General features: G+C 63.4%; 114 protein-coding genes, 1 pseudogene and 1 riboswitch (1 of these 116 running past the window's edge). Of the genes and pseudogenes, 50 read left to right on the top strand and 65 right to left on the bottom strand.

The window, feature by feature from the left end:
- Positions 1-337: the 3' end of a dienelactone hydrolase family protein gene (locus AC0QUY_RS27170; protein ID WP_475389283.1), read on the top strand. Its footprint begins 500 nt before the window's first position; 337 of the gene's 837 nt are visible here — the last part of the coding sequence; its start codon lies beyond the left edge, outside the window; the stop codon is at positions 335-337.
- A gap of 114 nt (positions 338-451) precedes the next feature.
- Here the strand turns inward: AC0QUY_RS27170 and xseA are convergent, their stop codons facing one another.
- Positions 452-2071: an exodeoxyribonuclease VII large subunit gene (xseA, locus tag AC0QUY_RS27165; RefSeq protein ID WP_475389282.1), complete on the bottom strand. Its 1620-nt coding sequence runs from the start codon at positions 2069-2071 to the stop codon at positions 452-454.
- Positions 2072-2235: 164 nt separating this feature from the next.
- Between xseA and purD the strand changes: the two genes are divergently transcribed.
- Entirely contained in the window at positions 2236-3513 is a 1278-nt protein-coding gene (gene purD, locus AC0QUY_RS27160; RefSeq protein ID WP_475389281.1) for a phosphoribosylamine--glycine ligase, read from the top strand.
- 127 nt (positions 3514-3640) lie between these two features.
- Here purD and AC0QUY_RS27155 read toward each other — a convergent pair whose 3' ends face one another.
- The gene (locus AC0QUY_RS27155; RefSeq protein WP_475389279.1) at positions 3641-4873 is read right to left on the bottom strand and encodes an acyl-CoA dehydrogenase family protein; all 1233 of its coding nucleotides are present in this window, start codon (positions 4871-4873) and stop codon (positions 3641-3643) included.
- 123 nt (positions 4874-4996) lie between these two features.
- Here AC0QUY_RS27155 and AC0QUY_RS27150 point away from each other — a divergent pair, with 123 nt between their 5' ends.
- Positions 4997-5902, top strand: coding sequence for an alpha/beta fold hydrolase (locus AC0QUY_RS27150; protein WP_161849763.1), 906 nt, complete (start codon positions 4997-4999; stop codon positions 5900-5902).
- Between the two features lie 105 nt (positions 5903-6007).
- Here the strand turns inward: AC0QUY_RS27150 and AC0QUY_RS27145 are convergent, their stop codons facing one another.
- A complete protein-coding gene (locus AC0QUY_RS27145) occupies positions 6008-6466 on the bottom strand; it encodes a nucleoside deaminase (RefSeq protein ID WP_161849762.1) in 459 nt (152 codons plus the stop codon).
- A gap of 153 nt (positions 6467-6619) precedes the next feature.
- Here AC0QUY_RS27145 and AC0QUY_RS27140 point away from each other — a divergent pair, with 153 nt between their 5' ends.
- Positions 6620-8683 carry a pseudouridine synthase gene (locus AC0QUY_RS27140; RefSeq protein ID WP_475389278.1) on the top strand — a complete coding sequence of 688 codons (2064 nt, stop codon included), beginning with the start codon at positions 6620-6622 and terminating at the stop codon, positions 8681-8683.
- Positions 8684-8690: 7 nt separating this feature from the next.
- Positions 8691-9245, top strand: a complete 555-nt coding sequence (gene rsmD, locus AC0QUY_RS27135; protein WP_475389277.1) for a 16S rRNA (guanine(966)-N(2))-methyltransferase RsmD — start codon at positions 8691-8693, stop codon at positions 9243-9245.
- Positions 9246-9345: 100 nt separating this feature from the next.
- Here the strand turns inward: rsmD and mutL are convergent, their stop codons facing one another.
- Positions 9346-11157, bottom strand: a complete 1812-nt coding sequence (gene mutL, locus AC0QUY_RS27130) for a DNA mismatch repair endonuclease MutL (RefSeq protein WP_475389275.1) — start codon at positions 11155-11157, stop codon at positions 9346-9348.
- A 305-nt stretch (positions 11158-11462) separates the two neighbouring features.
- Between mutL and AC0QUY_RS27125 the strand changes: the two genes are divergently transcribed.
- The 3 genes from AC0QUY_RS27125 to AC0QUY_RS27115 all read left to right on the top strand — a co-directional run bounded on the left by AC0QUY_RS27125 (position 11463) and on the right by AC0QUY_RS27115 (position 12662).
- On the top strand, positions 11463-11753 hold the full coding sequence (locus tag AC0QUY_RS27125; protein ID WP_475389273.1) for a hypothetical protein: 291 nt from the start codon (positions 11463-11465) through the stop codon (positions 11751-11753).
- Between the two features lie 172 nt (positions 11754-11925).
- A complete protein-coding gene (locus AC0QUY_RS27120) occupies positions 11926-12132 on the top strand; it encodes a YgaP family membrane protein (protein ID WP_161849756.1) in 207 nt (68 codons plus the stop codon).
- Complete coding sequence (locus AC0QUY_RS27115; protein WP_475389272.1) at positions 12129-12662, top strand: RNA polymerase sigma factor; 534 nt, start codon at positions 12129-12131, stop codon at positions 12660-12662. The genes AC0QUY_RS27120 and AC0QUY_RS27115 overlap by 4 nt, the downstream gene beginning before the upstream one ends.
- A gap of 305 nt (positions 12663-12967) precedes the next feature.
- On the opposite strand, the gene arfB is transcribed toward AC0QUY_RS27115, so the two are convergent.
- From arfB to AC0QUY_RS27100, 3 genes are all read right to left on the bottom strand, one after another.
- The gene (gene arfB / locus AC0QUY_RS27110; RefSeq protein WP_161849755.1) at positions 12968-13387 is read right to left on the bottom strand and encodes an alternative ribosome rescue aminoacyl-tRNA hydrolase ArfB; all 420 of its coding nucleotides are present in this window, start codon (positions 13385-13387) and stop codon (positions 12968-12970) included.
- 195 nt (positions 13388-13582) lie between these two features.
- Positions 13583-14929: a M16 family metallopeptidase gene (locus AC0QUY_RS27105; RefSeq protein ID WP_475389313.1), complete on the bottom strand. Its 1347-nt coding sequence runs from the start codon at positions 14927-14929 to the stop codon at positions 13583-13585.
- Positions 14930-14946: 17 nt separating this feature from the next.
- Positions 14947-16338 carry a M16 family metallopeptidase gene (locus AC0QUY_RS27100; RefSeq protein ID WP_475389271.1) on the bottom strand — a complete coding sequence of 464 codons (1392 nt, stop codon included), beginning with the start codon at positions 16336-16338 and terminating at the stop codon, positions 14947-14949.
- On the opposite strand from AC0QUY_RS27100, the gene AC0QUY_RS27095 reads away from it, so the two are divergent.
- Positions 16337-16495 (top strand): hypothetical protein, encoded by a 159-nt coding sequence (locus tag AC0QUY_RS27095; RefSeq protein ID WP_475389270.1) that lies wholly within the window; start codon positions 16337-16339, stop codon positions 16493-16495. The two genes, AC0QUY_RS27100 and AC0QUY_RS27095, sit on opposite strands and share 2 nt — an antisense overlap.
- A 23-nt stretch (positions 16496-16518) precedes the next feature.
- Here AC0QUY_RS27095 and AC0QUY_RS27090 read toward each other — a convergent pair whose 3' ends face one another.
- From AC0QUY_RS27090 to ileS, 3 genes and pseudogenes are all read right to left on the bottom strand, one after another.
- Positions 16519-17232, bottom strand: a complete 714-nt coding sequence (locus tag AC0QUY_RS27090) for a hypothetical protein (protein ID WP_475389268.1) — start codon at positions 17230-17232, stop codon at positions 16519-16521.
- Positions 17233-17323: 91 nt separating this feature from the next.
- The gene (gene lspA / locus AC0QUY_RS27085) at positions 17324-17842 is read right to left on the bottom strand and encodes a signal peptidase II (RefSeq protein WP_475389267.1); all 519 of its coding nucleotides are present in this window, start codon (positions 17840-17842) and stop codon (positions 17324-17326) included.
- 540 nt (positions 17843-18382) lie between these two features.
- Positions 18383-21379: pseudogene (ileS, locus tag AC0QUY_RS27080) on the bottom strand (isoleucine--tRNA ligase); the annotation flags it as partial.
- On the opposite strand from ileS, the gene AC0QUY_RS27075 reads away from it, so the two are divergent.
- Together AC0QUY_RS27075 and AC0QUY_RS27070 are read left to right on the top strand one after the other, a co-directional pair.
- Complete coding sequence (locus AC0QUY_RS27075; protein ID WP_475389266.1) at positions 21371-22234, top strand: antitoxin Xre/MbcA/ParS toxin-binding domain-containing protein; 864 nt, start codon at positions 21371-21373, stop codon at positions 22232-22234. The pseudogene ileS and the gene AC0QUY_RS27075 sit on opposite strands and share 9 nt — an antisense overlap.
- A gap of 9 nt (positions 22235-22243) precedes the next feature.
- Complete coding sequence (locus AC0QUY_RS27070; RefSeq protein ID WP_475389264.1) at positions 22244-22696, top strand: RES family NAD+ phosphorylase; 453 nt, start codon at positions 22244-22246, stop codon at positions 22694-22696.
- Between the two features lie 37 nt (positions 22697-22733).
- Here the strand turns inward: AC0QUY_RS27070 and AC0QUY_RS27065 are convergent, their stop codons facing one another.
- Entirely contained in the window at positions 22734-23288 is a 555-nt protein-coding gene (locus tag AC0QUY_RS27065) for a sugar O-acetyltransferase (protein WP_475389262.1), read from the bottom strand.
- Complete coding sequence (locus AC0QUY_RS27060; RefSeq protein WP_475389261.1) at positions 23285-24253, bottom strand: bifunctional riboflavin kinase/FAD synthetase; 969 nt, start codon at positions 24251-24253, stop codon at positions 23285-23287. Before AC0QUY_RS27060 ends, AC0QUY_RS27065 begins: the two co-directional genes overlap by 4 nt.
- Before the next feature lie 217 nt (positions 24254-24470).
- On the opposite strand from AC0QUY_RS27060, the gene AC0QUY_RS27055 reads away from it, so the two are divergent.
- Positions 24471-24866, top strand: coding sequence for a response regulator (locus AC0QUY_RS27055; protein WP_057835874.1), 396 nt, complete (start codon positions 24471-24473; stop codon positions 24864-24866).
- An 86-nt stretch (positions 24867-24952) separates the two neighbouring features.
- Here AC0QUY_RS27055 and AC0QUY_RS27050 read toward each other — a convergent pair whose 3' ends face one another.
- The 9 genes from AC0QUY_RS27050 to uvrC all read right to left on the bottom strand — a co-directional run bounded on the left by AC0QUY_RS27050 (position 24953) and on the right by uvrC (position 34083).
- Positions 24953-25807 (bottom strand): TIGR01459 family HAD-type hydrolase, encoded by an 855-nt coding sequence (locus tag AC0QUY_RS27050; RefSeq protein WP_475389260.1) that lies wholly within the window; start codon positions 25805-25807, stop codon positions 24953-24955.
- Between the two features lie 15 nt (positions 25808-25822).
- Positions 25823-27286 carry an EAL domain-containing protein gene (locus AC0QUY_RS27045; protein ID WP_475389259.1) on the bottom strand — a complete coding sequence of 488 codons (1464 nt, stop codon included), beginning with the start codon at positions 27284-27286 and terminating at the stop codon, positions 25823-25825.
- 188 nt (positions 27287-27474) lie between these two features.
- Positions 27475-28056 carry a phage holin family protein gene (locus AC0QUY_RS27040; RefSeq protein WP_475389258.1) on the bottom strand — a complete coding sequence of 194 codons (582 nt, stop codon included), beginning with the start codon at positions 28054-28056 and terminating at the stop codon, positions 27475-27477.
- Positions 28057-28158: 102 nt separating this feature from the next.
- Positions 28159-29505: an omega-aminotransferase AptA gene (gene aptA, locus AC0QUY_RS27035; RefSeq protein ID WP_475389257.1), complete on the bottom strand. Its 1347-nt coding sequence runs from the start codon at positions 29503-29505 to the stop codon at positions 28159-28161.
- A 106-nt stretch (positions 29506-29611) separates the two neighbouring features.
- Positions 29612-30577, bottom strand: a complete 966-nt coding sequence (gene prmB / locus AC0QUY_RS27030; protein ID WP_475389256.1) for a 50S ribosomal protein L3 N(5)-glutamine methyltransferase — start codon at positions 30575-30577, stop codon at positions 29612-29614.
- On the bottom strand, positions 30577-31044 hold the full coding sequence (locus tag AC0QUY_RS27025; RefSeq protein ID WP_475389255.1) for a molybdenum cofactor biosynthesis protein MoaE: 468 nt from the start codon (positions 31042-31044) through the stop codon (positions 30577-30579). Before AC0QUY_RS27025 ends, prmB begins: the two co-directional genes overlap by 1 nt.
- A 9-nt stretch (positions 31045-31053) precedes the next feature.
- The gene (gene moaD, locus AC0QUY_RS27020) at positions 31054-31305 is read right to left on the bottom strand and encodes a molybdopterin converting factor subunit 1 (protein ID WP_475389254.1); all 252 of its coding nucleotides are present in this window, start codon (positions 31303-31305) and stop codon (positions 31054-31056) included.
- The gene (pgsA, locus tag AC0QUY_RS27015; protein WP_161849741.1) at positions 31302-31916 is read right to left on the bottom strand and encodes a CDP-diacylglycerol--glycerol-3-phosphate 3-phosphatidyltransferase; all 615 of its coding nucleotides are present in this window, start codon (positions 31914-31916) and stop codon (positions 31302-31304) included. The genes moaD and pgsA overlap by 4 nt, the downstream gene beginning before the upstream one ends.
- A gap of 100 nt (positions 31917-32016) precedes the next feature.
- The gene (uvrC, locus tag AC0QUY_RS27010) at positions 32017-34083 is read right to left on the bottom strand and encodes an excinuclease ABC subunit UvrC (RefSeq protein WP_475389252.1); all 2067 of its coding nucleotides are present in this window, start codon (positions 34081-34083) and stop codon (positions 32017-32019) included.
- A 211-nt stretch (positions 34084-34294) separates the two neighbouring features.
- Here uvrC and AC0QUY_RS27005 point away from each other — a divergent pair, with 211 nt between their 5' ends.
- A complete protein-coding gene (locus AC0QUY_RS27005; protein WP_161849739.1) occupies positions 34295-34918 on the top strand; it encodes an outer membrane protein in 624 nt (207 codons plus the stop codon).
- Between the two features lie 167 nt (positions 34919-35085).
- Here the strand turns inward: AC0QUY_RS27005 and AC0QUY_RS27000 are convergent, their stop codons facing one another.
- The 4 genes from AC0QUY_RS27000 to AC0QUY_RS26985 form a co-directional block, all read right to left on the bottom strand.
- Entirely contained in the window at positions 35086-35301 is a 216-nt protein-coding gene (locus AC0QUY_RS27000) for a cold-shock protein (protein WP_028350729.1), read from the bottom strand.
- Between the two features lie 274 nt (positions 35302-35575).
- Complete coding sequence (locus AC0QUY_RS26995; RefSeq protein WP_475389312.1) at positions 35576-36436, bottom strand: 23S rRNA (adenine(2030)-N(6))-methyltransferase RlmJ; 861 nt, start codon at positions 36434-36436, stop codon at positions 35576-35578.
- A gap of 663 nt (positions 36437-37099) precedes the next feature.
- A complete protein-coding gene (locus AC0QUY_RS26990; protein ID WP_161849738.1) occupies positions 37100-37777 on the bottom strand; it encodes a ribonuclease T2 family protein in 678 nt (225 codons plus the stop codon).
- Between the two features lie 112 nt (positions 37778-37889).
- Entirely contained in the window at positions 37890-38351 is a 462-nt protein-coding gene (locus AC0QUY_RS26985) for a hypothetical protein (RefSeq protein WP_161849737.1), read from the bottom strand.
- A gap of 166 nt (positions 38352-38517) precedes the next feature.
- Here AC0QUY_RS26985 and AC0QUY_RS26980 point away from each other — a divergent pair, with 166 nt between their 5' ends.
- Both AC0QUY_RS26980 and AC0QUY_RS26975 read left to right on the top strand, forming a co-directional pair.
- Positions 38518-38823 carry a hypothetical protein gene (locus tag AC0QUY_RS26980; RefSeq protein WP_161849736.1) on the top strand — a complete coding sequence of 102 codons (306 nt, stop codon included), beginning with the start codon at positions 38518-38520 and terminating at the stop codon, positions 38821-38823.
- 104 nt (positions 38824-38927) lie between these two features.
- Positions 38928-39452 (top strand): DUF3617 domain-containing protein, encoded by a 525-nt coding sequence (locus tag AC0QUY_RS26975; protein ID WP_475389251.1) that lies wholly within the window; start codon positions 38928-38930, stop codon positions 39450-39452.
- 179 nt (positions 39453-39631) lie between these two features.
- Here the strand turns inward: AC0QUY_RS26975 and AC0QUY_RS26970 are convergent, their stop codons facing one another.
- Genes AC0QUY_RS26970 through AC0QUY_RS26960 form a run of 3 tightly spaced genes read right to left on the bottom strand, consistent with a single transcriptional unit; the run spans position 39632 to position 42311 of the window.
- Positions 39632-41017 (bottom strand): ATP-binding protein, encoded by a 1386-nt coding sequence (locus AC0QUY_RS26970; protein WP_161849734.1) that lies wholly within the window; start codon positions 41015-41017, stop codon positions 39632-39634.
- An 8-nt stretch (positions 41018-41025) separates the two neighbouring features.
- Positions 41026-41742: a response regulator gene (locus AC0QUY_RS26965; protein WP_475389249.1), complete on the bottom strand. Its 717-nt coding sequence runs from the start codon at positions 41740-41742 to the stop codon at positions 41026-41028.
- A gap of 20 nt (positions 41743-41762) precedes the next feature.
- Positions 41763-42311: a MarR family winged helix-turn-helix transcriptional regulator gene (locus tag AC0QUY_RS26960; RefSeq protein ID WP_161849732.1), complete on the bottom strand. Its 549-nt coding sequence runs from the start codon at positions 42309-42311 to the stop codon at positions 41763-41765.
- A 319-nt stretch (positions 42312-42630) separates the two neighbouring features.
- Between AC0QUY_RS26960 and AC0QUY_RS26955 the strand changes: the two genes are divergently transcribed.
- A complete protein-coding gene (locus AC0QUY_RS26955) occupies positions 42631-43707 on the top strand; it encodes a branched-chain amino acid aminotransferase (RefSeq protein ID WP_475389247.1) in 1077 nt (358 codons plus the stop codon).
- A 126-nt stretch (positions 43708-43833) separates the two neighbouring features.
- A complete protein-coding gene (locus AC0QUY_RS26950; RefSeq protein WP_475389246.1) occupies positions 43834-44724 on the top strand; it encodes a branched-chain amino acid aminotransferase in 891 nt (296 codons plus the stop codon).
- A 229-nt stretch (positions 44725-44953) separates the two neighbouring features.
- On the opposite strand, the gene AC0QUY_RS26945 is transcribed toward AC0QUY_RS26950, so the two are convergent.
- Entirely contained in the window at positions 44954-45172 is a 219-nt protein-coding gene (locus AC0QUY_RS26945) for a hypothetical protein (protein WP_202639386.1), read from the bottom strand.
- Between the two features lie 224 nt (positions 45173-45396).
- Between AC0QUY_RS26945 and AC0QUY_RS26940 the strand changes: the two genes are divergently transcribed.
- The 4 genes from AC0QUY_RS26940 (at position 45397) to AC0QUY_RS26925 (ending at position 48415) form a co-directional block, all read left to right on the top strand.
- Positions 45397-45927, top strand: a complete 531-nt coding sequence (locus tag AC0QUY_RS26940) for a YegJ family protein (RefSeq protein WP_475389245.1) — start codon at positions 45397-45399, stop codon at positions 45925-45927.
- A gap of 105 nt (positions 45928-46032) precedes the next feature.
- Entirely contained in the window at positions 46033-47508 is a 1476-nt protein-coding gene (gene hisS, locus AC0QUY_RS26935; RefSeq protein WP_475389243.1) for a histidine--tRNA ligase, read from the top strand.
- A 111-nt stretch (positions 47509-47619) separates the two neighbouring features.
- The gene (locus AC0QUY_RS26930; RefSeq protein ID WP_475389241.1) at positions 47620-47829 is read left to right on the top strand and encodes a tautomerase family protein; all 210 of its coding nucleotides are present in this window, start codon (positions 47620-47622) and stop codon (positions 47827-47829) included.
- 190 nt (positions 47830-48019) lie between these two features.
- Positions 48020-48415 (top strand): thioesterase family protein, encoded by a 396-nt coding sequence (locus AC0QUY_RS26925; RefSeq protein WP_161849726.1) that lies wholly within the window; start codon positions 48020-48022, stop codon positions 48413-48415.
- A 145-nt stretch (positions 48416-48560) separates the two neighbouring features.
- On the opposite strand, the gene proC is transcribed toward AC0QUY_RS26925, so the two are convergent.
- The 3 genes from proC to AC0QUY_RS26910 form a co-directional block, all read right to left on the bottom strand.
- Positions 48561-49391 (bottom strand): pyrroline-5-carboxylate reductase, encoded by an 831-nt coding sequence (proC, locus tag AC0QUY_RS26920; RefSeq protein WP_475389240.1) that lies wholly within the window; start codon positions 49389-49391, stop codon positions 48561-48563.
- Between the two features lie 183 nt (positions 49392-49574).
- Positions 49575-50075, bottom strand: a complete 501-nt coding sequence (locus AC0QUY_RS26915) for a type III secretion system chaperone family protein (RefSeq protein WP_161849724.1) — start codon at positions 50073-50075, stop codon at positions 49575-49577.
- Between the two features lie 422 nt (positions 50076-50497).
- Positions 50498-52120 carry a glycosyltransferase 87 family protein gene (locus AC0QUY_RS26910; protein ID WP_475389239.1) on the bottom strand — a complete coding sequence of 541 codons (1623 nt, stop codon included), beginning with the start codon at positions 52118-52120 and terminating at the stop codon, positions 50498-50500.
- 177 nt (positions 52121-52297) lie between these two features.
- Between AC0QUY_RS26910 and AC0QUY_RS26905 the strand changes: the two genes are divergently transcribed.
- The gene (locus tag AC0QUY_RS26905; protein ID WP_475389237.1) at positions 52298-53809 is read left to right on the top strand and encodes a hypothetical protein; all 1512 of its coding nucleotides are present in this window, start codon (positions 52298-52300) and stop codon (positions 53807-53809) included.
- A gap of 8 nt (positions 53810-53817) precedes the next feature.
- Here the strand turns inward: AC0QUY_RS26905 and AC0QUY_RS26900 are convergent, their stop codons facing one another.
- Together AC0QUY_RS26900 and AC0QUY_RS26895 are read right to left on the bottom strand one after the other, a co-directional pair.
- Complete coding sequence (locus AC0QUY_RS26900; RefSeq protein ID WP_475389235.1) at positions 53818-54417, bottom strand: SAM-dependent methyltransferase; 600 nt, start codon at positions 54415-54417, stop codon at positions 53818-53820.
- Positions 54417-55460 (bottom strand): glycosyltransferase family 2 protein, encoded by a 1044-nt coding sequence (locus AC0QUY_RS26895; protein WP_475389311.1) that lies wholly within the window; start codon positions 55458-55460, stop codon positions 54417-54419. The genes AC0QUY_RS26900 and AC0QUY_RS26895 overlap by 1 nt, the downstream gene beginning before the upstream one ends.
- A gap of 270 nt (positions 55461-55730) precedes the next feature.
- On the opposite strand from AC0QUY_RS26895, the gene AC0QUY_RS26890 reads away from it, so the two are divergent.
- Positions 55731-56426, top strand: coding sequence for a class I SAM-dependent methyltransferase (locus AC0QUY_RS26890; RefSeq protein WP_475389234.1), 696 nt, complete (start codon positions 55731-55733; stop codon positions 56424-56426).
- An 8-nt stretch (positions 56427-56434) separates the two neighbouring features.
- Here AC0QUY_RS26890 and AC0QUY_RS26885 read toward each other — a convergent pair whose 3' ends face one another.
- Positions 56435-57412, bottom strand: coding sequence for a Bug family tripartite tricarboxylate transporter substrate binding protein (locus AC0QUY_RS26885; RefSeq protein ID WP_161849720.1), 978 nt, complete (start codon positions 57410-57412; stop codon positions 56435-56437).
- 185 nt (positions 57413-57597) lie between these two features.
- Positions 57598-57750, top strand: a riboswitch (FMN riboswitch).
- 78 nt (positions 57751-57828) lie between these two features.
- Between AC0QUY_RS26885 and AC0QUY_RS26880 the strand changes: the two genes are divergently transcribed.
- Positions 57829-58413 (top strand): 6,7-dimethyl-8-ribityllumazine synthase, encoded by a 585-nt coding sequence (locus AC0QUY_RS26880; RefSeq protein ID WP_161849719.1) that lies wholly within the window; start codon positions 57829-57831, stop codon positions 58411-58413.
- A 181-nt stretch (positions 58414-58594) separates the two neighbouring features.
- The gene (locus tag AC0QUY_RS26875) at positions 58595-59404 is read left to right on the top strand and encodes an SDR family NAD(P)-dependent oxidoreductase (RefSeq protein ID WP_161849718.1); all 810 of its coding nucleotides are present in this window, start codon (positions 58595-58597) and stop codon (positions 59402-59404) included.
- Between the two features lie 243 nt (positions 59405-59647).
- Here AC0QUY_RS26875 and AC0QUY_RS26870 read toward each other — a convergent pair whose 3' ends face one another.
- The 3 genes from AC0QUY_RS26870 to AC0QUY_RS26860 form a co-directional block, all read right to left on the bottom strand.
- Positions 59648-60601, bottom strand: coding sequence for a ribose-phosphate pyrophosphokinase (locus AC0QUY_RS26870; protein ID WP_161849717.1), 954 nt, complete (start codon positions 60599-60601; stop codon positions 59648-59650).
- Positions 60602-60769: 168 nt separating this feature from the next.
- The gene (locus AC0QUY_RS26865) at positions 60770-61393 is read right to left on the bottom strand and encodes a hypothetical protein (RefSeq protein WP_161849716.1); all 624 of its coding nucleotides are present in this window, start codon (positions 61391-61393) and stop codon (positions 60770-60772) included.
- An 89-nt stretch (positions 61394-61482) separates the two neighbouring features.
- Positions 61483-61740, bottom strand: coding sequence for a hypothetical protein (locus AC0QUY_RS26860; RefSeq protein ID WP_161849715.1), 258 nt, complete (start codon positions 61738-61740; stop codon positions 61483-61485).
- Positions 61741-61750: 10 nt separating this feature from the next.
- On the opposite strand from AC0QUY_RS26860, the gene AC0QUY_RS26855 reads away from it, so the two are divergent.
- On the top strand, positions 61751-62530 hold the full coding sequence (locus AC0QUY_RS26855; RefSeq protein ID WP_475389233.1) for an NADP-dependent oxidoreductase: 780 nt from the start codon (positions 61751-61753) through the stop codon (positions 62528-62530).
- 5 nt (positions 62531-62535) lie between these two features.
- On the opposite strand, the gene pgeF is transcribed toward AC0QUY_RS26855, so the two are convergent.
- The 4 genes from pgeF to AC0QUY_RS26835 are packed head-to-tail and all read right to left on the bottom strand — an operon-like array spanning position 62536 to position 66028.
- Entirely contained in the window at positions 62536-63303 is a 768-nt protein-coding gene (pgeF, locus tag AC0QUY_RS26850) for a peptidoglycan editing factor PgeF (protein ID WP_475389232.1), read from the bottom strand.
- On the bottom strand, positions 63300-64427 hold the full coding sequence (locus tag AC0QUY_RS26845; protein ID WP_371419355.1) for a class I SAM-dependent methyltransferase: 1128 nt from the start codon (positions 64425-64427) through the stop codon (positions 63300-63302). The genes pgeF and AC0QUY_RS26845 overlap by 4 nt, the downstream gene beginning before the upstream one ends.
- Before the next feature lie 8 nt (positions 64428-64435).
- Positions 64436-65281 (bottom strand): prolipoprotein diacylglyceryl transferase, encoded by an 846-nt coding sequence (gene lgt / locus AC0QUY_RS26840; RefSeq protein ID WP_475389230.1) that lies wholly within the window; start codon positions 65279-65281, stop codon positions 64436-64438.
- A 12-nt stretch (positions 65282-65293) separates the two neighbouring features.
- Positions 65294-66028, bottom strand: coding sequence for a dienelactone hydrolase family protein (locus AC0QUY_RS26835; protein ID WP_161849709.1), 735 nt, complete (start codon positions 66026-66028; stop codon positions 65294-65296).
- 186 nt (positions 66029-66214) lie between these two features.
- Between AC0QUY_RS26835 and AC0QUY_RS26830 the strand changes: the two genes are divergently transcribed.
- From AC0QUY_RS26830 to ychF, 4 genes are all read left to right on the top strand, one after another.
- Entirely contained in the window at positions 66215-66508 is a 294-nt protein-coding gene (locus tag AC0QUY_RS26830; protein ID WP_161849708.1) for an accessory factor UbiK family protein, read from the top strand.
- 183 nt (positions 66509-66691) lie between these two features.
- Positions 66692-67411 (top strand): 50S ribosomal protein L25/general stress protein Ctc, encoded by a 720-nt coding sequence (locus AC0QUY_RS26825; RefSeq protein ID WP_161849707.1) that lies wholly within the window; start codon positions 66692-66694, stop codon positions 67409-67411.
- A gap of 21 nt (positions 67412-67432) precedes the next feature.
- On the top strand, positions 67433-68044 hold the full coding sequence (gene pth / locus AC0QUY_RS26820) for an aminoacyl-tRNA hydrolase (protein ID WP_475389228.1): 612 nt from the start codon (positions 67433-67435) through the stop codon (positions 68042-68044).
- Between the two features lie 60 nt (positions 68045-68104).
- The gene (ychF, locus tag AC0QUY_RS26815; protein WP_475389227.1) at positions 68105-69202 is read left to right on the top strand and encodes a redox-regulated ATPase YchF; all 1098 of its coding nucleotides are present in this window, start codon (positions 68105-68107) and stop codon (positions 69200-69202) included.
- Between the two features lie 131 nt (positions 69203-69333).
- Here the strand turns inward: ychF and AC0QUY_RS26810 are convergent, their stop codons facing one another.
- A complete protein-coding gene (locus AC0QUY_RS26810; RefSeq protein WP_028350758.1) occupies positions 69334-69627 on the bottom strand; it encodes a DUF4282 domain-containing protein in 294 nt (97 codons plus the stop codon).
- A gap of 202 nt (positions 69628-69829) precedes the next feature.
- Here AC0QUY_RS26810 and AC0QUY_RS26805 point away from each other — a divergent pair, with 202 nt between their 5' ends.
- From AC0QUY_RS26805 to AC0QUY_RS26795, 3 genes are all read left to right on the top strand, one after another.
- Complete coding sequence (locus AC0QUY_RS26805) at positions 69830-70291, top strand: MaoC family dehydratase (RefSeq protein ID WP_475389225.1); 462 nt, start codon at positions 69830-69832, stop codon at positions 70289-70291.
- A 2-nt stretch (positions 70292-70293) separates the two neighbouring features.
- Positions 70294-70800, top strand: a complete 507-nt coding sequence (locus tag AC0QUY_RS26800) for a MaoC family dehydratase (RefSeq protein ID WP_161849703.1) — start codon at positions 70294-70296, stop codon at positions 70798-70800.
- A gap of 117 nt (positions 70801-70917) precedes the next feature.
- Positions 70918-71061: a hypothetical protein gene (locus AC0QUY_RS26795; RefSeq protein ID WP_475389224.1), complete on the top strand. Its 144-nt coding sequence runs from the start codon at positions 70918-70920 to the stop codon at positions 71059-71061.
- Positions 71062-71096: 35 nt separating this feature from the next.
- Here AC0QUY_RS26795 and AC0QUY_RS26790 read toward each other — a convergent pair whose 3' ends face one another.
- From AC0QUY_RS26790 to AC0QUY_RS26750, 9 genes are all read right to left on the bottom strand, one after another.
- Positions 71097-71234 carry a hypothetical protein gene (locus AC0QUY_RS26790; protein ID WP_475389223.1) on the bottom strand — a complete coding sequence of 46 codons (138 nt, stop codon included), beginning with the start codon at positions 71232-71234 and terminating at the stop codon, positions 71097-71099.
- Positions 71235-71390: 156 nt separating this feature from the next.
- Positions 71391-71807 (bottom strand): hypothetical protein, encoded by a 417-nt coding sequence (locus AC0QUY_RS26785; RefSeq protein WP_161849701.1) that lies wholly within the window; start codon positions 71805-71807, stop codon positions 71391-71393.
- 184 nt (positions 71808-71991) lie between these two features.
- Complete coding sequence (locus tag AC0QUY_RS26780) at positions 71992-72903, bottom strand: hypothetical protein (protein ID WP_246738406.1); 912 nt, start codon at positions 72901-72903, stop codon at positions 71992-71994.
- Between the two features lie 91 nt (positions 72904-72994).
- A complete protein-coding gene (locus AC0QUY_RS26775; protein WP_161849700.1) occupies positions 72995-73429 on the bottom strand; it encodes a nuclear transport factor 2 family protein in 435 nt (144 codons plus the stop codon).
- Between the two features lie 171 nt (positions 73430-73600).
- Positions 73601-73867 carry a hypothetical protein gene (locus tag AC0QUY_RS26770; RefSeq protein ID WP_161856186.1) on the bottom strand — a complete coding sequence of 89 codons (267 nt, stop codon included), beginning with the start codon at positions 73865-73867 and terminating at the stop codon, positions 73601-73603.
- Positions 73868-74029: 162 nt separating this feature from the next.
- Positions 74030-74479: a nuclear transport factor 2 family protein gene (locus AC0QUY_RS26765; protein ID WP_065753417.1), complete on the bottom strand. Its 450-nt coding sequence runs from the start codon at positions 74477-74479 to the stop codon at positions 74030-74032.
- A gap of 253 nt (positions 74480-74732) precedes the next feature.
- Positions 74733-75554 carry a hypothetical protein gene (locus AC0QUY_RS26760; RefSeq protein WP_161849699.1) on the bottom strand — a complete coding sequence of 274 codons (822 nt, stop codon included), beginning with the start codon at positions 75552-75554 and terminating at the stop codon, positions 74733-74735.
- Positions 75555-76830: 1276 nt separating this feature from the next.
- Positions 76831-77508: a class I SAM-dependent methyltransferase gene (locus tag AC0QUY_RS26755; RefSeq protein WP_475389222.1), complete on the bottom strand. Its 678-nt coding sequence runs from the start codon at positions 77506-77508 to the stop codon at positions 76831-76833.
- A complete protein-coding gene (locus AC0QUY_RS26750) occupies positions 77505-77975 on the bottom strand; it encodes an Rrf2 family transcriptional regulator (protein ID WP_475389309.1) in 471 nt (156 codons plus the stop codon). Before AC0QUY_RS26750 ends, AC0QUY_RS26755 begins: the two co-directional genes overlap by 4 nt.
- A 573-nt stretch (positions 77976-78548) precedes the next feature.
- Between AC0QUY_RS26750 and AC0QUY_RS26745 the strand changes: the two genes are divergently transcribed.
- Positions 78549-79307, top strand: coding sequence for a Crp/Fnr family transcriptional regulator (locus AC0QUY_RS26745; RefSeq protein ID WP_475389221.1), 759 nt, complete (start codon positions 78549-78551; stop codon positions 79305-79307).
- Positions 79308-79380: 73 nt separating this feature from the next.
- A complete protein-coding gene (locus tag AC0QUY_RS26740; protein ID WP_475389220.1) occupies positions 79381-80178 on the top strand; it encodes a hypothetical protein in 798 nt (265 codons plus the stop codon).
- Positions 80179-80410: 232 nt separating this feature from the next.
- Here AC0QUY_RS26740 and AC0QUY_RS26735 read toward each other — a convergent pair whose 3' ends face one another.
- A complete protein-coding gene (locus AC0QUY_RS26735) occupies positions 80411-81751 on the bottom strand; it encodes an adenylate/guanylate cyclase domain-containing protein (RefSeq protein WP_475389219.1) in 1341 nt (446 codons plus the stop codon).
- A gap of 437 nt (positions 81752-82188) precedes the next feature.
- On the opposite strand from AC0QUY_RS26735, the gene AC0QUY_RS26730 reads away from it, so the two are divergent.
- Positions 82189-83160, top strand: a complete 972-nt coding sequence (locus AC0QUY_RS26730; protein ID WP_475389217.1) for a Bug family tripartite tricarboxylate transporter substrate binding protein — start codon at positions 82189-82191, stop codon at positions 83158-83160.
- Positions 83161-83218: 58 nt separating this feature from the next.
- On the opposite strand, the gene AC0QUY_RS26725 is transcribed toward AC0QUY_RS26730, so the two are convergent.
- Both AC0QUY_RS26725 and AC0QUY_RS26720 read right to left on the bottom strand, forming a co-directional pair.
- Positions 83219-84433 carry an ABC transporter substrate-binding protein gene (locus AC0QUY_RS26725; RefSeq protein WP_475389215.1) on the bottom strand — a complete coding sequence of 405 codons (1215 nt, stop codon included), beginning with the start codon at positions 84431-84433 and terminating at the stop codon, positions 83219-83221.
- Between the two features lie 38 nt (positions 84434-84471).
- Positions 84472-85386 (bottom strand): alpha/beta fold hydrolase, encoded by a 915-nt coding sequence (locus AC0QUY_RS26720; protein WP_475389213.1) that lies wholly within the window; start codon positions 85384-85386, stop codon positions 84472-84474.
- Between the two features lie 186 nt (positions 85387-85572).
- Here AC0QUY_RS26720 and AC0QUY_RS26715 point away from each other — a divergent pair, with 186 nt between their 5' ends.
- A complete protein-coding gene (locus AC0QUY_RS26715) occupies positions 85573-86061 on the top strand; it encodes a MarR family winged helix-turn-helix transcriptional regulator (RefSeq protein ID WP_475389212.1) in 489 nt (162 codons plus the stop codon).
- A 116-nt stretch (positions 86062-86177) separates the two neighbouring features.
- On the opposite strand, the gene AC0QUY_RS26710 is transcribed toward AC0QUY_RS26715, so the two are convergent.
- On the bottom strand, positions 86178-86603 hold the full coding sequence (locus tag AC0QUY_RS26710) for a YybH family protein (protein ID WP_161849692.1): 426 nt from the start codon (positions 86601-86603) through the stop codon (positions 86178-86180).
- 333 nt (positions 86604-86936) lie between these two features.
- On the opposite strand from AC0QUY_RS26710, the gene AC0QUY_RS26705 reads away from it, so the two are divergent.
- Positions 86937-87365, top strand: a complete 429-nt coding sequence (locus AC0QUY_RS26705) for a hypothetical protein (RefSeq protein ID WP_475389211.1) — start codon at positions 86937-86939, stop codon at positions 87363-87365.
- Between the two features lie 113 nt (positions 87366-87478).
- On the opposite strand, the gene uvrB is transcribed toward AC0QUY_RS26705, so the two are convergent.
- The 5 genes from uvrB to AC0QUY_RS26680 all read right to left on the bottom strand — a co-directional run bounded on the left by uvrB (position 87479) and on the right by AC0QUY_RS26680 (position 93263).
- Positions 87479-90415, bottom strand: a complete 2937-nt coding sequence (uvrB, locus tag AC0QUY_RS26700; protein WP_475389210.1) for an excinuclease ABC subunit UvrB — start codon at positions 90413-90415, stop codon at positions 87479-87481.
- Positions 90416-90523: 108 nt separating this feature from the next.
- Positions 90524-90757, bottom strand: a complete 234-nt coding sequence (locus tag AC0QUY_RS26695) for a hypothetical protein (RefSeq protein WP_475389308.1) — start codon at positions 90755-90757, stop codon at positions 90524-90526.
- Positions 90758-90759: 2 nt separating this feature from the next.
- Positions 90760-90999, bottom strand: a complete 240-nt coding sequence (locus AC0QUY_RS26690; RefSeq protein ID WP_161849688.1) for a hypothetical protein — start codon at positions 90997-90999, stop codon at positions 90760-90762.
- Between the two features lie 148 nt (positions 91000-91147).
- Positions 91148-92368, bottom strand: coding sequence for an NAD(P)-binding domain-containing protein (locus tag AC0QUY_RS26685; RefSeq protein WP_475389208.1), 1221 nt, complete (start codon positions 92366-92368; stop codon positions 91148-91150).
- Complete coding sequence (locus tag AC0QUY_RS26680; protein ID WP_475389206.1) at positions 92358-93263, bottom strand: LysR substrate-binding domain-containing protein; 906 nt, start codon at positions 93261-93263, stop codon at positions 92358-92360. The genes AC0QUY_RS26685 and AC0QUY_RS26680 overlap by 11 nt, the downstream gene beginning before the upstream one ends.
- Positions 93264-93567: 304 nt before the next feature.
- On the opposite strand from AC0QUY_RS26680, the gene AC0QUY_RS26675 reads away from it, so the two are divergent.
- The 8 genes from AC0QUY_RS26675 (at position 93568) to AC0QUY_RS26640 (ending at position 101345) form a co-directional block, all read left to right on the top strand.
- Positions 93568-94329 (top strand): TSUP family transporter, encoded by a 762-nt coding sequence (locus AC0QUY_RS26675; protein ID WP_475389205.1) that lies wholly within the window; start codon positions 93568-93570, stop codon positions 94327-94329.
- 29 nt (positions 94330-94358) lie between these two features.
- Positions 94359-94595, top strand: a complete 237-nt coding sequence (locus AC0QUY_RS26670) for a hypothetical protein (protein ID WP_161849684.1) — start codon at positions 94359-94361, stop codon at positions 94593-94595.
- A gap of 177 nt (positions 94596-94772) precedes the next feature.
- The gene (locus AC0QUY_RS26665; RefSeq protein ID WP_475389203.1) at positions 94773-96488 is read left to right on the top strand and encodes a hypothetical protein; all 1716 of its coding nucleotides are present in this window, start codon (positions 94773-94775) and stop codon (positions 96486-96488) included.
- A gap of 209 nt (positions 96489-96697) precedes the next feature.
- Entirely contained in the window at positions 96698-97693 is a 996-nt protein-coding gene (locus AC0QUY_RS26660) for a hypothetical protein (protein WP_475389202.1), read from the top strand.
- Between the two features lie 151 nt (positions 97694-97844).
- The gene (locus AC0QUY_RS26655; RefSeq protein WP_475389200.1) at positions 97845-98552 is read left to right on the top strand and encodes a glutathione binding-like protein; all 708 of its coding nucleotides are present in this window, start codon (positions 97845-97847) and stop codon (positions 98550-98552) included.
- Positions 98553-98764: 212 nt separating this feature from the next.
- The gene (locus AC0QUY_RS26650; protein WP_475389199.1) at positions 98765-99043 is read left to right on the top strand and encodes a hypothetical protein; all 279 of its coding nucleotides are present in this window, start codon (positions 98765-98767) and stop codon (positions 99041-99043) included.
- 187 nt (positions 99044-99230) lie between these two features.
- Positions 99231-100775, top strand: coding sequence for a peroxidase family protein (locus AC0QUY_RS26645; RefSeq protein WP_475389198.1), 1545 nt, complete (start codon positions 99231-99233; stop codon positions 100773-100775).
- Positions 100776-101132: 357 nt separating this feature from the next.
- Positions 101133-101345, top strand: a complete 213-nt coding sequence (locus tag AC0QUY_RS26640) for a VOC family protein (protein ID WP_475389196.1) — start codon at positions 101133-101135, stop codon at positions 101343-101345.
- A gap of 286 nt (positions 101346-101631) precedes the next feature.
- On the opposite strand, the gene AC0QUY_RS26635 is transcribed toward AC0QUY_RS26640, so the two are convergent.
- Together AC0QUY_RS26635 and AC0QUY_RS26630 are read right to left on the bottom strand one after the other, a co-directional pair.
- The gene (locus AC0QUY_RS26635; RefSeq protein WP_475389194.1) at positions 101632-102321 is read right to left on the bottom strand and encodes an HAD family hydrolase; all 690 of its coding nucleotides are present in this window, start codon (positions 102319-102321) and stop codon (positions 101632-101634) included.
- On the bottom strand, positions 102318-102512 hold the full coding sequence (locus AC0QUY_RS26630; protein WP_475389193.1) for a cysteine-rich CWC family protein: 195 nt from the start codon (positions 102510-102512) through the stop codon (positions 102318-102320). Before AC0QUY_RS26630 ends, AC0QUY_RS26635 begins: the two co-directional genes overlap by 4 nt.
- A 110-nt stretch (positions 102513-102622) precedes the next feature.
- On the opposite strand from AC0QUY_RS26630, the gene AC0QUY_RS26625 reads away from it, so the two are divergent.
- The 3 genes from AC0QUY_RS26625 (at position 102623) to AC0QUY_RS26615 (ending at position 105863) form a co-directional block, all read left to right on the top strand.
- Positions 102623-104188 (top strand): DUF1800 domain-containing protein, encoded by a 1566-nt coding sequence (locus tag AC0QUY_RS26625; RefSeq protein ID WP_475389191.1) that lies wholly within the window; start codon positions 102623-102625, stop codon positions 104186-104188.
- Entirely contained in the window at positions 104188-105435 is a 1248-nt protein-coding gene (locus AC0QUY_RS26620; protein WP_475389190.1) for a DUF1501 domain-containing protein, read from the top strand. The genes AC0QUY_RS26625 and AC0QUY_RS26620 overlap by 1 nt, the downstream gene beginning before the upstream one ends.
- Before the next feature lie 65 nt (positions 105436-105500).
- Positions 105501-105863, top strand: coding sequence for an endonuclease domain-containing protein (locus AC0QUY_RS26615; protein WP_475389189.1), 363 nt, complete (start codon positions 105501-105503; stop codon positions 105861-105863).
- A gap of 153 nt (positions 105864-106016) precedes the next feature.
- Here the strand turns inward: AC0QUY_RS26615 and AC0QUY_RS26610 are convergent, their stop codons facing one another.
- Positions 106017-106955, bottom strand: coding sequence for an aldo/keto reductase (locus AC0QUY_RS26610; protein ID WP_475389187.1), 939 nt, complete (start codon positions 106953-106955; stop codon positions 106017-106019).
- A 449-nt stretch (positions 106956-107404) separates the two neighbouring features.
- Here AC0QUY_RS26610 and AC0QUY_RS26605 point away from each other — a divergent pair, with 449 nt between their 5' ends.
- The gene (locus AC0QUY_RS26605) at positions 107405-108763 is read left to right on the top strand and encodes a metal-dependent hydrolase family protein (protein WP_475389186.1); all 1359 of its coding nucleotides are present in this window, start codon (positions 107405-107407) and stop codon (positions 108761-108763) included.
- 31 nt (positions 108764-108794) lie between these two features.
- On the opposite strand, the gene AC0QUY_RS26600 is transcribed toward AC0QUY_RS26605, so the two are convergent.
- Complete coding sequence (locus AC0QUY_RS26600) at positions 108795-109256, bottom strand: N-acetyltransferase family protein (RefSeq protein ID WP_475389184.1); 462 nt, start codon at positions 109254-109256, stop codon at positions 108795-108797.
- Positions 109257-109574: the final 318 nt, after the last annotated feature.

Raw genomic sequence — 109574 nt, 5'->3', positions numbered from 1 at the left:
GGATTTCCGTTCGGCCATCGCCTTCTATCCGGACTGCCGGATCTCCTCCGGCCTCGGCTGGAGCACGCGCGTGCCGACGCTGCTGTTGATCGGCGCCAAGGACGACGTCAGTTCGCCGTCGGCCTGCCGCCAGGTGGTGGAGGGCGCTCGCGGCCGCAGCGCGTTGGCGCGGATCGTGGTCTATCCGGGGGCGGCTCACGATTTCGACCGCGCCAACCTTCCGCTGCGCGCGATCACGGGGGCCGACGCCGCGTTGCCCGAACGCGGGCATATCGGCACCGATGCGGAAGCACGAAAGGATTCGCAGCAGCAGGTCACGGAGTGGCTGGCGCGCTAATTGAGATTGTGTTGTTCGTCATGGCCGGGCTTGTCCCGGCCATCCACGTCCTTCCTGTGCGGCCAAGACGTGGATGCCCGGGACAAGCCCAGGCATGACGGAGAATGGGTAAGCTTAGAACAGGCTTCCCTGATCGACCGGCTTGACCACGCGCTTCGGCGCCGCCGGCTTGGGCTCACGCGGTGCCGCCTTCGGAGCGGTTGAATCCGGCGCCGTCGCCTGAGGCCGGTCCGCATCCGCGGTGGCGCCGACGCGGCCGTCGGCAAATTCGATGGAGAGGCGTGCGCTTGGCCCGATCGCGGCGGCGGCATGGACGGCGTGGCCCTGCTCGTCGCGCACCAGCGCAAAGCCTCGGGCAAGCACGCCGCGATAGGACAGCGCCGACAGCAACTGCCCGCTATGGGCAACGCGCGCATCGAGACGCTGCAGGGCGGTTAGCAGCGCACGGCGTGCGCGCTCGGCCAGCCGGTGCGTCCGTTCGCGGTCGCGCGCGATGGTGTTGCGCTGCGCCTGGGCGTTGGAGAGCTTTGAGGCCTTCAGCCTGACCTCCAGCCCGGCGAAGCGATCGCGCCGGCTGCGCAGCAGGGCGCGCGCTGACAGGCGAATGCGCTCGCCAGACACCGTGAGGCGATGGTTGGCCTGCGCGACCTGTCCGCGCAAAACCTTCAGCGTCAGCCCGGCGCTGAGATGCGAAAAGCGGCGGTGATGGGCGTGCGTATTGGCCTTCAAGCCACGGGGCAGGGCGGCGCCGAGATGATCCAGCCGCTGCCGGGGGATCGCGAGCAGTTCGCTCAAGCTGGGCAGGGCGCGGGCGGCGGCGCGCAATTCATTGCGGCGGCTCTCCTGGCCGCGCTGCCAGCACACCATGGTGCGGCGCGCCAGGCTTTCGACCTCGGCGAACAATTCGCTGCGCACCGGGACCGCCATTTCGGCCGCCGCGGTCGGCGTCGGAGCGCGCTTGTCGGCGGCGAAATCGATCAGCGTGATGTCGGTCTCGTGGCCGACGGCCGAGATCAGCGGGATCACGCTGTCGGCGGCGGCGCGGACCACGATCTCCTCGTTGAACGACCACAGGTCCTCCAGCGAGCCGCCGCCGCGCGCGACAATCAGGAGATCGGGGCGCGGAATTCGTCCGCCTTCCGGCAGCGCATTGAAGCCGCGGATCGCCGCCGCGACTTGCTCGGCGGAGCCTTCGCCCTGCACCTTGACCGGCCACACCAGTACGCGGCGGGGAAAACGGTCCTGCAGCCGGTGCAGGATGTCCCTGATGACGGCGCCGGTCGGCGAGGTGACGACGCCGATCACTTCCGGCAACCAGGGCAGCAATTGCTTGCGCGCCTCGTCGAACAGGCCCTCGGCGGCGAGCTTCCGCTTGCGCTCCTCCATCAGCGCCATCAGCGCGCCGATCCCGGCGGGCTCGAGGGACTCGATGACGATCTGGTATTTCGAGGAGTTGGGGTAGGTCGTGAGCTTGCCGGTCGCAATGACCTCCAGCCCCTCCTGCGGCTTGAACCGCATCCGGGCGTGGGCGAACTTCCAGATCACCGCCTCGATCTTGGCGCTCTCGTCCTTCAGCGCGAAATAGCAATGGCCCGAGGAGTGCGGACCCCGGAAGCCGGAGATTTCGCCGCGCACTCGGACATGGCCAAACCGGTCCTCCACCGTCCGCTTCAGCGCGGAGGAGAGTTCCGAGACGGTGAATTCAGGCGCGTTGATGAGGTTCTCAGCAGGCATATGCCTAGAATCGGCCTTTTCCAGCGCTTCCGCAAGGTACGGAGGCCATCACGGGGGCGTCACGGCACATATCCACACAGGAATAGACCCGTTGTTGCGGCCGGCCGCTGTCGTGCTAAACCGTCGCGCAATTGCCGGCAACCCTCCATTTGGCTGCACTCCCCATGAACATTCTCCTGCTCGGTTCCGGCGGCCGCGAACACGCTCTGGCGTGGAAGATTGCCGCTTCCCCGCTGCTCACCAAGCTGTGGTGCGCACCCGGTAATGCCGGGATGGCGCGGGAAGCCGAGTGCGTGGCGCTTGACGTTGCGAATCATCCCGCCGTGATCGAGTTCTGCAAAGACAACGCTGTCGACCTTGTCGTGGTCGGCCCGGAAACGCCGCTGGCGGCCGGCATCGTCGACGATCTCGCCGCGGCCGGCATTAAGGCGTTCGGTCCGAGCAAGCAGGCTGCCCAGCTCGAGGGCTCCAAAGGTTTTACCAAGGCGCTCTGCACCGAGTTCAATATTCCGACCGGTGCCTATGGCCGCTTCACCACGGCTGACGACGCGCTGGCCTATGTGCGCAAGCAAGGCGCGCCGATTGTCGTGAAAGCCGACGGGCTGGCAGCCGGCAAGGGCGTTGTGGTGGCGAAGACGCTGCCCGAGGCCGAGGCCGCCATCGCGATGATGTTCGAGGGCGCGTTCGGTGCGGCGGGAACGGAAGTCGTGATCGAGGAATTCCTCGCCGGCCGCGAGATCAGCTTCTTCGCGCTGTGCGACGGCGAGACCGCGATCCCGCTCGCCACCGCGCAAGACCACAAGCGCGTGTTCGATCACGACGAGGGCCCGAACACCGGCGGCATGGGCGCCTATTCGCCGACGCCGTTCGTGACTCCGGAAATTCACGATCAGATCATGGCGCACATTATCCTGCCGACGGTGGCCGGCATGAAGAAGCGCGGCACGCCATTTCGCGGCGTGCTGTATGCCGGTGTGATGCTGACGGATCAGGGGCCTAAATTATTCGAATACAATGTCCGGTTCGGCGATCCCGAATGCCAGGTGCTGATGCTGCGGATGATGTCCGACATCGTGCCGGCGTTCCTGGCGTCCTGCGACGGCGAGTTGAAGCACTTTGATCTGCGCTGGTTTCCCGATCCTGCGCTGACGGTAGTGATGGCGGCGAAGGGTTATCCCGGCGACTACAAGAAGGGCACGCGCATCGAGGGGCTCGAAGACGCCGCCGGGATCGAGGGCGTCGAGATCTTCCATGCCGGCACGGCGGTGAAGGATGGCGGCATTGTCGCCAATGGCGGGCGCGTGCTGAATGTCTGCGCGATGGGCAAGACCGTGCTGGAGGCGCAGCAGCGCGCCTACCAGGCCGTTGATCGCATCAACTGGCCCGACGGTTTCTGCCGCCGCGATATTGCCTGGCAGGCGGTGGAGCGGGAGAGGGGCTAGTCGCTCGCACGCGCCCTGTTTTCCGCTCGTCATGCCCGGGCTTGACCCGGGCATCCATCACTCTTCGTATCAGTCCTTCGAAGGATGGATTGCCGGGTCAAGCCCGGCAATGACACCTTTGATGTCACTACAACAAATCCCCGCCCGCGGCACTGGCCGTCGTGCCGTGCTCGCGGAACGCCTTGATGACGTTTTTGCCGATCTTCCACTTGTGCACTTCGTCGGGACCGTCGACCAGCCGCTGCGAGCGCACCTGGGTGTACCACTTCGCCAGCGGCGTATCCTGGCTGAAGCCGAGCGCGCCGTGGAGCTGGATCGCGGTGTCGATCACCTTATGCACCATGTGCGCATGGAAGATTTTGGCGATCGAGTTTTCCTGCCTGATATCGAGGCCCTTCTCCGCCTTGTAGGCGATGTGCAGCAGCATCAGGCGTCCGATATAGAGTTCGCTGGCGCAGTCGGCGAGCATGAACTGCACCGCCTGGCGATCCGCGAGCAATTGGCCGAAGGTCGAGCGCTTGGTGACATGGGCAACCGCCATGTCGAGCGCGCGCTGCGCCTTGGCGACGTTGTGCATGCCATGGCGCAGGCGGCCATAGGCGAGGCGGTGCTGGCCCATGGCAAAGCCGTTGCCTTCGCCGCCGACGAGATTGTCGGCCGGCACCACGAGATCCTTGATCTCGATCTCCGAGTGGCCGCCGTGCAGGACGTCGTCATGCGGTCCCTCGATCGCCATGTTGGCGACGTTGCGCTTAATCTTGTAGCCAGGGTTCGGCAGCTCGACGAGGAAGGTGGAATACTGCTTGTGCCGCGGCGCGTTCGGATCGGTCTTGGCCATGACGAGCGCCATGTCGGCGACACTGGCGGAGGAGGAAAACCACTTCTCTCCGTTCAGGACGTAATTCTCGTTGCCGTCCTTCACGGCGGTGGTCTGCATGCCGGTGGCGTCGGCGCCGGCGGCTTTTTCCGTCATCGAGAAGCAGATGCGCTTGTCGCCGTTGAGCAGGGGTTTAAGGAACTTTTCCTTCTGATATTCCGTTCCGTGGGCCAGGATCGTCATCATCGAGGCGTCATCGGGGCCTTGCGTGTTCATCGACAGCGCGCCCAGCATGCTCTCGCCGAGCTCCATCTGCACCAGCGCATTCGCCAGCGGACCGAGGCCCATGCCGCCATATTCCTTGGGCACCCACGGGCACCACAGGCCTCGCGCGCGGGCCTTGGCGCGGAGCGGGCCGAGCACTTCGGCGAGCGGCTTGGTGTCGAGTTCCTTCTCCGCCGGGATGCATTCCTCATGGACCCATTTGCGGACCTTCTCGCGGATCGCCTTGGCTTCGGCCGGAATTTCGAAATCGATCGACATCGCTGGTTTCCTCGGGTCTTGTTGCTCTTGGTCGTACCTGAGGGATGGCATAAACCTGCGGTCTGAAAGCGGCAACGGCAAACAAAGTTTGAAGCAAGAGCCGCAGCTCATGGAGGAGAGGCCATGCCCGATCTTGCCGATCTGTTTCCTGGCTACGCGTCCGAATGGATCAACACCTCGTCGGGCCGCATCTTTGCCCGCGTCGGCGGCAAGGGGCCGCCATTGCTGCTGCTGCACGGGTTTTCATCGACACATGTGATGTGGCACCCCGTCGCGCCGCAGCTTGCGGACCAGTTCACGCTGATCATCGCGGACCTACCGGGCTACGGTTGGTCGGACATGCCCCGCAGCGACGAGAGCCATACGCCCTACACCAAGCGCGCGATGGCGAACGCGATGGTCGAGGCGATGGAGCAGCTCGGCCATGTGCATTTCGCGCTCGCCGGGCACGACCGCGGTGGTCGCGTATCGTACCGGCTGGCGCTCGATCATCCGGGCCGGCTTTCGAAACTCGCGGTGCTCGATATCGCGCCGACCTATGATTATTGGGAGAGGATGAACCGGCTCTCGGCGCTGAAGATTTACCATTGGGCGTTTTTGGCGCAACCCTATCCGCTGCCGGAGACGCTGGTCTCAAGCAACGGAGAATTTTTCCTGAAGTACAAGATGGCGAGCCAGACAAAATCGAAGACGCTCGATGCCATCGATCCGCGCGCGCTGGAACATTACCTCGCGCCATTTCGCGATCCCGCCCGCGTGCATGCGATGTGCGAGGACTACCGCGCCGGTGCCTATGCCGACTACGAGATCGACAAGGCCGATTTCGACGCCGGCAAGAAGATCACGATCCCAATGCTGGCGCTGTGGGGCGATGCCGGCATCGCGAGCGCTGCAACGACGCCGCTCGACACGTGGAAGAAGTGGGCGACGAAGGTGGAGGGTGCGCCGGTGGATTCCGGACATTTTCTGACGGAGGAGAATCCGGAAGCGACGGCGAAATTGTTGCGGGAGTTTTTTACGGCGGCATGAGTTGCCGCTGAACTCTCCACGTCATTGCGAGCGCAGCGAAGCAATCCATCTATCCCCGCGTTGAGGAATGGATTGCTTCGCTGCGCTCGCAATGACGGCTGAGTGCTACCGTCGCTCCCTGAAAAATTCCCGCAGCAGTGTCGCGGCCCGGTTCTCGCCCACCGCCGAATAAACCTCCGGCACGTGGTGGCAGGTCGGCTGGGCGAAGAACCGCACGCCGGAATCCACTGCGCCACCCTTCGGGTCCGCCGCGCCGTAATAGAGCCGCCGGATCCGGGCAAATGAGATCGCGCCGGCGCACATGGTGCAGGGCTCCAGCGTAACGTAGAGGTCGCAATCGACCAGCCGCTCGGTGCCGATGACCTCCGCCGCCTGCCGGATCGCCAGGATTTCGGCGTGCGCGGTCGGATCGCGGTCGGTCAGGGTCCGGTTTCCGGCGGTGGCGATGACCTCGTAATCCCTGACGATGACGCAGCCGATCGGAACTTCACCGGCTTTTCCGGCGTTTTCGGCCGTTTTTAGCGCCAAATCCATGAAAGAAGGGGCAGTCATGCCTCGTATCATCCGAAGAAACCTGCTACTAGCTGCGCCTTCAGCAAACGTGGATGCCGGTTTTGCGTGAGAATGCGCCTTGAGCGAAGCGCGCGCGCGTTACCGCTTTGACAGCCCATCCGCATAAGCCTGATAGCCATTTCATCTGTATTCGAGAGACCATTCATGCCCCGCGATAGCGATAAAAACAACGATTCCCGCGGCCGGCGTGATCGACCCGGCGGCGGCAAGGACCGCACCGGCGGAGGCAAGGGCCGCTCCGGGGCGGCGAGGGGGCCTGAGAAGAAGTTCGCCAAGCGCGGGTTTGGCGCCAGGGACGATGGTGCCAAGCGGGACGGCGATCGGCGGCCGTATGCCGGGAAATCGGACGGCGCAAAATCGTTTGGCAAGAAGCCCTACGCCGGCAAACGGGAAGGTGGTTCGTTCCGCCGCGACGATGACCGTCCGCCGCGCCGGGATTTTGGTGACCGGCCGCGGGCACGATTTGACCGGGACGATCGGCCACGCGGCGATCGACCAGAGCGTGCTCCGCGTAAGGACTTTCGTCCACGCGAGGATCGCGACGGCGACAAGCGCTCGTTCAAGCCGCGCGGCGAGCGACCGAACTATGATCGCGACGATCGCCCGTCGCGCCGTAGCCGCGACGACGCGCGTCCGGCCGGGCGTTTCCAGGACAAAAAATTCGGCGACAAGCGGCCTTATACGCCGCGTGGGGAAGGCTTCCGGAAGGATGGCGACCGTCCGCGCGGCGATCGCTCGTATGGCGATCGGCCTTCCCGCGATGGCGAGAAGCGATTTTCGCGCGGGCCGCGCAAGGATTTTGGTGATCGCCCCGAGCGTGGTGAAGACAAGCCGTGGCAAAAGCGCGACGAACGCGGCGGACGCGATTCCCGTCCCCCGCGCGAGGGTGCGCGCAACTTCGACAAGCCGCGTTTCGATAGATCGCGCGACGATCGCGGCGGCGACGAGCGTCCGCGGTTTGCGCGCTCGCGCGAGGATCGACCGAAATTCGATCGTCCGCGTGAGCGGCGTGACGGTGACCGTGAGCGGCCTGCAGGCCGAACCGAGTGGCAGGAGCATCCGCGCAGCGAGGGGCGGTTCAGCGACCGGCCGCGCCGCGACAATGAGGACGACAGCAGGGTTTTTGCAAAGCGCCCGGCGTTTGGCGGCCGCGGCGCCTATCGCGAGCGCACGCCGGAATTCGACAAGCGCGCCCCCCGCGCGGAGCCGAAGCCGAAAAAGGCCGGCGAACGCATCGCCAAGGTGCTGGCGCGCGCCGGCCTTGCCTCGCGCCGCGATGCCGAGGAAATGGTCACGCAGGGCCGCGTCACCGTCAACGGCCGCGTCATCAATTCGCCGGCGCTCGACGTCACCGCCCATGACGTGATTGCGCTCGACGGCAAGGTACTGCCGCCGCGTGAGCGCACGCGGCTGTTCATGTATCACAAGCCACGCGGGCTGATGACCACGCATGCCGACCCCGAGGGGCGGCCGACCGTGTTCGACAACCTGCCGGAAGGCTTGCCGCGGCTGATCTCGATCGGCCGGCTCGATTTCAACACCGAGGGGCTCTTGCTGCTGACCAATGACGGCGGGCTCGCGCGCGCGCTCGAATTGCCGGACACGGGCTGGCTCAGGCGTTACCGCGTTCGCGCCCATGGCGAGGTGACGCAGGCGCAGCTCGATGAACTCAAGAAAGGCATCGAGGTCGATGGCGTCAAATACGGGCCGATCGACGCAACGCTTGAGCGTGACCAGGGCGCCAATGTCTGGCTGGTGTTCGCGATCCGCGAGGGCAAGAACCGCGAGGTACGCAACGTCATGGCGCATCTCGGTCTTGAGGTGAACCGGCTGATCCGCGTTTCCTACGGACCGTTCCAGCTTGGTGAGCTTGACGAGGGGCAGGTCGAGGAGGTCAAGACCCGCGTGCTGCGCGAACAGCTCGGCGAGAAGATCGCAACGCTCGCCGGCGCCGATTTCAACCGGCCGATGCCGGGCGAAAAGTCCGACGACGAAGAGATTGACGCGCCGCGCGGCAAGAAACCGTTCAAGCCGGCCGGCAAAAGCGCGCTGATCGCCGACCGCAAGGGCCGCCGCGTGCTGGTGCAGCGCACCGGCAGCGAGGAAGCCCGCGCGCGCAACGAGGACGAGGCCAATGGCTACGGCCCGCCGCGGCGTCCCAAGCGCGGCTATCACGGCAAGCGCGATCTGAAGCCGCGGGACGAGTAGCTGGGCTATGCGCGTCGTCGGTGGACGATTGAAGGGCCGTAACCTGGCCTCTCCTTCTTCGCAGGCGATCCGTCCGACGGCGGATCGCCTGCGCGAGTCCGTGTTCAACATCCTGATCCACGCCTATGACGACCCGATCGAAGGCGCGCGCGTGCTCGACCTGTTCGCCGGCACCGGCGCGCTTGGCATCGAGGCAGTCTCGCGCGGAGCAAGCTTCACGCTGTTCGTCGACAATGGCGCCGAGGCACGTGCGCTGCTGCGCAACAATGTCGAGGCGCTGGGCTTGGGCGGCGTCACAAAAGTCTATCGCCGCGACGCGACCAATCTGGGACCGGCGCATCCGGTCGAGCCGTTCTCGCTGGCCTTTCTCGATCCGCCCTACGGCAAGGGACTTGCGGAGAAGGCACTGGCCTCGCTGCGCGACGGCGGCTGGCTGACGCCGGGTGCGCTGCTCGTGGTGGAGGAGGCGAAGGCGGCCGCGTTCGTCGCGCCCGAGGGATTCGAGGAGCTGGAGCGGCGCGCGTATGATGAGACTGAGTTTGTGTTTTTGCGAGTTTCGTAGGGTAGCTTCGTAGGGTGGGCAAAGGCGCCCTTGCGCCGTGCCCACCATCAAGCAGCGTGCTGGTGATGGTGGGCACGCTTCGCTTTGCCCACCCTACGAACTATCGTCTTCCGAACAGCTTCTCGATATCGCTCAGCTTCAATTCCACATAGGTCGGGCGGCCGTGGTTGCACTGGCCGGAATTCGGTGTGTCTTCCATCTCGCGAAGCAGCGCGTTCATCTCTTCGGGCTTGAGGCGCCTTCCGGCGCGGACCGAGCCGTGGCAGGCCATGGTGGCGGAGACATGCATCAGGCGGCGCTCCAGCGGCAGCGCCTCGTCCCACTCGGCCATATGCTCGGCGAGATCGCGGAGCAGCCCCGCGGCATTCGCCTTGCCGAGCAGCGACGGCGTCTCGCGCACCGCGACCGCGCCGGGGCCAAAGGATTCGATCGCCAGGCCGAACGACGCCAGCTCTTCGGCGCGATCGAGCAGTTTTTCGACGGTGGCCTCATCAAGCTCGACGATCTCGGGGATCAGCAATATCTGCCGCTGCACGCCATTCTTCGCCAGCGAAGCCTTCAGCTTTTCGTAGACGATGCGCTCGTGGGCGGCGTGCTGGTCCACGACGATCAGGCCGTCGCGGGTCTGCGAGACGATGTAGGTCTCGTGGATCTGGGTGCGCGCCGCACCGAGCGGGCGGTCGAGCAGGTCGGCTGCGGGCTGCGCCTCGAAGCGCACGTCGGCGGTTGGCGTGCCGACATCGAAGGCGGCCTGTCCCGCTTCGGCGAGGGCCGTTGCAGCAGCGCCTTCGAACGAGGGCGCGGGCCGCACCGGATAGGCCGGTGAACTCCGCCAATCCCAATTGGTCGGGCGCGGCGCAAACGATGGACGGAACGCCGACAGCGCCGCGCCGTCGGTATTGGCGGCGGTGCGCCTGCCTTCGCGGGCAAGCCCGTCTTTCAGCGCATGCACGATCAGCGCGCGGACGAGGCCGGCATTGCGAAACCGCACCTCGGTTTTGGCCGGATGCACATTGGCGTCGACCTCCTGCGGCGCCAGCGTCACGAACAGCGCCACCACGGGATGGCGGTCGCGCGGCAGGTAATCCGAATAGGCCGCGCGCACCGCGCCGAGAATGAGCTTGTCGCGCACCGGTCGGCCGTTGACGAACAGATACTGCCCGAGCGCATTGGCGCGCGTCAGCGAGGGGGCTGCGGCGAAACCCTCGACCACGACGCCTTCGCGCTCGGCGCGCACTTCGATGGCGCAAGAGCGAAAATCGCTGCCCAGGATGTCACCGAGCCGCGTCAGCCGGCCTGCAGTGCCGGGCAGCGCTGCGGCCCATGTCACCGGCGCGCGCTCCTCGCCGGCCAGCGTGAAGGCGATATCGGGTCGTGCCATCGCGAGCCGCCGGACCACTTCGCGGATCGCCTCGGCCTCGGTGCGGTCGGTCTTGAGGAATTTCAGCCGCGCCGGTGTCGCATAAAAGAGGTCGCTGACCTCGACTCGAGTGCCTTGCGACAGCGCGGCCGGCATGATCTCCGATTTCGCGCCGCCTTCGACCGACAGCGACCAGGCATGCGGCTCGCTGGCGTGGCGCGTGGTGATGCCGAGCTTTGCCACCGCGCCGATCGAGGGCAGCGCCTCACCGCGAAAGCCCAGCGTGCGAATGCGCAGGAGATCCTCGTCGTCGAGCTTGGAAGTGGCGTGGCGATCGACCGCGAGCGCGAGATCGGCAGAGGTCATGCCGCTGCCGTCGTCGGTGATGCCGATGCGGCGCCTGCCGCCACCGTCGGTGAAGACATCGACGCGGCTGGCGCCGGCGTCGATGGCGTTCTCGACCAGCTCCTTGACCACGCTCGCCGGACGCTCGACCACTTCGCCGGCGGCGATGCGGTTGATGACCTGTTCGGGGAGCTGGCGGACGGGCATGAATTTTCGAGGACTCGATTCGAAGGTCGGGTGAGCGATTTTAGGCGGCTAGCGCATCAAATGCATGCATCAAAATATTTTTACGGAACTTTTTGGGTGCTGCAGAGGCGTCGCATATGCGGTCAGCCGGTGGCCAAGGATTCGCAAAATGACCCTGAAATCCCTGCACGATCACCACATCGCGCGGCTTGCATGGCGCCCGCGTCGTTCGCCACGCGACTGATCCGGCGATGAGCATGTTCGGCCGCGAACGGCGCATTGAAGTAGCCGAACTGTTTGCCGCCAACCAAACCTGGGAGAAATGGATGAAGCTAGTGAAAACCTCGGCGATCGCGGTTGCAATCTCGGCCCTGCTTGCCGGCCCCGTACTGGCGCAAGGCGCCTCATCCGACACGCAGATCCGCGGCGGCGCAAAGGGCACGACCCAGATGCAGGGCGGCACGTCAGGCAGCATCGACGAGGATACGGCGGGCGCCCCCAGCCAGAGGGCCGGCGCGAAGACGGGCAAGGGTACCGTCGGAGCCGGCAGCGGCGCGCCTCACGCCGCGCCGAAGACCACGGGCGGGGCGGCTACCCCTCCTGCGGCCAGCCGGTAGCAGTCATCTGGAGGACACCCGCCTCCTCCGTCGGGTTGCTCTCCAAACAGAACTCCGGTCGCCATGGGCGGCCGGAGTTTTTTTGTGCCTCCCGCGAACCGAAAAGGCGGCCCGGCGGCTCTAGGGGGAGAGAACGGTTTGAGGTTCTCGCGCACAATCAATGGGAGCTGCTATGTTCTATCGCAAGAATTTGCCGGGTTGGGAGCGAACGACAAGGGTGGTCGCGGGCGCAGCCATGATAGCTTGCGGGCTTCTCGGCCTGCGGGGATTGCCGATCGGCTATTTGATCGCCGGAACGGGAGCAGTGGCGATTATGACCGGATTTATCGGATTTTGTCCGATGTGCGCCCTGGCCGGTCGCAGGTTGCCGTCGCAATGACGGCATTGGCCAGAGCAAGCCGCTGCGATCCCTCGTTGATCGAGGCCGCGCGTGGCGGGGACGAGAGGGCCCTGGCGTTGCTGATATCTGCGGCGCAGCCCGACGTCCGGCGCTATGCCGCGCGCAATTGCCGAATGTCTGACATCGACGATGCGGTGCAGGAAACGCTGTTGCTGCTGTATCGGCGCATCGGCACCTTGCGGGTGGTGAACTCGTTCTCGGCGTGGCTGTTCGCTGTCGCCCGGCGGGCCTGCCATCGCTTGCTGCGAATGTCGGTCGGAATGCCCGACGTGCCCGTCGATACGGCAGACGAACGATGGGCGCGTCTCGCACCCGAAGACATTCGCATGGACCTTTCGCGTGCGATCCAGTCGCTGCCCGGGCACTACCGTGAAGTCATCCTGCTTCGCGATATCGAGGAGTTCTCGATCGACGAGATCGCCGCGGCCCTTGGCCTGACCCGCGAAAGCGTCAAGGCCCGCATTCACCGCGCGCGGCTCATGATCCGGGAATATCTGGTCCGCGACTGAAGCGTTTTCGAGCGAAGTGCGAACCGGTCCACGTGAAGAACGCGCACCAAAACAAGAATCATCGATTCCACGAACCCATCCCGGAGTAGATCAATGTTTGCCAGCAAGACGCTGTCGGAACACTTGCTGCGCGGTGCCGCAGGAATCGGTGCGCTGTGGTGTGCGATCGCAATTGCCGCCCAGCCATTCCTGGGGTTCGCTCGCGCTTGGCGGCCTCGTGCTGCTCGCGTTTCGCGGCTGTCCGATTTGCTGGAGCATCGGTCTGTTCGAAACCGCGGGCGAGGCATCGAAGCGGCGGCGCGACCTCAATCGTCGAAGCGCGATGGACCGCGCCGCGCCTTGATGTCGCTGCGCCGCTTCTTGCCTTCCAGCCGTCGCTGCTTGGAGCCGAAGGTCGGCTTGGTCGCGCGGCGCGGTACCGGGCGGATCAAGGCTTCGCGCAGCATTTCGAGCAGGCGGTCGATGGCGTCGGCCCGGTTGCGCTCCTGGGTGCGGAAGCGCTGGGCGTGGATCACGATCACGCCCTCCTTGGTCATGCGCTGGCCGGCAATCCGGTGCAGTCGCAGCGCGGCATCCTCCGGCAGCGTGATCTTGCGCGTGTCGAAGCGAAGCTGGGCTGCGGTCGAAAGCTTGTTGACGTTCTGTCCGCCGGGGCCGGAGGCGCGGACAAACCCAATCTCGATGTCGTTTTCGTCGATCGTGAGGTCGCGGGAAACCCGCAGCATGGCGTTCACCGGAAATCGTCATGCCCGGGCAAAACCGCGAAGCGCGTCTTCGCGCCAGATGTTCCGGGCATCCACCTCTTACCAGTGTCTAAAGAGAAAAACACGTGGATGGCCGGGGACAGGCGAGCAGAAGCGACGCCGTCCGTCGAACGGCTATGCCCGGCCATGACGGCAAAGGGTGGAAGGGTGAACGCCTCAATTCGCCTTTGGCGGCGCGGCGACCGGTTGAGCGGCGGCCTGCGGGGCGCGGCCGACGATGACGGTGAGGAGGCCCTGGCCCCACAGCTTCTGGGCGGTCTTTTTGGCGTCATCGAGCGTCACGGCGTCGACGAGGGCGTTGCGCTTCTCGATGTAGTCGATCGGCAGCTTGTCGAGCTGGTATTGCAGCAGCGCCTGCGCGAGCTTCGAGGAGGTATCGAGCGCCAGCATCTGCGAGCCCTTGAGATAGGACTTGGCCTCGTCCAGTTCCTTCTGGGTCGGGCCTTCCTCGGCGATGCGGCGGATTTCCTGCTCGATCGCATCGACCGTCTCGCCGGCGCGGTCGGCGCGGGTGCCGGTATTGCCGATGAACAGCGCGGAGCGATCCATCCAGAGCAGGGATTCGTAGACCGAATAGGCAAGGCCGCGCTTTTCGCGCACCTCCTTGTAGAGCCGCGACGACGAGCCGCCACCCAGGATGTGGTTCACGACATAGGCGGCCATGAAATTCGGATCGTGGCGTCGAATACCGGGGCCGCCGAACGTCACTACGGTCTGCGGCACGTCGAGCGGCACAAACGCGCGCTGCGGCGGTTTGGTGGCCTCGACCTCGGCCACCGGCGTCAGGCTGGCCTTGGCCGGCAATCCGCCGAACGTCTGGTCCAGCAGCTTGCCGAGCGTGTCGGCATCGACGTCGCCGACCACGGCGATCCGCAACGTATCCTTGGCGATCACGCGGCGGACGTAATCCTTCATGTCGGCGACATCGATCTTCGGCACGCTGTCGAGCGTGCCATTGCTCTGCCTGCCATAGGGATGATCGCCGAAGGCGACTTCGAGGAATTTGCGACTCGCCAGCGAGGTCGGGTTGGTGGTGTCACGGCGCAGCCCCGAGAGGATCTGTGCGCGAATGCGCTCGACGTCGCTGGTGTCGAAACGCGGCGAGGTCAGCGCCAGATGCAGAAGGCCGAAAGCCTCGTCCTTGTTGTCCTTGAGCATGCGCAGCGAGCCGCGGAAATAATCCCGGGTCGACGAGAAGCTCAACTCGATGGCGCGGCGCTCGAGGCGCTCATGGAAAGTCTTGGAATCGAGCTCGCCGGAGCCCTCATCGAGCAGCCCGGCGACCATGTTGCCGACGCCGGACTTGCCGGCAGGATCCTGGGCGGCGCCGCCGCCGAAGGCGTATTCCATCGCGATCAGGGGCACGGTGGCGTCCTGCACGAACCAGGCCTCGATGCCGCCGGGCGAGACCAGCCGCTGAATCTTGGCCGCGGCATGCGACGGGCTCGCCGCCAGCACCAGCAGCACGGCGCCGGCGATCAGGGTGGAAGCGAGGCGCTGCATGGGAATTGTAAAACGGATCACGAGCGTTTCTCCGCGCGTTTTGCTGTCGTATCCTTGATCAGATAGCCGGTCACCGAGCGCTTCTTGTCGAGCCATTTCTGGGCCGCATCGCGAACCTGTTCGGCGGTGACCGCGCGAATCCGGTCCGGCCAGCTCCTGATATCGTCGATGGAAAGCCCCGTGGTCAGCGCGCCGCCATACCAGCGCGCCAGCGTGGCCTGGTTGTCCTGGGCGTAGATCGCTTCCGCAATCAACTGGGTCTTGACCCGCTCGAGGTCCTCGGCGCGGGCGGGATTCTCGATGATCTCTGTGATCACGCCGTCGATCACCTGCTCGATCTGCGAAAACTCCACGCCGGGCTTTGGCGAAGCCGAGATCGAGAATTGCGTGGGGTCCAGTGAGGTGCCCTGATAACCGGCACCGGCGCTGATCGCGAGCTGGCGGTCGATCACCAGCGCCCGATAGAGATAGGAATTGGAGCCGCCGCCCATCAGTTGCGCGAGCACGTCGAGCGCCGGGCCTTCGCCAGCCGCCGCTGTGGCAGAGGAGGGGACCAGGTAATAGCGCCGCAGGCTGGTCTGCTCGACGCGCGGATCGGACAGCGTCACCGTGCGCGGCGCCGCCGGGACCGGCTCCTGCGGACGGACGCGATGCGCTGATATCGCCGGCTGGGCGGGAATGCCGCCGTAGGCCTTCTCCACCATCGCGCGGATTTCCTTGGCGTCGACATCGCCTGCGATCACCAGGATCGCGTTGTTCGGCGCATAGAAGCGCTTGTAGAACGCCAGCGCATCCTCGCGGTCGAGTTTCTCGATCTCCTGGCGCCAGCCGATCACCGGGCGGCCATAGGGGTGGTTGAGATACAGCGCCGCCATGATCTGCTCGGTCAGCCGCGCGTCCGGATTGTTGGCGACCCGCATGTTGAACTCTTCGAGCACGACGTCGCGCTCGGGCAATACGTTCTCATCCTTGAGGATCAGGCCGGTCATGCGGTCGGCCTCGAACTCCATCATCTTCGCCAGTTGCTCGCGCGGCACGCGCTGGAAATAGCCGGTGTAGTCGAGCGAGGTGAAGGCGTTCTCGTTGCCGCCGATCCGCAGCACGGTCTGCGAGAATTCACCGGCGGGATGTTTGGCGGTGCCCTTGAACATCAAATGCTCGAGGAAGTGCGCCAGTCCCGATTTGCCCGGCGTCTCGTCGGCGGAGCCGACCTTGTACCAGATCATCTGCGTGACGACGGGGGTGCGGTGATCGGGGATCACCACCACTTGCAGGCCGTTGTCGAGGGTGAAGCTGGCGGGACGTTCCGACGTGACCGTGGTCTGGGCAGTCGCGCTGCCGGCGGAGAAAGCAAACGTCGAGATGAAGGCTGCAACGAGCGAGGCGGCAAAACGGTGCGATGACATCATGACCTATCTGGCGCGTATTCCGCAAAAGGCGTTACCGGTCCTGCGACTGGAATTCGCGCAAATGTTTGAAGCGAAACCCGAACAAGATGGTTCGGAACGAAGCCGCGGCATCGTACACCGCGCCGGCGCCGGCAATCGTCACGAAGGCGAGAGATGAGCTTAACTCTTCGCCATGCTTAACTATTCGCCATACTTGCCCTTGGCCGGATTGTATTCCTTGTTCAGCGATTCCTTCGGCCCGGTGCCGTAGGCATAGTTCGGCGATGGCGTCTGGTAACCGGGCGGCGGCTGCGTCAGCGAGTCGCGCGTCGGTTCGCTCTTGAAGGTGGCCGTCTCGGACTTGTTGCCGCCGAACAGGCCGCTGAAGCCGCCGGAATAGCCGAGCTGCGACGGGCTCAAGATCGGATTGTTGTTGGAGGTGCCGGGCTGCACCGGGTCGTTGTCCTTCCGCGACGGCGCTGCAGTCTTGCCTACCGCGAGTTCAGCCGGGGTGAGGATGCGGGCCGCTTCACGCGGGTCCTTGTTCTCTTTCTTGCGTGCCGCAATCGCGGCCTTGCGGCGCTGCTCGTCGGGATCCTTGGGCCAGTTCGGCGCCTTCGCTTCAGCCGCGGTGGTCGATGGGGGCGGCAGATCGAGCTTGGGCGGAACCACCAGCGGCGAGCGCTCGCGGTACTCGATGCCGCGGTTTTCCATGTTGGTGCCGCCGATGCCGCGCATGATGCCTTCGATGATCTTTTCCTCGAAGGTCTTGTCGTCCTCGTCCTCGTCATCGGCCGCGCGCACCGGGCTAGCGGCCATCACGAGGCCGATGCCGAGGGAAATAGCGGCCAAGCGCAGCGCCCGGCTTAATGAGGGGATCTGCATCATCCAGAAGCGGGCTTCGGTCTCGCGCATCGCGCTGTTCCCATTCACAATTTCTGCAACATAGGGGGCCCGGCCTGAGGGCCGTACCGGCTTCATACCCTAAGGGTCCTTTCGGCCGGGATCAGGGCGCTTTTGCGGCGGGTACCCCCAGGAACGAGTCATACAATAGGCCCGCTACCCCGGCAACAATGGCCACATCCGCGAGGTTAAACACGTACCAATTGAAGGTTTTTCCCCCGATCTCGACGTGGAACAGGGCAAAATCGACCACCGCGCCGTGCAGAAAGCGGTCGATGCCGTTGCCGACTGCTCCGCCGATGATCAGACCCAGCGCCAGCGTCGCCAGCAGCGTGCTGGAGCGCGCCATCCAGATCCCCAGCACTATCACCGCAACCGCCTTGATCGCCATCAGCGCGATCTGGGCGAGCTGGTTGTCCGTCTGGAACCAGCCAAAGCTGATCCCGACATTCCAGGCCAGCACCAGGTCGAAGAACGGCGTGACGCGGACCGCGCCGCGATTGGCGAGGTCGAACACATAGAGCAGCCAGAGTTTCGAGGCCTGGTCCAGCACCAGCGTCGCAACCGCGGCAATGACCCCGGCGCGCAGGTGAGGGGTGCGTGCGTGTTCGAGGCCAGACACTTATCTGGCCTTCTTTTTCTTCTTCTTTGCCTTGGCCGCCGGCGGCTTTTTCCCTGCCTTCTTGGCGGTCTTCTTGCTGGCTTGCTTTACGGCCTTCTTTGTCGCCTTCTTGGCCGCCTTCCTTGCCGAAGGAGCTTTGGATTTGGCGGACTTCATGGCTTTCGCTTTCTTGGCCTTGGTTTTCTTTGCCTTGGTCTTCTTGGCGCTAGCTGGCTTGGTCGTCGTTTTCTTGGCTGTGGCTTTCTTGGTCTTGGCTTTCTTGGTCTTGGCTTTCTTGGCCGGGGCCTTCTTGACTTCCGCGGTACCGCTTTCAGGCTTGGCTTCGGCAGCTTTGTTGGCTGCCGTGGCCTTGTCGGTCGTTTCCGCAGCCGTGGCTTTCGCAGGCTTCTTGGCTCTGACCTTCTTGCTGGTCTGATCCGCGGTCACCTCTGCTGAATCAGCCTGCTCCGGCACTTCCTCCGTTGGCTGCACTGGTTCGACAACTTGCTTCTCGACCAACGCGACGGGCTTGGCGCGTGCTTCAACCGCAGCAACCGGCTTCACGCCCTCGGCTAGCGCCTTCCATTCCCGCAAGGCCTGCGCATCGCGCGGGGAAACGTCGGGATATTCGGCGTCTTCGCCGACGGTCGGCAGGATCTTCCAGGAGCGCGCGCATTTGGTGCCCACGGCCTTTTCGACGACGACGGCAACGCCAGGCACGTCGGCGAGGGTGAATGCGCTTGCCGGCGCGTCGTCATTGGTCACCATCGCGTTCGAAGTGATGCAGACTTCCGCCAGGTCGATGTCGATCAGCGTGTTGAAGATGTTCTTGTCCGACACGTAGACCAAGGGCGACGCCTCCAGCGAGGAGCCGATGTTCTTGGCCGCGCGTTCCAGTTCAAGTGCACCCGTGACGACACGGCGGACGTCGCGGATGGTCTCCCACTTCGCGGCGAGGGCGTCGTCGCGGAACTGGTCAAATCCCTCCGGGAACAGCGTCAGATGCACCGAGGCTTCCGCCTCCGGCTTGTACATCCGCCACGCTTCTTCGGTCGTGAAGCTGAGCACCGGCGCCAGCCAGCGCAGGATCGCATCGCAGATGATGTCGATCGCGGTCAGCGCCGCCTTGCGCGCCACCGACGACGGCGGGTCGCAATAGAGCGTGTCCTTGCGGATGTCGAAATAGAACGCCGACAATTCGGTGTTCATGAACGCCGCAAGTGTCGCGACCACTGTCTTGTAGTCGAACTCGGCATAGGCCTGGCGCACGGTTGCCGCGCGTTTGGCGAGTTCGTGCAACATCAGCCGCTCCAGCTCGGGCATGTCGCCATGGGCGACCGCATCACTGGGGTCGAAATGATGCAGCGTGCCGAGCATCCAGCGGATCGAGTTCCGCAGCTTGCGGTAGGTCTCGATGGTGTTCTTCAGGATCTCGGGGCCGATGCGCTGGTCGTCGGCATAGTCGGTGGCGCAGACCCAGAGACGCAGGATATCCGCGCCCGAATCCTTCATCACCTTCTGCGGCTCGACGGTGTTGCCGAGCGATTTCGACATCTTGCGGCCGTTCTCGTCCAGCGTGAAGCCATGGGTGAGCACGACATCATAGGGCGCGCGGCCACGCGTGCCGGCGCTTTCCAGGAGCGAGGAATGAAACCAGCCGCGATGCTGGTCGCTGCCTTCGAGATACATCACGGTATCTTCGCCGCCATCGACCTTGCGGACGATGTTGCCGAGGCTGGGAAAATTCTGTCGGTCTTCCAGCACGAAGGCGTGGGTCGAGCCGGAATCGAACCAGACGTCGCAGATGTCGTCGACCTTCTTCCAGTCCTCAGCCGCGCGGTCCCCGAGGAAACGCTCGCGGGCGCCTTCCATGTACCACGCATCGGCGCCTTCTTCCGCGAAGGCTTCGCAGATACGCTGGTTGACGATTTCGTCCTGCAGGATTTCAGCCGAGCCGTCGCCCCTCTCGCGCACGAACACGGCGATCGGCACGCCCCAGGCGCGCTGGCGCGAGATCACCCAGTCGGGGCGGCCGGCGATCATGCCGTTGATGCGGTTCTGGCCGGCGGGCGGCACCCACTGCGTCACCGAGATCGCGTGCAGCGCGCGGGCGCGCAGCGTGTCGCCGGGCCTGGTCTTGCCATCCACCGCAATGTCCTTGTCCATCGCGATGAACCATTGCGGCGTGTTGCGGAAGATCACTGGCTTCTTCGAGCGCCAGGAATGCGGATATTGATGCTTGAGCCGGCCGCGCGCGAGCAGCTTGCCGGCTTCGACCAGCGCCTTGATGACGGCCTCGTTGGCGTCGCCCTTCTCGCCCTTGTCGTTGATGACGCGCTTGCCGGTGAAGCCCGGTGCATGATCGGTGTAAGCGCCGTTCTCGTCGACGGTGTAGGGGATCACGGGGTGGATGCCGCGGGCCTCCAGCTCGCGCACGTTCGCGATCCAGGCGTCGAAGTCCTCGCGGCCGTGGCCCGGTGCGGTATGGACGAAGCCGGTGCCGGTGTCATCGGTGACGTGGTCACCGGACAACAGCGGCACGGTGAACTCATATCCGCCGCTGAAGCCTCGCAACGGATGGGCACATTCCACCGCGTCGAGCGTGTCGCCGGGCAGGTCGCGCAGCTTCTCGTAGGCGGTGACGCGCGCCTGCTTGAATACTTCTCCAGCAAGCGCGTCGGCAAGGATCAGGAGATCGCCGGTCTTTGCCCAATTGTCAGCGGGTGCATCGGTGACCTTGTAAAGGCCATAAGCGATCTTCGGCGAGAACGAGATCGCGCGGTTGCCCGGCAGCGTCCACGGCGTGGTGGTCCAGATCACCACGGACGCTTCCGCCAGCACGCCATGCGCGGGCGAGGTGACCGGAAATTTCACCCACACCATGTCGGAGGTGTAGTCCTCGTACTCAACCTCGGCCTCCGCCAGCGCGGTCTTTTCCACCACGCTCCACATCACCGGCTTGGAGCCGCGATAGAGCGTGCCGTTGGCGGCGAACTTCATCAATTCGCGCGCGATCTGCGCTTCGGCCGGATAGCTCATGGTGGCGTAGGGATGATCCCAGTCGCCGATGATGCCGAGCCGCTTGAATTCCTCGCGCTGCACGTTGAGCCAGTGCGTCGCATAGGCGCGGCATTCTTTCCGGAACGCCACCATCGCAGTGGAGTCGCGGAAGTCCGGCTTCGGCTTGCCCTTGGAGCGGTAGTTCTCTTCCTCGATCTTCCACTCGATCGGCAGGCCATGACAGTCCCAGCCGGGCACGTAGTTGGAATCGAAGCCGAGCATCTGCTGGCTCTTGGTGACGACGTCCTTGAGGATCTTGTTCAGCGCGTGGCCGATATGGATGTTGCCGTTGGCGTAGGGCGGCCCGTCATGCAGCACGAACTTGGCGCGGCCTTCGGCACTCTCGCGCAGCTTTCCGTAGAGGTCGATCTCGTTCCAATATTTGAGGATCTCCGGCTCGCGCTGCGGCAGGCCGGCGCGCATCGGGAATTCCGTCTGCGGCAGGTACAGGGTTTTCGAATAGTCTGTGACGTCGGACTTTTGCGGCTGTTGGGACATGAATGCTCTGGTTGGCTCGAAGGCGGCGCTGAAAAGCGGATATTGCGGGGTGAACAGGAAAATCCCGGTCTTGCGCCGAGCCAAAGCTCAGGCGGAAGCCGGGCCGCTAATGCTGATGGTGCGCCGCGCAAACATGGGGCTTTCCATAGCAGGGGGCCGGGAAAATCGCAAAGGGCGACGCTTCAAGCCTTATTCTTCGTGGGCGGTCAGTCGACATTCCCTCCATGGACCGGCATCGGTCGTCATCGCGGTCATCGGGCCGTGGCGCCGGATATTTCGATGCGGCCACTTTGGATTGGGGAACGGCTGGTTGCAGAATCTTCCAGAGATACTAATCTATTGATTATTGGAGAGAAATTCATGAGCCCGAAGACCCGCGCGCAAGTTTACGAGGACTTGAAGGATCTGCGCCGTCGCGGCGAGTTGCAGCAGGTGGGGAAAGCTGCGCTAGAGAAGCTGCCGGTCGCCGCTCAGAAAGAGCTGAAGAAAACCGGCGTGTTCCTCGTCCCCGGTTTTGCGAAATTCGTCGTGGTCAAGAATCCCGCGGCGAAATCCGGCAAGCGTCTTAATCCCTCTGCCGGCGGAGAAATGATGTTCGAGGCCAAGCCGGTGCGGCAGGGCGTTCAGCGGCGCCCTGTCTCGGCATCAAGCCAACGGCACGAATTGTTCCGCGTCCTGGAGATCGAAGCGCTGGCTGACCGTGTTTTTGGCGACGGGAAGAAGGCGAAGGCCTGGTTGCGTCGTCCGAATGCCTCGATGTCGGGCCAAATACCGCTCGAATTGATGAAGGATGAACTCGGCGCTGCGGTCGTTCGCGAAGCGCTTGAACAAATCGATCAGGGAATTTTCGCCTGAGCTAGTTCGATGGAGCTTTGGCGGATATCGAATTACGCTGATCTGTCCGGTGAGGGTGGACTGCGGGCAGCCGGCCGGTGGCATACGCGCGGAAAGCGGATCGTCTATCTGGCGGACCATCCGGCAGGCGCGCTGCTCGAGCTACTGGTTCATATGGATCGCGATCTGATCCCCTCGACATACCGATTGCTGCGAATACGCGTTTCCGAGGCGATCGAGATTCAAAAAGTCGATGTCGATCGGCTGGCCGTCGATTGGCGCGAGCGGCCTGACGTGACGCGACGGATCGGTGACGAGTGGCTCGATCGCGCCGCAACGGCATTGTTGCAGGTGCCATCGGTCATCGTTCCCCGTGGTTGGAATTTTCTCCTCAATCCCGGTCATCGGGGTGCTGCAAAGGTTGATATTGAGGAGGTCGTGGACGCGCCCCTCGATTCCCGCCTCGTTGCCGGCTCGCCATAGCAGCCAATCGAAAAAGCCAGAAGGCTCGGCGGCTGTTTCAGTTTGAGCGCGGCCGGGCCGGGTTTCCGGCGACGGTCACGCCTGCGGCGACATCGCGCGTGACCACGCTGCCGGCGCCGATGACAGCGCCATCGCCGATCGTGACACCGGGCAGGATGATGGCACCGCCGCCGACCCAGACATCGCTGCCGATCCGCACCGGGCGCCCGAATTCGAGCCCCGTTCGTCGCGTTTCGGCGTCGCGCGGGTGGTCGGCAGCATAGATTTGAGTCGCCGGTCCGATCTGGGTGCGGTCGCCAATCACGACTTCGACCACGTCGAGGATGACGCAGTTGAAGTTGAGAAACACCTCGTCGCCGAGCCGGATGTTGTAGCCATAGTCGCAAAAGAACGGCGGACGGATTACGGCACTGGTTCCGACATGGCCGAAATGTGCTGAGAGCAGCGCATGCCGCTCAGCCACAGGCGCTGCAAGCGCCGCATTGTAGCGCGCGAGCCAGGCCTTGTTGGCGACGGCATCCGCCTGCAGCTCGGGATCGCCGGGGCGATAGAGCTCGCCGGCCAGCATTTTTTGTTTTTCTGTCTTGTTCAACCGATCGTTCCGAGCTTGGGAAATGCGTCCGGCGCTGCAGCAAGGGCCGCGCGCGCCCTGGCGCTGTCATCATCCATCTGACGTATCAACGCTTCGATGTTGTCGAATTTCAGTTCGTCGCGGATGAATCCGATGAAGGCGACGTCGAGCACCGTGCCATAGAGGTCGCCCTTGAAGTCGAACAGGAACACTTCCAGAAGCGGCGCACCATTGTCGAAGGTCGGGCGGCGGCCGAAGCTGGCGACCGCATCGAACCGCTCGGCACCGCGGCCGATCCGCACCGCATAGATGCCGTGCTTCAGGCTGCAATTCTTGTCGAGGCGGATATTGGCGGTGGGGTAGCCGAGGTCGCGGCCACGCTTCTCGCCATGGATCACCTCGCCGCTGACGAACCACGGCCCGCCCAGCATGGCGGTGGCTTCGTCGATCTGGCCTTCCGCCAACGCCATGCGGATCGCGCTGGAGGACACCGGCCGCTCCTCGATATCGACATGGGCCTGGACGTCGACCTCGATGCCGAGCCGCGGCCCCTCGCTGACCAGCAGGCTCGGCGAACCGGCACGGCCCTTGCCGAAATGAAAGTCGTAGCCGACTGCAATGCCGCTGACGCCGAGGCGCTCGATCAGGTCATGGTGAATGAAATCTTGCGCCGAGGTTCCGGCGCGGGTCTTGTCGAAGGTCATCACGACCGCGCCGTCCAGTCCCGTTCCAGCCAGCAGCCGCAGCTTGCTGGCCTCGTCGGAGAGACGGAATTGCGGGCTGTTCGGGCTGAAAAAGGTGCGCGGATGCGGCTCGAAGGTGAGGGCAAAGGCTGGCTTGCCGTGGGCGCGGCCCATCCGCAAGGCGGCGTCGATCACGGCCCGGTGGCCCAGATGGACGCCGTCAAAATTGCCCATGGCGACCACCGCCCCGCGGGGGATGTCGGCGGCAGGGGTGGTGTCTCGGATAACGGTAAAACCAGTCATTTCAGGGATTCTTCAGAAATTTCGGCTCGGTGAACGCGGCCGGACCGTGACGCGGGGGGCCTGCTGAAGTCAAGCGGGGAGGGTTGGACCAAAACGGATGCAATCCGGCTCCGGCCGTTTACGGGCTGTTTAAGGGCTGATGCTAGAGGTTGGGGGAGGACTGCGGGTCGCGCAGGCCTGCGGATAGTTTGTGGCGTAAGCATTGAGTGGGGGAAAGATGGCGGTTGATTTGTCCATGCCGGTTCTGGTGGTTGATGACTACAGCACCATGATCCGCATCATCCGAAATCTTCTGAAGCAGCTCGGCTTCGACAACATCGACGATGCCAGCGACGGCTCGGCCGCCCTCAACAAGATGCGCGGCAAGAAATACGGGCTGGTGATTTCCGACTGGAACATGGAGCCGATGACCGGCTACGACCTGCTCAAGGAAGTCCGCGCCGACCCCAACCTGGCTACCACGCCCTTCATCATGATCACTGCGGAATCCAAGACCGAGAACGTGATCGCGGCCAAGAAGGCCGGCGTGAACAATTACATCGTCAAGCCGTTCAACGCGGCGACGCTGAAGACCAAGATCGAGGCGGTCTTTCCGGATATGGCGACGGCGTAAGCGCTGAACCACATCATAGATTTTTTCGTCATGCCCGGGCTTGTCCCCGGGCATTCGCGTTTTTGGGACGGCATGTACGCGCGATGCTACCAGCGCAATTCCCGCATCAGCGCGCGGGGCGGATGACCGAACAGCTCCTTCACCGAGGCCGGATCGAGCTGGTCGATGCCCTCGAATTCCTCGGAATGGATGCCGCGGGTCAGGAAAAGACAATCGATTCCGAAGCCTAGCGCCCCGGTGAGGTCGGTCCGCACCGAATCTCCGATCGCCAGCACACGGTCGAGCGAGGTCGGCTGGCCGCGGCGTTCGGCGGCGAGCGCCATGGCGCGTTCATAGATCGGCCGGTGCGGCTTGCCGTAGAAGATCGCCTCGCCGCCAAGCTCGCGATAGAGTTCGGCGACGGCGCCGGCGCAATAGATCAGGCGGTCGCCGCGCTCGACGACGATGTCGGGATTGGCGCAAACCAGCGGCAGCTTGTGCTCGCGCGCCTGCAGCAGCATCGCGCGATAGTCTTCCGCCGACTCGGTTTCGTCGTCGAACAGGCCGGTGCAGATGATGTAGTCGGCCTGCTCCAGCGGCGCCATCACGGCGTCGAGCCCGCGGTGGATCGACGAGTCCCGCTCCGGTCCGATCCAGAATATTTTTTTGCCGGGATGGTCGGCGACGAAGTTCCGGGTCAGGTCGCCGGAAGAGACGATGGCGTCGTAGGTTTCGTCAGCGACGCCGAGCTTGCGCAATTGCCGCTGCACGGAATCGGCCGGCCGCGGCGCGTTGGTGATCAGGATGACGGTGCCGCCGCGCTGGCGATAGGTATGCAGCGCCTCGCAGGCTTCGGGAAAGGATTCTAGCCCGTTATGCACCACGCCCCAGATGTCGGAGAGGATGACCTCCACGCCGTTCACGAGGTCGCTCAACCGCTCGACGAAGCGCAATGAAGTCATGATGTCGGAAGCCTGTTAGGCCGGTCCTGCGGCACGGCGCGCCAGTGCGGCATTGCCGGTCGCCCGCATCGGGGGCTCTGTGGCCGGGCTGGCCATGGGGACCGTGTTGCTGGAGCCATTGGGATTGGCGGATTCCTTGTTCGCTGTCGCCCCGCCGGTAGCAGATGCCCCCTCGGGCCGCAACGGCCGCGGCGGCGCAAACAGGAAACCCTGTCCAAACCGTACATCATAGTCGAGCAGGTCCACCACCGCGCGCTCGCCCTCGATCTTCTCGGCGATCAGGTCGATGCCGAAACGGCCGAGCAGGTCGGAAAGGTCGGAAGGGTGGATGTCCGAGGTCGAGCTCTGCTTGGGATCGAGCAGCAATGCCGCCGGTACCTTGATGAAGCGGACGCCGCGATCGGCAAGGTCGCGCGGCTCGATCCGCAAGTCGGTGACATGGTCGATCGAGAAGCGGTAGCCACGCTGCGACAGCGCGGCGAGATTCTCGATTTCGGTCGGACGGAGATGGCGGAACGTCGCCTGCTTGAATTCGAGCACGAAGGACGACGCCAGCGCCCGATTGGCCTCGAGGAAGTCGAGGCATTGCGCGAAATTGGCGGGATTGCCGAGCGTCGCCGCCGAGACGTTGCAGAACACGCCGACGTCCTTGTTGCGCACCATCAGGCGGCGCAACACCTGGACACAGCGCAGCATCACCATGTGATCGATCTTGCCGATTAGCCCGCCGGCTTCGGCGGTGGGGATGAAATCGTCGGCGGCGAGGACCTGGTCCTTGTCGTCGCGCAGCCGCGTCACCGCCTCATAGAAGCGCACCTTGCGCTGCGGCAGCGTCACCATCGGCTGCAGGTAGATGTCGAGCCGGCTCTCTTCGATGGCGTTCTTAACCGCGGCAAGCAGTTGCGGCTGATTGCGCGAGGGCGAAGCGGCTTCCGCGGCCACCGCAGCCGGCTTTGCGGCTGTGGCCGGCGCGGATCTGGCGAGCGGCGCCGGTTGCTCGGCGGCGACCGCCGGTTCGTGCCGCGGTTCGGGATCCGGCCGGGTCGCCGGGGCGGAGGCTGCGGCGGCCGCACCCGAGGCCAATAGATCTTCATGGCTCGCCACCGAGACGGCCAGTTGCTTGACCAGCACGCCGAGTTCGCTGATCTCGCCGACCACGGCCTGGATACGGTCGGAGCTTGCGGAGTTCGCCGACACCAGTCGGCCCTCGACGGCGGCGAGGCGGCGGCCGAATTCGGCGACTTGGCGCGCAAGGTCGGCGGTGCCGCGGGACAAATCGGCGATCTGGCCGCCAACATCGGAGCGGTCGCGCAGCCGCATCGACACGGCGTTGTAGAGGATCAGAAAGGTCAACGCGGTAAGCGCGACGATCGCGGATTCGGTGCCGCTGAAACCCGCCACCGCATGCAGGACGAGGCCGAGGGAGGCTGCAACCAGCACCATGCAGATGGCGATGAAAATCGTCGAAATGCGAATCATGTCGCGCGCTGTGCCCTCAGGTCCGAACTGGTCTTACCCGGGAAAACACGGAAGTTTCAGATGTCGTCCAACTTGCGCTGTCCCCGGCGCCGCAACCTTAGCACCAATGTTGATTCGCAGAGCTAGTGTTCTTTGGACACGGCCGGAACTGGAAACCGAGCGCCGCGTCGGAGGCGCCTTGTGCGCTGTCAGATCTCCATCCGTCGCGCCTGCCGTCGCCGTCGCGTTGCCGCCAAGCCCAGCAAGGTCGCGATCAGGATAAGGCCGGCCTGCAAATGCCTGTTGTCCCTTGAGGGGGACCGGCGCCTGCCGCGGTTGCTCGCTGGCGGTGCCGGAGGCGTCTGTAAAATCGACCTGGCGGTGTCCTTCGCGGCTCCGATCTGGTCTGGTTTGAGCGGACTGGCCTTGACCGCCACGCGCAGGCGGCTGGCGAGCGAGGGGAAGTGCGGCGTCTTTTGCCTAAGTTTAACGGCAGCGAGCCCCGCGCAAATTGCGGCGATCATCGCCAGCAAGGCGCCGACCGCGCCGAAAGCCCAGAACTGCCCGTAATGGATCTCAATCCAGCGAAACAACGCGGTGATGCCGACGAGGCAGGCGGCGATCGTGAAAATGCCGGCCGCAGCGAACAGACCGGCGGCGATGGCATAAGAAGTGATAGTCGAGGTCGCCTGATCGGTGCGGTCTCGCAGATAGGATCGCGTCGCCAGCTTGACCTGGTTCAGCTTCAGTTCCATCCCGGCGCGCAACAAGCTGCTCGAAGGCGCGAGCATGTCCGCATCCCTCAACCGGCGGAGGCATGACCGCTTTCCCGCCGGCGGAATCAACGCGGGCTGGTTTCGAATGTTCCTGCCCGGTCAAAGCCGATGCAGCCGCTACGCCGTCGCGCGGATCACCTTGGCGACCTTGTCGATGATCTCGCCGATCTGATCTTCGGTGATGATCAGGGGCGGGGTCAGCACCAGGGTGTCGCCGGCCACCCGCACCATCAGATCGTTGTCGTGGAAGGCGCTGTTGAGCCCGGCAAAGCCGCGCTTGCCCGGCGCATCGGCCATCGGCGCGAGGTCGATGCCGGCGGTCAGGCCGATGGTGCGGATATCCACGACGCCGGGCTCGCTGCGCAGCGACATCACGGCGTCGGCGAATTTCGGCTCCAGCCCATGAGCACGCTCAAACAGCTTCTCGTCACGATAGATGTCGAGGGTGGCAAGGCCCGCGGCGCAGGCCAGTGGATGCGCCGAATAGGTGTAGCCATGCGTCAGTTCGACGGCGTATTCCGGCCCGCTCATGAAGGCGTCGTGGATGGTGTCGCGCACCAGCACCCCGCCCATCGGGGCGGCGCCATTGGTGACGCCCTTGGCGAAGGTCAGCATGTCAGGCACCACGCCGTAGCGTTCGGCGGCGAAGGCAAAGCCGAGCCGGCCAAATCCGGTGATGACCTCGTCGAAGATCAGGAGGATGCCGTGCTTCTGGGTGATCTCGCGCAGCCGCTTGAGATAGCCCTTCGGCGCCGGCAGCACGCCCGTCGATCCCGCCATCGGCTCGACGATCACGGCAGCAATGGTGTTGGCGCCGTGCAGATTGACGAGGCGTTCGAGCTCGTCGGCGAAATGCGCGCCATATTCAGGCTCGCCCGTGCTGAAGGCCTGCTTCTCGCGGTCATAGGTCGCCGGCAAATGGTCGACGCCCGTCAAGAGCGAGCCGAACAGTTTTCGGTTGCCGACGATGCCGCCGACGGAGGTGCCGCCGAAGCCGACGCCATGATAGCCGCGCTCGCGGCCGATCAGGCGGATGCGGCTGCCCTGGCCGTTGATCTGGTGATAGGCCAGCGCGATCTTGAGCGCGGTGTCGGCGGCTTCCGAGCCGGAATTGCAGAAGAACACGTGGTCGAGGCCGGCGGGGGCGAGCTCGGCGATGCGGCTGGCGAGTTCGAACGCCTGCGGAATGCCGAACTGGAACGGCGGCGCATAGTCGAGCGCCTCGGCCTGCTTGGCGATCGCCGCCGAAATCTCGGTTCGGCCGTGGCCAGCATTGGTGCACCACATGCCCGAGGCGCCGTCGATGATCTTGCGGCCGTCGACGGTGAAGTAATGCATGTCCTTGGCGCCGGCGAGCAGCCGCGGGTTCTTCTTGAACGCCCGGTTCGCGGTGAACGGCATCCAGTGCGCGGCGAGATCGTTCGGAACGTTGACGGGGGTAGGGCGGGGGCTCTTGTTCAGCATGGGCGGCCTCTTTGATGTTCGGGGCAGCGATTAGCTGCCAATCTATCAGTTTCGCCGCTGAACGGGAACGCCAGTACGCCGTGATATTTCCCCGCAATATGCCGGGTCAAAGATCGGTCGCAGCGATCCAGAATACCTCGCCCTCGGAATCCTCAGTATCGAGCCAGAGCAGCGGCAGATGCGGATAGGCGGCTTCGAGCTGCGGACGGCAGCGGCCGATCTCGCATAACAGTCCGCCCTGCGGCGTCAGGTGCGCGTGCGCCTCATCGAGGATGCGGCGGATGATATCGAGGCCGTCGGCGCCGCCATCGAAGGCGAGTTTGGGTTCGGCGCGGCACTCGCGCGGCAGGCCGGCCATGCCTTGCGCGTCGACATAGGGCGGATTGGAAATGATGAGGTCGTAGCGCTTGCTGTTCAGCGGCTTGAACAGGTCGCCGCGGTACAGCGTGAGGCGATCCTCAAGCCCGTAATCCCCGACATTGCGCGCGGCGACTTCGAGGGCGTCCTTTGAGATATCCACTGCGTCGACCGCGGCATTCGGAAAATTCCGGCTGGCCAGAATGGCAAGGCAGCCCGAGCCGGTGCAGAGGTCGAGCACGCTCTCCACCGCGCCCGCATCCGTGATCAGCGAACCGGCCTCTTCGTCGCCGTCGCCGCCGAAATGCTGGTCCAGCAATTCGCCGATGAAGGAGCGCGGCACGATGGTGCGCTCGTCGACATAGAAGGGCAGGCCGCGCATGTAGATCTTGTTGACGAGATAGGCCGCGGGCTTTCGTGTCGTGACGCGGCGCGCGATCAGATCGAGGATCTTTTTGCCTTCAGCCGCCGTGACCCGCGCGGTCGCGAAACTCTCGAATTGATCAGGGTGCAGATGCAGCGCCTCGCATACGATGAAGGCGGCTTCCGCCACCGGATCGGTGGTGCCGTGTGCGAATACCAGCCTGGCTTCGACGAAGCGGCTGACGGCGTAGCGGACGAAATCGAGCAGCGTCACCAATTCGCCCGCGCCGACCTTGGGCAGTTTCGTTGGGCTGGCGCTGCGCTTCGCCGCAGGTTTCGCACGCTTGGCCATCAGGATTTGGTCCAGCGCGCCGCGGCGGCGTCGTCATGGTCGCGGGCTTCGATCCAGCTCGTGCCTTTTTTGCTTTCCTCGCACTTCCAGAACGGCGCGTTGGTCTTGAGGTAGTCCATCAGGAATTCCGCTGCTTCGAAGGCTGCCTGGCGATGCGGTGACGCCGTCACCACCAGCACGATGTTCTCGCCCGGCGCGATGCGGCCGAACCGGTGAATGATGGTGAGACCCTGCAACGGCCAGCGCGACAGCGCTTCATCGGCGTGGCGCCCGATTTCGGCTTCCGCCATGCCGGGATAATGCTCGAGCGTCAGCGCCGCGATCGGTTCGCCGTTCTCGCTGCCGCGACAGATGCCGCTGAAGGTGACGACAGCGCCGATATCGGTGCGACCTTTGGTGAGCGCCGCGATCTCCTGCGCAGCGTCGAAATCGGCCTCCTGGATGCGAATGGTCGCGGTGACGGACATGGGTAAAGATCAACCGCCGGTCATCGGCGGGAAGAACGCAATCTCGCGCGCGCCTGATATCGCGGCGTCCGGCTTGACATGGGCGTGGTCGATCGCGGCGCGGATCACCTTCGGCTTTTCGAAGGCATAGGCGTAGGTGTCGCCGCGGCTGGAGAGCCAGCCGATCAAATCGCTCACCGTGCGCACGTCGGCCGGCGGCTCGACGGTTTCCTCCGCCACGCCGATCCGTTCGCGCACCCAGGCGAAATATTTGATCCTCATCCCTCATCCTCCTTGATGAGGTGATGGATGCCGGCGCGGAAATAGTCGTAGCCGGTGTAGATGGTGAAGATCGCCGACATCCACAACAAGACGATGCCGATCAGGGTGGTCGCGGGCAGCAACTGCTCGCCGGCCTCCCCGGCAATCAGGAAGCCGATCGCGACGAGCTGGATCGTGGTCTTCCATTTTGCCAGCTTGGTCACGGGTACGCTGACCCGCAACGCCGCGAGATATTCCCGCAAGCCCGAGACCAGGATTTCGCGGCACAGGATGACGATAGCTGCCCAAAGGGTCCAGCCATGGATGCTGCTGTCGGCTGCCAGCATCAAGAGGCAGGACGCTACCAGGAGCTTGTCGGCGATCGGATCGAGCATGCGGCCGAAAGCGGATTGCTGGTCCCAGATTCGCGCATAGTAGCCATCGAGGTAGTCCGTCACCGCAGCGGCAATGAAGACGGCCAGGGCCACCCAGCGCAGCCACAGCGGGCCGTCCAGGATGGACTGGGCGAAAACGCAGCCGACCACCACCGGAATGGCGGCAATACGGGCGTAGGTCAGGATATTCGGCAGGGACAGGGTCTTGGTCTGCCCTTTGGCTGTTGCGATGTTCATCCGTCTTACCAATACCGCTGGAACGTGAAGGTCAACCGTGCGGGCCTAGATCATCTGTCGCAGGCGACGCCCAAATGACATGCCTTTGACCCAAGTCCCCTTAACCCGCCTGTGCATGGAAAAACTCGAAGATCTTGCGGGCGCTCTCGGCGCTAACGCCCGGAACCTTGCCGAGGTCCGCAATCGAGGCCCGCTCGATCTCCTTCAGCGTTCCGAAGTGATGCAGCAAGGCACGTTTGCGTGACGGGCCGATGCCCGGGATTTCCTGCAAACCGGCTTCCCTGATGTCTTTTTTCCGCAGTTTGCGGTGCGAGCCGATCACGAAGCGATGCGCCTCGTCGCGCAGCCGCTGGATGAAATACAGCACGGGATCGCGCGGTTCGAGCTTGATGGCTTCGCGGTCCGGCATGAACAGGGTCTCCCGCCCGGCATCGCGGTCCGGGCCCTTTGCCACCGCCATCAGCGAGACCTGGGTAAGTCCCAGACCCCCGAAAATCTCCCTGACAGCGTTGAGCTGACCGCGGCCGCCGTCGATGATGACGAGGTCGGGCCATTGCGGGAACGAATCGTCGTCGGCTTTCGCTTTGGCCGCGTCGCCCTCCGGCGGCTTCAACAGCCTTTTGAAGCGCCGCTCCAGCACCTCGCGCATCATCGCGTAGTCGTCGCCCGGCGTCAGTCCCTCGGACTTGATGTTGAACTTGCGATACTGGTTTTTGATGAAGCCATCCGGTCCCGCCACGATCATCGCGCCGACGGCGTTGGTGCCCTGGATGTGGCTGTTGTCGTAGACCTCGATGCGCTTCGGCACCTGCGGCAGTCCGAGCGTGGCGGCTATCGATTCCAGGAGACGACTCTGCGTCGCCGTATCGGCTAGTTTGCGGCCAAGCGCCTCGCGCGCATTGGTCAGCGCATGCGTGACCAATTCCTTTTTCTCGCCGCGCTTCGGTACCGAGACTTCGACCTTGTAGCCGGCCTTCACGCAAAGTGCGTCGGCCAGCAATTGGCATTCCTCAATGTCGTGCGACAGCAGGATCAATTTCGGCGGCGGCTTGTCGTCGTAGAATTGCGCGAGGAACGAGGCCAGCACTTCCTCCGGCGTAAACGACTTCTCCGCGCGCGGGAAATAGGCGCGGTTGCCCCAGTTCTGGCCGGTGCGGAAGAAGAACACTTCCACGCAGTAATAGCCGCCTTCCTGATGGATGGCGAACACATCGGCTTCTTCCACGGTGCGCGGATTGATGCCCTGCTGCGACTGGATCGCCGACAGCGCGGCGAGACGGTCGCGATACAGCGCCGCGGTCTCGAATTCGAGTTCGGTGGATGCCTTCTCCATCTCGCCGGCGAGCAGCTGCTTCACGGCGTGGCTGCGGCCGGACAGGAAGTCGTTCGCTTCGCGCACCAGCTCGCTATAGCCGGGAAAATCGATCTCGCGCGTGCAGGGCCCCGAGCAGCGGCGGATCTGGTAGAGCAGGCACGGCCGGGTGCGGCTCTCGAAAAAGCCGTCGGTGCAGGAGCGGATCAGGAACGCGCGCTGCAGCGCCGTGATGGTGCGGTTGACGGCGCCGGCGGAGGCGAACGGCCCGAAATATCGTCCGGGTCTTGTTTGCGCCCCGCGATGCTTGAGGATCTGCGGCGCCCAATGGTCGCCGGTGATCAGGATGTAGGGAAACGACTTGTCGTCGCGCAGTTGCACGTTGAAGCGCGGCCGCAGCTGCTTGATCAGGTTGGCTTCCAGCAGCAACGCTTCGGTCTCAGTCGTGGTGGAGACGATCTCGACCGTAACCGTCGCCGCGATCATGCGCAGGATGCGCGCCGGCAAGGGCGCATTGACGCGGGCATAGGACGACAGCCGCTTGCGGACGTTCTTGGCCTTGCCGACGTAGAGCACGTCGCTGGAGGCATTGAGCATGCGGTAGACGCCGGGCGAGGTCGGCGCCAGCCTCACGGCGTTTTCGATGGCCGTGTGGCCGACCGCCAGCGGGCCTTCGGCAATCGCCTCGGCAGGCTCCTCGGGCGCTTCCGGCAGGCGCGCCTCGTCGTCTTCCTCGGCGGCTGATGTCGCGGGATCGATGTCGGCGGCGGCCAGGTCCTGTGGCGGCAAGTCCGGCTGGGAACCCCGCCGCGCCTTGCGCGGAGGCTTCGGATGGTCGGTAGAATCGTGATCCATGGGCCTAAATTAAGCGCTGCAGGGCAGCATCGCCAGCCGCTCGCGGGAGAGGGCGCCGGTAACGCATTCTTAAGAATGATGAGCGGGCAAGTAACCCGGCTTAACAGCCCTTTAACTTAAAACTCTCGATAAATCTTAGCGAAAAAGTGGAGTTCCGTAACCAAGCCGGTCTCTTCGACCGGCGGGTCGCGGTGTTGCGTGGAGTTGCGTGATGAGCAAGGTGGTGTCGGGCGCGCTGGCGCTGATCGCTGCAGGCTGGACCGTGTCGGCACAGGCAGCCGATCTCTACGGATCGCGCGCACCCTTGACAGCCAACCCGACGCTGTACCGTCCCGATAGCTGGGCCGGCCCTTATCTCGGCGGCAACCTCGGCTATGCCTGGGGTTCGGTCGCAAACAATCCGACCAAGCCGTCCGGCTTTGTGGGCGGCGTCCAGGCCGGCTATAATTGGCAGAACGGACCGTGGGTGTTCGGCCTCGAGGGCGACATTCAGGCGACCGGCGCCGAAGAAACTTTCGCGCCGTGGAAGTTTTCCAATCCCTGGTTCGGCACGGTTCGCGGCCGCGCCGGTTATGCGTTCAACAACGTCCTGTTCTTCGGCACCGGCGGTCTCGCCTTCGGCGAGCTGCGCGCCGCCACGTTCGGCCTGACGGAATCCCATACCAATGCCGGCTGGACGCTCGGCGCCGGCGCCGAGGTGGGCCTGGACAGGAACTGGAGCGCCAAGATCGAATATCTCTATGTCGATCTGGCCAACAGCAACTTCGTCATTACAGGTGCGTCGAACGGTTACCGGTTCGGCCTGATACGGGCCGGCGTGAACTATCGCTTCTGAAAACAAGAAACTGGCGACTACCATCTCCCGGCGGCAGTAGGTCGCCGGGATTTTTTTGCCTTCAGGCTGGGTTGCGCGTCACGAGGCCCAACGCTCCGGGTGGCGGTGCCGTGCCCAGCGTAGTCTTCGCAGCAAGAATTCAGTCCGCGTTCCGCGCGAGCGTCAGCTCACGATGAAATCACCAGGTTGACCGCCTTGGGGCCTTTGCCCTTCTTGTCCGGTTCGACCTCGAACGTAATGCGCTGCCCTTCAGTCAAATCCTTCAACCCGGCCCGCTCGACGGCGGTGATGTGCACGAACACATCGCGGCCGCCGTCATCGGGCTTGATGAAGCCGTAGCCGCGTTCTCCATTGAAGAACTTGACTGTTCCAGTCATGGCCATCGGGAAACTCCTCCCCCGTATTGCTCCGCCGCTACGCGCACCTCGCGCTTCGGCTGACCGGACATTCGCTGCCGGAAGCTTGGCCACCTGAGCCGGTCGGGGCCATGCCGCCGACCGACTTGGATTTTATTCGGCCTTGATCACTCCGCCGCAACCATTCGCGGAAGCGGAACGTAAAGCCAGTCCCAATGGCCTGAGCATAATACGGTTTCGCGTAAATTGCCTACGGTCCATTCGCACTTTTCGTTCAAGGCTGGCGCTTTAGGCGTAACTCTTAAGGCTTGGGTGTCTCCAGTTTGAACCGGCCGGCCCCGCCCTGGCCGAGCGGTTTTTCGAGTTCGGGTAGAATTGTCTTTAATTCACCCGCAAGCGTCCACGGTGGATTGACGATCAAAAGCCCGGTGGAGGCGAGCGGGCCGCCGGCCTCCTGTGGAGCGACGCTGAATTCGAGCCGCAGACATTTTCCGGCTGGCTTGCTGGCAGCGGCAGCGCCTGCGACCAGCCGCGCCAGGGTATCGGTGGCGCGACGGCTCTTCACCGGATACCAGATCAGATAGCTGCCGGTCGGCCATTTCGCGTAGGCCTCGGCGAATGCGCCGGCCAGCCTTTCGAACTCGTCCTTTTGCTCGAACGCGGGATCGATCAGCACCAGACCGCGCCGCTCGTTGGGAGGCACGAAGGCCGGCAATGCGGTCCAGCCGTCAAGATCGACCACCCGCGCCTGGCTATCGCGGCGCAACGCATCGACCAATTGCCGGCGGGAACCAGGCTCGATTTCGCAGGCCGTCAGTCGGTCCTGCGGCCGCAGCAGCGCGCGGGCGATCAAGGGCGATCCCGGATAGGCCTCGAGCGTGCCCGGCGCGTTGAATGCCCTGACGATGTCGAGGTAGGGGGTCACCAACGGCAGCGCGGTTTGTGAAAACCGTGCCTGCATCACCCGCGCAATGCCGGTCAGCCATTCTCCGCCGCGGCGCGCTTCCTCACCGGTGAGATCGTAGCGCCCGGCCCCGGCATGGGTGTCGATGACGCGAAACGGGGCCTGCTTTTCCTGCAGATAGGTCAGCATGCGCACCAGTACGATGTGCTTGATGACATCGGCAAAGCCGCCGGCATGAAAGGCGTGTCGGTAGTTCATGGTGGGACGGGTTACGACATTGGGACGAGGAAAGTAACCCATGTCGTCAAGCTGCGGGTGGCGGGATGACATCTCCAATTGCATTGGTGAGATGCTGGGGTCATCGGAGTCATACCGGTAACTTCAATCTTAGGATGTATCACCCTGTGTCGGCTGACGACGGCGATGACCATGTGTCGACCTGTGTGGCGCTGGCAACGGTATGATCTGAGTCGGCGGAGCTTCGACCGTGACGGCCGGCACCGGTGACGATTAGATCAAGGTGACGGGTGATAATCCACGATCAATTTTGCCAAGGGGGATGGCAACGATGTCGTTCGGGTCGACAACGGCGGCGGCAGCGTCGATTTCTCGATCAGTGGTTATTCGCTGGATGATGGTTATCGTCACCCAGCAGTACGGCAGGACGACTATAAACTTCAAGGGCTCGAACGATTCCCTTGTTTTCGATCATGGCAGCAATGGATCGGCACGACTGAGCTCACCGATCACATCAGCCTTGATATTCTTGCCTGACGCTGCTTTGGCGGAGAAAAGGGCCCGGCCATCCACGTGCCTTGCAGACGACAATAAAAGCCGTGGATGACCGGGACGCAGACAGGTGTAGACAAGTCTGCGCAGGGCGGATTGCTATGTCTGGGCAGGCATGACGGAAGGCAGGATTCAGCCGCCCCGCACCGGCGGCATCACCACCTCGTCACGCCGGCAGGTGCGGCGGTCGATTTCGTCGCAGGCGCGGAATTGCATGTCCTTGCTCAGGCAAATCCGCACCTCGCTCAGGCGGCGGCTCGAGCAGACCACCGAAATCGCCGAGCTGCTCAGGCCCGGGTTGATCTTGATGAAGGCGGCCTCGAGATCGCCGGGGGCGATAGTCTTCTGCTCGGACAATTCGAGGAATTCCTCGGGGATTTTCACCGCTGCGCGGGCCTTGCGGACGCTCTCGAAATAGGCGCGGGCGCCGAGGCCGGAGCAGGTGCCATGCTTGTCCCACTCGTTGAAGATCAGGCCGGGCGCCGGCATCAGGTCCAGCATCGAGGTCATGATGTTGCGGTCGAGCCGCGGCGACGGCCGCTGGCAATATTCGGGAAAGCCGCGCTCATATTGCGGCCACAGGCCGTGAACCACGAACGAATAGGGGCGGCTGCACTGGACCTGTGAACGCCCGCTATTGCCGCGCTCGGCCGCCGCCTCGCAGAACGAGGGCGACCACGACAGGGCCAGGACGTAAAAATCGAACTCGCCCGGGGCGTTCTGCCGGCGGTCCTGGGCGGACGCCAACCCGGCGGAGACGACAACAAGCGTCAGCGAAATCAGAAGTCGGGAAATAACAGACCGGTGCATCGAACGCCCCTCTACTCGACTACCGGGAGCCTAGCAGGGAACCGGAACATTTCAAGAACAAAATTTGAAAATCCCACAGGCCGGCCGGCTCGACCGGACTGAAATGCCGGGATCAGGGCCGGGCGGCCCTGCAGCCCGGGCTATAGGCCCAGTTGCGGTCAAGCCCGGTCACGCACCATTCGACGCCTTGGCCGAAGCCGGCAAAGCCGCCATCCTCGATGATCGAGTAGTGCACGCTGCGCATCTTGCCGTCGCTCAGCATCACGTCGCCGCTGCAGAAGCGGCGCGGAATGTTGTCGGACTGCCAGGGCCGAAACGCGGTTTCGTGGATCCGGCCGAAGCCGGTGATCACCAGAGCCGAATTCCAGAACTTGCCCTCCTTCTCCTGGAATTGCGACGCGATGGTCGGCAGCGCCCGCTCGCATTCGGCGACGCGGCCGTCATATTTCGGGCCGAACAGGCCGAAATTCAGCTCCAACGGATTGGCGGCCTGAGCGGCGTGGCTGGAGACCAGCAGGGCGAGCGCCGCAGCCGTTGGGCCGAGGGCTCTCAAGGATGTGAACAGGTTGCGCATGGGGAATCCGCCGGTAAACCAACACAGGGGACGGTGCCGCGAAGCCCCGACAAGGTCAAGTGCAGCGCGGCAACACCTGACGACCAAGTCCGTCCCGTGCTGCAACCATTCTTTTCACGGCCATCGGCGCACACTATGGTGGGCGTCGAGCGAAATGGAGTCTGCGATGCGAAGAATTCTGGCCGCGTGCCTGATTGCCATGGGTGGGATGCTGGCGGGGGCGCCGGCGCAGGCGCAGTGGTTCGACATCGACACGGTGCCGCCGTTCAAGGGCAACGACACCGGCGGCATCATCGCCTATACGCTCGCGACGCAGGCCGATGCCCGCCAGCTCGCCGTCGACCACTGCGCCCGCTACGGCAAGGTGGTGAAATTCCTCGGCGTGCAGCCGAATTACGGCGGCTATGTTTCGTTTGCCTGCCGCTGGGTGCCCTATGGCGCCGCCGAGCGGCCGCTGCGCACGCTTTACTGAGCGCGACCTCCAAAGCTTCCCTGGCTGGACATGTTTTCGCCACGCAAAGCGTGTGTCACTTCGCGCGCGCACGATAGCGTTGAAGAATTTAGGGGAGCGCACGGATGAGACGACTGCTTCTTGTGTCCTGTTTGGCTGTAGGTTTGTTACCGGCTAGCGGCGCCATCGCCGTGGAATTGCCGATGCGCAAGGCCGGGCTGTGGGAGATGAAGGTGGTGAGCGGCGGCACGGTGCCCGAGATGACCATGCAGCAGTGCACTGACGCGACCACCGACAAGGATATGAGCACGGCCATGGCGCCGATGGCCAAGGAGATCTGCTCCAAGCAGGATATCCAGAAGACGGCGACCGGCTATGTCACCGATTCCGTCTGCGGTATTGGCGGCATCACGGTCAAGTCACGCGCCGAAATCACCGGCGACTTCAATTCCGCCTACACCGTGAAAACGAGCTCGCAGAGCGAGGGTGGCCTGGCCGGCGCCGCGCGCGACAGCAAAAGCACGATCGAGGCCAAATGGGTGGGCGCCTGCAAGGCCGATCAGAAGCCTGGCGACATCATCATGCCCGGCGGTATGAAGATGAACGTCAAGGACATGGAAAAGATGAAGGCGCTGATCCCGAAGAAGTGAGGGTCAGTAATTCGCGTTGTCGCGCTGAATCCGCGTACTCCTTTAACTCTCCCGCTTGCGGGAGAGGTCGGATTGCGAAGCAATCCGGGTGAGGGGGTGCAGGTCTATCGATACATCACGATCGCGGAGAGAGCCCCTCACCCCGATCCTCTCCCCGCAAGAGCGGGGCGAGGGAGAAGTTACACCGGCACTCTTACCGCCGCGCGCAAGCCGCCCATTGGGCTGTCGCCGAGCGTGATGTCGCCGCCATGCGAGCGGGCGATGTCGCGGGCGATGGCGAGCCCGAGGCCCGTGCCGCCCTCGTCCTGGTTGCGGGCATCGTCGAGCCGCAGGAACGGCTTGAACACTTCTTCGCGCATGTTGACGGGAATGCCAGGCCCGTCGTCGTCGACCGTCACGGTCAGATAGCGGTGGTCGCGATGGCCGGTAATAGCGACCGTGTTGGCATGGCGCGCCGCGTTGGAGACGAGGTTGGCGATGCAACGCTTGAACGAGGCCGGCTTCACCGTCACGACCGGCAGGCCGTGGAACGTCACCGTCGCGGTGTGGCCATGGCGTTCGGCGTCGCTGCGCAGTTCTTCCAGCGCCATCGTCATGTCGGTCGGCTGCGCGACCTCGCCGCTGTCGCCGCGCGCGAAGGCGAGATAAGCCTCCAGCATGCCGGCCATTTCGTCGACATCCTTGCGCATGCCGTCGACCTCGGGGCTGTCGCCGATCAGCGCGAGCTCGAGCTTGAAGCGGGTCAGGATGGTGCGCAGATCGTGGCTGACGCCGGCCAGCATCGCGGTGCGCTGCTCGATCGAGCGCTCGACGCGCGCCTTCATCTGCAGAAACGCCTGTGCCGCCTGCCGCACCTCGCGTGCGCCGCGCGCGCGGAAGTTCGGCACCTCGCGTCCCTTGCCAAAACTTTCGGCGGCCTCCGCCAGCCGCAGGATCGGCCTGATCTGGTTGCGCAGGAACAGCACCGCGACGATCAACAGGATCGAGGAGGTGCCGAGCATCCAGAAGATGAAGATCTCCGAGTTGGAGGCATAAGCGGCGCTGCGTTGCGCGAACACCCGCATCACGGCGTCGTCGAGCTGGATGCGGATTTCGACCAGGTTGGATTTGCCGACGGTGTCGATCCAGAAGGGGCGCCCGATCTGGCGGCCGAGTTGCACCGAGAGCGTCTGGTCGAGCAGCGAGAAGAACGGCTTTGGCCCGGGCTGCGGCATGTCGCCGACGGGGAGGAAATCGACGACCAGTTGCAGGCGTTGGCCGATGCGACGCAACTGTGCGCGGTCCTTGTCCTGCGGAAATGCCTTGTAGACGTCGATCAGGCTGGCGATGTCCTGGACCACCGCCGCCGACAGCCGTCGCGTCACCGTGTTCCAGTGCCGCTCCATGAACACGAATGCCACGACCGTTTGCAGGATCACCATCGGCACGATCATGATCAGCAGCGCGCGGGCGTAGAGGCCGGTCGGCATCCAGCTCTTGAACGCGTTACCCATCCAGCCATTGGCCCTGGAGACGCGTTGCGACGCATTGCGGATGAGCGTCAGGCCGGTGTCGAGCGTGCTCATGAGTTAGCTCAGGGCGACGCAACCAGACGATAGCCGATGCCGCGCACCGCCTGCAGAAACAGCGGATTGGCGGGATCGCGCTCGATCTTGCGCCGCAGGCGGTTGATCTGCACATCGACTGCGCGTTCATTCACCGTGCCGCCGCTGGTCAGCGCCGCGCGCGGCACCGTCTCTCCGGGGCTATTGGCCAGAATGCGCAGCATTTCGCGCTCGCGGTCGGTCAGGTGAATGATCTCCTCGCCCTCGCGCAGCTCGCCGCGATCGAGATGGAAAACGTAAGGGCCGAACGCGATCTGCTCCAGCGCTTCCACCGGTGGCGGCGCGGAGCGCTTGAGGATATTGCCGATCCGCAAGATCAGCTCGCGCGGCTCGAACGGCTTGGCGACATAATCGTCGGCGCCGATCTGCAGGCCCTCGATCCGCGCCTCCGCCTCATGGCGGGCCGTCAGCATGATGATCGGCACCGAGGACGAGGTGCGAATGAACCGCGCCAGGTCGAACCCGGTTTCGCCGGGCATCATGACGTCGAGGATCAGGAGATCGAAATGCAGGCCGAGCAGTTTGGAACGCGCGTCGGTCGCGCTCGACGCGGTCGTGACGCGATAACCCTCGCCGGACAGGAACCGCGACAGCAGATCGCGGATACGGCGGTCGTCGTCGACCAAGAGCAAATGCGGGGCGTTGTCGGCCAGTTGCCGAGGCGGGCGCGCGGCGGCTGTAGGCATGGTTGCTCCTTGCGCCACGATCACTCCCTTGGCTTCTTGCTGCCGGCCCCGAAGATCGCCTCCAACACCTTGTCGGGGTCGTCGCGATCGATCATCGCGCGCAGGAACTGGCCGATCGCCGCGACGCCTTCGGGGTTGATATCCCGGAGCGCGCGGGTGATGCGATCGGTCTGCAATCCTGCGAGCTTTGCCACCAACGCTTCGCCCTTCGGGGTGGCGTAAAGAAGGCGCTGCCGGCGGTCGTTGTTGCCGGTCTTCTGGATGATGTAGCCCTCGTCGAGCAATTGCTTGAGCACCCGGCCAAGCGACTGCTTGGTGATGCGCAGGACGTCCAGGAGGTCGGCGACCTTGAGCCCGGGATAGCGGTAGACGAAATGCATCACCCGGTGGTGGGCACGACCGAAGCCGAAAGCCTCAAGCTCGTGGTCGGCGTCGCCCACGAAGTCGCGATAGGCGAAGAACAACAGCTCGATAATGTCCCAGCGCATTTCCCCAAGCCGTGGGGCAGGGCTGGCGGACCCCTGCGAATCGGGGTTGGTTGGGCCCCTTGAGAAATTTATGTCAGTCATGTTGACATATCTTGGGTTCAATGTTACAAAACTACCAGCCACGACGAAACATTAAGTCGTTTCAAACTTGGTGACGTGTCAGGCAGCCGGAAAAGCCAACGATGGCGGCAACGGCCGCAAATTGAACTACCGTGCGATTGTCGAGCGGCATTTCGGCAAACATACTGGACTTCGGCATCCCGCAAAAGCATGTCGTCACGGACATGACGGCGCAGGAACCGGCCGCGTGGCGGTGAAGGTCCAGACCTATCAAGCCAGCAGGCCCACAGAGGCAGGCCGGCGCCAAATCGCGCCGATTTCGACAGCGGGAAGCAAGGGAATGAGCTTAAAATTCGAAATCCAGCCTGCGGCGAACCCGACCTCCGAGCAGGAGCGCACGGCACGACTCGCGGACCCCGGCTTCGGCCGGGTTTTCACCGATCACATGGCGATCGTCCGTTACAACCAGGCCAAGGGCTGGCATGACGCGCGCGTCGAACCCCGCGCCAATTTCTCGCTCGATCCAGCCGTAGCTGCTCTGCACTACGCGCAGGAGATTTTCGAAGGCCTGAAGGCCTACAAGCGCGACAACGGCGTGAACCTGTTCCGCCCCGAAGCCAACGCAAGGCGCTTTAATAATTCGGCCGAGCGCATGGCGATGGCGCCGCTGCCCGAGGCTATATTCATCGAAGCGGTCGAGCAGCTCGTTCGCATCGACAGCGCCTGGATACCGGGCGGCGAGGGCAGCCTCTATCTGCGGCCCTTCATGATCGCGAGCGAGGTTTTCCTCGGCGTGAAGCCGTCGGCAGAATACATCTTCGCCGTCATCGCCTCGCCGGTCGGCTCCTACTTTAAGGGCGGACCCGCGCCGGTGTCGATCTGGGTGTCGGAGAACTATACCCGCGCCGCGATCGGCGGCACCGGCGCCGTCAAGTGCGGCGGCAATTACGCCGCGAGCCTGCGGGCGCAGGCCGAGGCCATCGAGCACGGCTGCGATCAGGTCGTCTTCCTCGATGCGGTCGAGCGCCGCTATATCGAGGAGCTCGGCGGCATGAACGTCTTCTTCGTATTCGACGACGGCTCGCTGCTCACGCCGCCGCTCGGCACCATCCTGCCGGGCATCACCCGCGATTCGATTATCGCGCTGGCGAAGGATTCCGGCACGGTCGTGCGCGAGGAGCTCTACACGATCGATCAGTGGCGCAAGGATGCCGCCAGCGGCAAGCTGAAAGAGGCGTTCGCCTGCGGCACCGCGGCCGTCATCTCGCCGATCGGCAAGGTGTGTTCGGCGAGCGGCGATTTCCAGATCAGCGGCGGCGTCGCCGGCCCTGTCGCCATGGGGCTGCGCAAGAAGCTCGTCGATATCCAGTACGGCCGTGCGGCGGACCCGCACGACTGGATCAGGAAGGTCCTGTGACCGGCGGCGGAATTCTTCCGCTGCTCAAGCGATAGATCACTTGAAGCACTCGGTAGCGCGCGTCTCGTCGAGTCGCGCGGGGCTGACGCGCGGCTCATCGAAACAGCGCCAATCCGGGAGGAGACCATGGGAGTTTCGTTCGACAAGATCGACGGCGTCATCTGGTACGATGGCCGGCTGGTGCCGTGGGCCGACGCCAACGTCCACATCCTGACCCATGGCCTGCATTATGCGAGCTGCGTGTTCGAGGGCGAGCGCGCCTATGGCGGCAAGGTCTTCAAGAGCACCGAGCATTCCGAGCGGCTGAAGGCCTCGGCCAATATCCTCGACTTCGAGATTCCCTGGTCGGTCGCCGAGATCGACGCCGCCAAGCAGCTCGTGATCGACACGAACAATCTGCCGGACGCCTATCTGCGCCCGATCGCCTGGCGCGGTTCGGAGATGATGGGCGTGTCGGCGCCATCAAATACCATCCATCTCGCCATCGCCGCCTGGGACTGGCCGAGCTATTTCGATCCGGCCGAGAAGCTGAAGGGCATCCGGATGGGCATGGCCGAATACCGGCGGCCCGATCCGACGACGATTCCGGCGATGGCCAAGGCGTCCGGCCTCTACATGATCTGCACCATCAGTAAGCACAAGGCGGAGCGCGCCGGCTATGCGGACGCGATGATGCTGGACTGGCAGGGCCGCGTCGCCGAATGCACCGGCGCCAACATCTTCTTCATCAAGGACGGCACGATCCATACGCCGATCGCCGATTGCTTTCTCGCCGGCATCACCCGCGCCACTACAATCGACCTTGCCAGGCGCCGCGGCATCGAAGTGATCGAGCGCCGCATCATGCCGGAGGAACTCGACGGCTTCACCGAATGCTTCATCACCGGCACCGCCGCCGAAGTGACGCCGGTCGCCGAGATCGCGAACTGGAAGTTCACGCCCGGCAAGATCTCCGAGCAGTTGATGGCGGACTACACCGCTGAAGTGCAGCCCAAGGGAAAGGCCGCGGCTGCCTAAGGTCCGTCATTTCCCTTGGCGGATCTCCCTTCTTCCCTTGCGGGAGAGGCGTCGCCTCACGAAGTGAGGCGACGGGCGAGGGGTCTGTCGCCGCGGATACAAACCCCTCATTCAGCACGGACTTCGTCCGCAATGGCCGCTGCAGCGTTGGCCTCGTCGGTGCCGCATCCAAACGTCCCGCTCCTTCATCGACATTTAGCTTGATGCGCTCGCGGCATGAGCGAACGGCTTACTTCTTCTCGTCCTTTGGGGCCGGTGCACCGTCCTTTTCCCTTTTGATATTGCCCTTGGTTGCGCTCATGCCGGTCGTGTCCATCGAACCATCTGGTTTGGCGCCGCTCGTCGTTCCGGGCTTCTCCATGCCGGTCTGCGGAGCGGGACCGGTGTTCTGGGCAAAGGCCGAGCCGCACAGGAGCGTAAGTGCAGTGACGGTGATAAGCTTCTTCATAGCGCTCTCCTTTGGAGACCTACAGGTAATTCGGCGCGCAACGTGTGGTTCCCAGGTTGGCGGCCCAGCATGGCCCCCCATGCCTGCAGTGAGCCATCAAAAGGCACGGAGTAGCACTCCTCTTTGCCCTCTTCCCGTGCGAGCGGGAGTCGTGAACTCTTCAGCGCCCTTGTGCGACCAACTTTCCGGATTGTGGATAGATTTCGGTTGGTGAAACGGTGACAATGACCTCAGCCCTTTCAATATGCTCCAAATGCGTCGTGGCGGCGGCCTTCGCAGCGGCCCTCGCGGTTCTCGGCTCCCCCACGGGAAACGTCTGGGCCCAGGATAGCTCCCAGGACCGCTCGCCGGTGATCGACGTCAACTCCGGCAATCCGGAAATGAATGCTGCCATCGCAAAGGCGCGGGCCACGCTGCCGGCGTTCTGGGCCTCCTACGATGCCCCAAAACCGTCGGAGACCGGTCACTCCCTCAAGGCGCGCTTTCCCAAACGGGGAAGCGGGAACGAGCACATTTGGATGGCCGATGTGAAGAAGATCGGTGAGGGTCGCTATTCGGGAAGGTTCGCCAATGTACCGCGTGACTTGCCCGGCAAGAAGGCCGGCGACATGGCTGAGTTCAAGGAAGCCGACATCTCGGACTGGATGTTCATGCGCAACGACAAGATCGTCGGCGGCGAGACCATCAAGCCGCTCCTGAAATCAATGCCGAAGGCCGATGCCGAAGCGCTTCGGGCGCGAATGGAATCCCCTTAAGCGAAAGGCGGAGCCAGGAAGGCGGCGAGCTCCTTCCTCGCCAACGCAGGAGAGGGGGCATCGGTCCGGGTTGCCCTGCCGCGCCTCGGCTGGTACCTAGCCGCCATGGCCGAGAAACCGAAAAAACCGCAGAAATTGAAGGCGCGTCTGCCGCGCGGGCTGGAAGATCGTGGCCCGGCCGCGATCGCCGCGACGCGCCAGATGGTCGAGAAAATCCGCGAAGTCTACGAGCGCTACGGCTTCGAGCCGGTGGAAACCCCAGCGATGGAGTTCACCGACGCGCTCGGCAAATTCCTGCCCGACCAGGACCGGCCGAACGAGGGCGTGTTCTCGTTCCAGGACGACGACGAGCAGTGGATCTCGCTGCGCTACGATTTGACCGCGCCGCTGGCGCGCTATGTAGCCGAGAATTTCGACGCGCTGCCAAAACCGTATCGCAGCTACCGCGCCGGTTACGTCTATCGCAACGAGAAGCCCGGTCCCGGCCGCTTCCGCCAGTTCATGCAATTTGACGCCGACACGGTGGGCTCGGCCTCGCCGGCTGCGGACGCCGAGATGTGCATGATGGCGGCAGACACGATGGAGGCGCTCGGCATTCCGCGCGGCTCTTATGTGGTGAAGGTCAATAACCGCAAGGTGCTGGATGGGGTGCGCGATGCGCTCGGTATTGCCGATGACGGACAATGGCTGACCGTGATGCGTGCGATCGACAAGCTCGATCGGCTCGGTATTTCAGGTGTGCAGCAATTGCTCGGCGAGGGCCGCAAGGACGACTCGGGCGATTTTACCAAGGGGGCTGGCCTCAAGGCGGACGATATAGCGTTGGTCGTTGGTGCGATCGAGCAGGGTGCAGAGATCGACGCGCGTTTGCGCGACAGTAAGATCGGACAGGAAGGTCGCGACGAGCTCGACGCCATCGGCAAGCTGGTAACGGCGTCGGGCTATGGGTCGGATCGAATTGTCATCGATCCCTCCGTCGTGCGCGGCCTCGAATATTACACCGGCCCGGTCTACGAGGTCGAACTCACGCTCGAAACCAGGGACGAAAAGGGCCGCCCCGTCCGCTTCGGCTCGGTCGGCGGCGGTGGGCGGTATGACGGCCTCGTCTCGCGCTTCCGCGGCGAGCTGGTGCCGGCGACGGGATTTTCCATCGGCGTGTCGCGGCTGCAGGCGGCGCTGACGATGCTCGGCAAGCTCGATACGCGGCCGGAGTTTGGGCCCGTGGTCGTCACTGTGTTCGACCGCGACCGCGTCGCCGATTACCAGAAGATGGTCGCAGAACTCCGCAATGCGAACATCCGTGCCGAGCTCTATCTCGGCAATCCGAAGAACATGGGCAACCAGCTCAAATATGCCGATCGTCGCAATTCGCCTTGCGTGATCATCCAGGGCTCGGATGAGAAAGCGCGCGGCGAAATTCAGATCAAGGACCTGATCGAGGGCGCGAAGGCCGCGGCCGCGATCGCTTCCAATCAGGAATGGCGCGAAACTCGCCCGGCGCAGTTTTCCTGCGGCGAGAGCGAGATCGTCGCCAAGGTGCGCGAGGTGCTGGCGCGCCATGACGTGAAGTGGGGTAGCTGAATTCGTCATACGCGGGCTTGACCCGCGTATCCATCTTCAAAATGATGGATTGCCGGGGCAAGCCCGGCAATGACAATCTGCGAGTAAGCAAAAACAAAGGGAGCACTACCAATGCCTGAGATTACCGTGAGCATGGCCGCCGGCCGCACTGACGAGCAGAAGGCCGGCATGATGCGTGACATCACCCAGGCGCTGGTGAAGAACCTCGGCGTCGATGCCGATGCGGTAGTGATCCAGATCAACGAAGCGCCGCCGGCCCACAAGATGAAGGGCGGCAAGACCTTCGTGGAGCGCGCGGCGGCTGCCGCGGCGAAGAAGTAACTCTGCCTTTTCCTTCTCCCCTTGTGGGAGAAGGTGGCGCGGATGAAATCCGCGCCGGATGAGGGGTTCTATCCGCGATTACCGACGCGAGAGATTCACTCGCGGACAGAGACCTCTCACCCGTTTCAATCGCGCGTTCGGCGCGATTGATCCACCCTCTCCCACAAGGGGAGAGGGAAGGGAGCAATCCATGGATGCACGCGATTTCATCAAGGTCGGCATGAGCGCGGAACGCAGCCTCGTCGTGCCGCCGGAGCGCACGGTCGGGCATTTCGTGCCTGATATGCCGATGGTCTATGCGACGCCGATGATGATCCTGGAAATGGAGATGGCCTCGGGCGACGCCATCAGGCCCTATCTCCAGCCGGGATGGATCACGGTCGGCACCGAAGTCGACATCCGCCATCTCGGCGCCTCTCTGGTCGGCGCCACGGTGCGGGTCACGGGAAAGGTCGTAGCCGTCGAACGCCGCGTGATCCGCTTCGAGGTCGAAGCCTTCGAGGGCGAGCGCAGAATAGGCGACGGCCGCCACGCCCGCGGCCTCGTCAATGTCGAGATGTTTACGAAGCGGTTTGCGGGGAAGTAGCGGCTTGCTCGGAGCCGTAGGGTGGGCAAAGGCGCATTTGCGCCGTGCCCACCATCAAGCATCGCGCTCGTGACGGTGGGCACGCTTCCGCCTTCGCTCTGCGAGCTACGGCGGACAAGTCGCTTTGCCCACCCTCTGATTCCACTTACTTCGCCAATTCCTTTGAACGCTTCGTCGCCGCGGCGATCGCGCGGATCATCAGCGGCTGCATTCCGTCCTTCGCCATCAGCACTTCAAGCGCGGCGGCGGTGGTGCCGCCGGGGGAGGTGACGTTCTGGCGCAGCGTGGCGGAAGCAAGTTCCGAGCGATGCAACAATTCGCCGGAGCCCGCGACGGTTTCGCGCGCGAGCCTGCTCGCAAGCTCCGCCGGCAGGCCGGCCTCGACGCCGGCGCGCGCCAGCTCTTCGGCGAGCAGGAAGACATAGGCGGGGCCGGAGCCGGAAACCGCGGTCACCGCATCCATCAGGCCTTCGTCGTCGACCCATTCGACCGAGCCGGTGGCGCGCAGCAGCGCATCGGCCGTGGCGCGTTGCGCGGCACTGACATTTTTCGCCGCGACCGCAACTGTGATGCCGCGGCCGATCGCAGCCGGCGTGTTCGGCATCGCGCGAACCACCATGCCGCCGCAGACTTTTTCGAGCGCCGAGATCGGCGTGCCCGCCATGATCGAGACGACAAGCGTGTTCGATCCGACGAAGGACTTTAATATCGGACCCGCTTCGGGAAACGTCTGCGGCTTCACCGCCACCACTAGCGTATCGACCGTGCCGGCGTCCTTCGGATTGAGACGGACGCCTTTGACGGCGAGCGCCTTGATCTCTTCGGACGGGTGAGGCTCGACTACCAGCACGCGGTTGGCGTCGAGGCCGCCGGCCAGCCATCCCGTCAGCATCGCGCCACCCATCTTGCCGGCGCCGGCCAGCGCGATGGTGCCGTGGAGGTTTTGAAGTGCGTTGGTGTTGTTCAAAGTCGTCACCACAAGCTCTGCCGTCGTCCCTGCCTAGCGCGCAATTGCGTTCGGGGCAGGGACCCATAACCACAGCCGGTTCTAGTAAAGCTCGGAAGGGGCCACAAGCAGTTTGCTTGAGTCCCGCGGTCACGGAGTATGGGTTCCTGCGTTCGCAGGAACGACGCCGCGTTCGTGAAAACGACGGTGGGCTTACGCCTCGCCCTCGGTATCGAACATCGCCGCGCTCATGGCCTCGGCGGCGCTCTTTCCGGCCCAGACCACGAACTGGAACGCGGGGTAATAGCGCTCGCAGGCGTGGATGGCGCCGGCCAGCATCACCTCGCATTGCGAGGTCGAGGCGGTCAGCCCGCCCGGCAAGACCAGCGCCTGCCGGTACATGATCATGCCGGTATGGGTCCAGATATCGAAATGGCCGACCCATAGCTGCTCGTTGACGGCGGCGATCAGCCGCTGCACCTCGGCGCGGCGCGCCGGCGGAATCTTCATGTCGAAGGAACAGGCGAGGTGCAGCGCCTCGATCTCGGGCATCCAGGTGAAGGAGAGATGGTAGTCGGTCCAGTTGCCCTTGGAGACGATCGTGACTTCGTCTTCGCCCGAACGCTCGAACGCCCAGTTGTTCTCGGCGGCAATGTCCTCGACTGCCGCGAGCGGGTTGTTCCGGGAATCAAAAATGCTTTCGAGGAGGGACATGCCGTCTCGACCCTGTTTCTTGAATTCTTCTGATACGCACGCGGAGCACGGCGCGCGTTGAACTGAGGCGGCGCTGCCGGCTGCAATCCCCTGATCGCTGATCGTCTTGGGGCCTGCCGAGGTTCAAGTGATGTGATTTGCGGAATCTGCGCAACTGACCCCTGAGTCCATCCACAGGCCAAAGCGGCGTCGTCCACAGGGTGTTCGAGGCCACGGTTATTAATTTGAGAACAAACCGGAATCGGATTCGAGCGTCGAGGAGTCTGTCGCGTCGGAAAATGAGGCGGGTCTGCCACATTGGTTAATATGTGGTTAATTTTCTCAGGTCAGTCCGACGTCACGTCGCCCGATGGCACCCGATTCTCGAACTGCAAAAGACCGGCCAACAGGCGGCCTGAAGGAACGGCGGGAACGCCGTGGTCCTATTTCTCGCGCGCAATCAGCGGACACGCCTCGATCGCAGTCCCGAGCCACGCGCCTTCGATTTCGACGCACGGCCGGGAGGCATCGACGCGCAAACCATATCGTTCCAGCAGCGTCTCGCGGATCGGCTTGCCGCGCGTATTCAACGCCCATGCGCCGCCCGGCAACGGATCCTTCAACGCGGTGCGGATGCGGCGGTCGAACTGGCCGTCGGGCATGATGGGAAGCGCGATGTCGGCGATCTGAAAGAACCGCGACTGCGGCGGCAGCAGCGGAGCGACATAGGCCAGCGGTTTATCGACCAGAAAGTAGAAAGCGGGCTGCTCAAGGGATTTCGAGATGCTCGGATTATAGGGATTGGACCAGGGGCGGCGGAACCAATCAGCCGGTTGCGTCCACAGCGCGATCGCCACGGCCAGGGCAAGCATCACCGAATTCGTCGACATCGAAGCTGCGCCCGGCGAGGCAACTCCGGACATCGCCGCGATGCTGCGGTGGATCAGCAGGACGATCAGGGGCGCACACAACAGCTCCAGCACGATCGCGTAGCGATGAATCGCAAATACTCCGAGCCATGTGGCGTATGAGACGATGCAAAACACCAGGAACTGAACGTCGCGGCGCGTGAGGATCGAAGTGTTGGTGATAAGGCTCCGGCCGATGCCGAGCACGAGCAGCACGGTTGCGACCGCAAATCGGGCATCGCGGAACGGATATTCAGAGCTCCTGTTGTCGCCGACCAGCCAGTAGAACGGATACGCCAGGGCATCGAGCAGGCCCCGGGGCATGAACTGCCAGTCCATGATGTTCATCGGGACCAGTTCGGGGGACTGGAACACGGCGTTGAAGAGCGGGAAGATCGGATTGCCCATCTCGCGCCAGAGCATCAGTCCCCACGCGCCGCCCGTCGCCAGGGCGCCGATCGCACCGCCAACGCCGAGGCAGAGCGTCGCCGGTAGCGGCCGCGTCGCAACGAGTACGGCGGCGGCCGCGCCGAGCGCAAAGGCGACATTGGTCAACTTCAGTCCGACGGCCGCGCCGATCAGGAGTCCCGCGAGCACATAACGCCCGGGACGCGATCCATCCGCCGATACGATCAGGATGCAGCCGGCAACAACCGGAAGCGCGGTGAGAATGTCGGAGAAGCTCGTGCCCACTTCCGAAAGCGTCATCGGCCCGACTGCGGCGATCAGGATCGCGGCTGCGATCGCACTTGCCGTCGCCGCTTCCCGCAACAGGATGCGCACCAGAAAATAGATCAGCAGCAGATTGAGGCCGTGCACCGCGCCGATAATCATCAGGCCATAGGGCGATGGCAGCAGGTGGCGCAGATAGTAGACCGGGAAATAGACGGTCGGATTGAAATAGGTCTGGAAGCCGGCCGGCAGGGCATCGATGCCATAGCGGCCGGTGATGACAGCCCAGACATTGTACTCGTGGTAGTTCAGCCAGTCCCAGTTGACGTCCTCGCCGGCAAACCAGGTGTAGATTGCGCCGGCCAGCAACGAGCCGAGCGCGATGGCCATCGGCACCAGGATCTTGGTCTGAAGGATTGGCGTCTGCCAGGCCCAATCCGCGGGCCTTGCTGCCTCCGTATCGGCAACGTCAGCGGCGTGTGTCACGCTTGCTCCATGTGCGTCGCCCGGGCGATCTGGAGTTGGGCACGACAGATACCTCTAGGGCGCCGGCTTTAAGGATTCGTGAATGTTTCGCCCTGCATCGATGCGTCGCGGGCGGTTTGCAAATCGCGCGTTAACGCTCCTTCGCTAGCGTCGGACACTTGTTCGCAGGACTGGCTCATGATCTCGGAATTCGCCGCGGCTCCCCGCTGTTCGCCGTCTGATACGGCGGAACGGGAAGGGCTGGGGCCGACGCTGCTGCTGACCGGCATTGTCTTCGTCGTCGCTGTCCTGCTGCGGCAGGTCGTTCCCCTCAATACGGATGTGAGCTGGCTGCTCGTCGTCTGCGAACGCATGCTGGATGGCCAGCATCTCTATCGCGACATCATCGAGATCAATCCGCCGATGGCGGCCTTTGCCTATCTGCCGGGCGTCGCGCTGGCGCGCGTCCTCGGCGTCGACCCGCGGCACGTGATCGATGCCCAGCTTCTGCTGCTGGCTGCCGCCTCCCTGTTTGCGGTATCGCGCATCCTGCGTCTGTCATCGACGTTGGCGCAATTGAGGTGGAGTCCATTCGTTATATGGGCCGCGGCCGTGGTGACGATCCTGCCGATGCATGTCTTCGCCCAACGCGAACATATCGCAACGCTCACCTTCCTTCCGGCGCTTGCGGTCTATGCGTTGCGCAGCAACCGCGACCCGTTGCCGTTCTGGGCGATCCTGATTGCCGGCGCCGGCGCCGGCATCACGCTGGCGTTCAAGCCGTTCTTCACGGTGCCGGCCGCGTTATGCATTCTGTTCAGCGCGTTTCGCTCGCGCTCGTGGCTGACGCTATTGGCACCCGAAAACATCATCGCCGCGGTGCTGGTGATCGCAGTCAGCGTCAGCACATATGTCTTCTATCCCGAATATTTCACGGTCACCTATCCCTTGGTGCGCGACACCTATCTGTCGTGGTCGATGCCGGCCTCGGTGATCTTCCTGAATGATGCAACGCTGGTGTTCGCGATCGCAATCGTCTCGGTGCTGCTGGTGCGTCAGAAGAGCGAGATCGACACGTTGCTGATGGTGACGATGCTCGCCTCCGCGGGATTTGCCGTATCGTTCTTCCTGCAGCGGCGCGGCTGGGCCTATCATTCCTATCCGATGGTCGCAGTGGCGTTGCTCGCGATGGGCTATGCGCTCACGCGTGTGGTCGACTGGCGATCGCGCCGTCTCGAGGTCGCGTCCGCGGTCGCGCTGGCTATGGCCTTTGGGCTCGGCATGCTGTGGTTCTATGGCAATGTCCATGTCGGCCCGGTCAGGGAAACGGTCGCCGGCCTCAAATCCAACCCGAGAATACTGGTGCTGAGCGGTGAGGCGGCGATCGGGCATCCGCTGGTGCGCGACGTCAGCGGCGTGTGGGTTTCGCGCCAGGAAAACCTCTGGATCCGCGAATTCGTGCGACTGACGCGCGAAAGGACTCTTGTCGACGCGGCGACCGATGCGAAGCTGAATGACTATCTGGCGCTGGAGCGCAAATGGCTGATCGAGGATTTCAGGAAGCTGCCGCCCGACATCGTCCTGGTCGACAATCTGCGCAATGACTGGGGCGCCTGGGCCCGCGCCGACGCCGAGGTGTCGCAGTTGCTCAAGCCTTATACGCTCGTCGGCTCGGTCGCGGGGATCGACGTGCTGCGCCGGAACGATTGACGGCGCGGCTACTTCTGCGAGACGCCGATGATGAACGTGTAGGGTACGCGCGAATAGTCGTCGCGAATCGCGAGGTTCACTTTTCCAAACGCGCGGCGAAGCACCTTGTCGTAGCCGTCGCGGTCGCGGACGAATTCGCCGCGGTCATTGTCGAGCAGCCATTTGGCGACACGAGACTGTCCCTCGCGATAGCAGCCGTCGAGCGTGAACAGGACTCCGTCTTCCTTGAGCACGTCGCGGATGTCGGCAAGCGTGGTCTGCAGGCCGTCGTCACCGATGTGATGCAGGACGCCATTCATCATGACGACGTCGGCGCCGGCGAACTCACGGGCGGCTGCGGCGTCGAAATGGCGGCAATGAAACTTCCCGAGACGGCCGAACGATCGCCTTGCATAGGCGATATAGGCCTCGTCGATATCGAAGCCGGTATAGTCGATGCTTTCGGGCAGATGGCGGAGGATGTGGCCGGGCCCGCATCCGATGTCGATCACCCGCATTCCCGGCCGCAGTGTCAGATAGTCGGCGATCGCCTTGATCCGGGCGCCGAAGAAGCCGCCGGCGTTCTGATAGGCCTGGTACAGCGCGGGATGGTTCAGGATCGCCTTCATCAGGAGGCCTCGTCATAGGCATGGCTGCGCGCGTTCGGTCCCGATTGGGCCAGCAGGGTCTTGAACGGCGCTTGCTCGACTCGATCCTCGCCGTCGGTCGCATGGTGCGGCAGCCGCCCGCGCCGGTGGATGTGCGAGATCACGAACAGCGGGCGGTTCTTGGACTGGATATAGAGACGGCCGATATATTCCCCGATCAGCCCCAGCACGAGGAGCTGGACCGAGGAGATCATGACGACCAGCAGCGTCAGACTGGTCCAGCCGGGCACGGTGCCGGAGAGGACCCAACTGACGACGGCGCCGATGCCGACAAAGGTGAGGACCGTGGTTAGGAGCGCGCCGACATAGGTCGCGATCCGCAACGGCACCATCGAAAAGCTGATCAGCGCGTCGGCGGCAAAGCCGATCATTTTCGCCAGCGGATATTTGGTGGTGCCGGCATGGCGCGGATTGCGGTCGTATTCGTAGGCGACCTGCTTGTAGCCGAGCCAGGCCACCATGCCGCGGATGAAGCGATCATGCTCCGGCATCTGCACGAGCTGGTCGGAGATGCGGCGGCTCATCAGCCGGAAATCGCCGGTATCGACCGGAATCTGGACGCGCGTGATCCTGGCGAGCAGGCGATAGAAAGCCTCGGCCGATTTCTTCTTGAAGCGGGTTTCACCGGCGCGGCTGCGCCGCAGGCCATAGACCACGTCGGCGTTTTCGCGCGCCATCATCTCGTACATCGGCGTCAGCAGGTCGGGCGGGTCCTGCAAGTCGGCATCGATGACCAGCACGAGGTCGCCGCGCACAGTGGACAATCCCGCCGTCAGCGCCAGTTGGTGGCCGTGGTTGCGCGAGAGCCGTACGGCGACGACATTGCGATCTTCCGCACAGAGCTGGTTGATCAGCTTCCAGGTGTCATCGGTCGAGCCGTCATCGACCAGGATCAGCTCGAACCGCTGGCCGCACAGCGCGCGCGCGGCTGAAGTCATCTGGTCGTGGAATTCGCGCAAGCCCTCTTCTTCGTTGTAGCAGGGTACAACGATGGACAGAAACATCTTGCCGGGACGCGGCATTCCGTCCTGAATTTCCATGGGTTTGGCAGCCTGTCCGGCAAATGAATCGATGCGAAGCGCTACCTGCGATAATCGATGAAGCCCGGTTAATTGTTCATCAATTTTTAGAGCCGCGGGGCTACGATTCGTCGAAGCCAAGCTTGGCGCAATTAATCAAATGTTTAGGCGCTGTCTAAACGTTGCGTCACGACGACCGTCGGCCCGTGCACACCCGCCCCGCCGGCGTCTTTTTCGGGAACCTGGATCGCCAGCATGGACGAGGCCGAATTCGATCGTTTCGCCGACGCCTATTACGAGCAGCATCGCGAGAATGTCGCGGTCACTGGCGAGGGTCCGGAATATTTCGCCGAATACAAGATCAGGCAGCTCCGGCAGATCGTAGAGCGCGAGCAGATCGGCGTATCGCGGATCTGCGATTTCGGCTCAGGGATCGGCAATTCGATTCCGTTCTTTCGAACGTATTTTCCGGACGCTGCCCTGACGTCGTCAGACGTCTCGGAGCGCAGCCTCACGCTGGGCAAGCAGCGCTACCCCGGGACCGGCAATTGCGTTCTGATCGAGGGGGGCCGCATTCCCTGCGAAACCGCCTCGTTCGATGTCGCGTTCTCGGCTTGCGTGTTCCACCACATCCCGCATGGCGAGCACGTGACATGGCTGAGCGAATTGCACCGGATTACCCGGCCGGGCGGACTGATCGCGATCTTCGAGCACAATCCGTTGAACCCGCTCACCGTTCATGCGGTGAACACATGCCCGTTCGACGAGAACGCCAAGCTGATTTTCGCGCGCAATCTTGCGAAAAGAATGGGTTATGCGGGATGGACGTCACCGCGCATTCAATACAATTTGTTCTTCCCGCGGGCGCTGGCGCGATTGCGACCGCTTGAAGCCAGGCTCGGTTGGCTTCCACTCGGCGCGCAATACGTCACCTTCGCGCGCAAGATGTAGCCGGCGCATCACTCCGGCTTGAGCCCGCCCGCGCGAACCACCTTGCCCCACTTCTCGGTTTCGTCCGCAATCAACCTGCCGAAATCGGCTGATGATCCCGGCATCGGTGCGCCGCCGATCGCGGCAAGCCGGGCCTTCATGCCGGGGTCGGCAATCGCCGCGTTGATCTCCTTGTTGAGCTTGTCGACGATTTCGGCCGGCGTGTTTTTCGGCGCGGCGAAGCCGTACCACTGGCTGGCTTCGTAGCCCGGCACGGCATCGCCCACCGTCGGCACCTCCGGCAGCTCGGCCATGCGCGTGGCGGTCGTCACCGCGAGCGCACGCAGCTTGCCGGTCTTGATGTGATCGGCGGTGCCGGGCGCGGCGGCGAACAGGATCTGCACCTGGCCGCCGATCAGATCCGTCATCGCCGGGCCCTGGCCGCGATAGGGGACATGGACCATGTTGACGCCGGTCATCATCTTGAACAACTCGCCCGCCATGTGCGGCGCGCTGCCGCTGCCGGCCGAGGCCATGTTGACCTTTCCGGGATTGGCCTTGGTGTAAGCGATGAACTCGGCCAGCGTCTGCGCCGGCACTGAGGGGTGGACCAGCACCACCATCGGCACACGGATGACGCCGGCGACCGGCGCGATATCGCGGACGAAGTTGAAATTGAGCTTTTCGTAGAGCGAGGCGTTCACCGCGTTCGGCACGGTCGCCAGCAGCAGCGTGTAGCCGTCGGGTGCCGCGTTCACGACCGCCTCGGTGCCGATATTGCCGCCGGCGCCGGTCCGGTTCTCGACCACGAAGGGCTGGCCGAGACGGTCGGCCAGCCACTGGCCGATCAGGCGTGCTGTGATGTCGACGCCGCCGCCGGCAGCGAAGCCCGCGACGATTTTCGTCGGCCGTGTCGGATAATCCAGCGCCGATGCCGGGCGCGGCAAGGCGGGCGCGGCGATCAGCGCGCCGGCAAGTTGGAGGAAATTCCGGCGTAGAAGTTTCATGTCGAGTATCCCCCCTTTTTGAGTACAACCCTATCCCAACTGCGGCGGCCTGAGTAAAGGTCGTCAGCCTTTGCTGCGCGCCCTGTCCCGGCGGCATGGGGACATGCCGATTCCCCATGTCAAAGGCGCTTGCTGCCGCCCCGGCCTTGGTCATATTCTCAGGTAGGTCGTCCATTCCGGGCGGCCGATGTTCTCAGGGCGGGGTGAAAATCCCCACCGGCGGTAAGGGTGACGTAGCCCAAGCCCGCGAGCGCCTTCCTCTCTCCCGGGAAGAAGGGTCAGCAGATTCGGTGTGAATCCGAAGCCGACGGTTATAGTCCGGATGAAAGAGAACGGTTTGCGGCGGCCTGCGCACGTTTGCGCGTCGGCCGACGTCGTTCCGTGTGCCCTGATTCTGGTCCTGAAAGAGGAAAGCCATGAATCAGACGTTGCTAGAACCTGAAGTCCAATCTCCACCCCAGCCAGCCGAAGCCAGTCACGTGCCTGACGTGCCCGAGCGACCGCCGGCGCCGGTGCATCCGCGCTTCGTCAAGCCGCAGCGCATCGCCTTCGTGCAGTCGTCCTGGCACCGCGATGTGGTCGAGGAATGCCGCATCGCCTTCCTCGAAGAGATCGAAGCGCGCCATATCACGCGCGCGCAGGTCGATCTGTTTGAGGTGCCGGGCTCGTTCGAGATACCCCTGCATGCGCAACTGCTCGCCAAGACACGGCGCTACACCGCGATCGTGGCTGCGGGGCTGGTGGTCGATGGCGGCATCTACCGCCATGAATTCGTCGCGGACACCGTCATCAAGGCGCTGATGGACGTGCAACTTCGAACCGAAGTGCCGGTATTCTCGGCGGTGCTGACGCCGCAGCAATTCCACGACAGCGCCGTGCACCACGATTTCTTCCGCAAGCACTTTGTCATCAAGGGCATCGAGGTCGCGGAAGCCTGCGCCAACACGCTGCACAGCCTTGAGCGTTTGCGCGGACAAGTGGCCGCGGGGATCGTGGGGTAATGGGGCGGTAGCAGAACCCGTCATTGCGAGCGAAGCGACTTGTCCGCCGAAGCCTTGGCGAAGGCGGAAGCAATCCATAGCCTGCAAGAAAGATGGATTGCTTCGTCGCTTCGCTCCCTTGCGCAAACGCATTGCGTTTGTCGCAGGCAATGACGAACGGATGCAGGATTGGAGGTCATCAATGGTCAAAGCCGGAGACGAATCTTGGCTCGGCCTCTCAGGCCGCGTCTGCGTGGTGACGGGCGGCGGCGGTGGCATCGGCCGCGCCGTCGCGTTAAGCCTTGCCCAGTCCGGCGCCCGCGTCGCCGCCATTGATCTCGACGAACGCGGTCTCGAGGTGACGCGCACCGAGCTTGGCAAGCTCGGTTCTGACCATGCCATTGCCCGCTGCGACACTTCCGATGTCGCGAGCGTCACTGCGGCATCCGCGACGGTCGAACAATCGCTAGGGCCGTGCGATGTGCTGGTCAACACCGCCGCTGTGCTGCGTCCCGGCGCGCTCGACGCCCTGACGCTTGCCGAATGGAACGCGGTTCTCTCCGTCAACCTGACCGGCTACTTCCTTTGCGCGCAGGTGTTCGGCCGGCAAATGCGCGCCCATGGCCGCGGCAGCCTGGTGCACGTGGCCTCAATCGCCGGCAGCAATGCGCAGGGGCAAAGCGGCGCCTACAGCGTCAGCAAGGCCGGCGTGATCATGCTGTCGCGCCAGCTCGCCAATGAATGGGGGCCGCACGGCATCCGCAGCAACGTCGTCAGTCCCGGCATGGTGATCACGCCAATGAGTCAGGCCTTCTACGATACGCCTGGCGTGACCGAGCGGCGCTCCGCCGTGGTACCGTTGCGCCGGGTCGGCATGCCGCAGGACATGGCCGATGCCATCCTGTTCCTCGCCAGCGACCGCGCGTCCTACATCAACGGCGAGGAGATCATAGTAGATGGCGGTTACGCCAATATGCTGATGAACCTGGTGCCGCGGCCGGGATTTGAATGAGGTGGCGAGCCGGGTGGGCAAAGCGACTTGTCAGCCTAAAGCGTGATGACTTTTCTTCGAATCGTCATCCCGCTTTATCTTTTTGTTTGAGCATGATCTTTTCGGAAAACCGCTGCACACTTTTCCGGATCATGCTCTAGCTCGCAGAGCGAAGGCGGAAGCGTGCCCACCAATCAGGATCACGGTCGAAGATGAACGGTGGGCACGGCGCAAGTGCGCCTTTGCCCACCCTACAAGCCTGCCTCAGTCGAACAGGCTCGACACCGATTCTTCCGACGCGGTGCGGCTGATCGCTTCCGCGATCAGGGGCGCGATCGACAGCGTGCGGATATTGGCGGCCTTGTTGACCGCTTCCGTCGGCAGGATCGAGTCGGTGATGACGAGCTCTTTCATCTTCGACGAGGCGATGCGCGTGGCAGCCCCGCCTGAGAGCACGCCGTGGCTGATATAGGCATAGACTTCCTTGGCGCCGTTGGCGATCAACGCGTCAGCCGCGTTCACCAGCGTGCCGCCGGAATCGACGATGTCGTCGATCAGGATGCAGGTATAGCCCGCGCAGTCGCCGATCACGTTCATGACTTCGGATTCACCGGCGCGCTCGCGGCGCTTGTCGATGATGGCGAGCGGGGTGTTGATGCGCTTGGCAAGGCCGCGCGCGCGAACCACGCCGCCGACGTCGGGCGACACCACCATGACGTTGGAAAGATCGAAGCGCTCCTTGATGTCGCGCACCATGACCGGCGAGGCGTAGAGATTGTCGGTCGGGATATCGAAGAAGCCCTGGATCTGGCCGGCGTGCAGGTCGAGCGTCATCACGCGATCGACGCCGGCACGGGTGATCAGGTTGGCAACCAGCTTGGCCGAGATCGGCGAGCGCGAGCCAACTTTGCGGTCCTGCCGGGCGTAGCCGAAATAGGGAATCACCGCCGTGACGCGGCGGGCCGAGGCCCGGCGCAGCGCGTCCGTGATGATCAGGAGTTCCATTAGGTGGTCGTTGGCCGGGAATGACGTCGACTGGATTACATAGACGTCGGAGCCGCGGACGTTTTCCTGGATTTCGACGAAGATTTCCATGTCCGCGAACCGGCGGACCGTCGCCTTGGTCAGCGGCATATGCAGCCAGTTGGAGATTTCCTGGGCCAGCGCGGGGTTGGAATTGCCGGCGACCAGCTTGATCGAGCCGTTCTTGGCCGCCATTGACGCTTCTCCTCGCGCCTTGCTGGATACGACGTTCAGCATAGAAATCCTCGGGAACCGGCGCGTTTTGATGAGCGAGGAGATATCAGGCAGGTGGCTCGGCTGGCAACCCGTCGCCCCGGTTTTCCCGGCGAAAAATAGGCCGTTACCGGACTATTCCGGGGCCAATTATTGGGCGCTGTAGCCCAGCGCCGTGACGCCCACGGCATCTTGGGCGGGTGCCGTCGCTTCCACACTCGCGACCGCCGGACCGCGGCGCTCCGGGGCCGGCGCTGGCGCCGTATCCGGGGTTCCGTTAACCATGCCGGAGAGACCGCTGAAGCCGGCCTGCGCGATTTTGCGCAAGACCAGGTCGTCGGCCGCCGCCCAGGCGTCGCGGCCGGCCTTGCCGGCCGGCTCTTCGCCGGAAAGCCGCAGCGCACGCTGCTGGTTGTTGTCATAGACGTCCCAGACCCAGGCAATCACGGTCTTGCCGCGAACCACCTGTGCCGAGAGATAGCTGCGCACGCGATAGGAAGCACCGCCCTCGCGGGAGACGATCGACAGGTTGCGCAGCTTCGATTCGCTGTCGAGCACGCTGACCATGCGGTCGAACACCTGCGGCGGCGGACCGTCGATCGATTCGAACGCCACGGTGGGCCCGCCGCCCGCGCTCGTTGCCATCGCGTAGGACCCGCTGGCCGCGCCGCCGCCGCCGGCACAGCCGCCGAGCGCGGAGGCGGCAACAAGCAGCACTGCCGCGATCATGGCGCGCGGGGCTTGCAGGCACGAAGCGGTCAGGGGGTTCCTCATTGCCCCCTGCGATATCGTTAAAATGTGTTAAGGTCTAGGGCAGCGAACGCACCGGCTCACCAAAAAGATTGCCTCGCGCCCATCCTGCTTCACCTTGTTGTTGCCAGAATTCTCCAACCCCGCAGGATTGATCGATGCGAGCCTTCGTTCTCGACGGTTATGGCGCGATCGCCGATCATGTGCGCGTTGCCGAGCTTGCCGATCCGGCCCCGGGCCCCGGCGACGTCCTGATCGAAATTCATGCCGCCAGCCTCAATCCGATCGACGTCAAGATCGTGCATGGCGATCTGAAGCGCGTCTCGAAATATCAACTGCCGCGCCCCGTTCGGCTTCGATGCCAGCGGCATCGTGCTGTCGGTGGGGGCGCGTGCTGTCAGCTTCAAACCTGGGGATGCGGTCCATGCGCGCGCCTCGCGCGAGACCATCGGCACCTTTGCCGAAAAGATCGCGCTGCCGCAAGAATTCGTAGCCCGGAAGCCGGCCGCCATCTCGCATGCACAAGCCGCGGCGCTGCCGCTGGTGGGGCTGACGACGTTGCAGGGATTTGCGCGCGTCCAGGCGCGAGCCGGCCAGCGCATCCTGATCCATGCCGGCGCCGGTGGCATCGGTACTTTCGCGGTCCAGTACGCCAGCCATCTCGGCCTTCACGTCACCACGACCACGAGTTCGAAGAACGTCGACTTCGTCAAATCGCTCGGCGCCGACAGGGTCATTGCCTATGATCGCGAAAACTATCTTGAAGCGGGTGGCGATTACGACATCGTCTACGACACGCTCGGCGGCGCATTCACCGTCGACGCCTTCAAGGTGGTGAAGCGGGGCGGCGCCGTGATTTCGCTGAGTGGTCCGCCCGACCGCGATTTCGCCCGCCGCGAGGGCGCAGGCTGGCTGGTCCGCGCGGCGGTCTGGCTGATGAGCCGCAAGGTCTATGCCGCGAGCACTGAAGCCGGCGCGACCTATTGCTGGTTTTTCACCGAGCCGAGCGGCGATCAACTGCGCGAGATCGCCGGGCTCGTAGAGAGCGGTGCGATCAAGCCGGTGATCGATCGCGAATTTGCCTTCGAACAATTGCCGGCTGCGCTGACCTATCTTGAAGCAGGCCGGGCGCGCGGCAAGGTGGTGTTGAAGGTGAAGTAGGGGAATTACTCCGCTGCCAGCGCGATCGCGTGGACGTGGCGGCCGTAGTCCGGCTCCTTGCGATGCACCGAGCGGCGGTAGCTGTAGAAGCGCTCGTCGGAATAGGTGTCGACGCCGATGTCGTCGATCATCAGGATGCCGGCATTCTCCAGCCGCATGCGGATGAAGCCGGCGAGGTCGAACATGGCATGGCCTGATCGAGCCGAGGGGATGAAGAATACGCCATTCTCCGCGTCGGCATCAAGGAAGCGCTCGACGAATTCGCCGCCGACTTCATAGGAATGCTGGCGGATCAGCGGGCCGATGGCGGCGACGATGCCGGAGCGATCGGCGCCGAGTTTTTCCATCGCCTCGATGGTGGATTCCAGGACGCCGGTCAGTGCGCCCTTCCAGCCGGCATGTGCCGCGCCGATCACGCGTGCGCCGGCATCGGCAAGCAGGATCGGCCCGCAATCGGCGGCGTGGACGCCGATCGCGATGCCTTCGGTGCGGGTGACGAGCGCGTCGGCGCGCGGCTTGTCGCCTTGCCATGGCCCGGTCGCCACCACGACATCGGGTGAGTGGATCTGGTGCGCGCTGAGCAAGTGCTCGGGCGCAACGCCCATCTGCTCGGCCATCCGGCGGCGATTTTCCACGACATTGGCCGGATCGTCGTTCGAGCCGAGCCCGCCATTGAGGCCTTCATAAATTCCACTGGATATCCCGCCCTCGCGGGAGAAGAAGGCGTGGCGCAGGCCGGGAATGGCAGCGAGCAGCGGTGATCCGAACGTCATTCCGTTTCGTCTCCGGCGGCCTGCGGTTCGTCGCTGAGACCTGCGACCGAAGTGAGATTGGGCTCGGTGACCGCAATCACCTTGAACATCGATCCCATGCCGCCGCGGCCGCTGTCGGTCAGGCGCTTCAGCGCAGCGGAAATATCGGCAGAGACTTCCGCGGTGGTTTTTCCCATCAGCGTGACCGCCCGGGTCTCGATGCCGAGCCGCTTGAGGAATTCCCCCTGCGTCACCGGCCCGTGAACGCGCGCGCCGACGTCTTCGGCCGCGCGCGCCAGCGCCTGGAAATCGACATGGGCGGTGACGTCGGCCTGTCCCGGATTTTTCAGGGGATCGGCAAAGCTGTGGCGGGCAATCGCCTGGAAAGTATCACCGGCGTCGCTGCGCACATGCCCGTAATCGATGATCAGCGCCGCGCCGTCCTGGTCGCGCACCCGCGTCGCAATCTTCATCATCTCGTTGTCCGGCCGCCATTCGAACACGGCGCCGACAGGAGCCGCGCGCACCAGCGGCGGCAGCAACACCTCGAAGCGCGGTATTGGCTCGTCCGCGGCTGCGAATACCAGCTTGCCGTTGGCGTCGAGCTCGACAACGCGCTCGTGCCAGCCGGTCTCGCGCTTGACCACCTGATGGATCGGCAGCACGTCGAAATATTCGTTGGCGAGAATGACCGCGGGGCCCTCGGGCACGTCGTCGATGTTGTCATGCCAGGTGATGTTGCGCACGCCGGACAGCGTCGCTTGCTGCTTCTCGCGCAGCACCGGATTGACCTCGACGAGGTCGACGTGGAGCGATTGATAGAGCGGTGGCAGCACCCGGACCGCCCGCAGCACGTCCGCCATCATGGTGCCCCGGCCAGGACCAAGCTCGACCAGCCGCAGCGTCGGCGGTGAGCCGATCGCCTTCCAGACCGAGGCCGCCCACAGGCCGAGCAGTTCGCCGAACATCTGGCTGACCTCGGGTGCGGTGGTGAAATCGCCCTCGCGGCCCAGCGGATCGCGCGACACGTAATAGCCGTGCTCGGGATGCATCAGGCACAGCTCCATGTACCGCCAGACCGGCATCGGTCCTGACGATCTGATCAGCTTGTGGATCTCCGCCTGCAACGGTGAAAATTCGGTCACGGCCTGCCTTAAATCGACTTCTCTATATGCTGCGGCGTTCCGCGGCGCCATGCCATCATGATCAGGATGACCCCGGCAATGATCATCGGCACCGACAAAAGCATACCCATGGTCAGCCCGCCCCACAAAAATCCGAGCTGGGGATCGGGTTCACGGAAGAATTCGCTGGCGATGCGCGCAAGCGCGTAGATCGCAATGAAGCTGCCGAGGATCAGGCCCGGTCGCTTCAGGGCGCCCATCCGGACCATGATCGCCAGGACCGCAAACAGCAAGACGCCCTCGAGCGCCGCTTCGTAGAGCTGGCTTGGGTGGCGGAAGAGTTGCAACCGGTCGTCGGGAAAGACCATTCTCCAGGGCACGCTGGCATCCGCCTCTCGCCCCCACAGCTCACCCTTGATGAAGTTGGCGAGCCGTCCGAGGAATATTCCGATCGGAGCGACGGCGGTAGTGATGTCGCCGAGCGACAGGATGGAGATGTTGTTCTTGAGCGCAAACAGCATCACCGCCGCGACGCAGCCCAGAAAGCCGCCATGGAAGGACATGCCGCCTTCCCATAGTTTGAGAATGGCGGCAGGATTCTGGATGAAGAAGGCCGGGTTATAGAACAGCACATAGCCGGTGCGGCCGCCGATGATGATGCCGAGCGTGACCCAGAGAATGAAGTCGTCGAGCTGCACGGGCGCAATCGGCGCCGGCCCGTCCCACACTTTCTCGCTTCTGATCAGCGCGCGCGCATAGATCCATCCAAGCACGATGCCGCAGATATAGGCCAGCGCATACCATCGGATCGCGAGCGGTCCGATCGAAATGGCGACCGGATCGACTTCCGGAAAGGTAATGGTGAGGAAGGGCATCGTGCGGGATGTCTACTGCGCGAGGTTGCGGCGATAGAGCGCCAACAGCCGCTCCCAATGCCGCTCGGCGGCGTCGCGGTGATAGACCGGCCGCTTCGGGAAAGCGAAGCCGTGATGGGTGTCTGGAAAGATCTCGACCTCGTTCTTCGTTCCCTGCATTGCCTGCTTCAGCTTGTCGATGATCTCCTGCGGCGCGTAGATGTCGGTCTCGGCGCAGGCGAAATACAATTCGGCCTTGGTCTTCGATGCAGCCAGATGCGGGCTGTCGGTCTGGTCGGTCGCAAGATGGGTGCCGTAGATGGAAGCCGCCGCCTTCACGCGATCCGGAAACTGCGTCGCTGCGTTGACGGCGTAACGGCCGCTCATGCAGTAGCCGACGGTGCCGACGATCTTCGTGTTTGCTGCTTCTTGCGTCTCGGCGAAGGCGAGCAATGCCTTGGTGTCTTCCATCACCATGGGAATGTTGATGGAGTTCATGAAGCCGAACATCCGCTTCCGCTCGGGCGCCTCTGGATCCGGCGGGATCGGCCCCAGCTCCATGACGCCCGAACGGTAATACAGATTTGGCAGCATCACGTAATAACCCGACGTGCCGAGGCGGCGCGCCATGTCGCGCAGTTCCTCGCGGATCGCCGGCGCATCCATGTAGAAGATGATGACCGGGAAGGGCCCGCCGCGCTCGGGATGGGTGATGAAGGTCGTGGTCTTGCCGTCCTTGGTCGCAATATCGATCTGCTGGTCGATCATGGGCGTTTCTTTTTGCTTTGTGATTCTGGTGTCTGGCTGGGTGTTCGATACGATTGCAAGGAAACCGCAGCATGACAAGGCGAACGGCCGTCACGTCGGGCTTTGAACCGCGCTCTTGAACGTTACTCCCGGGATTGCCATTGTCTTGTCGTGACGATCAATTTGCAGCGACCGGAGCGTTTTAAGATGACCCAGACCAGCAATCGGTTTTTCGACGAGATCGGCCGTCTGATGAACGACGCCGCCGGCGCCGCGCAGGGCGTCAAGCGCGAGGTCGATACGGTCATGCGCAACCAGGCCGAGCGCATCCTGCGCGACCTCGATCTCGTCAAGCGCGAGGAGTTCGACGCGGTCAAGGACATGGCCCGCCTGGCGCGCGAGGAAAACGAGGCGCTCAAGAGCCGGATCGCGGCGCTGGAAGCCAAGCTCGGCATTTCGCCCGCGGTGCCGGATGCCGGCAGCACGCAGGCGGACGGGTAGGGGATTTCACCCTCCCTGGAGGGTGCAAACCCAAGAAAAATCCCTTCATTTCCTTGTCATTTCGTCGCTTTGGGGCTAAAAGCCCGCCACGTCCGCAGCCCCCGCACCCCTGGAGGCTTGCTGTGGGACGCCAACGGGCCGCGATGCGGCCTTTAACTTTTTAGAAAACAAGGACTTAGCACGATGGCGACCGTCAAGGAATTGAAGGCGACCGCGCGTCCGCAGAGCGGCAAGGGGGCCGCCCGGGCAGAGCGTCGCGCCGGGAGAGTGCCCGGAGTGATCTATGGCAACAACCAGCCCCCCGTGACCATTTCGGTCGACGACAAGGAACTGCGGCAGCGCATCCTGGCCGGCCGGTTCCTGACCACGCTGTTCGACATCGATCTCGAGGGCAAGAAGCACCGCGTGATTCCGCGCGACTTCCACCTCGATCCGGTGAAGGACTTCCCGCTACATGTCGACTTCCTGCGGCTGGGCGAAGGCGCCACCATCCGCGTCAGCGTTCCCCTGCACGTCGTCAACGGCGAAACCTCGCCCGGCGTCAAGCGTGGCGGCACTGTCAACATCGTCACCCACACCATCGATCTCGAATGCTCGGTCGATAACATCCCGCAGTACCTCGAAGCCGACGTCGGCGCGCTGGAAATCAGCTACTCGCTGCATCTCTCCGACATCAAGCTGCCGACCGGCGTGAAGGCGCTGTCGCGTGAAGACGCGACGCTGGTGACCATCGTGCCGCCGTCCGGCTATGCTGAAGAGCAGAAGGCTGCGGCGGCTGCTGCGGCTGCCGGCACGGCTGCTCCGGCGGCGGGTGCCGCTCCTGCTGCCGCCGCGCCTGCGGCGGGTGCTGCAGCTCCGGCGGCGGCCGCCAAGGCGCCGGCGGGCGGCGACAAGAAGAAGTAAGCAGCGGCAGGGTGCCGCGTCATGCGCCTGTTTGTCGGTCTCGGTAACCCCGGTTCGAAATACGCGAACAACCGGCACAATATCGGGTTCATGGCCGTCGATGAAATTGCGCGGCGTCACGGTTTCGCACCGTGGCGCCGCCGTTTTCAGGGCGAGACTTCCGAAGGCACGCTCGATCGCGAGAAGGTCGTTCTGCTTCGGCCGACCACCTACATGAACGAGTCCGGGCGCGCGGTTCAGGAAGCTGCGAATTTCTTCAAGCTCGGTGCTTCCGATGTCACCGTGTTTCAGGACGAACTCGAACTGCCGCCGGCAAAAGTGCGCGTCAAGGTCGGCGGCGGTATCGCCGGCCACAATGGGCTGCGCTCGATCTCCTCGCATATCGGCAACGACTATCGCCGGGTGCGGCTCGGGATCGGTCATCCCGGCATCAAGGAAATGGTGCACAGCCACGTGTTGTCGGACTTTGCGAAGAGTGACCGGGCCTGGGTGGAAGCCTTGTGCGCGGCGGTGGCCGACAATGCCGGCTTGCTGGCGGCAGGGCACGACTCCTCGTTTGCGAACAAGGTGCATCTGGCGCTGCAGGCCAAGGGAATTTTCGAGAAGGATGGCAGCGGAGACAAGCCGGCTTGATCTCGCAACCGTCACGGCGAACAAGCCCGGCCATGACGACAGAACAGTTTTGAGGACACGATGGGATTCAAATGCGGTATCGTCGGCCTGCCCAATGTCGGCAAGTCGACGCTGTTCAACGCGCTGACGGAGACGGCAGCGGCGCAGGCGGCGAATTATCCGTTCTGCACGATCGAGCCGAATGTCGGCGAGGTCGCGGTGCCGGATCCCCGACTCGACAAGCTCTCCGATATCGCCAAGTCCGCGCAGATCATTCCGACGCGGCTTACCTTCGTCGATATCGCCGGCCTCGTCCGTGGCGCCTCCAAGGGCGAAGGCCTCGGCAACCAGTTCCTCGCCACCATCCGAGAGGTCGACGCGGTCGCGCATGTGGTGCGGTGTTTCGAGGATTCCGACATCACTCATGTCGAAGGCAAGATCGCGCCGCTGGCCGATATCGAAACCATCGAAACCGAGCTGATGCTTGCCGACCTCGACAGCCTGGAAAAGCGGGTCGATAATCTGGCGAAGAAGGCCAAGGGCAACGACAAGGACGCCAAGGAGGCACTCGATCTCGTCAATCGCGCCCTGGTGCTGCTGCGCGACGGCAAGCCTGCGCGCTTTCTCGAGCGCAAGCCGGAAGAAGAGCGTGCCTTCGGCATGCTCGGCCTCCTGACGTCGAAGCCAGTGCTTTACGTCTGCAACGTCGAGGAAGGTTCGGCCAAGGAAGGCAACAGCTTTTCGAAGCAGGTGTTCGAGCACGCCAAGAACGAAGGCGCGGTCGCGGTGGTGATCTCGGCCAAGATCGAATCCGAGATCGCGACCCTGTCACGCGAGGAGCGCGCCGAGTTTCTCGATACCCTCGGCCTGGAAGAGGCCGGCCTCGACCGCCTGATCCGCGCCGGCTACCAGTTGCTCGACCTCATCACTTATTTCACCGTGGGCCCGAAGGAGGCCCGCGCCTGGACTATTCATCGCGGCACCAAGGCGCCCGCGGCGGCCGGCGTCATCCATACCGATTTCGAAAAGGGCTTCATCCGGGCCGAGACCATCGCCTATCCCGACTACGTCGCGCTGAGCGGCGAAGCCGGCGCCCGCGATGCCGGCAAGCTCCGGCTGGAGGGCAAGGAATATGTCGTCGCCGACGGCGACGTGATGCATTTCAGGTTTAATACCTGAGATATTGGCTGTCGCAGAGGCAGATCCGTATGGTGGGCAAAGGCGCGTCGCGCCGCGCCCACCATCTTTCCAGCAGCGCGAGAGAAATGGTGGGCACGCTACGCGTTGCCCACCCTACAATTCCCCCATGCTTACCGCATCCCGCCCTGATCGCGGATTGCTCCGAGATGCTCGTTGATGCGGAAGACGATCAGGATGAACTCCGCGGCGATGCGCGAAAACACCACGCCGACCACGACGCCGGCGATCGAGGACAACAGCAGGATGAAGCCGCCGAACGGGCTGACCGCCATCGCTGCAAGCGCCGAAAAGATCCCGGAGAGGCCGAACAGCACGATCAAGCCGATGACCAGCCAGTAGAAAGTCTTGATGATCGTGGGCGTAATGAAACGATCCCACTGAAACAGATCCTGAAAATCGAACATCGGTGGCCCTCCCCGGCGAGTCAAATAAGCTGGTCCCCAGATAACACAGGGCTAGCCCCGAAAATTGCTTCGGGCAAGCCAAGGTCGAGACCGCGGACGGCACTCTTTCCCGGCGAACGAGCCATGCGAGTGGGCGGGTTGAGATTGCCGCAAATAACGGCCACATTCGGGCTTGCCCACAGCCAATCCCCAATTCCCAGACATGACCACGCTGACCTTCGAAGACTTCAAGCCCGGCCATTTCGGCACGTTCGGACCGCGCCATGTCACGCGCGAGGAGATTTTGGCCTTCGCCGCCGAATACGACCCGCAGCCGATGCATCTGGACGAGGAGGCGGCCAACGCATCCATGCTGAAGGGGCTGTCCGGTTCGGGCTGGCATCTCGGCTCGCTGATGATGCGAATGCTGTTCGACGGCTTCATCGGCCGCACCGCCTCGCTCGGCTCGCCCGGTGTCAATGAAATGCGCTGGCTGGCGCCGCTGCGCCCGGGTGACGACCTGATGCTGGATGTCGACGTCGCGGAGGCCAGGATTTCGAAGAGCCGCCCCGAGACGGGCATCGTGACCTTCAAGGGCACGATCCGCAATGCGGCAGGCGTCGTGCTGTGCGAGATGGAGTCGCCGATCATCGTGCGTCGGCGTCTCGAGGCGGGAGCGGAGTAGCGATGCGCTTCTTTGAGGATATCGAGATCGGCGCCCGGCGCGAGTTCGGCTCGTTTACCTTTACCGCCGACGACATCAAGCGGTTTGCTGCGCAGTTCGATCCGCAGCGCTTTCACCTCGATGAGGAGGAGGGGCGCAAATCCCTGTTCGGGGGATTGGCCGCATCGGGCTGGCACGTTGCGGCGGTGTGCATGAAGCTGCTGGTCGCCGACGGCAAGCGTCTGTCGGCGGAAGCCGCCGCGCGCGGCGAGAGGGTCGCGGTATGGGGGCCGTCGCCGGGTTTTCGCGAACTGCGCTGGATCAGGCCGGTGTTGGCAGGCGATACCGTCAGCTTCTCCAACCAGGTCGAAACCAAGCGGACCTCGGAGAAGCGTCCCGAATGGGGCATCCTCCAGGCCCGCAATACCGGCATCAATCAGCGCGGCGAAGCCGTGTTCTCGTTCCTCGCCACCGCCTTCGTGCCGCGGCGGGGTGGGATTTCAGGGGACCGTCCGGGGCAACATGGTTAGCCAATTGTTTCGTTAGTGTTTCGTCATCCATGACTCCGCGAAACCGATTTTTTGCTAACGCAATTTGAACTTTCTGCCTGCCATAAGCGTCTCAGGGGAAGTACCGAGGGGATGAACATGGCAGATCGCAGCAGCCTGAAATTCGTCGGCTTTGTCTTCGCAACCGTCACGCTGGCGGTGATGCTGACCGCCACCATGGTGGTGAAGTCCTACGCCGACGGCGTCTACACGATCGAGGAAGCCTCGTTCGTTCGTCAGTAATTGCGGATGGATAGTCGTGAACGCTGACGAAAAGTTCAGCGGCTCCAGATAAGCGTCATTGCCACGACCGCGAGCGTCAGCAGTCCGACGAAGCGGATCACGAGCGTGCCCATGCTATGGGACGATTGCCGCAACGGCATTGAATCGACGTTGTCTGGCCGAACGTTTTGCATGGCCGGTGTGTCCTCAAAAAGATGCCTGTCGCCACGTGACGACAGCCGTACTTGGACGCGACCGTGCTTATAAAGTTCAGATCGAACACAGCCAAACAAAACCGCCGCGCTCCGGTACGGAACGCGGCGGAGTGTTAGATTTTTGCAACGATCAGATCAGGCGTTGCGCAGACCGTCGGCGGCGCGCTTCCACTGCGTGACGTTGTCGGCGATCATGCGCGTCGACTTCATCGCCGCCTGGCTGAGCTGGGCGTAGCCCGAGATCTCGCGCTGAACGCGCTGGCCTTCGGCATGAAGGAGGTCGCGGAGGCTTTCGAGTTCGGAAATCAGCTTCTCGATTTCCGCCAGCGAGGTGCCGGCGACGCGCTGGATCAGCGAATTGACGTTGTTGACGGTGGCTTCCGCATTGGCGTCGAGCGGCGCGGTGTCCGGAGCGACTGCGGGGCGGCGCAGATAGGCGATATCGTTGCGAACGAAATCGCGGATGCCGGCCTCGACTTCGGAGACGGCGGCGAGATCGCTGTCGACCTCCGTGTTTGCATCAGTCTGTTCGGAACGATTGGTAGCGTTCATCGGCTATTCCTCTGTTTCGCTTTCAGGCGAGCGCGGACAGTCCCCCGCACGACGAAGTGGAGCGGGTCCCATCTGTCCCGCCGATTTTGACCGCATCTTGGCCAATCTGCGGCAATGGTCGTTCATTCTCCGGCGTTAACCTTAAGGGGCTGAAAACCCTAGCCAAATCGGCCGATTTCACTCCTTACCAGCTCCGCCTGAAGCCTGCGCTGAGGCTCTTGCTGGCAACGCCCGAGGGCGTTTCGCCGATCGAGCCGGAGATGGTGACGCCGTCGAACAGCTTCTGCTCGGCGCCGACCTTGCGCAGCCACCTGTCATCGGAGGTCGACAGGGTCTGGCCAGCAAGGAAGCTGGTGCCGGTATCGGCGATGCTGAGCCGTGCCGACTGGTCGGTCTCGTAGCTGCGGGACGGATGGCTGACGATGCCGGGCACCGGCACGATGCCCTGCTGGATCAGGTTGTAGTCGTTTCGTAGCGTCAGCGAATATTGCTCGCTGATCGGCAGCGACTTGCTTAAGGAGGTGCCGAGCTTGCTCTGCTCGGACCCGGGATCGACGCGGGCTTCGACTGCGGTCTTGTCCCAGATCGAGGCCACGCCGGGAGCGGTGATCGCCGCCCAGGCGCTGCCGGACGATTGCGGCAGGCTGCCGCCATTGGCCAGCCGTTCCGAAAGCAGTTCGGACGTCGTCGCCGTGCCTTGCCGGGCGACCGTCATGTCGGCGCCGATGCGCGTATCCCAGAACGGCGAGATCGATTGCTTGACCGACACCGCGGAAGTGCCGTTCGCCCTTTCATTGGCGGACCATGAAGCGTCGGCGCTGGCCGCGCCTTTCGACGAGCTGCTTCCTTTCGCCGCCAGGTCCATCAGGGTCGATGCATCGACATTGAGCTGGCTCCAGTCGAGTTTATCGACGTCGATGTCCTTCATGATGTCGACGTCGTTGACGCTGGGAGCCGCAGGCGCCTGCTCGACCTCTTCAGCCTCCTGCGTCTCCGGTTCGTCGTCCGCCGGCGGCGTTTGCGCCGCGGCCGCCAGCATCGCAGCCAAACTTACGCCGGCCACCAGCATTGGCAGCCGCGCCCAGCCAAATCGCATTTTCGGAATCATTGCCCGCCCGCATTCCAAGTCGCGCCCAGAATGCGTTCGCTCTGTTGCGAAATTATGGCGGGTGCAGCGAACGACCGAACTAAACCGCCATCCGCGGCAGGTTGATCGGATAGCCCACGGTCTGCTCGACCAGGTCGAAGGTGTCGACCAGCACACGGAAGTTGGTCAGGCGGCCGGCCTTGAACTGGGCGAAATGGGCGATGCGCAGGCTGATCGGCTTGTTCGAATCCAGCGCGGTCAGCGAATAGCGCATCATCGAGGCGGCCGAGTCCACGCCCAGCATGATCGATTCGCGGTCGAAGCGGTGGACGCGGAAATTGTCGGCGATCTGCCTGATGACATCGATCACGGCGGCCTTGCCGCGGCGCGAGCCGAAGAACGGATACATGTCAATCGGTCCATAGATCGCCCAGTCGACGTCTTCGTCGAGCACGGCTTCGAGATCGGCAGGCTGGCGTTCATTGATCGCGCGATGCAACGCGCGCGAAAAACGCCAGAGACTATGCTCTGTCATTTTGATCTGGTCCTTGGAACTGGAATTAAAAACGGCAAGCGCGCCAACGGAGCGTCTTCATCGATGCCGGGCCGAAATGCCGAACTTCACTGTTGCAGCCAGAAATAGAGTAGTTCGGCCAAAACGCAATTGCCGTTTCTGCATTGCACAAATGCGGCGGTTTAGGCCGCTTTAGCGGTCGTGGCGACGCACCGGCTCGCGTTCGATGGCGATCTCGGCGTCGCGGATGGCGATGATGCCGAACAGCAGGGCACCGCCGATACCGCCGATTGCGGCCCCCAGCGGCATGAAGGTGAAGAACACCAGCATCCCGCTATAGCCTTCAAAACTCGTGGTTCTGAAGATTTCCACCCAGACCAGACCCGCCCCGATGCCCAGTGCCGCGCCTCCCAGCGCCCCCAACGCCAAACCAAGCAAAGCCAGCAACGCGATTTTCATATCTTCATCTGGTCCGGAACAAGCCTTGTGGTGTGTCACGTTGAACGCGATGAGGTTCAAGGGTGCCGGGAAAATGAGCGGTGCGGATGTGCTGCCTGTTGATGCGTCATTGCGCGACGGGCCATCAGGGATCCGCGTCGCTGGTCCGAGTGAACGACCGCGCTAGATCGGGTCGGGCCGCCGGCCGGTCAGGATCGCGGCGATGTCGCGCTCGAGCAGTTGCTGGACCAGGTCGAAGGTGTCGATGATTTCCCTGATGTGGCTGATCTTGCCGTCGCGCAGCGTGTAGAAGCCGGCGATGTCGAACTGCACCATGCGTTGATTGATGTTCTTGCGGAAGAACACGCGGATGAACGCGGCCGCTTTGTCGCCCTCGGTGACCAGCATCGGCACCTCGCAGCGCAGCTCGGAATAGCGGGCGCGCACCGCATTCCACATCTCGCGCAGCTCGGCCTTGCCGCGGCGATGACCCATATGCGGAAGGATGTCGATCGGGGCGTTGGCGAGGGATTCGCAATCGTCGGTGCAGCGCTCCAGCGCGGCTTCGACGTCGCCGGAATACAGGACGTTGAGGAAATCCAGCACGCGCTGGCGATTCGATCCCTCGGTCATTCGCCCACCTACCTGTGTTCGAGCCGGCTTTCGCGGGCCGTATCCATTGTGAACGGAACGGCACGACCAACAATCGGCAAAAGGACTTAAAGTATTCTGAAAGGGCTTTGACGCGCCTGCCCGGCGAAAGGTTCAACGGCGGCTGCACAACGCCGGCCTGCGGTAGGCCATCACCGTTGCGCGGCGGGGCGGCTCCCGCGGCGGCGCTCGCAATGCCGGCGACGCTATTTTCGGGTAACCATAGCGGCTCATGTTACCGCTTGGCGAACTCTGCTTCCGGCACGGCCTTGCTGGTGGTGAGGTCAATCACGAACCTCGCTTTCTTCTCGTGTCCGGGCGGGACATAGGCCTCGCCGGGCCCAAGCTCGCCAAAGAGCTGCTTCGGCTTCGGAAAGCCCTTGGTGCATGCGGTCTCGATGGTCGCCTTGTCGGCATGGGCGATCTCGACGGCAACCGTATCGGGCGCTGGTCCGGCGCCGAGCCTGGCGAAGCCGAAATATTTCGACGTCTCCTTGCACTCGACGACGTTGGATCCGTAGGCGCCGACCGCGTCCTCTCCGGTCACGAAATAGTTCAGGGACATATCGATCGTCTTGTTGAAGTCGCGGGTGAACACCATTTCGGCGACGCCGGATTCGAGATGGCCTTGCCCGATATGGCCGGTGATGCAGATCAACCGGTCCTGCTTGTCATTGCGCGCAAGCGTGATGCAATCGTTGACCTGAAAGCCCGGCTGATATCCGTTGAAGATGGCGGCGCCATCCTTCTGCTCGAAGATCACGGAGCCGCCGAAATCATTGGCGTGCGCTTCGCAGCCGCTCTCGTAATTGACGACGAGAAGCGTGCTGCCGTCGGCGAGGAATTTGCCGCTGTAACGATCCGGCCGCAGCTTGACGTCGCACCGCTTGCCGCCGGGATATGCCTTGGCCCGCCTGCAGGCCGATCCCTTGATGTCAGCGGCATCGCAGAATGTCGCGAGCAATGGCCGGTCGGCGTTCGGCGCCTTGTCCTTGGTTTGCGCGAAGGCCGGTGGGCTCACGAGTGCGAGCAGGATTGCCGCGCGGATTGTTTTCAAGAGAGTCTCCCGTGGTGGCCTTTTGTTCGTCACTAGACAGGTTTTTGTGGCAGACGACAATGCGCGGATTCGAATGTCAAACAGCCATCAACGCTCGCTCCGCGTCATTGCGAGGAGCGCAGCGACGAAGCAATCCATGGCTCTGCGTGCTCGGAGAGATGGATTGCTTCGCTCCGCTCGCAATGACGGTGGACACATCTCCACATTCTCGCGGCGCATTGCCCCCGAGTTTTGCGATCTGCGTTGCCCTCGAAAATCGAAGAGGGCGCAGGGAAGGCCGGGTGCCCATGACACCCGCAGTCGTGCGCACAGGGGTGCACACGGCGGACTGCAGGTGCGCCGGAACACCCGGCCTTCCCTGCGCAATGGTTTTAACGGTTTATAGCGCGCTCTTCCCGGAGCCGAATTCCTTTGGCCTCCGTCGCTGACGAATTGACGATCGATCGAAGCCCGGTTGTGACAGATCAATCTCCGCCAGCTTGACACCAGCCACGGGTGCCAGAACCACACGCCTTTGCCGTCCGCGGCTTCCCCCGCCAGAATGTTTCGATTGGCCCGCATGCTGCCAAATCAAAGTTCTGGCGAAGGCGTTTAAGCGCCGTTCGTCGCGCACCGTTCGATCGCTCACAGGACAAAGCCCGCCCTGCGATTACTGGCGCGCCCGACGCTGCCGCGTCCACCGCATCCCGCGCCCAACGTCCGTGACGATCGCGATACGCCCCTCCAGCGGGTGCGGGATGGCGGGAGTTGTAGGAGTGATTTGGGGTAATCGCGAAGCGGAATATTTTTGCAAGGACGACTGGACCAAGCCATGCCTGATTTGCCTGACAAGCCACGCAATCTCTAGTGGTTCTTTCACGAGCTGAGGCACAGGCGTTAGCAGCAATCGCTCTGCAGGTACGGCAATCGCTCTGGCGCGGTCGCTGCTCCGATCCGATAGATCATCACAGTGCCCAAATCCAACCGGACGGAGAAAAAAGATGATCTGGAAAAGCATCGTCAGCCCCCGTGCGATCGCACCCGCTTGTGCGCGCTGGACCGCAATATCTGGTTTTGCCCGCAAGACGGCCGAGACAGCTTCCGACTTCGCCAGCGTCGCTCACAACCTGGTTATGGACGTACGCGATAGCTACCGGCCCGAGCTGCACTACATGCGGGGCCCCGGCCCGAAATGGCGCGCCAAGCATCGGCCCTGGCCAAGATCCCGGTGATGGAGGCCGGCCACGCGCTCTGGAGGGCACATTGGCCAACGCCTCTGTGCCGGCGACGGACAGAGCTATTCGGCGTAGGCGACCCAGCCTCTGATGCTCAATCCTGCATAGAACAGGCTAGCATTCGAAAATCCGGCAAGGCGGAGCATGGCCACGTCTTCTTCGGGCGACAGGATTGTTAGTCCGTTGCTGATTGCTTGGCGGGCTCTCTTGGCATCGGCCGGTTCTAATCCATTCGACAGGCCATACGCGACATGACGGTCTATCCATATCGACCGCTCAGGCTCAGTTTGCGGGAAGCTGAGATGGACCAGGACGAAGGGTGCACCGACTCTCAACCGACGCCGCATTTGCTTTAAGGTTTCGAGGCGTTGGTCATGAGGGATGAAATGGAAAGTCAAAATGGATGTGGCAGCATCGAAAGGCCCGCCGGGAGCGTCGTCAATGTAGCCTCGATGAAACCGCATGCGTGCAGCGTGCGGCCCCGCCACTTGAACGGCCAGACGAAGCATTTCGCTGGAGGGATCCACCCCGTCGAATGACCATCCTGGATGCGCTTCCGCCATCGCCTTGAGCTCCTGGCCGCCCCCAGCACCCAAGACCAGCACGCGGCCATCCTGTGGGGTTCGCTCTGCGAGTAGCAGTGACACCATGCGGTGCAAGCTCGAATAACCCGGAACTTGTCGTGGTGGGCCTTCAGCGTAAGAGCTGGCGGCGCGTGCGTCAAAGAGAGGTGGCTTCACGCTGAGCCTCCGTGAATTTTCTCCACGTCGAGAGCGTCACGGCGTTGTTTAACCCGCAATTGAAGGTCGGCGTTGAGCTTGGAAAGGGTTATTTCGCCAAACCGGGTCATCAGCCTCTGCTCAGCCTCCAGGAAGGCTTGGTTCAGGTTGGCGTTGACGGCTTTCTCCACCAAACAGTCCGGCGCGTCGGATCGATTGCCGAAGGCAAACAAGGCCGGCTTGCCGAGCGCCAGGTAAATGTCGAGCATCGTCACCTTCGAAAGATTGCAAGCAAGCGTCCAGCCGCCGCCATGCCCTTTCTCGGACTGAACAAATCCTCGATCGCGTAGACCAGCCATTGTCCGACGAAGCACAACAGGATTGGTGCGCATAGCCTTCGCAAGAACCTCCGAGGTTGCGGGTGTATCTTGTCGGGCCATGTGCAGAAGGACGTGGAGCACGTCCGATAAACGACTGTCTCTTCTCATGTAACATATGTTGTTACATGATGGATTGAGTGTCAAGCTGTCCGACAGACCGCTGGTGACGCGGATGCTCAACATTGAAGTCGGGCAAATACGAATGTCCGGAAAGGGTCCCAAATGCCGGCGTCGGCTATGGGGCCAAAGGCGGAAGTCGTCGATCACTTCGGCTCACAACCGACCTATCCACCACCGCCCGTCTTGCCGAGGTACTTTGCAGGCGAGCGAGCGTCGCAATGGCACCTGGAAGCACATCATGACGACCCCGGCACCCCAGTGTCGCGCTGTAAGATGCTGCCAGAGTGCAGTCTGCTCCCGTAGGTTCCCCAACTCCGCTCAGAGCCGAAGCCAACTGTTCTTATCGTCGGCAACCTGCATCCTAGTCCCCGAAAGATGATCGCCATTAGCGACCTTTACCGGCCCAGCGGGTTGCGGTAGTGAGTGAATGTTGCATCCAAGAGGTAATTTCCAAGCCAGCACAATGAAGGTCGATTTGGTATCGCCGCAGCACAGACAACGCAGCCGCCAAAGACATTGCAGGAGAGCTGCGCGTTCTGCTGACAGAAGGAGTCCCCGGTGATGGGGCGTCCTGCCAATGGCGGTAATCGTCTCCTAGCTGCGTTGCCGCCGGCGGACCTCGCGTTGCTCAGCCCTCATCTCCAGAAGGTCTCGCTTGAACAGGATGCCGTGGTCGTGCGGTCGGGAGATCGACGCGAGCATGTTTACTTTCCCCACAGCGGGGCCATTTCCTTCATGCTCGACATGCCGAACGGAGCAACGATTGCAACCGCGGTGATCGGGCGCGAGGGAGCCCTTGGCGCTCTATCGGTCCTGGGGCCCTCCCGTTCTTCCGTGACCGCGGTCGTGCGGGTAGGCGGCACCGCATCCCAGATTTCCGTATCGCGGTTTCATGCTGCCTACATGAGAAGCAGCGCCATCAGAGACGTGGTTCAGGCGCACACGGGGTGGATTCTATCGCAGCTCCAGCACGTCGCAGCCTGTAATGGGTTGCACCCGGTCGAGACCCGCCTGGCCCGTTGGCTGCTTGAGCTGCACGATCGCAGCGAGGGCCCCGTCATGTCAGTCACGCAGGAGACGCTTTCGCAATTGCTTGGAGTGCGACGAACGACCGTGACACAGATGGTTGCCAAACTCCGTGCCGTGGGTGCTATCAGATCCGATCGGCGGGGCTTGATCGAAATTGACAGGCCGCGGCTCGAGGAAGCTACCTGCGAATGCTATAGCATCATGCGCCATGAGACCGATCGGATCCTCCCGGATGAAGCCGAGACGCCGCGCCTGCATTTTCCGTCAGCCGGCAAGTCTCACGGTGGATGATCGTTTCGAGTTTGGGGCTTGCTGGACTGTATCGGCCGCGTCTGCCGCGATTGTCGCGAGGCGCTGAGAACCGGTGACGCCGGAGGCGCGGAAATTCACGAAGGGGTTGGGCGTGCTTTCAAAACTCAAAAATCTGGCCACAGGTGCCATGAAAAGCGTCAGCGGACAGTTCGCGAACGCCTCCACGGCAATTGCCGACCTAGCCGCCAGTCTTGCTAACCGCGCCGCAGCGGCCGCTGATCTGGGCCGCATTCTCGATATCATAGAAATGGTTCCGGGCGTAAGTTTCGACAAACCCGAGCTCGATGCCGACTATCTCAATACGTTGCTGGCTGCGGTGCAGATGGGCCAGCTTACGCTGGCCGTGCATTACCGCCAGCAAACCGAAGCCAGCGTCGTGCGCTTGCATCCCATCGCACCTGTGCAGGCCAATGCACTAGCCGGCTCGGACAATAAGTTCTCCTCAAAGATCCTGGTCGACGGTGAAAGCGACAAACCTGCCATCCAGATGCTGATGAACACGGAGCATTTGGCGGAAAACTATCGGCAAGTTTCCGCCGATACGCTGATCAACGCATTGGCCTTCCCGATCGAAAATGTCAAAGGCGGTTTCATCATCGCCAAACCGTTTCGTGCGATCGCGCGACCCATCGCAGGCTGGCTGCTCAACATTATTTTCGACCAGGGCGAAAAATTGCACCGGCGCTTCCTCGGCAATCGCGGCAAAGATCAACCCCAACTACCTTCGCCACCTGCGGACGAGGAACAAACCGACGCGCCGCGTGCAAGGACGTCGGAAGGTGGCGACGTCCAAGCTCGGGGCTCCGATCGAACCATCGGCAACCAGCCGCGGAATGATAGCGCGAATTGAATGAGCACAGTTGAGAGCAGCGCACCATTGATCACTGCCAGCGCCAAACCGAATTCGGTTAGACGTCGCTAAGGAGAGGCGCCTTCCGCAATGGGTCAAAAGGCGCGGTCGGAGTTGGTCTGCGCCACTTCCGTTGTGCCCACGATAACGGATATGGACGATCTTGCTCGTCACGTCCGAAACGGCCAAAAGCGATCGTTCGTTGCTCTGACCGCATGGCGGATGAAGCGTGCTAGGTCGTCAACGCACGGAACAGACGCCATTTGTCGGGCACGCCTTTGAGAATGTGACGGCCGCGCTCTTCAAACGTCAATCCGGAGCCTGCGACGAGATCGCGAACCGTCTGTGAGACCAGAACTTCACCCGGGGCCGCCAGCGCCGCTACACGCGCGCCAATATGCACGGCAATGCCAACAATATCGTGAGCGACGAATTCGCACTCACCGGTATGCAAGCCGCAACGAACCTTCAGATCGAGTGGGCGCACTGCATCGCCGATTGCGCTGGCGCAACGCACGGCGCGCGCAGGACCGTCGAACGTGGCCAGGAAACCGTCGCCGGCGGTGTTGACTTCGCGACCTCGATATTGGCCGAGCACGCCCCGAGCTTTGGCATAGAACGCGTCGAGCAGCACGTGCCAGGCGCCGTCGCCGAGAGCGGAGGCACGTTCCGTCGATCCCGCGATGTCGACGAACAGCACTGTCGCAAGCACCCTGTCCGGCTCCGCCGCTTGCCGATGCCCGGTGACGAACTCTTCGACCTCGTTGATAATTGCATCCTGATCGCCAACCCAAAGCATATGGTCCTGACCGGTGAGCTCAATCAGTTTGGCGCCAGGGATCTGCTGCGCCATGTAGCGCGCATGCCTGACGTCAAGCACGCGCTCATCGGTGCGGTGCAAAATCAAGGTCGGTACACGCGTAACGGGCAGGATATCTCTGACATCGATCTCCCGGTTCATGCGCAAGACCGCAGATGCCGCGCCGGGGCTTGCTGAGGCCCTGAAGTAGGCGGCGATCTGCTCAAGTGCCTGCTTGTTGCCGGCAAGGCTGGGCGCCCACATCAGCAAACTCATTGCATCTGCCGAGCCCCAGTGGCGCTCAATGTCGTCGAGGAAAGCGCTCCATTGCGCATCGGTCCATGCGAATGTGTAGTCAGGCGCCCACGAGCGTCGCGCATAGGTGCCATAGAGCACCAGAGCCGACGTGCGCTCGGGATATGTCGCTGCATAGAGCAGCGACATCGGACCGCCCTCGGACACGCCAAACAAGGTGGCCCGCTGGGAGCCAACCTGGTCAAGCACCGCCTGCACGTCGTGCATCCGCTGTTCAAGCGTGAAGATCTGGGAGCCGCGATCAGACATTCCGGTGCCGCGCTTGTCGAACGTGATGACCCGCGCAAACGTCGCAAGCTTGCGAAAAAAGGAGGCGCGCGCCGGCGATTGCCAAAGCGCTTCAACATTTGAGACAAAACCCGGGACGAACAGCAGGTCGCGCGGACCGTCGCCAATCACCTGATAGGCAATATGGACGTCGTCACTTTTGACGTAGTGAGTGGCCGGGATGTCAGCCATGTTGGCCTACTGCGTGACAAACCGCGCGGCGCAATTTTCGCACCTCATTTCGCGTCAGGCTAGCGAAATCCGGAAGAAAATTTGACGGGCTCGGACTCCCGCCACCCTTGGGTACCGCAACGGTTAGGGGAACCCGGGTGATGCAAGGTGCGGCCGCGATATTCGCTTATGCTTCATGGAGCGGTCGGCTCGTCAGCTTTGTAAAGTTGCGGACTGATGAGGTGCAACTTGGCTCTCAATTCATGCCTTTCGCCGGCCGTGCAACCGATGTAGCCTGATCAGGAGCTGCAGAGCGGGACGTGCCGAAGTCCCTTTTATTTAGCCGCAGCGCTCATGCCGTCGGCAGGCGCGCATCAAAATTAAACTGACGTCTGAGTGTGTGCGGGTCCCATGCGGCTCCGCAGGGCTTCGCATCCCAACAGTTCGGGGAGGCCGCAATGAAACTTCCGCGCCGTCAATTCCTGCATCTGGCAGTGGCCGCTTCCACGCTCCCAATATCATCCCGGTTCGCGTTCGCGCAGAGTTATCCGACCCGACCGGTGCATCTGCTCGAAGGCTTTGGCGCCGGCGGAGCGCCCGACGTCGTCGCGCGATTGATCGGTCAATCGCTGTCGGAGCGACTTGGACAGTCATTTGTCATCGAGAACCGCAGCGGCGCTACCGGCAACATCGCAACCGAGGCGGTGGTGCGAGCATCGCCGGACGGTTACACGCTGCTGTTGGTCAGCGCAGGAAATGCGATAAATGCGACAATGTTCAAACTTGGCTTCGACGTCACCCGCGACATCGCGCCGATCGCAGGTATCGTTCGTGTGCCCTTGGTCATGGAGGTCCACCCGTCGGTTCCCGCCAGGTCAGTCGCGGAGTTCATCGCCTACGCGAAGGCCAATCCCGGCAAGGTCAATATGGCGTCAGCCGGGATCGGATCGCTGCCCCACGTGGCGGGCGAAATGTTCAAAACGATGGCCGGCGTCGATCTCTTTCACGTGCCCTATCGGGGCGCGCAGGTATTTCCTGGCCTTCTCACCGGCGAAGCACAGGTCTATTTCGGCCCGCTGCTCTCATCGATCGAATATATCAGGGCCGGCAATTTCCGCGCCTTGGCGGTGACGACCGTGGCGCGCTCGCCAATATTGCCGGACGTTCCAGCTCTGGGCGAAACCTTGCCCGGCTACGAGGCAAGTGCATGGTACGGCATTGGCGGTCCAAAGCGCACGCCGGAAGAAGTCATCGAAAAACTGAACAGGGAAATCAACGTCAGCATCGCCGATCCAAAATTCCAGGCGCGGCTTGCCAATCTGGGCGGCACAGCTCTTGGCGGGTCGTCCGCTGACTTCGGCAAGCTGATCTCTGACGAAGTCAAGAAGTGGAGCAGGGTGATTCTGGCGGCTAATATGAAGCGAGAGTGAACAGCAGGGGGCTGCGCACCCGCCTCTCGCGAAACAAGCGCGACATCGGACTAGGGGATCAGCGGTTCGCGTTGCCGACAAGAGGGCACTTGCTCGCCGAGAGCGGCCACACGGTCTCCTCGGGAGGAATTTTGCGGAGGATCTCGAAATAGTCCCAGGGATGCTTCGAGTCCGAAGGCTTCTTCACCCGGACGAGATACATGGTGCGGGTGATGCGGCCGTCCTCGCGGATAACAGCGTCTTCGGAGAAAACGTCCTCGATCGGAATGCTCCGCATCGCGGCCGCGACCTGATCGGCATCGTCGGTGCCGGCGCGGGCGACGGCCTTGAGGTAGTGGCGCACCGCGCCGTAGACGCCGGCGTGCAGCATCGAAGGCATCATGCCGGTCCTCGCCATGAACTGCTTCGACCATGCGCGCGTCGCGTCATTCATGTCCCAGTAGGATGACGTCGTCAGGTATGTGCCTTGCGCAGCCTTGAGCCCGAGCGCGTGCACGTCCTGGAGAAACAGGATCAGTGCAGCGAGACTTTGCCCGCCCTGCACGAGCCCGAACTCGCCCGCCTGCCGCATCGCGGTGACGGTGTCGTTGCCGGCATTGGCGAGGCCGACCACCTTGGCGCCCGAAGCTTGCGCGCTGAGCAGGAATGACGAGAAGTCCGACGTGTTGAGCGGATGGCGCGCGGCGCCCAGCACCTTGCCGCCGGCCGCGGTGATGACCGCGGTAGCATCGTTCTGGAGCTGATGCCCGAAGGCGTAGTCCGAAGCCAGAAAGAACCAGGACGTGCCGCCGTTCTTGACGACGGCAGAGGCGGTCCCGTGCGACACCGCATAGGTGTCGTAGGTCCAGTGGAAGCCGAAAGGAGAGCACTGCTCATTGGTCAATGCGGTCGTGCCGGCGCCGGAATAGAGAACGATCCTTTTCTTCTCGCGCGCCAGGCCCTGGATCGCGAGCGCGACGCCCGAATTCGGCACGTCCACGATGGTATCGACGCCTTCGACATCGAACCAGCGGCGGGCGATCGCCGAGCCGACATCCGCCTTGTGCTGATGATCGGCGGAGATGACCTCCACCGGCTTGCCGAGGATCGTGCCACCGATCTCCCGCACGGCCATCTCGGCGGCGACCAGCGAACCCTTGCCGGTGATGTCGGCGGTGACGCCCGCCATGTCGGTCAAGACGCCGATCCGGATGACATCGCCACTGATCTGGGCCTGAGCTGCGAGGGGAAGCATCAGGACGAGAAGCGCACTGCCGAGGACATTCCATCTCATTCCTTGTTTCCTCTAATCCGTATTTCGCGTGATGGCCGTCAGCGCTCGACCGCATCGAGCCAGGCAAGGACGATTGCGGCGAGTTCATCGCTGTTGTCTTCGATCATCATCATGTGGCCATTGCCGTTGATGCCGCGGTCCGGAAGCCAGATGAATTCGGCGCCGAGATAGGCGGCGGTTCGCTCGTCGACCTCGCGCGGATGGCGCGGATCAGATTCCCCGGTCACGATCAGGATAGGCGTGCCGCGCAGGTTCTTCGGATCATCGATCTTGAGCCCGCGGCCCCCGATGTTGAAACGTTCGTTGAGGATGCGTGGGCTTTCCGGCACGATCGAAGCGCAATAGCGTTCGAATGCGGGCTTTGGGAAACGCGGCGCGTTCGCCCAGGAGGCGGCGGCAAAATCGGCGCTCAGCCATACCGGCCTGTCTTCGGCCGCATAGACCGGACGACCGGCGCTTGCATCGTCGCGCAGCGCAAGGATGGCGGCCGGATTCTCGGGCAGATCCTTCAGCAGATTGGCCGGCGGGCCGGGTGCGATACCGACAACCGCGCTGACAAGGTCGGGCCGCCGCTCTGCCATCCACCAGGCCATCGGGCCGCTCGCCGAATGCACGAGGAGCACGGCCGAGCCGATCTCCTCCAGGAGCGCCAGCAGCGATGTCGCGACATCTTCAGTTCCAAGCCGCGGGAAGTCCGGCCGCTGCGGCGAGCGGCCATGGCCCGGCCAGTCCGGCACGAACACGTGCCGGCCGGCGGCCGCGAAGTGGTCCGCCCATCCAGCCCTCAGATCAGGCGTTGCCAGATAGCAGCTGCCGGTGTGGCCGCCGCCGTGCACCGCCACGATCGGAAGTTTGCCCGCGCCGTGAGGCGGCCGCACGTGATCGACATAGACCGGATGCGCTTGCGTGCCCGAGTAGAAGCACCGGGATCCGTGTCCATCCAACGCGCCCATGATCTTCCGCCGAGCCGGGCTCCCTGTTATGCCGATCTTCCACGGCCAGCGCCGGCCGTTCCTGTGGGTTGGCCGCGATTTAAGATGACCCGAATCGGAAAAGCAAATAGAAAGTCACATATGAGACCAATAAAGTCACATATGAGACCATTCGGGAAAGCCGGCAGGGGCAGCGCGTCCGCGCGAATGGCGCAGGAACGGGAGGCAAACGGGATCGCCGCCGTGCGTGGCGGCACCGAGATCAAGATCGCCTACAAGATGGGCTATGTGCTGAACTTCTACCGGGAGCCGTCGTTTCGGAAGATCGAGATGGAGCTTGGCCTGACCCGGCCGGAGATCGTCACCCTGATCTTCCTGAATTTCCGCGAGGGCGTCACCGCGAGCGACATCTGCGAGTTCTCGGGCCACCTCAAGGCCAATATCAGCCGCGGGATCATTGCGCTGGAGAAGAAGAAGCTGTTGCGCCGCGATGCCGACAGGTCAGACAATCGCCGGCAGCTATTGTTCATGACGCCGGCCGGCCGGGCGCTTTACGCGCAATACATCCCGGCTTTGCGCGAGCGGGAGCAGGCGATGCTGGCTTGCCTGACGCGAGCCGAGCGCAGGGAGTTCGAACGGCTCCTCGACAAGCTTGCGGATCATGTGCCGCACTGGGCCGCTCTCGACGAGCTGTAACGCTGAGGCTCCAGGGAGGAATGGAAGGCGTCGATCTTCGACGGTCTGCCCGCGCCTGGCGCGTGCCGAACACGAAATGCACAGCCGTCCATTGCGCGAAGCGGGCCCGAGCGATCCTACTTGCCCGCGTTCCATATGTCGGTGGCAAGCTTCCAGTCGTTTCCGACCTTTTCCCAGACAACAACATACTTTCCGGTCACTTCCTGCGGTGTCGCTCCCTTGGTCTTCAGGACGAACGTGCCGATCTCGCGTGCCGCCGAAGGACCAAGCGGCTTGACGTCGACGGTTGTGAGCTTCGGATCGCCAACCTGTTCCGCCATGCCTTTCCACATTACCTCGATGGCTGGCCGGCCCTGCACCATCGCAGAATCGGGCGGCAATGCAGTCGCATCAGTGGTGTAGAGCGACGCAATCCCGGAGAAGTCGCCCTTGTTGAAGTACTCCATGAATTTGGTGTTGATTGCTTCAATCTCGGCCTTCTGAGCCGAAGCCGGCACGGTCAACGAGATCACGAATGCAATCACCAGGGCTATGCTGCGCATGATCATCTCCAACCAATGTACGATGCGAATGCAGGGGCGGTGGTTGTCCTGACTCGAAGTGGATGCAGTGACTGCCGCATCCCAGACTGGGTTTGGTGGAACAGCAACTCCGGGGAACTACCGTCAGCAGCATTGACGAACCGGAGCAGCGCGGCGTCTTTGCGGTATTTTTTTCGTTCCAGGTGCGGTTCAGTTCTCACGGGTTGCAGCGAGGGAACCGTTGCTGTCGGCGCGTTGCGCCCAGACAATGCCACGAACTTGAACAAGCCTGTCGCAGCTTCGCGCATCACGCAAAGCGATCCAAATCGATTTGCTCGAACCCAGGGGTGGGACATGAAGTATGTGACCGGATTCCTCGCGGCAATTCTGCTGATGCTAAATGTGTCAGAGGCAAGTTCCGCAGTACGCATCACGAATGATCGAGGCGGTCGGATCGCGACTTACATCGTCAAGTATCAGCGCCTGGCCTCATCGGGCGAATCCGTGATCATCGACGGTCTGTGCGCCTCGGCATGCACCATGGTGCTCAGCGCGCTCCCTCACGACAGGATCTGCGTAACCTCGCGCGCGACGCTCGGCTTCCATGCGGCCTGGAATTTCGGCCCCAATGGTCGTGCCTTCACCGATCCCGAAGCAACCGTGATGCTGTACTCGACCTATCCGACACCGGTGCGCCGCTGGATCGCTCGCAGGGGCGGTCTCAGTCCTCACACCATCTTTCTGAGCGGAAGGCCGCTGCAGCAGATGTATCGACCGTGCTGAAGCAATCCATGCTTCCACGTGTGGTGAGATGGATTGCTTCGCGGAGCCTGTCATCGGGCGCGCATTCGCGCGACCCGTTGGCTCGCAATGACGGCTGTTGACGAGAGAGGCGGCTACCGCTTCTTCCACCCGCCCCGATGCCCAGGCGCGCCGCCGCTCGACCGCGGCGCCGGGCCGAACTCCGGCCCTGACTGTCGCGAGTCGGTCGGCTGGAAGATCTTGCTGCCGCCGCCGAGCTCCGGCTTGCGCGGCTTGGTGGCGTCGGGGCGATAGGGCAGGGATTCCGGGCCGTGCATTTCGTCCAGGTGGGGTTTGTGGACTTTGGAGGTGGTGGGACTCGGGGAGGAGGGCGCGCCGCTGCGGCTGGATTTTAGGGCGGCCTGCACGCCTTTCTTCTTCATCGCGCTCACCGGCAAGTTCGCGGATTCGCCATACTTCTTCGTTCCCGCATACGCGCCGGCCTGTTTCTGCACATTCCGCTGCTTGGCGGTGGGGTCGTCGACGACAGCCAATTCCGTGGCGCGGAGGCGTTTGACTTCGTCGCGGAGTCTTGCCGCTTCCTCGAAATTTAGATCGGCGGCGGCTTCGCGCATTCTGGTTTCGAGATCGTTGAGCACCGCCTCGAAATTGTGGCCGATGCTGATGACGTCGTCCGCCATGCCGCCGTCGCCGATTTCGACCAGCACGTGGTCGCGCTCGTAGACGGAGTTGAGGATGTCGCCGATCGACTTCTTCACGCTCTCCGGCGTGATGCCGTTGGCCTCATTGTACTCGACCTGCTTTTCGCGGCGGCGGTTGGTCTCGGCAATGGCGCGCTCCATCGAGCCGGTCATCTGGTCGGCATAGAGGATCACCTTGCCGTCGACGTTGCGCGCGGCGCGGCCGATGGTCTGGATCAACGAGGTCTCGCTGCGCAGAAAACCTTCCTTGTCGGCGTCGAGGATCGCGACCAATGCGCATTCGGGAATGTCGAGGCCCTCGCGCAAGAGGTTGATGCCGACCAGCGCGTCGAAGGCGCCGAGGCGGAGGTCGCGGATGATCTCGATGCGCTCAATCGTGTCGATATCGCTGTGCATGTAGCGAACGCGGATGCCCTGCTCGTGCAGATATTCGGTGAGGTCCTCCGCCATGCGTTTGGTCAGCACTGTTATCAGCGAGCGATAGCCGGCCGCTGCGGTGGCGCGGACTTCGCCGACGAGGTCGTCGACCTGGGTGCGGGCGGGGCGAATATCGACCGGCGGATCGATCAGGCCGGTCGGGCGGATCACCTGCTCGACGAACACGCCGCCGCTTTCGTTCAGCTCCCAGCCGCTCGGCGTCGCGGAGACCGCGATCGATTGCGGGCGCATCATGTCCCATTCCTCGAACCGCAGCGGACGGTTGTCCATGCAGGAGGGCAGGCGGAAACCGTATTCGGCGAGCGTCGCCTTGCGGCGGAAGTCGCCGCGGAACATGCCGCCGATCTGCGGCACGGTGACGTGGCTTTCGTCGGCGAACACCAGCGCGTTGTCGGGCACGTATTCGAACAGCGTCGGCGGCGGCTCGCCGGGGCGACGTCCGGTGAGGTAACGCGAATAGTTTTCGATGCCGGCGCAGCTACCGGTCGCTTCCATCATTTCGAGGTCGAAGGTGGTGCGCTGCTCCAGCCGCTGCGCTTCCAGCAGGCGGCCCTGGTTGTTGAGTTCATCGAGCCGCTGTTTCAGCTCGGACTTGATCGACTTGATCGCCTGCACCAGCGTCGGGCGCGGCGTCACATAGTGCGAGTTGGCGTAGATCTTGATGAATTCGAGATCGTCCTGCTTGTGGCCGGTGAGCGGATCGAATTCTTCTATATTTTCCACGGTGTCGCCGAACAGGTTCACGCGCCAGGCGCGGTCCTCATAGTGCGCCGGGAAGATGTCGATGACGTCGCCGCGTACGCGAAATGTGCCGCGGGTAAAGTCGGCTTGTGTGCGCTTGTACTGCAGCGCCACGAGATCGGCGATCAATTGCCGCTGGTCGATGCGCTCGCCCTTCTTCAGCGCAAACGTCATCGCGGTGTAGGTCTCGACCGAGCCGATACCGTAGATGCAGGACACGGAGGCGACGATGATGACGTCGTCGCGCTCCAAGAGCGCACGCGTCGCCGAGTGGCGCATGCGGTCGATCTGCTCGTTGATCGAGGAATCTTTTTCGATGTAGGTGTCGGTGCGCGGGACGTAGGCTTCGGGCTGGTAGTAGTCGTAGTACGAGACAAAGTACTCGACCGCGTTGTCGGGGAAGAAGTTCTTGAACTCGCCATAGAGCTGGGCCGCCAGCGTCTTGTTCGGCGCCAGGATGATGGCGGGGCGCTGTGTCGCCTCGATCACCTTGGCCATGGTGTAGGTCTTGCCCGAGCCGGTGACGCCCAGCAGTACTTGGGTGCGGTCGTTGCGGTTGATGCCCTCGACCAGTTCGGCGATCGCGGTCGGCTGGTCGCCCTTCGGCTGATATTCGGACTTGATCTCGAAGCGCACGCCGCCTTCGGATTTCTCCGGGCGCGGCGGCCGGTGCGGCGTCCACACCTTCATCGAGCCGTCGTCCTTGCGGAATTCCGGACGGCCGTCGCGGATCAGGTTTTCCAGCGCGTCGGCGGTGGCCTTGACGCCGAGCGCTTCCATCTTGTTGCGCGGCGGGCGGGCGAAGGCTTCGTCGTCGTCTTCCGCGGTGGGCAGGCCGAGCTGGCGGGCGAGTTCGGGGTCGAGCGTGGGGATGGTCGCCGAGGTGCCGTAGTTGGCTTGCGGGGCTTCTTCGAGGCCTTGCGTGGCATCGCGTTTCGCGACGTCGTCGCTCGTCCCCTTGGTCGAGGCCCGCGCGCGATGCGCTGCCGCCTCGCCGCCGGCGCGGCGGTCCCAGGAATTGTCGGGCGGCGGCTGCAGGCCGGTCCCCGAGCCCATGCCGGCATCGCCGCGGTTGAGCGCGGGATTGAGCAGTTCCGCCAGCGCCGGCCCGATCGGCTGAACGTCCGGCCGGTGCGCCTTGGATTTCGGGGATTTGCCGGGCTTTTTGGGAGTGTCGGGTTTCTTCGCCATGCGGCGAATATGGGACGAGTCAGCCAGCGAGAAAAGGGCAAACGGCCGCGCAAAAGCGTGCGCTTCCGCCTGTCAGCAGATGTCAGCAAGATCAGGAACCGCGCAATCTCAAACGAGCACGTCGTTGGTGTCTTTGGTGTCTTTTCTGACCGACGCCGCCTTGATGATATCCAGATGGATCCCGCCGCAGCGCGTGCAGCGCATGGTCCAGTATTCGGCGCCGGCGCGGCCGGGGATGATGCGCAGCACGGAGAGCGGCGCGTTGCAATCCGGACAGGTCGAGAGCACCGGCGTCGCCTGCAGCGTCTGCTCGGCAGTGGGGACGGCCAGTCGGCCGACCAGGGTTAGGTCCGGCTTTCCGCCGGCGTTGCCGGGCGCACGGCGAACCGCGGGCCGAAGCGGTCGATATGGGCCTTCGCATCCGCGATCGCCGCTTCCGGATCCGACCACGCGAAACCGACTTCGAGGGTCGGAAACGCCATGCCATCGATCACCACCGGTTCCTGATCGGCCCGTTGAATCCTGGCGTGCCATAGCCCTCTCCCTGCCTCGAACGACTGTATTTCAAAGCCGCCATAGATCATGGTGCGACCCCCGGAATTGCCCATGGCGCGACAACAGCACGGCGCGGCGAGATGAGATGTGAAGGGGTTCACATGCGATGGCGTTTTTCGGTGAGTTCCCCGGATGCGGCGGTCCACTCCCTCTCCCGCAGGCGGGGAGAGGTTGGATTCACCGGTATCCCAGAATGTGATCCGCCAGCACCGCGGCGTCGTCGCCGACGCCTGACAGGAACGAGGAGTTCATCTTCGAGAGCCATTGCAGGCCGAGGAAATACAGGCCGGGCACCGGAGAGATGCCATTGCGGTGAACCGCCTCGCCGCGTGCATCCGTTACCGGGATATCGATCCAGCTGAAATCGACGCCGTAGCCGGTGGCCCAGATGATCGAGGAGATGCCTTCGGCGGTAAGGTCGAGACGAGTGAGCGGCGCGGTGACGCTGGGCGGGTCGGGAAGCGTGGCGCGGGCGCCGGTCTCTTCCGGCAAGTCGAGGTGGCGCCGTTTGACATATTCATCGACGGTGTCGAGGAAGGTGGTGTAGGCGATGTCGCCTTCGTGCAGCGCCTTGTCGAGGCCCGGCGCGATCTCGATCACGCTGCCAACGGCGCTGTCGAGATGGCCGACGAGGATCATGCCGCGGGCGGCGAAGTCGCGGAAATCGATGCTGCGGCCGCCATAGGCGCCGGAAATCACCGGGCCGAGGCGCGCGGGCCCGCGCTCCTCCGGCGTGATCTGGTCGAACTGCATTTCGGCGAGCCACCAGATCAGGTCGCGGCCGCGGTAGCGGCGCGGCAGGCGGCGGTGCCGGCCGACCGAGAGATAGACGCGACGGCCGGCCTCGAGCAATTCCTCGGCGATCTGCGCACCGGACGCGCCGGCGCCGGCCACCAGCACCGCACCCGGCGGAAGCTGTTCGGGATTCTTGTAGGCGGAGGCGTGAACCTGAAACACCGGCAGATCGCGCAGCAGGTCCGGGATGACATTGCGCTGATAGGGACCGGTGGCGACGACGACATTGCGCGCCTCGATCGTGCCGTCCGTGGTCTCGGCGAGAAAGCGCCCGTCCTCGCGCTGCGACAGTCGCGTCACCTCGACGCCGCAGCGGATCGGCGGCGCGACGAAAGCGGCATAGGCCTCGATGAATCGGATGATGTCGGCAGTGTCCGAAAACCCGTCGGGATCACTGTGCGGAAACGGAAACTCCGGCAGCCGCACCGACCAGTTGGGAAACTGGAATTTCAACCCGTCCCAGCGTTCGCTGCGCCAGCGTTCGGCGATGCGGTGGCGCTCGACCACCAGATGCGCAAGCCCGCGCTGCTTGAGGCGGTGGCTCATCACCAGCCCGGCCTGGCCGCCGCCGATGACGAGCGTCTTTATGGTTTCATCCGGCATGTCTCTGGCCCCTGCGGCGCGTGGCGGGTTCTGCCGCCGCACGGATAACCCAGCGCCGGAACGCGGCGAAATCGCGCTGCCCTGTGCTGAACCCCCGATAGACCAGATACCAGCGCATGCCTTTCGGCACACTTAACGCAAAGGGGGCGATTAGCCGGCCGGCGGCGAGGTCGTCGTCGATATAGGGCCGGATGCCCATGGCGACGCCGAGCCCATCGACCGCGGCCTGCAGCGCCTGGCCGTAAAACTCGAATTCCGGCCCGCGGGCGGTGATGCGGGCGGTGCCGGCGGCCTCGAGCCATGCCGGCCAGTCGTCGGGCGAATGGGCCACCCGCAGCAGGGTCGGCCCCTTCAGGTCGGATGGGCGCTTGAGCGCGTTGGCCAGCCGCGGCGCGCAGACCGGCAGCAGGTCGGCGGCGAACAGGGGCTCGGCGATCAGGCCGGGCCATTCGCCGCCGCCGAGCTTGATGCCACAGCTCCAGTCCTCGCCGAACGGCACCGCGGCGCCGCCGGTGGTGATGCGGACGTCAATATCGGGTTCTTCCTTGCGGAAGTCCGCCAGCCGCGGGATCAGCCATCTCATCGCAAAGGTCGGCCCGACGCCGATGGTCAGCACGCGCACGCTTGAGGGCGCCGTCACCTGCGCGGTCAGGCTCGCCAGCGCATCGAAGATCGGTGTCAGCCCGCTCTGGTAGGCGCGGCCGGCCGCCGTGGTGACGAGGCGGTTGGCCTTGCGCTCGAACAGCGCCACCCCAAGCCGCTCCTCCAGCAGATGCACCATCCGGCTGACCGCCGCGGCTGATACGTTGAGCTCGGCGCCGGCCGCGGCGAAGCTGCCGCTGCGCGCCGCCGCTTCGAACGCCTTGATGCCGTTGAGAAAGAGCAGCCGCCGCACATAACCCTCAGGAAAACTGATGCCAGAGCAAGATAACTCAGTTTGCGCAGGCGCGACAAGCGAGGCACAAGAATGGGAGTAAGAGCCTGGGTTGAATCGGTGCGGCCGGTTTCAACCTCGCCTCGCTCTTCGCGGGGAGAGGTCGGCGCGTAGCGCCGGGTGAGGGGCTGCTTCCGCGAGTCCAACTGTGAGCGAGTTCGCGGAGACAGCCCCTCACCCCGACCCTCTCCCCGCAAGAGGCGGGGAGAGGGAGAAGGGGCAACGCGTTTTCAAGATCGGGCCCAGCCTGCGCAGGAGACTTCGCGTGACGCCGCTGATGATTGCAGCCCTCGGTGCCCTGATGGTCGCGACGGCGTTTCTGTCGGGGCTGTTCGGCATGGCCGGCGGGATGATCCTGATCGGCGTGCTGCTGGTGCTGATGCCGCTGCCCACCGCGATGGTGCTGCATGCGATCACGCAGATGGCGTCCAACGGCTGGCGCGCGTTCCTGTGGCGGGCGCATATCCGCTGGCGGCCGGTGTTCGTCTATCTGATCGGCTGCGCGCTCGCGCTCGGCCTCTGGTCGCTCGCCCGCTACGTGCCGGACAAGCCCATTGCATTGTTGCTGCTCGGGGCGACGCCGTTCATGGCGCGGCTGATGCCGAAGAATCTGAAGCCCAACCCCGACAGCATTGCGCAGGGGTCGTTCTACGGCTTCATCTGCATGGGGCTGATGCTGATGACCGGCGTCTCCGGTCCCTTGATGGACACGTTCTTTCTCGGCGGCAATTTCGGCCGCCGCGAGGTGGTCGCCACCAAGGCGACCTGCCAGGTCGCGAGCCATCTTACCAAACTGATCTATTTCGGCGGCATCGTCGACCAGGCGGCAACCCTCGATCCGGTGCTGGCAGCGGTTGCCATTGCCGCCTCGATGCTCGGCACCACGCTGGCGCGGCGCATCCTGGAAGCGATGAGCGATGCGCAGTTTCGCACCTGGGCCAACCGGCTGATCACGACGGTGGCCGGCTATTACATCCTGTACGGCGGCTGGCTGCTGTTCACGCGCAACAGTGCGCTGGCGTTTTGAGTTGGACCGCTTCTGACGCGGAGGCGCTGATGCGCGAGACGACCGATCCCCTGGTTCTCGATCTCGTCGAATGGATCGCGCGCGAGCCGAGGCTTTATTCCGAGGTGATCGAGACCTGGCGCACCTCATGCCCACGCCTGACGATCTGGGAGGACGCGGTCGATCGCGGCTATGTCGCGCGCCAGCCGGTGGCAGGCGAGGGCGTGCGGATTGCGATTACCCCGCGCGGCGAGCAGTTCTTGCGCGACAACCGGCGCGGCCGCTGATTCCCGAGAACTGCCGGTCACACAAGTTTTCGTGAATGTGGGCGCGGCAACATGCGGCCGCCCTCCGATCGCCTATTCAGTTTGACATCGTAAGGTTGCGGGGAGCCATTGCGATCTTTGCAATCAGTAATTGCACCTGACCAAATATTGCGCCGGCGCGAGGCAAGGGAGTTTGTCATGCCGAATATTGCGGATATGAAATGGTTCAAGGAGAATTTTCACGCTGAAGTCGAACGCGCGGTCGCGGGAACGCCGTTCACGCTGGATCTCTTGGTCGCGCTGGCCTGTCAGGAGACCGGCGATGTCTGGCCGATCCTGCGCAGGAAGCCGAACCTGACACTGGACCGCATCCTCGCGCTTTGCGTCGGCGACACGATCGATTTCAAGCCGCCCAACAAGGGCCGCAAGGCATTTCCGAGGAACAAGGCTCACTTGCTGTCGGTCCCGAGAGGCGACAAGATGTTCGCCATCGCCCGCCAGGCGTTGGTGGAGATGGGACAGCTCATTCCGGGATTCCCGGTGTCGAACCCGAACAAGTTCTGCCGCGGCTTCGGCATGTTCCAGCTCGATCTGCAATTCTTCAAGGAAGATCCGGACTATTTTCTCGAGAAGCGCTACGAGAAGTTCAGCGAAACGCTCGGCAAGTGCATCGGCGAACTAACCGACAAGGCGAAGAAGATCGGCCTGCTCAACAAGCCGTCGCTGTCAGACATGCAGCTGACGGCGGTCGCGATCGCCTACAACACCGGCAACTTCATCCCGAGAAAGGGCCTCAAGCAGGGCCATTTCGACGGCCATAAATTCTACGGCGAGCATATTTTCGACTTCATCCGCATGGCGCACACCGTCCCGGTGCCGGGCGGCTCGTCGGTATTGCCACCCCCGCCGCCCAACAGCGCCATCGTGCCGCCGCCGACGCCGGTCGAGGCCACAGGGCCGCTCCTCGTGGTCAAGACGCAGCTCACTCCGTTACGCGTGCGCCGCGAGCCGAAGATCAGTTCGCCGGCGACCAGGAATGTGATCGCGCAACTGCCGGACGGTCATGCGGTGCGTGCCGTCACAGGCACCCCGGTGAAGAAGTTCATCGAGATCGAAACCAGCCTGGCCGGCGCGCATATCCGCGGCTTCGCCTCGGCGGAATTCCTTGCTCCGGCGGCGGCCGACGTGACCGAGATCCCGGCGGTGGCGCTGATGATGGACGCGCCCGTGAGCGGCATCGTCGAAGTCATCATGCCGCGCCGGCGGGGCCTGATCACCAGGCGGACGAAGATCGCGGGCGCCCATTCGCTCAACGAGCCCGACATGCCGACCCGCAAGGGCCAGACTCCCGAGGAACTGCGGAGCAGCCTTAACGCGATCATCGACTATCTCGCTTCCGACAAGGCGGCGCACAAGCGCTACAAGCCGCGCAACGGCCTGACCTTCTGCAACATCTATGCGCACGACTACTGTATCCTGGCTGGCGTGTACCTGCCGCGGGTGTGGTGGACGCCCGGCGCCATCGAGCGCCTGGCGCGAGGCGAAAAGGTCGAGCCGCTGATCGACAACACCATCATGGAGATGCGCGCCAACGCCCTGTTCCGCTGGCTGCGCGACTTCGGGCCGCGCTTCGGCTGGCGTCAGACCAGTACGCTGACCAAGCTGCAGCAGGAGGCGAATATCGGCGCGGTCGGCCTGATCGTGGCGCGCCGGAAGCAGGACGGCAAATCGGGCCATATCGTCGCCGTGGTGCCGGAAACCAATGACGATCGTGCGACGCGTAACGCCGCGGGCGAAGTCACCAAGCCGCTGCAAAGCCAGGCCGGAGCCAGGAATTTCCGCCGCGGCACCGGTATGCTCAACTGGTGGAAAGGCGATCAGTTCGCCGAAAGCGCATTCTGGCTGCACGCCTGAGCCGGATGGATCGCGCCTCGCCCTGCGATCGAAGGCACGAGGCGTCCTTCGCGGCTGATGATATCGGAAGGGTCGATCGCGGCTATGCTGCGCGTCAGCCGGTTGCGGGCGGCGTGCGTGTCGCGGTCACTGCAAGTAGCGCAAAAGCAGGAAATTCGTTCGGAGCGTACGACAACTTTTCGCTGATATCCTGTGTGTGAGGTGTGCCGATGCAGGAAATCATTGATGCAGTCGCCAGGTTTCTCGGCGTTGGGAGAAATGCTGGTCGCAGAATAGTGGCTTTCGGTGCTGTGATGCTGCTCTTCTTAAGCGGCCTTCTGGCAGTAGCACTATATTTTATGCGAGCAATGGAGCCGACACGCCTCCATGCGGTGGTTGATAGAATTCTCGAGGATGCGCCAGGGTTCTTCGCTTTTCTGATAGGTGCTGCGGTCGCCTTGTTGATCAGTCTAACATTCCGAAATGTTATTGTTGGGCTTCAGCGGGAATCAAAATTGTATGCTCGGCAAATTTCTCACCGAGTTGGCGGCACCACAATTTCGGCGGACATTGGCGACCTAGCCGTCAGCTACCGAACCGATGGTAGGGGGCTGCGGCGAACCATAAAACAGTTGAGAGAGCAACTTGCCGCACTGAAGGACGAGCCGGCGCCGACGGACATTTCCGACCCCAATGCGCTCTTTCAAGTTGGACGGCAACGCTTGCTGGATGAGGCGGTTCGCATTGATTCGATCAGTCGTCGGAACCTAATAATTGGAATTCTTTTCAGCATAATTGCTCTAGCGGTTCTTGCCTGGCCGCTGGTTGCTGCATTCTTCCGGCAGATGAACGATACGCAGAACTTCAACGTTCTTGCTTGGGCTGCGCAATATTATTTGCCTCGTTTCGCTGTGGGCCTGCTCTTGCAGTTTGTCGGTTTCTTCTTTCTTCGGCTCTACGTAGCAAACGAACGTGATCTGAAGCATAACAAGAACGAGATCACTAATCTCGAGATGAAGATGATGGGAGTGCAACTCGCTCAGTCCTTTGGCGATGCCATTTCCAAGCGGGAAATTATGAAATCGCTTGCCGCAACGGAGCGCAATTTTCTGATCAAGAAGAATGAAAAGACGACTTCGATGGAGGCGCTCAGCGAGTACAACGATATGAAGGGCCTTATCGAGAAACTGATCGACAAGCTGCCGGGCAAGGGGAAAAACGGCTAGCGTCGCCTCAATGAGCTTCACTCAATTTTGAAGGCAGCAGCGCTACTATTGGCGCGCCGCTGTGTAACGGCCATTGACTCTCGCTTGCGATCTACCCAAATTCATGCAGTCGCATCTTTCTTGCGAAAACAACGCACGGTAGGATCGCCGCATGATCGACCTTCATTATTGGACCACGCCGAACGGCCACAAGATCACGATGTTCCTCGAAGAGACCGGGCTTCCCTACAAGATCTTTCCGGTCAACATCGGAAAGGGCGAGCAGTTCAAGCCGGAGTTTCTGGCGATTGCGCCGAACAACCGGATTCCGGCAATGGTCGATCACGAGCCGAAGGGCGGCGGAAAGCCAGTCTCGGTCTTCGAGTCCGGTGCGATGCTGCTGTATCTCGCCGAGAAGACCGGAAAGTTCCTGCCCGCCGACCTCTATGGCCGCTATGACGCGATCCAGTGGACGTTCTGGCAGATGGGCGGGCTCGGGCCGATGGCCGGACAGAACCATCACTTCAGAAACTACGCGGTCGAGAAAATCAAATACGCCATCGACCGCTACGTGAACGAGACCAACCGGCTCTACGGCGTGCTGAACAAGCGCCTGTCGGATCGTGAATTCATCGCCGGCGATTATTCGATCGCTGATATGGCGAGCTATCCCTGGATCGTGCCGTACAAGAACCAGGACCAGAACATCGACGACTTCCCGCACCTGAAGCGCTGGCTGGAAACCATCCGCGCGCGGCCCGCGACCGAGCGCGCCTACGCCAAGGCGAAAGAGGTCAATCCGAATTTCGGCCAGCCGGTGAACCGCACCGAGGAGGAGCGAAGATTCCTGTTCGGCCAGACCGCGGCGGTGGTGCAATAAGCAGGGGCGCGCGGCGAATGCCGCCATGGACATGCGGAGCCCCGGCCCGCGTGTCCTTTCCCGGCCCGATAGGCCGGGGATTCACCGGATATCCATCCCAAAGACGCATAGGCAATATCGGCGAATCGGGGCGAGAATTGCCCCCTGAACGCCCAACTTTTGCCGGGCCCGGGCGTTGTCAAACTGCAGGAACCATTCTTTCGGAGACGATTGTGGACACCACACTGAAGTTGAAGCCGCGCCCGACCAACGTGGCGTTGATCGCCTGGCAGTTCACCGGACAGCCGCTGCACGAATGGCCGAACTGGGTACAATCCACTTGCTCGCTGCAGCGAACCGAGGACGGGCACCTCGAGCTTCGACATGAAAGGCAAAGCGGGACGCAGATCGTGTATCTGGAGGAGTGGCTGGTGCGGGATCTCGATGGCGGTGTGTGCTCTTACACCGAAGCCGAGTTGCGCAAAGAGTTCGACATCGCGCCACGTCAGTGAAGTTGCTCACACAAATCGAAAAATAAACCGCTGGCACCACGCTCCGATTGGTCACAATCTGCGGATGGGTTTTGCTGATTGAACCCTCTCGAGGGGTATCGAGCTAATTTACCTGAACCTTTATCGACCTGACACCGCGACACACCGGTACCCCTCTTCTCCCAACATTTTTTGATTGGAGGAAGTGATGGCAACTCAAGTGAATGTCCAGCCCGGCCATGGCACGGCCGGCCGTCAACCGACCCGACAATTTCTTGATTCACTTTCCGGGCATGACGATCCCGGCATGTTCGGACGGATGTTTCCGAATCTCGAACCGCTCGCTGTCGACGACGCTCCGCTGAAGGAGCTTGCCGACGCGATGAAGGACGCCAATCCGGGTGACGCCGCCGGCAACAACACCAAGGTCCCGGCCGGGTTCACCTATCTCGGCCAGTTTGTCGATCACGACATCACGCTCGATCTCACCTCGCTCGGCGACAAGGTAGCCGATCCGCTGGGGATCGAGAACTTCCGCACGCCGGCGCTCGATCTCGACAGTGTCTATGGTCTTGGTCCGGACGGCAGCCGCCAGCTTTACGCGCGCAATCCCGGCGAGGCCAACGGCAAGACGCCGGGGCCGAAACTGTTGCTCGGCAAGACCATCAGTGTCGACGATATAACCATCACGCCGCGCAACGACCTGCCGCGCAATCCGGAAGGTTTTGCGTTGATCGGCGACCATCGCAATGACGAAAATCTCGTGGTTGCCCAGACGCACCTGGCGATGCTGAAGTTTCACAACAAGGTGTGCGACCACCTTGCCGCATCAGGGGTGCCGGCCGGTGAACTGTTTGCCCAGGCGCGCCAGACGGTGACCTGGCACTACCAATGGATGGTGCTGCATGATTTCGTGGAGCGCATCACCGAGAAGGGGATTGTCGCCAAGATCCTCGATCAGGGACGCCGCTTCTACCGCTTCAGGAAGACGCCCTATATGCCGATCGAGTTCTCTGCGGCGGCGTACCGGTTCGGCCACAGCATGGTCCGCGAGATCTACAGCCACAATCGCAAGTTCACGCCGGGCGGCGGCATTCCCGCCTCGCTTGACCTGCTGTTCAGGTTCACCGGCCTGTCGGGCGGAATCATCGGCGATCTCGCGCCTGATCCGGTGCAGCCGCCGCTGCCTATACCGGTGCTCTCCAGCAACTGGATCATCGACTGGCGCCGCTACTACGAAGTGCTGGCGACCAATCCCCCCGATGTGCGGCTCAATCCCTCGCGGAAGATCGATCCGTTCCTGATTCCCCAGCTGCACAATCTGCCGGGCGGCGGCGGCAGCCTGCCGTTCCGCAACCTCAAACGCGGCGTCATGCTCGGGCTGCCATCGGGACAGGATGTCGCCAGGGCGATGAAGATCAAACATCCGCTCACCCCCTCCGAGATCGCGAAGGGCACGGACGGTGCCGTGGCGAAGAAGCACGGCCTGCACGAGCACACTCCGCTCTGGTACTACATCCTCAAGGAGGCGGAGCAGCGCGGCGGCGGCGAAAAGCTCGGGCCGGTCGGCGCTACGATCGTAGCGGAAGTATTCGTCGGCCTCGTCAACGGCGACCATCAGTCGTATCTGTGGCTGAAGGGCAAGAACTGGAAGCCGACGCTGCCATCCAAGACTCCTGGTGAGTTTACGATGGCCGATCTGCTGCGGTTCGTCGGTGATATCAGCCCGATCGACGGCATTTCCACGGTCTAGGCGTTCGGCGCCTGCCTTCGTCTGAGGAGCTCCTGCGATTGCGCGACGCCAAGGCTCGCGCACAAGGCTCGCGCAATCGCAATGATGTTTCGCATGTCTGCATCCATCGTCATGGCCGGGCTCGTCACGGCCTTCCACGTCTTCGGGGAATGATGGAAAAGAAAGACGTGGATGCCCGGGACAAGCCCGGGCATGACGCTAGTGAGGAGCGCGCGGTTCTTGCGGCAGGCGCGCCAGTCGCCGGCATATCTCGAGTAGGCCGAGGCCGCGCTCAGCCTTGACAGCCTTTTCCCGTGACGGGCTCGCTCTTGACCACTGTTACGGGCGCGGATCAACCTGCGCTGCGTTGCGGCGCCATTGATCGATCCGGAGCTGCGCGACCGCGAGCAATTGCTCGCTGCATCGCTCACGGTCGCGCGTGCGGAGGAGATCAAAAACCTCTTTCTCACGTTTCAGGCGGCAGGCGTGACGTTCTTCCAGACGCTGCGGTGGGAGCCCTGGGGCGCGCGCAATTTCATCGTGAAGGATCCGGACGGGAATCTGCTGTTATTCGCAGGGCCTGCGGAATAGCTCTGGTCCTCCGGCGTCATTGCGAGCCAACGGGTCGGCGCGAAGCGCCGCCCGATGACAGGCTCAGCGAAGCAATCCACGCCTCCGCTTGCGGCGCGATGGATTGCTTCGTCGCTTCAGCGCAAAATTGCTCTGCAATTTTGTCGCGAGCTCCTCGCAATGACGGTTGCCGCAAGTTTCGTAGGGTGGGCAAAGCGAAGCGTGCCCACCATCACAAGCGCGGTGATAAATGGTGGGCACGGCGCAAGAGCGCCTTTGCCCACCCTACGCATTTTTGCAATGGCGGCTACGACGAGCGTCGTCCAAATCCGGCGCGCTCGCTCAGCATCGCCAGCACCGCATTCAGATCCGGCAGCACGGCCGCGCATTTCGCGCGGGTCTCTTCCGTCGGCGGCGTCATGTCCGGCACCATGATGGTGATCGCGCCGGCGGCATGGGAGGCGGCGACGCCGTGATTGGAATCTTCCACGGCGATGCAGGCTTGCGGTGGAAAGCCTAGGCGTGTCGCAGCGAGGAGATACAAATCCGGGCTCGGCTTGCCGCGCGTCACGTCGTCGAGCGTCAGGACGGTGTCGAATCGCGCGCGGATGCCGCCGAGCGAAAGGTTGCGTTCGGCGGAGCGCCGCGATGACGAGGTCACGATCGCCATCGGGCAATCGGCGGCGGCAAGCGCATCGAGCAATTCCAGCGTGCCTGGCTTGAGCGGCAGGCCGACCTCCATCAACCGGTCGCGGTTGGCGAGGAAGGCGCGGTTGATGTCGGCGAGCGGAAAGTCGGCGCCGTAGCGGTCGAGCAGCATCGCCTCGCAGGCCGGGCCGGGGAGGCCGACCATGGCGTGGCACAGCGTGACCGCGTCATCGGCGAAGCCGCCGGCCGTGAGCGCCGCGACGAGGCTCTCGAAATAGACTTTCTCGGTGTCGAGCAGCGTGCCGTCCATGTCGAGCAGGACGGCGCCGACATTCCATTTGCCGTTCATGCCGCACCCGCGCCGGCGCGCTGTTTGGCGAGTTTGCGCAGGCAGTCCGGGCAGAAACAATCGCTGCCGTCGACGGGCATCGGCATGCGGAACGCCTCGTCGCTGCACCAGCAGGGCCCGGACGGATTGCAGCCGAATTCGGTGCCGCAGCTTGCGCAGGCGAGACGGCGCGAGGATGGCTGATGTTCCATGCGATTTGTCATCAATGAGGCCGCATCCTGACGCGGAATTAATCCCGGGTTCACGCCGAAGCACGTTATATTGCGCCACTATACGCCGGGAAGAATTCTAGGGAAATCCGATGGCCCGCGATTCGCAAGCCGCCCTCGTTGCCCTCAATCGCTTCGGCTTCGGCGCGCGTGGCGGGGCCTCGGGCGATTTTCTCAATGCGGCATCCGATCCGCGCGGCTTCGTCAAGGCAGAACTCGGCCGGCCCAACGGCGCGCTGCTCGAAGTGCCGGGACTGCAGTCGACGCCGGCGCTCGGCAGGGCGGCGTTCGACTATCAGTTCGAAGTTCAACGGGCGCGCGATGCGGCCGCCAAATCGGCCGCGCCGCCGGCAGCAGGCGAGGGCGCATCGCCGCAGTCACCGGAAGCCAAGGGCCAGCGGCGAAACCTCTCGCTCAACAGCATCGCGATGGAAATGGCGCCGAAGGAGCCGCCCGCGAAGCCGCCGGAAAATGCGACGACGGCGGGCGTCGAGACGATGCAGCCTGCACCGCCAAAACCGTCGCCGCCGCGCACCGCAGAGCTCAACATTATCCAGAAAACCTTTCGCACTGAGGCGCTGGCGCGGCTGCAGCGCGCCGTCATCGCCGACGGCGGATTTGCCGAGCGGCTGGTGGTGTTCTGGTCGAATCATTTCTGCATTTCCGCGGCCAAGGGCGGGCTGGCGCAGATGTGGGCCGGCTCGTTCGAGCGCGAGGCGATCTGGCCGCATGTGCTGGGGCGCTTCGCAGACATGCTGAAGGCGGTCGAGCAGCATCCGGCGATGCTGTTCTTCCTCGATAATCAGCAATCGCTGGGCCCGGATTCGCGCGCCGGCAAGAACCGCAACCGCGGCCTGAACGAAAACCTCGCCCGCGAAATTCTGGAACTGCATACGCTCGGCGTCGGCGGCGGCTATTCGCAGGACGACGTGACGGCGCTCGCACACATCATCACGGGCTGGACCTTTGCCGGGAGGCTGGGCCAGCTCGGCGCGCCCGGCACGTTCGTGTTCAACGCCAATGCGCACCAGCCGGGCGCGCAGCGGGTGATGGGAAAAACTTACGACGCCGAAGGCGTCGCGCAGGGCGAGGCGGTGTTGGCGGATATCGCGCGCCACCCCTCGACCGCGAAATTCATTGCGGGAAAATTCGCGCGCCATTTTGTATCCGACGAACCGCCGCCGGCGCTGGTGGCGCGGCTGGCGGATGTCTTCACCAAAACCGACGGCGATCTGAAGGCGCTGGCACTGGCGCTGGTCGATTCCGAGGAGGCCTGGAAAACGCCGCTTTCCAAGATCCGCTCGCCCTATGAATTCCTGATCGCGGCCGGCCGGCTGCTGGCGCAGATTCCGAACAATCCGAACCTCTATCTCGGCGGCCTGAGGATGCTGGGCCAGCCACTATGGTCGCCGTCCGGGCCGAACGGTTTTGCCGACACCAACGCCGCATGGCTGGCGCCGGAAGGCATGAAGCTCAGGCTCGATATCTCGACGCAGATTGCTTCCAGACTCGCCGAGGGCGTCGATCCGCGCGACCTGCTCGAACTTGCCGCCGCCGACACCGCGTCGGTGGAGACGCGGCGCACCATCGAGCGGGCAGAGTCGCGGCAGCAGGCGCTGGCGCTGCTGCTGATGTCGCCGGAATTCCAGAGGAGATGATGTCGATGGAAACGAGCATGAATTGCTGCGAGGACATGCGGTCATCGGTGACGTCGCGGCGTGCCGTGCTGCTCGGCGGCGCCTCCTTTGCGGCGTGGGCCTACTTGCCGAAATTCGCGCGCGCGGCCGACGGCCGCGATCCGCGGCTCGTGGTCATCATTCTGCGCGGCGCGCTGGACGGGCTCGCGACCGTCGCGCCGATCGGCGACCCCGATTATGCCGGGCTGCATGGGGCGATCGCGTTGTCGCCAGGCGGGCCGAACGCGGCGCTGCCGCTCGACAATTTCTTTTCACTGCATCCGGCGATGCCGGAATTTTCGCGAATGTATCGCGACAAGAAGGCCGCGGTGATTCACGCGGTGGCAACGCCCTACCGCGACCGTTCGCATTTCGACGGGCAGGACGTGCTCGAAAGCGGCTTTGCCGGCCCCGGCCGGGTGCAGTCCGGCTGGCTCAACCGCGCGCTGGAAGGCCTGCCGAAAGGCGAGCGGGTGACAAGCGCGCTCGCGGTCGGGCCGGTCACGCCGCTGGTGCTGCGCGGCGCGGCGCCGACCGTCGGCTGGGCGCCGCTGGTAGTGCCGCAAGCCAGCGAGGACACCGCGATGCGGCTCGTCGAGCTCTATCAGCACCGCGATGCCGCACTGGCATCAGCGCTGAAGCAGGGCCTCGCGCTCGACAAGGCCGCGCATGGCGACGACATGAAGCCGAAACCCGGCGCTGGCGCCGGCGGCGTGGCGGCGATGCGGCTGGCGGCACGCGGCGCCGCCCGGTTGATGGGGGCCGACAACGGTCCGCGGATCGGCGCGCTCGCCTTCGACGGCTGGGACACCCATGCCAATGAAGGCGGACCCGTGGGGCGGCTGGCGCAACTGCTCGGCGGCCTCGATGGCGCATTGGCGGAATTCGAAACCGAGATGGGACCGCGCTGGCGCGACACAGTGATCGTGGCCGCGACCGAATTCGGCCGCACCGCGCGCATCAACGGCACGCAGGGCACGGATCACGGCACCGGCACGGTGGCGCTGCTCGCCGGCGGCGCGGTGAAGGGCGGCCGGGTGATCGCGGACTGGCCGGGACTGAAGCCGGCGAGCCTCTACCAGGGCCGCGATCTCGCGCCGACCACAGACCTGCGCGCGGTGATGAAGGGCGTGCTGAAGGACCAGTTCGGGCTGGCGGAAAAGGTGCTGGCGGAGAATGTGTTTCCGGACAGCGCTGCGGTGAAGCCGATGCAGGGGCTGGTGGTCTAACCTCTCCCCCGCCCTTTGCGGGGAGAGGTCGCCGCGCACTTGCGCGGCGGGTGAGGGGCAAGGCAATGCGTGGCCGCAATGAAAAGACCATCCGAATCGCAAGACGGCTGCGTGTCAATCAGACGGACGCTGAAAAGGTCCTCTGGAATCGCATCCGTAATCGTCAGATCGACGGAAACAAGTTCGCAAGGCAGCAACCGATCAGCGGCTACATATGCGATTTCGTCTGCCGTGAAAAACGTCTGCTAGTTGAAGTGGACGGCGGTCAGCACAATGAATCAGCCGCCGATGCAATACGCGACCGCCGCTTGACCGAGGAAGGTTACAAGGTGCTTCGCTTTTGGAACAACGATGTCCTTGGGAATACCGAAGGCGTTCTGACAGTAATTCAAACTGAGCTTTCGAGAGAGCGTAGCGGGTCCCCTTAACCTCGCCCCGCTTGCGGGGAGAGGTCGGATTGCGGAGCAATCCGGGTGAGGGGGTACAGGTCTCACGTCGTTCAGAACTCGTGGAAAGAGCCCCTCACCCTGACCCTCTCCCCGTGAAGGACGGGGAGAGGGAGCGGAGGGAGCCGTTTCCGCTCACTGCGTGATCCGATCCACTTCCGCCATCTCTTCCGCGCTCAGCGTCCAGCCGATCGCCTTCACGTTCTGCTCGACCTGTTCGACGCGGGTGGCGCCGGCGATGACGCTTGCGACTTGCGGGCGCTGGGCGAGCCAGGAGAAGGCGAGTTCGAGCATGGTGTGGCCGCGCGCTTGCGCGAAAGCCTGCAGCTGTTCGACGATGTCCTCGTTGCGCGCGGTGACGTAGCGGTCCTTCAGCGCGGGTGCCTTGGCGAAGCGGGTGTCGGCGGGGGCAGCAGCGCCGCGCTTGTATTTGCCGGTAAGAAGCCCGCTCGCCAGCGGGAAGAACGGCAACAGGCCGAGCTTGTATTCCGTGGCTGCCGGCAGCAGATCGTTTTCGATGCCGCGCACCAGGAGGCTGTATTCGTCCTGGCAGGAGACGAAGCGGCTGACGTTCATCTGCCGCGCCAGCATTTCGGCTTCCGCAATGCGCCAGGCCGGAAAGTTCGAATTGCCGATGTAGCGGACCTTGCCCTGGCGCACGAGATCGTCGAGCGCGCGCAAGGTCTCTTCCATCGGCGTCAGGGGATCATAGTCGTGCTGTTGGTAGAGATCGATGTAATCGGTCTTCAGCCGCGTCAGGCTGGCCTCGACCGCGGACATGATGTAGCGGCGCGAGGCGCCCTGCTTGGTGCCGTCGGTCGCCATCGGTTTTGCGTACTTCGTCGCCAGCACGATGTCCTTGCGGCGGTCGCCCAGCACCGTGCCGAGCACGGTCTCAGAGCCGCCCATGCCGGCGTAGATGTCGGCGGTGTCGAACAGGGTGATGCCGAGGTCGATCGCCTTGTGGATCACCTTGCGCGAGGTCTCCAGATCGGTGCGCTGGCCAAAGTTGTTGCAGCCGAGGCCGACGGCGGAAACGCGCAGGCCGGAGCCGCCGAGATTGCGAATTTGCATGGATCGATCCTGTGGGATGGTCGCGGGAGGGGACGCATTGTGGCCCGTGCCACTTCGCCTCGCAAGAAGCGGTGTCCCCGGCGCCCACGCTTGGCAGCTATGCGGCACAAAAAGATGCGGCCCCGGTCAGACGCGGCGACTGACGGGGACCGCTGGGGGCGCGTGATCTGAGACGGGGGGCCTGATCAGACGCAGGGGCAGGCTAGCCGCGTTTTGTTACGCCGCCGTGACACCGGGACTTATCCACAGGCTCGATGTCGCCAGCCAACTCCCAGGACAGCTAACCCGTTCACGACCCACGCTCGGCAGCTCTGACAATTCCGGCACAACGAATTCTTGAATCTCAGGCGTCTCAAAAAGATTCAAATGATACGCCTGGCGGCAAGCAACGATACAGGTTGTACCGCCTATGCTAGGATGACCAAGGGCGAATGCGCTTGGAGGGTCAAATGGTCTCCGGCTATCTCCGCCTTTTATCGGCGGCTCAGGTCTGTGCGGTAATTTTTTCGGCAGGTGCGGCGCAAGCCCAGCAGGGCGACGGCGCAACCACGCTCTTCAACAATGTCAGAATATTCGACGGCAAGGGCACATCGTTGTCAGAACCAACGAACGTGCTGGTTCGCGGCAACCTGATCGAAACAATTTCCCGAGCGCAGATCGCGGTTGACCGGCGCGCCGACACACGCGTCATCGAAGGCGGCGGGCGCACGTTGATGCCGGGTCTGATCGACAATCATTGGCACGCGATGCTGGCGCGCACCACCCCGGCAGAGGCGTTCGGTGACGTCGGTTTCAACAATCTCGTGGCTGGCGACGAAGCGACAGACACTCTGATGCGCGGCTTCACCACCATTCGTGACGTTGGTGGGCCGGCGTTCGGTCTCAAGCGCGCCATTGATGAGGGCATCGTCAAGGGACCGCGTATCTATCCGTCCGGCGCCATGATCACTGTCACGAGCGGGCACGGGGATTTCCGCCAGTTGACCGATCTGCCGCGGACGATCGGCGGCATGCTCACCCGCATGGAGCAGATCGGTGGCGCCGTGGTTGCGGACAGCCCTGACGAGGTGCGCGTGCGCGTCCGCGAACAGCTCATGCAGGGCGCCTCCCAAGTCAAGTTGACGGCAGGCGGCGGAGTGTCGTCACCCTTCAGTCCGATCGACGTCACCACCTTCACCGAGCCCGAACTGCGCGCCGCGGTCGAAGCGGCTGAGAATTGGGGCACGTACGTTGCTGCGCATGCCTTTACGCCGCATGCGATCCGGGGGGCTATAGCGGCTGGCGTGAAATGCATCGAACACGGCACCTTGATGGACGAAGCTACCGCCAAGCTGATCGCCGAGAAGGGCGTTTGGCTCAGCCAGCAGCCGCTCCCCGACGCCTTGAGGCTGGGCTTTCCCGAGGGTTCCGTCCAGCGTGCCAAGGCGGAGGAGGTCTGGCCCGGCATAGCCAGGTCCTACGAGTTGGCGAAGAAGTACAAGATCAAGACGGCGTGGGGCACCGATGTGCTGTTCTCCCGCGAGCTGGCGCAACAACAAGGGGCAATTCTGGCCTCGCTTGCCCGTTGGTACACGCCCGCTGAAGTGCTGGTCATGGCGACATCGACAAACGCCGAACTGCTGGCGCTGTCCGGAAAGCGCAATCCCTATCCGGGAAAGCTCGGTGTCGTGGAGCAGGGCGCGCTCGCCGATCTGGTCCTTGTCGACGGCAATCCACTGGAAAACATCGGCCTGATTGCCGATGCCGCCAAAAACTTCAAGATCATCATGAAGGACGGCATGATCTACAAAAATACGCTCACCCGGTGAGAAATCTCCATCGGTCCTCCGCTCGATCGAGTTAGAACAGCTTGCGGTAAACGACGAAGCCGGAACGCTCCGCCACCTTGTCGTAAAGCTGCATCGCGGTGTGGTTGGTTTCGTGCGTCTGCCAATAGACGCGCGATCCGCCGGCGAGCTTGGCCTGTTCGTAGACGCCGTTGATGAGCGCGCGGCCGACGCCCTTGCCACGCGCGTCGGCGCTCGTGAATAGATCCTGCAGATAGCAGTTCGGCTCGATCATGGTCGTCGAGCGGTGAAACAGATAATGCGTCAGCCCGAGCAGCTCGCCGCCGCTCTCGGCGACCAGCGCATGCACCGGTTCGTAGGCATCGAAGAAGCGGGCCCAGGTCATCGCCGTGATCTCGGGCGCCAGCGCGGTCGGACCCGAGCGGCCGTAGAAGGCGTTGTAGCCGTCCCACAGCGGCAGCCATTGCGCGTAGTCCTGACGGGTAACGAAGCGGATAGTGAGGTCGCCGGACATGCGAGATTTCCGTTGTGGTGGGAGAGGAGAGCATCGCGAACGCACGCTGCGGAGGTCCCTTACTACAGGCGCGGAGGGAAGCGATCAACTTTGCTGAGGTGTGCAGTCGACTCCCTCTCCCCGTTCTTCACGGGGAGAGGGTTGGGGTGAGGGGCTCTATCCGCGAGTCGCGTGCGTGGTGAGGCCTGTACCCCCTTGTATCTGCACGGCCAAGATTTGTGCGATGGAAGCGACTTAGCGTCTTGGCCGGTGGCCACCGGCCAAGACGCGTGGCGATGTCGCCCGTTCCCCCTCCGGCTACAACCGTGGGTGAGCTTT

The sequence above is a fragment of the Bradyrhizobium sp. WYCCWR15520 genome (assembly GCF_056174665.1).
The sequence above is the reverse complement of the archived record's forward strand: the minus strand, read 5'-3'. Positions and strand labels throughout refer to the sequence as shown.

Excerpts from the sequence above, each read along its gene's own strand:
- AC0QUY_RS26810 (WP_028350758.1), bottom strand. The coding sequence starts at position 69,627 with ATGTTCGATTTTCAGGATCTGTTTCAGTGGGATCGTTTCATTACGCCC.
- hisS (WP_475389243.1), top strand. The coding sequence starts at position 46,033 with ATGGCCGAGAAACCGAAAAAACCGCAGAAATTGAAGGCGCGTCTGCCG.
- AC0QUY_RS26620 (WP_475389190.1), top strand. The coding sequence starts at position 104,188 with ATGTCGATGGAAACGAGCATGAATTGCTGCGAGGACATGCGGTCATCG.
- pgeF (WP_475389232.1), bottom strand. The coding sequence starts at position 63,303 with ATGACGTTCGGATCACCGCTGCTCGCTGCCATTCCCGGCCTGCGCCAC.
- AC0QUY_RS26930 (WP_475389241.1), top strand. The coding sequence starts at position 47,620 with ATGCCTGAGATTACCGTGAGCATGGCCGCCGGCCGCACTGACGAGCAG.
- AC0QUY_RS26685 (WP_475389208.1), bottom strand. The coding sequence starts at position 92,368 with ATGCCGGATGAAACCATAAAGACGCTCGTCATCGGCGGCGGCCAGGCC.
- pth (WP_475389228.1), top strand. The coding sequence starts at position 67,433 with ATGCGCCTGTTTGTCGGTCTCGGTAACCCCGGTTCGAAATACGCGAAC.
- AC0QUY_RS26875 (WP_161849718.1), top strand. The coding sequence starts at position 58,595 with ATGGTCAAAGCCGGAGACGAATCTTGGCTCGGCCTCTCAGGCCGCGTC.
- AC0QUY_RS26915 (WP_161849724.1), bottom strand. The coding sequence starts at position 50,075 with ATGTCCCTCCTCGAAAGCATTTTTGATTCCCGGAACAACCCGCTCGCG.
- AC0QUY_RS27055 (WP_057835874.1), top strand. The coding sequence starts at position 24,471 with ATGGCGGTTGATTTGTCCATGCCGGTTCTGGTGGTTGATGACTACAGC.
- purD (WP_475389281.1), top strand. The coding sequence starts at position 2,236 with ATGAACATTCTCCTGCTCGGTTCCGGCGGCCGCGAACACGCTCTGGCG.
- AC0QUY_RS26670 (WP_161849684.1), top strand. The coding sequence starts at position 94,359 with ATGCGCGAGACGACCGATCCCCTGGTTCTCGATCTCGTCGAATGGATC.
- prmB (WP_475389256.1), bottom strand. The coding sequence starts at position 30,577 with ATGGCCAAGCGTGCGAAACCTGCGGCGAAGCGCAGCGCCAGCCCAACG.
- AC0QUY_RS27145 (WP_161849762.1), bottom strand. The coding sequence starts at position 6,466 with ATGATACGAGGCATGACTGCCCCTTCTTTCATGGATTTGGCGCTAAAA.
- pgsA (WP_161849741.1), bottom strand. The coding sequence starts at position 31,916 with ATGAACATCGCAACAGCCAAAGGGCAGACCAAGACCCTGTCCCTGCCG.
- AC0QUY_RS26750 (WP_475389309.1), bottom strand. The coding sequence starts at position 77,975 with ATGAGAAGAGACAGTCGTTTATCGGACGTGCTCCACGTCCTTCTGCAC.
- AC0QUY_RS26825 (WP_161849707.1), top strand. The coding sequence starts at position 66,692 with ATGGCGACCGTCAAGGAATTGAAGGCGACCGCGCGTCCGCAGAGCGGC.
- AC0QUY_RS26995 (WP_475389312.1), bottom strand. The coding sequence starts at position 36,436 with ATGAACTACCGACACGCCTTTCATGCCGGCGGCTTTGCCGATGTCATC.
- AC0QUY_RS26660 (WP_475389202.1), top strand. The coding sequence starts at position 96,698 with ATGCAGGAAATCATTGATGCAGTCGCCAGGTTTCTCGGCGTTGGGAGA.
- AC0QUY_RS26945 (WP_202639386.1), bottom strand. The coding sequence starts at position 45,172 with ATGAAGAAGCTTATCACCGTCACTGCACTTACGCTCCTGTGCGGCTCG.
- AC0QUY_RS26645 (WP_475389198.1), top strand. The coding sequence starts at position 99,231 with ATGGCAACTCAAGTGAATGTCCAGCCCGGCCATGGCACGGCCGGCCGT.
- AC0QUY_RS26705 (WP_475389211.1), top strand. The coding sequence starts at position 86,937 with ATGAAGTATGTGACCGGATTCCTCGCGGCAATTCTGCTGATGCTAAAT.
- AC0QUY_RS26980 (WP_161849736.1), top strand. The coding sequence starts at position 38,518 with ATGCGAAGAATTCTGGCCGCGTGCCTGATTGCCATGGGTGGGATGCTG.
- rsmD (WP_475389277.1), top strand. The coding sequence starts at position 8,691 with ATGCGCGTCGTCGGTGGACGATTGAAGGGCCGTAACCTGGCCTCTCCT.
- AC0QUY_RS26905 (WP_475389237.1), top strand. The coding sequence starts at position 52,298 with ATGATCTCGGAATTCGCCGCGGCTCCCCGCTGTTCGCCGTCTGATACG.
- AC0QUY_RS26775 (WP_161849700.1), bottom strand. The coding sequence starts at position 73,429 with ATGACAGAGCATAGTCTCTGGCGTTTTTCGCGCGCGTTGCATCGCGCG.
- AC0QUY_RS26790 (WP_475389223.1), bottom strand. The coding sequence starts at position 71,234 with ATGCAAAACGTTCGGCCAGACAACGTCGATTCAATGCCGTTGCGGCAA.
- AC0QUY_RS27025 (WP_475389255.1), bottom strand. The coding sequence starts at position 31,044 with ATGTCCGTCACCGCGACCATTCGCATCCAGGAGGCCGATTTCGACGCT.
- AC0QUY_RS27120 (WP_161849756.1), top strand. The coding sequence starts at position 11,926 with ATGTTCTATCGCAAGAATTTGCCGGGTTGGGAGCGAACGACAAGGGTG.
- AC0QUY_RS26610 (WP_475389187.1), bottom strand. The coding sequence starts at position 106,955 with ATGCAAATTCGCAATCTCGGCGGCTCCGGCCTGCGCGTTTCCGCCGTC.
- AC0QUY_RS26780 (WP_246738406.1), bottom strand. The coding sequence starts at position 72,903 with ATGCGATTTGGCTGGGCGCGGCTGCCAATGCTGGTGGCCGGCGTAAGT.
- AC0QUY_RS26950 (WP_475389246.1), top strand. The coding sequence starts at position 43,834 with ATGGGAGTTTCGTTCGACAAGATCGACGGCGTCATCTGGTACGATGGC.
- AC0QUY_RS27100 (WP_475389271.1), bottom strand. The coding sequence starts at position 16,338 with ATGATGTCATCGCACCGTTTTGCCGCCTCGCTCGTTGCAGCCTTCATC.
- AC0QUY_RS26960 (WP_161849732.1), bottom strand. The coding sequence starts at position 42,311 with ATGACTGACATAAATTTCTCAAGGGGCCCAACCAACCCCGATTCGCAG.
- AC0QUY_RS26725 (WP_475389215.1), bottom strand. The coding sequence starts at position 84,433 with ATGAGATGGAATGTCCTCGGCAGTGCGCTTCTCGTCCTGATGCTTCCC.
- AC0QUY_RS26785 (WP_161849701.1), bottom strand. The coding sequence starts at position 71,807 with ATGAACGCTACCAATCGTTCCGAACAGACTGATGCAAACACGGAGGTC.
- ychF (WP_475389227.1), top strand. The coding sequence starts at position 68,105 with ATGGGATTCAAATGCGGTATCGTCGGCCTGCCCAATGTCGGCAAGTCG.
- lgt (WP_475389230.1), bottom strand. The coding sequence starts at position 65,281 with ATGCCCTTCCTCACCATTACCTTTCCGGAAGTCGATCCGGTCGCCATT.
- AC0QUY_RS26970 (WP_161849734.1), bottom strand. The coding sequence starts at position 41,017 with ATGAGCACGCTCGACACCGGCCTGACGCTCATCCGCAATGCGTCGCAA.
- AC0QUY_RS27040 (WP_475389258.1), bottom strand. The coding sequence starts at position 28,056 with ATGCTCGCGCCTTCGAGCAGCTTGTTGCGCGCCGGGATGGAACTGAAG.
- AC0QUY_RS26605 (WP_475389186.1), top strand. The coding sequence starts at position 107,405 with ATGGTCTCCGGCTATCTCCGCCTTTTATCGGCGGCTCAGGTCTGTGCG.
- AC0QUY_RS26830 (WP_161849708.1), top strand. The coding sequence starts at position 66,215 with ATGACCCAGACCAGCAATCGGTTTTTCGACGAGATCGGCCGTCTGATG.
- AC0QUY_RS26880 (WP_161849719.1), top strand. The coding sequence starts at position 57,829 with ATGAATCAGACGTTGCTAGAACCTGAAGTCCAATCTCCACCCCAGCCA.
- AC0QUY_RS26925 (WP_161849726.1), top strand. The coding sequence starts at position 48,020 with ATGGATGCACGCGATTTCATCAAGGTCGGCATGAGCGCGGAACGCAGC.
- AC0QUY_RS27150 (WP_161849763.1), top strand. The coding sequence starts at position 4,997 with ATGCCCGATCTTGCCGATCTGTTTCCTGGCTACGCGTCCGAATGGATC.
- moaD (WP_475389254.1), bottom strand. The coding sequence starts at position 31,305 with ATGAGGATCAAATATTTCGCCTGGGTGCGCGAACGGATCGGCGTGGCG.
- AC0QUY_RS26665 (WP_475389203.1), top strand. The coding sequence starts at position 94,773 with ATGCCGAATATTGCGGATATGAAATGGTTCAAGGAGAATTTTCACGCT.
- AC0QUY_RS26900 (WP_475389235.1), bottom strand. The coding sequence starts at position 54,417 with ATGAAGGCGATCCTGAACCATCCCGCGCTGTACCAGGCCTATCAGAAC.
- AC0QUY_RS27155 (WP_475389279.1), bottom strand. The coding sequence starts at position 4,873 with ATGTCGATCGATTTCGAAATTCCGGCCGAAGCCAAGGCGATCCGCGAG.
- AC0QUY_RS27125 (WP_475389273.1), top strand. The coding sequence starts at position 11,463 with ATGAAGCTAGTGAAAACCTCGGCGATCGCGGTTGCAATCTCGGCCCTG.
- AC0QUY_RS26745 (WP_475389221.1), top strand. The coding sequence starts at position 78,549 with ATGGGGCGTCCTGCCAATGGCGGTAATCGTCTCCTAGCTGCGTTGCCG.
- AC0QUY_RS26985 (WP_161849737.1), bottom strand. The coding sequence starts at position 38,351 with ATGCGCAACCTGTTCACATCCTTGAGAGCCCTCGGCCCAACGGCTGCG.
- xseA (WP_475389282.1), bottom strand. The coding sequence starts at position 2,071 with ATGCCTGCTGAGAACCTCATCAACGCGCCTGAATTCACCGTCTCGGAA.
- arfB (WP_161849755.1), bottom strand. The coding sequence starts at position 13,387 with ATGCTGCGGGTTTCCCGCGACCTCACGATCGACGAAAACGACATCGAG.
- uvrC (WP_475389252.1), bottom strand. The coding sequence starts at position 34,083 with ATGGATCACGATTCTACCGACCATCCGAAGCCTCCGCGCAAGGCGCGG.
- AC0QUY_RS26870 (WP_161849717.1), bottom strand. The coding sequence starts at position 60,601 with ATGGCGGCCAAGAACGGCTCGATCAAGCTGGTCGCCGGCAATTCCAAC.
- AC0QUY_RS26860 (WP_161849715.1), bottom strand. The coding sequence starts at position 61,740 with ATGCCGCTGGCATCGAAGCCGAACGGGGCGCGGCAGTTGATATTTCGA.
- AC0QUY_RS26690 (WP_161849688.1), bottom strand. The coding sequence starts at position 90,999 with ATGATCTATGGCGGCTTTGAAATACAGTCGTTCGAGGCAGGGAGAGGG.
- AC0QUY_RS26795 (WP_475389224.1), top strand. The coding sequence starts at position 70,918 with ATGGCAGATCGCAGCAGCCTGAAATTCGTCGGCTTTGTCTTCGCAACC.
- AC0QUY_RS26615 (WP_475389189.1), top strand. The coding sequence starts at position 105,501 with ATGCGTGGCCGCAATGAAAAGACCATCCGAATCGCAAGACGGCTGCGT.
- mutL (WP_475389275.1), bottom strand. The coding sequence starts at position 11,157 with ATGCCCGTCCGCCAGCTCCCCGAACAGGTCATCAACCGCATCGCCGCC.
- AC0QUY_RS26655 (WP_475389200.1), top strand. The coding sequence starts at position 97,845 with ATGATCGACCTTCATTATTGGACCACGCCGAACGGCCACAAGATCACG.
- AC0QUY_RS26625 (WP_475389191.1), top strand. The coding sequence starts at position 102,623 with ATGGCCCGCGATTCGCAAGCCGCCCTCGTTGCCCTCAATCGCTTCGGC.
- AC0QUY_RS26630 (WP_475389193.1), bottom strand. The coding sequence starts at position 102,512 with ATGGAACATCAGCCATCCTCGCGCCGTCTCGCCTGCGCAAGCTGCGGC.
- AC0QUY_RS27115 (WP_475389272.1), top strand. The coding sequence starts at position 12,129 with ATGACGGCATTGGCCAGAGCAAGCCGCTGCGATCCCTCGTTGATCGAG.
- AC0QUY_RS27050 (WP_475389260.1), bottom strand. The coding sequence starts at position 25,807 with ATGACTTCATTGCGCTTCGTCGAGCGGTTGAGCGACCTCGTGAACGGC.
- AC0QUY_RS27105 (WP_475389313.1), bottom strand. The coding sequence starts at position 14,929 with ATGCAGCGCCTCGCTTCCACCCTGATCGCCGGCGCCGTGCTGCTGGTG.
- AC0QUY_RS27140 (WP_475389278.1), top strand. The coding sequence starts at position 6,620 with ATGCCCCGCGATAGCGATAAAAACAACGATTCCCGCGGCCGGCGTGAT.
- AC0QUY_RS26730 (WP_475389217.1), top strand. The coding sequence starts at position 82,189 with ATGAAACTTCCGCGCCGTCAATTCCTGCATCTGGCAGTGGCCGCTTCC.
- AC0QUY_RS26955 (WP_475389247.1), top strand. The coding sequence starts at position 42,631 with ATGAGCTTAAAATTCGAAATCCAGCCTGCGGCGAACCCGACCTCCGAG.
- AC0QUY_RS26890 (WP_475389234.1), top strand. The coding sequence starts at position 55,731 with ATGGACGAGGCCGAATTCGATCGTTTCGCCGACGCCTATTACGAGCAG.
- AC0QUY_RS26715 (WP_475389212.1), top strand. The coding sequence starts at position 85,573 with ATGGCGCAGGAACGGGAGGCAAACGGGATCGCCGCCGTGCGTGGCGGC.
- AC0QUY_RS26805 (WP_475389225.1), top strand. The coding sequence starts at position 69,830 with ATGACCACGCTGACCTTCGAAGACTTCAAGCCCGGCCATTTCGGCACG.
- AC0QUY_RS26770 (WP_161856186.1), bottom strand. The coding sequence starts at position 73,867 with ATGAAAATCGCGTTGCTGGCTTTGCTTGGTTTGGCGTTGGGGGCGCTG.
- AC0QUY_RS27045 (WP_475389259.1), bottom strand. The coding sequence starts at position 27,286 with ATGATTCGCATTTCGACGATTTTCATCGCCATCTGCATGGTGCTGGTT.
- AC0QUY_RS26965 (WP_475389249.1), bottom strand. The coding sequence starts at position 41,742 with ATGCCTACAGCCGCCGCGCGCCCGCCTCGGCAACTGGCCGACAACGCC.
- AC0QUY_RS26735 (WP_475389219.1), bottom strand. The coding sequence starts at position 81,751 with ATGGCTGACATCCCGGCCACTCACTACGTCAAAAGTGACGACGTCCAT.
- aptA (WP_475389257.1), bottom strand. The coding sequence starts at position 29,505 with ATGCTGAACAAGAGCCCCCGCCCTACCCCCGTCAACGTTCCGAACGAT.
- AC0QUY_RS26940 (WP_475389245.1), top strand. The coding sequence starts at position 45,397 with ATGACCTCAGCCCTTTCAATATGCTCCAAATGCGTCGTGGCGGCGGCC.
- AC0QUY_RS26865 (WP_161849716.1), bottom strand. The coding sequence starts at position 61,393 with ATGAGGAACCCCCTGACCGCTTCGTGCCTGCAAGCCCCGCGCGCCATG.
- AC0QUY_RS26600 (WP_475389184.1), bottom strand. The coding sequence starts at position 109,256 with ATGTCCGGCGACCTCACTATCCGCTTCGTTACCCGTCAGGACTACGCG.
- AC0QUY_RS27000 (WP_028350729.1), bottom strand. The coding sequence starts at position 35,301 with ATGGCCATGACTGGAACAGTCAAGTTCTTCAATGGAGAACGCGGCTAC.
- AC0QUY_RS27005 (WP_161849739.1), top strand. The coding sequence starts at position 34,295 with ATGAGCAAGGTGGTGTCGGGCGCGCTGGCGCTGATCGCTGCAGGCTGG.
- AC0QUY_RS26720 (WP_475389213.1), bottom strand. The coding sequence starts at position 85,386 with ATGGGCGCGTTGGATGGACACGGATCCCGGTGCTTCTACTCGGGCACG.
- AC0QUY_RS26885 (WP_161849720.1), bottom strand. The coding sequence starts at position 57,412 with ATGAAACTTCTACGCCGGAATTTCCTCCAACTTGCCGGCGCGCTGATC.
- AC0QUY_RS26635 (WP_475389194.1), bottom strand. The coding sequence starts at position 102,321 with ATGAACGGCAAATGGAATGTCGGCGCCGTCCTGCTCGACATGGACGGC.
- AC0QUY_RS27090 (WP_475389268.1), bottom strand. The coding sequence starts at position 17,232 with ATGCGCGAGACCGAAGCCCGCTTCTGGATGATGCAGATCCCCTCATTA.
- AC0QUY_RS26990 (WP_161849738.1), bottom strand. The coding sequence starts at position 37,777 with ATGCACCGGTCTGTTATTTCCCGACTTCTGATTTCGCTGACGCTTGTT.
- AC0QUY_RS26975 (WP_475389251.1), top strand. The coding sequence starts at position 38,928 with ATGAGACGACTGCTTCTTGTGTCCTGTTTGGCTGTAGGTTTGTTACCG.
- AC0QUY_RS26800 (WP_161849703.1), top strand. The coding sequence starts at position 70,294 with ATGCGCTTCTTTGAGGATATCGAGATCGGCGCCCGGCGCGAGTTCGGC.
- AC0QUY_RS26765 (WP_065753417.1), bottom strand. The coding sequence starts at position 74,479 with ATGACCGAGGGATCGAATCGCCAGCGCGTGCTGGATTTCCTCAACGTC.
- AC0QUY_RS26710 (WP_161849692.1), bottom strand. The coding sequence starts at position 86,603 with ATGCGCAGCATAGCCCTGGTGATTGCATTCGTGATCTCGTTGACCGTG.
- AC0QUY_RS27095 (WP_475389270.1), top strand. The coding sequence starts at position 16,337 with ATGACCTATCTGGCGCGTATTCCGCAAAAGGCGTTACCGGTCCTGCGA.
- AC0QUY_RS26835 (WP_161849709.1), bottom strand. The coding sequence starts at position 66,028 with ATGATCGACCAGCAGATCGATATTGCGACCAAGGACGGCAAGACCACG.
- AC0QUY_RS26895 (WP_475389311.1), bottom strand. The coding sequence starts at position 55,460 with ATGTTTCTGTCCATCGTTGTACCCTGCTACAACGAAGAAGAGGGCTTG.
- AC0QUY_RS27070 (WP_475389264.1), top strand. The coding sequence starts at position 22,244 with ATGGAGCTTTGGCGGATATCGAATTACGCTGATCTGTCCGGTGAGGGT.
- uvrB (WP_475389210.1), bottom strand. The coding sequence starts at position 90,415 with ATGGCGAAGAAACCCGACACTCCCAAAAAGCCCGGCAAATCCCCGAAA.
- AC0QUY_RS27060 (WP_475389261.1), bottom strand. The coding sequence starts at position 24,253 with ATGACTGGTTTTACCGTTATCCGAGACACCACCCCTGCCGCCGACATC.